This is a genomic window from Pseudonocardia wallangbongensis (genome assembly GCF_054486945.1).
This window is the reverse complement of sequence record NZ_JBRERS010000007.1, coordinates 1-115343: the sequence shown is the minus strand read 5'-3', so window position 1 is coordinate 115343 and position 115343 is coordinate 1. Positions and strand designations below refer to the sequence as shown.

108 protein-coding genes, 3 tRNA genes and 1 pseudogene (1 of these 112 running past the window's edge) are annotated in these 115343 nt (G+C 71.5%); 58 read left to right on the top strand and 54 right to left on the bottom strand.

All coding sequences use genetic code 11. The features are described from left to right. Together ACU436_RS25145 and ACU436_RS25140 are read right to left on the bottom strand one after the other, a co-directional pair. On the bottom strand, window positions 1-60 hold the 5' portion of the coding sequence (locus ACU436_RS25145; RefSeq protein WP_459029636.1) for an ABC transporter ATP-binding protein. Its footprint begins 696 nt before the window's first position; only the first 60 of its 756 coding nucleotides appear in the window; the start codon lies at window positions 58-60; the stop codon falls past the left edge of the window. A gap of 5 nt (window positions 61-65) precedes the next feature. Further along, window positions 66-1016 (bottom strand): DUF6282 family protein, encoded by a 951-nt coding sequence (locus ACU436_RS25140; protein WP_459029313.1) that lies wholly within the window; start codon window positions 1014-1016, stop codon window positions 66-68. Window positions 1017-1085: 69 nt separating this feature from the next. Here ACU436_RS25140 and ACU436_RS25135 point away from each other — a divergent pair, with 69 nt between their 5' ends. Both ACU436_RS25135 and ACU436_RS25130 read left to right on the top strand, forming a co-directional pair. Further along, complete coding sequence (locus tag ACU436_RS25135) at window positions 1086-1835, top strand: DUF1932 domain-containing protein (protein WP_459029311.1); 750 nt, start codon at window positions 1086-1088, stop codon at window positions 1833-1835. Between the two features lie 55 nt (window positions 1836-1890). After that, window positions 1891-2535, top strand: coding sequence for a dihydrofolate reductase family protein (locus ACU436_RS25130; RefSeq protein ID WP_459029309.1), 645 nt, complete (start codon window positions 1891-1893; stop codon window positions 2533-2535). Window positions 2536-2541: 6 nt separating this feature from the next. On the opposite strand, the gene ACU436_RS25125 is transcribed toward ACU436_RS25130, so the two are convergent. Then, on the bottom strand, window positions 2542-4410 hold the full coding sequence (locus ACU436_RS25125) for a GTP-binding protein (protein ID WP_459029307.1): 1869 nt from the start codon (window positions 4408-4410) through the stop codon (window positions 2542-2544). Window positions 4411-4793: 383 nt separating this feature from the next. Between ACU436_RS25125 and ACU436_RS25120 the strand changes: the two genes are divergently transcribed. Further along, window positions 4794-5093: a VOC family protein gene (locus ACU436_RS25120; protein ID WP_459029305.1), complete on the top strand. Its 300-nt coding sequence runs from the start codon at window positions 4794-4796 to the stop codon at window positions 5091-5093. A 52-nt stretch (window positions 5094-5145) separates the two neighbouring features. Here ACU436_RS25120 and ACU436_RS25115 read toward each other — a convergent pair whose 3' ends face one another. Next, window positions 5146-5580, bottom strand: a complete 435-nt coding sequence (locus tag ACU436_RS25115) for a MarR family winged helix-turn-helix transcriptional regulator (RefSeq protein ID WP_459029635.1) — start codon at window positions 5578-5580, stop codon at window positions 5146-5148. Window positions 5581-5681: 101 nt separating this feature from the next. On the opposite strand from ACU436_RS25115, the gene ACU436_RS25110 reads away from it, so the two are divergent. After that, window positions 5682-6068: a hypothetical protein gene (locus tag ACU436_RS25110; protein ID WP_459029303.1), complete on the top strand. Its 387-nt coding sequence runs from the start codon at window positions 5682-5684 to the stop codon at window positions 6066-6068. A gap of 19 nt (window positions 6069-6087) precedes the next feature. Here ACU436_RS25110 and dnaB read toward each other — a convergent pair whose 3' ends face one another. The 5 genes from dnaB to rpsF all read right to left on the bottom strand — a co-directional run bounded on the left by dnaB (window position 6088) and on the right by rpsF (window position 10647). Next, on the bottom strand, window positions 6088-7494 hold the full coding sequence (gene dnaB / locus ACU436_RS25105) for a replicative DNA helicase (protein ID WP_459029634.1): 1407 nt from the start codon (window positions 7492-7494) through the stop codon (window positions 6088-6090). Window positions 7495-9035: 1541 nt separating this feature from the next. Next, window positions 9036-9485 carry a 50S ribosomal protein L9 gene (rplI, locus tag ACU436_RS25100; protein WP_459029301.1) on the bottom strand — a complete coding sequence of 150 codons (450 nt, stop codon included), beginning with the start codon at window positions 9483-9485 and terminating at the stop codon, window positions 9036-9038. 14 nt (window positions 9486-9499) lie between these two features. Next, window positions 9500-9736 carry a 30S ribosomal protein S18 gene (rpsR, locus tag ACU436_RS25095; RefSeq protein ID WP_013678623.1) on the bottom strand — a complete coding sequence of 79 codons (237 nt, stop codon included), beginning with the start codon at window positions 9734-9736 and terminating at the stop codon, window positions 9500-9502. 35 nt (window positions 9737-9771) lie between these two features. Then, complete coding sequence (locus ACU436_RS25090) at window positions 9772-10296, bottom strand: single-stranded DNA-binding protein (RefSeq protein ID WP_459029298.1); 525 nt, start codon at window positions 10294-10296, stop codon at window positions 9772-9774. 12 nt (window positions 10297-10308) lie between these two features. Continuing rightward, window positions 10309-10647: a 30S ribosomal protein S6 gene (gene rpsF / locus ACU436_RS25085; RefSeq protein WP_459029296.1), complete on the bottom strand. Its 339-nt coding sequence runs from the start codon at window positions 10645-10647 to the stop codon at window positions 10309-10311. Between the two features lie 239 nt (window positions 10648-10886). Here rpsF and ACU436_RS25080 point away from each other — a divergent pair, with 239 nt between their 5' ends. From ACU436_RS25080 to ACU436_RS25070, 3 genes are all read left to right on the top strand, one after another. Continuing rightward, window positions 10887-11657 (top strand): deoxyribonuclease IV, encoded by a 771-nt coding sequence (locus tag ACU436_RS25080; RefSeq protein ID WP_459029294.1) that lies wholly within the window; start codon window positions 10887-10889, stop codon window positions 11655-11657. A 40-nt stretch (window positions 11658-11697) separates the two neighbouring features. Continuing rightward, the gene (locus ACU436_RS25075) at window positions 11698-13086 is read left to right on the top strand and encodes a glycosyltransferase family 87 protein (protein ID WP_459029292.1); all 1389 of its coding nucleotides are present in this window, start codon (window positions 11698-11700) and stop codon (window positions 13084-13086) included. A gap of 185 nt (window positions 13087-13271) precedes the next feature. Next, a complete protein-coding gene (locus tag ACU436_RS25070; RefSeq protein ID WP_459029290.1) occupies window positions 13272-13754 on the top strand; it encodes a TSCPD domain-containing protein in 483 nt (160 codons plus the stop codon). Between the two features lie 374 nt (window positions 13755-14128). On the opposite strand, the gene ACU436_RS25065 is transcribed toward ACU436_RS25070, so the two are convergent. The 4 genes from ACU436_RS25065 to ACU436_RS25050 all read right to left on the bottom strand — a co-directional run bounded on the left by ACU436_RS25065 (window position 14129) and on the right by ACU436_RS25050 (window position 19204). After that, window positions 14129-14722 carry an NUDIX hydrolase gene (locus ACU436_RS25065; protein WP_459029288.1) on the bottom strand — a complete coding sequence of 198 codons (594 nt, stop codon included), beginning with the start codon at window positions 14720-14722 and terminating at the stop codon, window positions 14129-14131. Window positions 14723-14741: 19 nt separating this feature from the next. Continuing rightward, window positions 14742-16244, bottom strand: coding sequence for a glycosyltransferase family 87 protein (locus tag ACU436_RS25060; protein ID WP_459029286.1), 1503 nt, complete (start codon window positions 16242-16244; stop codon window positions 14742-14744). Further along, the gene (locus ACU436_RS25055; RefSeq protein ID WP_459029284.1) at window positions 16241-18541 is read right to left on the bottom strand and encodes a transglycosylase domain-containing protein; all 2301 of its coding nucleotides are present in this window, start codon (window positions 18539-18541) and stop codon (window positions 16241-16243) included. The genes ACU436_RS25060 and ACU436_RS25055 overlap by 4 nt, the downstream gene beginning before the upstream one ends. 252 nt (window positions 18542-18793) lie before the next feature. Then, a complete protein-coding gene (locus ACU436_RS25050) occupies window positions 18794-19204 on the bottom strand; it encodes a DUF5318 domain-containing protein (RefSeq protein ID WP_459029282.1) in 411 nt (136 codons plus the stop codon). Between the two features lie 180 nt (window positions 19205-19384). On the opposite strand from ACU436_RS25050, the gene ACU436_RS25045 reads away from it, so the two are divergent. The 3 genes from ACU436_RS25045 (at window position 19385) to ACU436_RS25035 (ending at window position 22104) form a co-directional block, all read left to right on the top strand. Beyond that, the gene (locus ACU436_RS25045; protein ID WP_459029280.1) at window positions 19385-19975 is read left to right on the top strand and encodes a PadR family transcriptional regulator; all 591 of its coding nucleotides are present in this window, start codon (window positions 19385-19387) and stop codon (window positions 19973-19975) included. Next, on the top strand, window positions 19968-21047 hold the full coding sequence (locus ACU436_RS25040) for an inositol-3-phosphate synthase (RefSeq protein WP_459029279.1): 1080 nt from the start codon (window positions 19968-19970) through the stop codon (window positions 21045-21047). Before ACU436_RS25045 ends, ACU436_RS25040 begins: the two co-directional genes overlap by 8 nt. 517 nt (window positions 21048-21564) lie before the next feature. Further along, the gene (locus tag ACU436_RS25035) at window positions 21565-22104 is read left to right on the top strand and encodes a C40 family peptidase (protein WP_459029277.1); all 540 of its coding nucleotides are present in this window, start codon (window positions 21565-21567) and stop codon (window positions 22102-22104) included. On the opposite strand, the gene ACU436_RS25030 is transcribed toward ACU436_RS25035, so the two are convergent. Beyond that, a complete protein-coding gene (locus tag ACU436_RS25030) occupies window positions 22082-22525 on the bottom strand; it encodes an acyl-CoA thioesterase (protein ID WP_459029275.1) in 444 nt (147 codons plus the stop codon). The genes ACU436_RS25035 and ACU436_RS25030 overlap by 23 nt on opposite strands. Then, window positions 22522-23100 carry a TetR/AcrR family transcriptional regulator gene (locus ACU436_RS25025; RefSeq protein WP_459029273.1) on the bottom strand — a complete coding sequence of 193 codons (579 nt, stop codon included), beginning with the start codon at window positions 23098-23100 and terminating at the stop codon, window positions 22522-22524. The genes ACU436_RS25030 and ACU436_RS25025 overlap by 4 nt, the downstream gene beginning before the upstream one ends. Before the next feature lie 114 nt (window positions 23101-23214). Between ACU436_RS25025 and ACU436_RS25020 the strand changes: the two genes are divergently transcribed. Together ACU436_RS25020 and ACU436_RS25015 are read left to right on the top strand one after the other, a co-directional pair. Next, window positions 23215-23628 (top strand): DUF1707 SHOCT-like domain-containing protein, encoded by a 414-nt coding sequence (locus ACU436_RS25020; RefSeq protein WP_459029271.1) that lies wholly within the window; start codon window positions 23215-23217, stop codon window positions 23626-23628. 11 nt (window positions 23629-23639) lie between these two features. Then, window positions 23640-24130 (top strand): annotated as a pseudogene (locus ACU436_RS25015) (ATP-binding cassette domain-containing protein); the annotation flags it as partial. Window positions 24131-24276: 146 nt separating this feature from the next. Here the strand turns inward: ACU436_RS25015 and leuS are convergent. Continuing rightward, a complete protein-coding gene (gene leuS / locus ACU436_RS25010) occupies window positions 24277-27162 on the bottom strand; it encodes a leucine--tRNA ligase (RefSeq protein WP_459029269.1) in 2886 nt (961 codons plus the stop codon). Window positions 27163-27395: 233 nt separating this feature from the next. Here leuS and ACU436_RS25005 point away from each other — a divergent pair, with 233 nt between their 5' ends. After that, window positions 27396-27842 carry an SdpI family protein gene (locus ACU436_RS25005; RefSeq protein ID WP_459029267.1) on the top strand — a complete coding sequence of 149 codons (447 nt, stop codon included), beginning with the start codon at window positions 27396-27398 and terminating at the stop codon, window positions 27840-27842. Window positions 27843-27866: 24 nt separating this feature from the next. Here the strand turns inward: ACU436_RS25005 and ACU436_RS25000 are convergent, their stop codons facing one another. Then, on the bottom strand, window positions 27867-28421 hold the full coding sequence (locus ACU436_RS25000; protein WP_459029265.1) for a YqgE/AlgH family protein: 555 nt from the start codon (window positions 28419-28421) through the stop codon (window positions 27867-27869). A 126-nt stretch (window positions 28422-28547) separates the two neighbouring features. On the opposite strand from ACU436_RS25000, the gene ACU436_RS24995 reads away from it, so the two are divergent. Beyond that, window positions 28548-29849, top strand: a complete 1302-nt coding sequence (locus tag ACU436_RS24995; protein WP_459029263.1) for an MFS transporter — start codon at window positions 28548-28550, stop codon at window positions 29847-29849. 5 nt (window positions 29850-29854) lie between these two features. Here the strand turns inward: ACU436_RS24995 and ACU436_RS24990 are convergent, their stop codons facing one another. Continuing rightward, complete coding sequence (locus ACU436_RS24990; RefSeq protein WP_459029261.1) at window positions 29855-31414, bottom strand: CCA tRNA nucleotidyltransferase; 1560 nt, start codon at window positions 31412-31414, stop codon at window positions 29855-29857. Window positions 31415-31420: 6 nt separating this feature from the next. On the opposite strand from ACU436_RS24990, the gene ACU436_RS24985 reads away from it, so the two are divergent. From ACU436_RS24985 to ACU436_RS24945, 9 genes are all read left to right on the top strand, one after another. Then, entirely contained in the window at window positions 31421-31915 is a 495-nt protein-coding gene (locus ACU436_RS24985) for an NUDIX hydrolase (RefSeq protein WP_459029259.1), read from the top strand. Further along, window positions 31912-34359 (top strand): DUF6049 family protein, encoded by a 2448-nt coding sequence (locus tag ACU436_RS24980; RefSeq protein WP_459029257.1) that lies wholly within the window; start codon window positions 31912-31914, stop codon window positions 34357-34359. Before ACU436_RS24985 ends, ACU436_RS24980 begins: the two co-directional genes overlap by 4 nt. Further along, a complete protein-coding gene (gene murJ / locus ACU436_RS24975; protein ID WP_459029255.1) occupies window positions 34356-36023 on the top strand; it encodes a murein biosynthesis integral membrane protein MurJ in 1668 nt (555 codons plus the stop codon). The genes ACU436_RS24980 and murJ overlap by 4 nt, the downstream gene beginning before the upstream one ends. A gap of 55 nt (window positions 36024-36078) precedes the next feature. After that, complete coding sequence (locus ACU436_RS24970; protein ID WP_459029254.1) at window positions 36079-37830, top strand: protein kinase family protein; 1752 nt, start codon at window positions 36079-36081, stop codon at window positions 37828-37830. A 147-nt stretch (window positions 37831-37977) separates the two neighbouring features. Next, a complete protein-coding gene (gene sigM / locus ACU436_RS24965) occupies window positions 37978-38523 on the top strand; it encodes an RNA polymerase sigma factor SigM (RefSeq protein ID WP_459029252.1) in 546 nt (181 codons plus the stop codon). Then, window positions 38520-39176 (top strand): hypothetical protein, encoded by a 657-nt coding sequence (locus ACU436_RS24960; RefSeq protein ID WP_459029250.1) that lies wholly within the window; start codon window positions 38520-38522, stop codon window positions 39174-39176. Before sigM ends, ACU436_RS24960 begins: the two co-directional genes overlap by 4 nt. Before the next feature lie 95 nt (window positions 39177-39271). After that, window positions 39272-40285, top strand: coding sequence for a thioredoxin-disulfide reductase (trxB, locus tag ACU436_RS24955; RefSeq protein ID WP_459029248.1), 1014 nt, complete (start codon window positions 39272-39274; stop codon window positions 40283-40285). Window positions 40286-40325: 40 nt separating this feature from the next. Beyond that, a complete protein-coding gene (gene trxA, locus ACU436_RS24950) occupies window positions 40326-40652 on the top strand; it encodes a thioredoxin (RefSeq protein WP_459029247.1) in 327 nt (108 codons plus the stop codon). A 200-nt stretch (window positions 40653-40852) separates the two neighbouring features. Then, window positions 40853-42013, top strand: a complete 1161-nt coding sequence (locus tag ACU436_RS24945; RefSeq protein ID WP_459029244.1) for an N-acetylmuramoyl-L-alanine amidase — start codon at window positions 40853-40855, stop codon at window positions 42011-42013. Between the two features lie 55 nt (window positions 42014-42068). Here the strand turns inward: ACU436_RS24945 and ACU436_RS24940 are convergent, their stop codons facing one another. After that, window positions 42069-42770, bottom strand: coding sequence for a GNAT family N-acetyltransferase (locus ACU436_RS24940; protein ID WP_459029242.1), 702 nt, complete (start codon window positions 42768-42770; stop codon window positions 42069-42071). Window positions 42771-43081: 311 nt separating this feature from the next. On the opposite strand from ACU436_RS24940, the gene ACU436_RS24935 reads away from it, so the two are divergent. Together ACU436_RS24935 and ACU436_RS24930 are read left to right on the top strand one after the other, a co-directional pair. Beyond that, the gene (locus tag ACU436_RS24935) at window positions 43082-44398 is read left to right on the top strand and encodes an aminotransferase-like domain-containing protein (protein WP_459029633.1); all 1317 of its coding nucleotides are present in this window, start codon (window positions 43082-43084) and stop codon (window positions 44396-44398) included. A gap of 26 nt (window positions 44399-44424) precedes the next feature. Continuing rightward, entirely contained in the window at window positions 44425-45381 is a 957-nt protein-coding gene (locus ACU436_RS24930; RefSeq protein ID WP_459029240.1) for a D-alanine--D-alanine ligase family protein, read from the top strand. Window positions 45382-46402: 1021 nt separating this feature from the next. Here the strand turns inward: ACU436_RS24930 and ACU436_RS24925 are convergent. From ACU436_RS24925 to rpmH, 8 genes are all read right to left on the bottom strand, one after another. Beyond that, window positions 46403-47464: a ParB/RepB/Spo0J family partition protein gene (locus tag ACU436_RS24925; protein ID WP_459029238.1), complete on the bottom strand. Its 1062-nt coding sequence runs from the start codon at window positions 47462-47464 to the stop codon at window positions 46403-46405. Window positions 47465-47470: 6 nt separating this feature from the next. Beyond that, window positions 47471-48394 carry a ParA family protein gene (locus ACU436_RS24920; protein ID WP_459029632.1) on the bottom strand — a complete coding sequence of 308 codons (924 nt, stop codon included), beginning with the start codon at window positions 48392-48394 and terminating at the stop codon, window positions 47471-47473. Between the two features lie 23 nt (window positions 48395-48417). Next, window positions 48418-49089: a 16S rRNA (guanine(527)-N(7))-methyltransferase RsmG gene (gene rsmG / locus ACU436_RS24915; protein ID WP_459029236.1), complete on the bottom strand. Its 672-nt coding sequence runs from the start codon at window positions 49087-49089 to the stop codon at window positions 48418-48420. Next, window positions 49082-49582 (bottom strand): Jag family protein, encoded by a 501-nt coding sequence (locus ACU436_RS24910; RefSeq protein ID WP_459029234.1) that lies wholly within the window; start codon window positions 49580-49582, stop codon window positions 49082-49084. Before ACU436_RS24910 ends, rsmG begins: the two co-directional genes overlap by 8 nt. A 93-nt stretch (window positions 49583-49675) precedes the next feature. Next, window positions 49676-50776: a membrane protein insertase YidC gene (gene yidC, locus ACU436_RS24905; protein WP_459029232.1), complete on the bottom strand. Its 1101-nt coding sequence runs from the start codon at window positions 50774-50776 to the stop codon at window positions 49676-49678. Next, complete coding sequence (gene yidD, locus ACU436_RS24900; protein WP_459029231.1) at window positions 50770-51054, bottom strand: membrane protein insertion efficiency factor YidD; 285 nt, start codon at window positions 51052-51054, stop codon at window positions 50770-50772. The genes yidC and yidD overlap by 7 nt, the downstream gene beginning before the upstream one ends. Further along, window positions 51047-51400, bottom strand: coding sequence for a ribonuclease P protein component (gene rnpA, locus ACU436_RS24895; protein ID WP_459029228.1), 354 nt, complete (start codon window positions 51398-51400; stop codon window positions 51047-51049). Before rnpA ends, yidD begins: the two co-directional genes overlap by 8 nt. A gap of 13 nt (window positions 51401-51413) precedes the next feature. Further along, window positions 51414-51557 carry a 50S ribosomal protein L34 gene (gene rpmH / locus ACU436_RS24890; protein WP_075952533.1) on the bottom strand — a complete coding sequence of 48 codons (144 nt, stop codon included), beginning with the start codon at window positions 51555-51557 and terminating at the stop codon, window positions 51414-51416. A gap of 469 nt (window positions 51558-52026) precedes the next feature. Between rpmH and dnaA the strand changes: the two genes are divergently transcribed. The 14 genes from dnaA (at window position 52027) to cutA (ending at window position 68776) form a co-directional block, all read left to right on the top strand. Next, on the top strand, window positions 52027-53628 hold the full coding sequence (gene dnaA, locus ACU436_RS24885; RefSeq protein WP_459029226.1) for a chromosomal replication initiator protein DnaA: 1602 nt from the start codon (window positions 52027-52029) through the stop codon (window positions 53626-53628). A gap of 692 nt (window positions 53629-54320) precedes the next feature. Next, window positions 54321-55481, top strand: coding sequence for a DNA polymerase III subunit beta (dnaN, locus tag ACU436_RS24880; RefSeq protein ID WP_459029224.1), 1161 nt, complete (start codon window positions 54321-54323; stop codon window positions 55479-55481). A 36-nt stretch (window positions 55482-55517) separates the two neighbouring features. Then, window positions 55518-56462, top strand: coding sequence for a phosphogluconate dehydrogenase (NAD(+)-dependent, decarboxylating) (gene gnd, locus ACU436_RS24875; protein ID WP_459029222.1), 945 nt, complete (start codon window positions 55518-55520; stop codon window positions 56460-56462). Between the two features lie 17 nt (window positions 56463-56479). Beyond that, window positions 56480-57613 carry a DNA replication/repair protein RecF gene (gene recF, locus ACU436_RS24870; RefSeq protein ID WP_459029220.1) on the top strand — a complete coding sequence of 378 codons (1134 nt, stop codon included), beginning with the start codon at window positions 56480-56482 and terminating at the stop codon, window positions 57611-57613. 345 nt (window positions 57614-57958) lie between these two features. After that, entirely contained in the window at window positions 57959-58288 is a 330-nt protein-coding gene (locus ACU436_RS24865; protein ID WP_459029219.1) for a DUF721 domain-containing protein, read from the top strand. 270 nt (window positions 58289-58558) lie between these two features. Then, window positions 58559-60538, top strand: coding sequence for a DNA topoisomerase (ATP-hydrolyzing) subunit B (gene gyrB / locus ACU436_RS24860; protein ID WP_459029217.1), 1980 nt, complete (start codon window positions 58559-58561; stop codon window positions 60536-60538). A 42-nt stretch (window positions 60539-60580) separates the two neighbouring features. Further along, window positions 60581-64345 carry an intein-containing DNA gyrase subunit A gene (gene gyrA, locus ACU436_RS24855; RefSeq protein ID WP_459029215.1) on the top strand — a complete coding sequence of 1255 codons (3765 nt, stop codon included), beginning with the start codon at window positions 60581-60583 and terminating at the stop codon, window positions 64343-64345. 47 nt (window positions 64346-64392) lie between these two features. Further along, window positions 64393-65355 carry a DUF3566 domain-containing protein gene (locus tag ACU436_RS24850; RefSeq protein WP_459029214.1) on the top strand — a complete coding sequence of 321 codons (963 nt, stop codon included), beginning with the start codon at window positions 64393-64395 and terminating at the stop codon, window positions 65353-65355. Between the two features lie 63 nt (window positions 65356-65418). Then, window positions 65419-65492 (top strand) — tRNA-Ile (locus ACU436_RS24845). A 44-nt stretch (window positions 65493-65536) separates the two neighbouring features. Next, a complete protein-coding gene (locus ACU436_RS24840) occupies window positions 65537-65656 on the top strand; it encodes a DLW-39 family protein (RefSeq protein ID WP_459029212.1) in 120 nt (39 codons plus the stop codon). Between the two features lie 50 nt (window positions 65657-65706). Then, window positions 65707-65779: transfer RNA gene (locus ACU436_RS24835), tRNA-Ala, on the top strand. Window positions 65780-65869: 90 nt separating this feature from the next. Then, window positions 65870-67441 (top strand): tyrosine-type recombinase/integrase, encoded by a 1572-nt coding sequence (locus tag ACU436_RS24830; protein WP_459029210.1) that lies wholly within the window; start codon window positions 65870-65872, stop codon window positions 67439-67441. Further along, window positions 67438-68367, top strand: coding sequence for an abortive infection family protein (locus tag ACU436_RS24825; protein ID WP_459029209.1), 930 nt, complete (start codon window positions 67438-67440; stop codon window positions 68365-68367). Before ACU436_RS24830 ends, ACU436_RS24825 begins: the two co-directional genes overlap by 4 nt. Window positions 68368-68437: 70 nt before the next feature. Further along, window positions 68438-68776, top strand: coding sequence for a divalent cation tolerance protein CutA (cutA, locus tag ACU436_RS24820; RefSeq protein ID WP_459029207.1), 339 nt, complete (start codon window positions 68438-68440; stop codon window positions 68774-68776). Here cutA and ACU436_RS24815 read toward each other — a convergent pair. Then, window positions 68714-70087 (bottom strand): hypothetical protein, encoded by a 1374-nt coding sequence (locus ACU436_RS24815; protein ID WP_459029206.1) that lies wholly within the window; start codon window positions 70085-70087, stop codon window positions 68714-68716. The genes cutA and ACU436_RS24815 overlap by 63 nt on opposite strands. Window positions 70088-70284: 197 nt before the next feature. Beyond that, entirely contained in the window at window positions 70285-70641 is a 357-nt protein-coding gene (locus ACU436_RS24810; protein WP_459029205.1) for a helix-turn-helix domain-containing protein, read from the bottom strand. Between the two features lie 159 nt (window positions 70642-70800). Between ACU436_RS24810 and ACU436_RS24805 the strand changes: the two genes are divergently transcribed. The 10 genes from ACU436_RS24805 to mobF all read left to right on the top strand — a co-directional run bounded on the left by ACU436_RS24805 (window position 70801) and on the right by mobF (window position 81544). After that, complete coding sequence (locus tag ACU436_RS24805; RefSeq protein WP_459029203.1) at window positions 70801-71034, top strand: helix-turn-helix domain-containing protein; 234 nt, start codon at window positions 70801-70803, stop codon at window positions 71032-71034. 3 nt (window positions 71035-71037) lie between these two features. Further along, window positions 71038-71259 (top strand): hypothetical protein, encoded by a 222-nt coding sequence (locus tag ACU436_RS24800; RefSeq protein WP_459029202.1) that lies wholly within the window; start codon window positions 71038-71040, stop codon window positions 71257-71259. Continuing rightward, a complete protein-coding gene (locus tag ACU436_RS24795; protein ID WP_459029200.1) occupies window positions 71256-71846 on the top strand; it encodes a WhiB family transcriptional regulator in 591 nt (196 codons plus the stop codon). The genes ACU436_RS24800 and ACU436_RS24795 overlap by 4 nt, the downstream gene beginning before the upstream one ends. Further along, complete coding sequence (locus ACU436_RS24790) at window positions 71847-72326, top strand: hypothetical protein (RefSeq protein ID WP_459029198.1); 480 nt, start codon at window positions 71847-71849, stop codon at window positions 72324-72326. Next, on the top strand, window positions 72323-74383 hold the full coding sequence (locus ACU436_RS24785; protein ID WP_459029196.1) for a type IV secretory system conjugative DNA transfer family protein: 2061 nt from the start codon (window positions 72323-72325) through the stop codon (window positions 74381-74383). Before ACU436_RS24790 ends, ACU436_RS24785 begins: the two co-directional genes overlap by 4 nt. Continuing rightward, window positions 74383-74700, top strand: a complete 318-nt coding sequence (locus ACU436_RS24780; protein WP_459029194.1) for a hypothetical protein — start codon at window positions 74383-74385, stop codon at window positions 74698-74700. Before ACU436_RS24785 ends, ACU436_RS24780 begins: the two co-directional genes overlap by 1 nt. Beyond that, complete coding sequence (locus tag ACU436_RS24775; RefSeq protein ID WP_459029192.1) at window positions 74697-75443, top strand: hypothetical protein; 747 nt, start codon at window positions 74697-74699, stop codon at window positions 75441-75443. The genes ACU436_RS24780 and ACU436_RS24775 overlap by 4 nt, the downstream gene beginning before the upstream one ends. Before the next feature lie 68 nt (window positions 75444-75511). After that, window positions 75512-75871: a hypothetical protein gene (locus tag ACU436_RS24770; RefSeq protein WP_459029190.1), complete on the top strand. Its 360-nt coding sequence runs from the start codon at window positions 75512-75514 to the stop codon at window positions 75869-75871. Window positions 75872-76002: 131 nt separating this feature from the next. Next, a complete protein-coding gene (locus ACU436_RS24765; RefSeq protein ID WP_459029188.1) occupies window positions 76003-76860 on the top strand; it encodes a hypothetical protein in 858 nt (285 codons plus the stop codon). A 253-nt stretch (window positions 76861-77113) separates the two neighbouring features. Continuing rightward, on the top strand, window positions 77114-81544 hold the full coding sequence (mobF, locus tag ACU436_RS24760; RefSeq protein ID WP_459029187.1) for a MobF family relaxase: 4431 nt from the start codon (window positions 77114-77116) through the stop codon (window positions 81542-81544). 9 nt (window positions 81545-81553) lie between these two features. On the opposite strand, the gene ACU436_RS24755 is transcribed toward mobF, so the two are convergent. Then, window positions 81554-81982, bottom strand: coding sequence for a hypothetical protein (locus ACU436_RS24755; protein ID WP_459029185.1), 429 nt, complete (start codon window positions 81980-81982; stop codon window positions 81554-81556). A 332-nt stretch (window positions 81983-82314) separates the two neighbouring features. Between ACU436_RS24755 and ACU436_RS24750 the strand changes: the two genes are divergently transcribed. Both ACU436_RS24750 and ACU436_RS24745 read left to right on the top strand, forming a co-directional pair. Then, a complete protein-coding gene (locus tag ACU436_RS24750; RefSeq protein ID WP_459029183.1) occupies window positions 82315-82533 on the top strand; it encodes a hypothetical protein in 219 nt (72 codons plus the stop codon). Between the two features lie 158 nt (window positions 82534-82691). Next, on the top strand, window positions 82692-83297 hold the full coding sequence (locus ACU436_RS24745) for a hypothetical protein (RefSeq protein WP_459029181.1): 606 nt from the start codon (window positions 82692-82694) through the stop codon (window positions 83295-83297). A gap of 215 nt (window positions 83298-83512) precedes the next feature. Here ACU436_RS24745 and ACU436_RS24740 read toward each other — a convergent pair whose 3' ends face one another. From ACU436_RS24740 to ACU436_RS24685, 12 genes are all read right to left on the bottom strand, one after another. Continuing rightward, window positions 83513-84403, bottom strand: coding sequence for a hypothetical protein (locus tag ACU436_RS24740; RefSeq protein WP_459029179.1), 891 nt, complete (start codon window positions 84401-84403; stop codon window positions 83513-83515). Between the two features lie 11 nt (window positions 84404-84414). Then, window positions 84415-85038 carry a C1 family peptidase gene (locus ACU436_RS24735; RefSeq protein ID WP_459029177.1) on the bottom strand — a complete coding sequence of 208 codons (624 nt, stop codon included), beginning with the start codon at window positions 85036-85038 and terminating at the stop codon, window positions 84415-84417. Window positions 85039-85175: 137 nt separating this feature from the next. Beyond that, a complete protein-coding gene (locus ACU436_RS24730) occupies window positions 85176-86597 on the bottom strand; it encodes an ImmA/IrrE family metallo-endopeptidase (RefSeq protein WP_459029175.1) in 1422 nt (473 codons plus the stop codon). After that, window positions 86597-87064 carry a helix-turn-helix domain-containing protein gene (locus ACU436_RS24725; protein WP_459029173.1) on the bottom strand — a complete coding sequence of 156 codons (468 nt, stop codon included), beginning with the start codon at window positions 87062-87064 and terminating at the stop codon, window positions 86597-86599. Before ACU436_RS24725 ends, ACU436_RS24730 begins: the two co-directional genes overlap by 1 nt. Continuing rightward, complete coding sequence (locus tag ACU436_RS24720) at window positions 87051-87437, bottom strand: holo-ACP synthase (protein WP_459029631.1); 387 nt, start codon at window positions 87435-87437, stop codon at window positions 87051-87053. Before ACU436_RS24720 ends, ACU436_RS24725 begins: the two co-directional genes overlap by 14 nt. A 5-nt stretch (window positions 87438-87442) precedes the next feature. Further along, on the bottom strand, window positions 87443-88333 hold the full coding sequence (locus ACU436_RS24715) for a hypothetical protein (protein WP_459029172.1): 891 nt from the start codon (window positions 88331-88333) through the stop codon (window positions 87443-87445). Next, complete coding sequence (locus ACU436_RS24710) at window positions 88330-88785, bottom strand: hypothetical protein (RefSeq protein WP_459029170.1); 456 nt, start codon at window positions 88783-88785, stop codon at window positions 88330-88332. The genes ACU436_RS24715 and ACU436_RS24710 overlap by 4 nt, the downstream gene beginning before the upstream one ends. A 66-nt stretch (window positions 88786-88851) precedes the next feature. Next, window positions 88852-89463: a dTMP kinase gene (locus ACU436_RS24705; RefSeq protein ID WP_459029168.1), complete on the bottom strand. Its 612-nt coding sequence runs from the start codon at window positions 89461-89463 to the stop codon at window positions 88852-88854. A gap of 51 nt (window positions 89464-89514) precedes the next feature. After that, the gene (locus ACU436_RS24700) at window positions 89515-90576 is read right to left on the bottom strand and encodes a nucleotide kinase domain-containing protein (protein WP_459029166.1); all 1062 of its coding nucleotides are present in this window, start codon (window positions 90574-90576) and stop codon (window positions 89515-89517) included. 941 nt (window positions 90577-91517) lie between these two features. Beyond that, window positions 91518-92309 carry a phosphotransferase gene (locus ACU436_RS24695; RefSeq protein WP_459029630.1) on the bottom strand — a complete coding sequence of 264 codons (792 nt, stop codon included), beginning with the start codon at window positions 92307-92309 and terminating at the stop codon, window positions 91518-91520. Between the two features lie 28 nt (window positions 92310-92337). After that, the gene (locus ACU436_RS24690; protein WP_459029165.1) at window positions 92338-93942 is read right to left on the bottom strand and encodes a thiamine pyrophosphate-dependent enzyme; all 1605 of its coding nucleotides are present in this window, start codon (window positions 93940-93942) and stop codon (window positions 92338-92340) included. 16 nt (window positions 93943-93958) lie between these two features. Continuing rightward, window positions 93959-95251, bottom strand: a complete 1293-nt coding sequence (locus ACU436_RS24685) for an Nramp family divalent metal transporter (protein ID WP_459029163.1) — start codon at window positions 95249-95251, stop codon at window positions 93959-93961. 76 nt (window positions 95252-95327) lie between these two features. Between ACU436_RS24685 and ACU436_RS24680 the strand changes: the two genes are divergently transcribed. Continuing rightward, on the top strand, window positions 95328-96035 hold the full coding sequence (locus ACU436_RS24680) for a ribonuclease activity regulator RraA (protein WP_459029161.1): 708 nt from the start codon (window positions 95328-95330) through the stop codon (window positions 96033-96035). A gap of 630 nt (window positions 96036-96665) precedes the next feature. Here the strand turns inward: ACU436_RS24680 and ACU436_RS24675 are convergent. Then, window positions 96666-97376 carry a GntR family transcriptional regulator gene (locus ACU436_RS24675; RefSeq protein WP_459029159.1) on the bottom strand — a complete coding sequence of 237 codons (711 nt, stop codon included), beginning with the start codon at window positions 97374-97376 and terminating at the stop codon, window positions 96666-96668. 131 nt (window positions 97377-97507) lie between these two features. Here ACU436_RS24675 and glgX point away from each other — a divergent pair, with 131 nt between their 5' ends. Continuing rightward, window positions 97508-99625, top strand: a complete 2118-nt coding sequence (gene glgX, locus ACU436_RS24670) for a glycogen debranching protein GlgX (RefSeq protein WP_459029158.1) — start codon at window positions 97508-97510, stop codon at window positions 99623-99625. Between the two features lie 11 nt (window positions 99626-99636). After that, window positions 99637-99963: a putative quinol monooxygenase gene (locus tag ACU436_RS24665; RefSeq protein ID WP_459029156.1), complete on the top strand. Its 327-nt coding sequence runs from the start codon at window positions 99637-99639 to the stop codon at window positions 99961-99963. Here the strand turns inward: ACU436_RS24665 and ACU436_RS24660 are convergent. After that, window positions 99957-100445 carry a hypothetical protein gene (locus ACU436_RS24660; RefSeq protein ID WP_459029154.1) on the bottom strand — a complete coding sequence of 163 codons (489 nt, stop codon included), beginning with the start codon at window positions 100443-100445 and terminating at the stop codon, window positions 99957-99959. The genes ACU436_RS24665 and ACU436_RS24660 overlap by 7 nt on opposite strands. A 13-nt stretch (window positions 100446-100458) precedes the next feature. Between ACU436_RS24660 and ACU436_RS24655 the strand changes: the two genes are divergently transcribed. The 3 genes from ACU436_RS24655 to ACU436_RS24645 are packed head-to-tail and all read left to right on the top strand — an operon-like array spanning window position 100459 to window position 103220. After that, window positions 100459-101802, top strand: a complete 1344-nt coding sequence (locus ACU436_RS24655; RefSeq protein WP_459029152.1) for an alpha/beta hydrolase family protein — start codon at window positions 100459-100461, stop codon at window positions 101800-101802. Next, window positions 101799-102329: a peptidylprolyl isomerase gene (locus tag ACU436_RS24650; RefSeq protein ID WP_459029150.1), complete on the top strand. Its 531-nt coding sequence runs from the start codon at window positions 101799-101801 to the stop codon at window positions 102327-102329. Before ACU436_RS24655 ends, ACU436_RS24650 begins: the two co-directional genes overlap by 4 nt. 15 nt (window positions 102330-102344) lie before the next feature. Continuing rightward, window positions 102345-103220, top strand: a complete 876-nt coding sequence (locus ACU436_RS24645; RefSeq protein ID WP_459029148.1) for a rhomboid family intramembrane serine protease — start codon at window positions 102345-102347, stop codon at window positions 103218-103220. A 256-nt stretch (window positions 103221-103476) separates the two neighbouring features. Here ACU436_RS24645 and ACU436_RS24640 read toward each other — a convergent pair whose 3' ends face one another. From ACU436_RS24640 to ACU436_RS24595, 10 genes are all read right to left on the bottom strand, one after another. Next, window positions 103477-103923 (bottom strand): PH domain-containing protein, encoded by a 447-nt coding sequence (locus ACU436_RS24640; protein ID WP_459029146.1) that lies wholly within the window; start codon window positions 103921-103923, stop codon window positions 103477-103479. Window positions 103924-104002: 79 nt separating this feature from the next. Beyond that, window positions 104003-104269, bottom strand: coding sequence for a cell division protein CrgA (gene crgA / locus ACU436_RS24635; protein WP_147256646.1), 267 nt, complete (start codon window positions 104267-104269; stop codon window positions 104003-104005). A gap of 60 nt (window positions 104270-104329) precedes the next feature. Further along, a complete protein-coding gene (locus ACU436_RS24630) occupies window positions 104330-104965 on the bottom strand; it encodes an aminodeoxychorismate/anthranilate synthase component II (protein ID WP_459029144.1) in 636 nt (211 codons plus the stop codon). 40 nt (window positions 104966-105005) lie between these two features. Then, window positions 105006-106922, bottom strand: coding sequence for a Stk1 family PASTA domain-containing Ser/Thr kinase (gene pknB / locus ACU436_RS24625; RefSeq protein WP_459029142.1), 1917 nt, complete (start codon window positions 106920-106922; stop codon window positions 105006-105008). A 109-nt stretch (window positions 106923-107031) separates the two neighbouring features. Then, a complete protein-coding gene (locus ACU436_RS24620) occupies window positions 107032-108453 on the bottom strand; it encodes a serine/threonine-protein kinase (protein WP_459029140.1) in 1422 nt (473 codons plus the stop codon). Next, entirely contained in the window at window positions 108450-109925 is a 1476-nt protein-coding gene (locus tag ACU436_RS24615; protein WP_459029138.1) for a peptidoglycan D,D-transpeptidase FtsI family protein, read from the bottom strand. The genes ACU436_RS24620 and ACU436_RS24615 overlap by 4 nt, the downstream gene beginning before the upstream one ends. Further along, on the bottom strand, window positions 109922-111361 hold the full coding sequence (locus ACU436_RS24610; RefSeq protein WP_459029136.1) for an FtsW/RodA/SpoVE family cell cycle protein: 1440 nt from the start codon (window positions 111359-111361) through the stop codon (window positions 109922-109924). The genes ACU436_RS24615 and ACU436_RS24610 overlap by 4 nt, the downstream gene beginning before the upstream one ends. 77 nt (window positions 111362-111438) lie before the next feature. Next, the gene (locus tag ACU436_RS24605; RefSeq protein ID WP_459029134.1) at window positions 111439-112806 is read right to left on the bottom strand and encodes a PP2C family protein-serine/threonine phosphatase; all 1368 of its coding nucleotides are present in this window, start codon (window positions 112804-112806) and stop codon (window positions 111439-111441) included. A gap of 93 nt (window positions 112807-112899) precedes the next feature. Then, on the bottom strand, window positions 112900-113355 hold the full coding sequence (locus ACU436_RS24600) for an FHA domain-containing protein FhaB/FipA (RefSeq protein WP_459029132.1): 456 nt from the start codon (window positions 113353-113355) through the stop codon (window positions 112900-112902). Window positions 113356-113406: 51 nt separating this feature from the next. Further along, window positions 113407-114714, bottom strand: coding sequence for a DUF3662 and FHA domain-containing protein (locus ACU436_RS24595; protein WP_459029130.1), 1308 nt, complete (start codon window positions 114712-114714; stop codon window positions 113407-113409). Between the two features lie 134 nt (window positions 114715-114848). Here ACU436_RS24595 and ACU436_RS24590 point away from each other — a divergent pair. Next, window positions 114849-114931, top strand: a tRNA-Leu gene (locus tag ACU436_RS24590). Window positions 114932-115343 lie beyond the last annotated feature (412 nt).

Here is a 115343-nt window from a genome sequence, read left to right as displayed (position 1 = left end):
GGCCACGATCGCCTCGTCGTCCTTGGCGAACCGCTTGGTCACCGCGTCCGCGGCCAGCACCGCTGTCAACGCGGGTCCCCGGGCGCGTCGGGCAGCGGGTCGGCCCCGGCCAGCCACCGGCTGTTGTGCACGGTCATGAGCCGCACCTCGGCGTCGGTGAACCCGGCGTCGAGCAGGCGGTCGGCGGCCAGCGCGAGCCCGTCCTCCACCGGCGGGTTGAACGGCTGGCCCAGGTCGCTCGAGATCACCGAGTGCCGCGGCCCGACCTCGCGGATGTTCCCCAGCCACACGTCCCAGGACACCTTGCCCGTGTACGGGGTTGTGTAACAGCGTTCCAGCAAGGCGCCCTTCTCCGCGAGCGCGCGCTGCCGCTGCACCCCGATCCGCTGCGACGTGAACTCCGGGTGCGTCACGACGATGCGGCGCACCCCTTCGCCGAGCGCGGCGTCGATCACCGCGGCCGACTCGTCCTGGTGCAGGTGCCCCGTGGCGAGCGTCATACCGTGCTTGGCGACGAGCCGCAGCATCTGCCGCGTGCGTTCCAGGACCTTGCCCTCGGCGTCGAGCACGTCCACCGGGTCGGCGGCCATGCCCGCCGCGGCGAGGTCGGCCTGCAACTGGGCCCACATCGGCGGTTTCGCGCCCTCGGGTTCCTCGGCCTGGCAGGCACGCTGGTTGGCGCTGTCGACCGTGGGCAGCCAGACGAACCGGGCGCCGCCCCGGCCCGCGATCTCGACCGCGATCGGGTTGAGCCCGCCGACGGACGCGTTGAGCGTGATGGCACCGAGCGCGTCGATGCCGGGATGCGCCCGCCGGACGACCTCGGCGCGCTCCGCGGTGGGCGCGTAGTGCGACTTGAGGACGAAGCCCGCCATGCCGACGGCCGCGAACCGCTCGGCCAGGGTGACGTCGTCGATCCGCCGCCGCATCACGTCGGGGGCGACGTGGATGTGCACGTCGTAGGCGCCGCGGACGAGCTCGCGCGCCCGGTCCGATGGCACGGGGTGGTCGGTCATGGAGCTCCTCTGCTGCATTCCTCGCCTAGATTGTCAACAATTATGGACACACAAGACCAGAGGAGGCACATGACCGCAACGATCGCCGTACTCGGCCTCGGGGAGGCCGGTGGCGCACTGGCCCGCGACCTGCTCGTCGCGGGCGCCGTGGTGCGGGGCTACGACCCCGCCGTCCCCGCCCCGGATGGCGTGCTCGACACCGGATCGGAGGCCGAGGCCGCCGACGGCGCCGACCTCGTGCTGAGCGTGAACAGCGCTTCGGCCGCCGTCGACGCGCTGAACGCCGGCCTCGGCACCGCCCGGATGTGGGCCGACCTCAACACCGCATCCCCGGGGACGAAGCGCAGGCTCGACGGGATCGCGACGGAGCGTGGGCTGCCCTTCGCCGATGTGGCCATCATGGCGCCCGTTCCGGGCCCCGGGTTGCGGGTGCCGATGCTCACCACCGGCGGCGCCGCGGCACGGGTGGCCGAGATCCTGAACCCGTTCGGCGCCTCGGTCGAGGTGATGGACGGCCCGGCGGGGCTCGCGGCCGAGCGCAAGCTGCTGCGCAGCGTGTTCTTCAAGGGGATGGCGGCCTCCGTGGTCGAGGCCCTGACCGCGGCCCGGGCCGCCGGGTGCGAGGACTGGCTCCGGGGGATCATCGAGGACGAGCTGACCCGCGCGGACGCCGCCACCGTGGAGCGGCTGGTCAGCGGCTCCCACCGGCACGCGGTGCGACGTACGTCGGAGATGGCGGCGGCGGCCGAGATGCTGGCCGAGCTCGGCGTACCCGCCGACGTGGCGGGCGCGGCCCGCGATCACCTGGCCCGGCTGTGACGGCCGTCACCAGTTCCGGCCGGCAAAAGTCCGGAGGCGGTTCCGACCCCTTCACATGACTCAGCTTCTGAGGGTTCAGAACTTCACCGTCTCGCGTGACGGGTTCGGTGCCGGCGAGCACCAGAGCCTCGAGAGGCCGTTCGGCCACGCCGACCCGGGCAAGTTGATCGCTTGGGCCGGCGCCACGGCGAGCTGGCCCAACCGCACCGACCCGGGCGGGAGCCGCGGCCTCGACGACTACTTCACGCGGGACTTCACCCACAACATCGGCGCCGAGATCATGGGCCGCAACAAGTTCGGCCCGCAGCGCGGGCCATGGCTCGACCACGACTGGCTCGGCTGGTGGGGTGACGAGCCCCCGTTCCACACCCCGGTGTTCGTACTGACCCACCACCTGCGCCCGTCGTTCACCCTCTCCGACACCACGTTCCACTTCGTCGACGGCGAGCCGGCCACGGTGCTCGAGCAGGCGCGGGAGGCGGCGCAGGGCGAGGACGTCCGGCTCGGTGGCGGGGCCACCACCATCCGGGAGTTCCTCGACGCCGACCTCGTCGACACCATGCACGTGGCGGTCTCGCCGGTGGAGCTCGGATCCGGGGTACAGCTCTGGGAGTCACCCGACGAGCTGCTCGACCGGTTCCACCTCGAGGTCGTGCCCAGCCCGAGCGGCGTGACCCACCACCTCCTCTGGCGGAGGTGACCCCGCTCAGCGGGCGACCGGTCGGTCCGCCGCGGGGCGGGTCCACCACACCGCCTCCCCGCGGGCGAGACCGGGCAGGCTGCGCTGCACCGCGTCCAGCCCGCGGACCGGAACGGTGCCGGTGAGCCGCCAGCGGGTGGCATCGCCCGCCGTCGCCTCGATGCGCGCCCCGAGCGCCGTGATCCGCGGGGCGACCTCGCTCAGCACGTCCGCGGGGATCTCCAGCTCGAACGCGTGGTACGGCTCGTACACCTGCGTGCCGGCCCGCTCCAGGGCCTGGGCCAGCACCGACGCCGTCAGACCCCGGAAGTCGGCGGCCACGCTCACGGGGGCCTCGAAGCCCGACCGGACGAGCGTGACCCGGCAGTCGGTCACCGCCCACCCGCGCGGTCCCCGCCCACTGGCGAGGTGCACGGTCTCCTCGATCGCGGTGTGGAACGCCCGCGGGAGCGCACCGAGCTCGGTCTCGTACCGGAACGTCACGCCGCTGTCGCGCGGCGCGGGCTCGACGCGCAGCCCGACCGTCGCCCAGAAGCGGCCCAGCGCGGGCCCGCGCCTGCCGAACTCCTCGGCGGCCACACCCACCCCGACCGGGCGCTCGACGCAGACGATCCGGCTCGGCGCGAAGCCGGCTTCGACGCCGTACTCGACGGCGAGCCGCTCCGCGATCACCTCCTTCTGCACCTCGCCGTACAGCAGCACCTCGGTGGCTCCGCCCGGCACGACCCGCGCATGGATCAGCGGGTCCTCGTCCGCCAGGCTCGTGAGCGCCGTGTGCAGCCGACCGGCATCGGCCGGGTCGCGGGGACGCACGGCCGTGCGCAGGGTCGGGCGGGCGAAGCGCGGACCGTCCTCGTCGCCGCCCGCGGAGCCGAGCCGGTCGCCCACCTTCGGATCCAGCCCGCCGACCCGGCCGATGTCTCCCGCCACCAGCCGGCCGGTGCCGTTGCGACCGACCACCCGGAGGGAGGTCACCTGCCGGAAGATCTCCTCGCCACCCCTGCGGATGACGACGCGCTGCCGCGGGCGTATCTCGCCGGCGAGAAGGCGCAGGTAGGCGACCTTCTGACCGGACGGCGCGCGCTCGACGGCGAATACGGTGCCCCGCGGTTCCGCGGCCGCCACTGCCGGTGCGGGCGGGAGCAGCCGCACGATCCCGTCGAGGAGCGCCGCGATGCCGGCCCCGCTGAGCGCCGATCCCGCGTAGAACGGGTGGACCCGCCCGGCCGCGGTGCCGGCGGCGAGCGCGTCCGCCACCTCGGCCGCCGTGAGCGGCGGGCCGTCCACGACCCGGGCGAGCACGCGGTCGTCGGTCTCCGCGAGCGCCTCGGTGAGCTCCGGGTCGTCGAGGGACTCGGCGACGACCGCGGCCGCCCGCGCCCCCAGGTCACGGATTCTCGTCATCCTGATGACATTCGGCGCGACCGTGCGCCTGACCTCGGCGAGCAGCTCCTCGTGACGAGCGCCACTCCGGTCGATCTTGTTGGCGAAGAGCAGCGCAGGCAGCCGCATGTCGCGGACGGTGCGCATCAACACGCGCGTCTGCGCCTGCACGCCCTCGACGGCGGACAGCACGAGCACCACCCCGTCGAGCACGCCGAGCGCGCGCTCGACCTCCGCGATGAAGTCCGGGTGACCCGGCGTGTCGATGAGGTTGACCTGGGTGGCGCCGACCGTGAACGCCGCCACCGCCGAGCGGACGGTGATGCCGCGCTGCCGCTCGATGGCGCCGGTGTCGGTCTGGGTGTCGCCGCCGTCGACGCTGCCGAGACGGGCGATGGCGCCGGTGTCGTAGAGGAGGCGCTCGGTGAGGCTGGTCTTACCGGCGTCGACGTGAGCGAGGATGCCGATGTTCAGGGTGTGCGGGTCGGGCATGGGCGACGAAGTCCTCGATTACCGCGAAGCGATGGGGACGCTGGGGTGTTCCGAGGAGTTCGCGCATCGAAGGGCTCCTGCCGCCGGTCGTTCGGACCGGGTGATGGTGTCGAGGCCCTACCGGTCGGGCAACCGAATTCGGCGCGGACGCCCGGCTGAGAGGTGGGCCTGCGCGGAGGCCCGACACCCAGTTCCTGAGCCATGGTGTCGACGACGTCGACGCGTGCGCCCGGCGGATCCGATCGGCCGGTGGTCGAGTCGAGGAACCCGCCGACGCCGGACACGGACGGTCCGCGAACTGCACGGACGACCAGGGATTCCCCTTCGGGATCTACCAGGGTGGACCGGCGACGCAGGATCGACTGGCATACCTCACCTTCGAAGTGGTCGACTCCGCCCGCGCCCGCGCCTTCTTCGGCAGCGTGTTCGGCTGGAGCTTCAGCCCTGGTAGCCACGAGGACGGCTGGCAGGTCGACGAGATGTCCCCGATGGTCGGGTTGCACGGTGGGCACGCGCAGCCGACCGTGGTGCCGATGTACGCGGTGGACGACATCGCGGCGGCCGTGAGCGGAGTCCACGCGGCCGGCGGCACCGCCACCGAGCCGGAACGGCAGCCCTACGGCACCACGTCGTCCTGCGCCGATGACCAGGGCACCCGCTTCTACCTCGGCGAGCTGGACTGATCCGCGCGACATCGAGATCGGACCGGTGCCGGGAGCGCGCGCCTTCGGGGACCTACCCCGAATCGGTCAGGTCCTCGCCGAGCGCCCTCGTGACGGCGGCCTCGTAGGCGAGCAGGGTGTCGACCACGACGCTGCGTTCAGCCGGCGTCAGCGGGCCGAGCGCCTCTCGCCACGCCCGCGCGCCGGGGGCGAGCCACCGGGTGACTGCCGGGCGGACGTCGTCGTCCAGATCGACGATCCGCCGCCGCCGGTCGCCGGGATCGGCGCGGCGGCGCAGGGCCCCCTTGCCGCTCAGCTCGCTGACGAGCAGGCTCACCGTGGTCGGCGCGACGCTGAGCCGTTCGGCCAGTTCGGAGACGGTGAGCGGGCCGTCGAGGAGCAACATCGACAGCAGCGACAGGTGGCGCGGCGTCAGCTCCAGCGACCGCAGCGCCTCCGGCGGTGGCATCTTCTTGACCCGCCCGACCAGTCGTGGGAACACGAGCATGAGCTCGCGCACCGCGCCGTCCGCAGCTTCAGGTGTGGACACGCCCTGCTCTCGTCAGTAGCTTTGAAACCAAAGGTTTCTCGGTTGCTCTGGAGGACGGTATGCCCCATCTGATCGTGTACGCCAGCGAGCCCGAACTGGCCGGGCGGGAATCCGACCTGATCTCGGCGCTCACGGACGCCGTCGTCGGCGTCTACGGCGAGTGGGCGCGGGAGATCGCGGTCGTACAGCTCGTCGGGCTCGCACCAGGCCGGTGGGGGATCGGCGGCCGGCCGGCCGTCGCGCCCGCACCCCGCGTCACGTTCGGCATCAAGGACGCCGCGTTCGCGCGCCCGGACGCGGACGACATCGTGGCCCGCCTGGTCACGGGCGTGACGGAGGCGCTGGTCGCGGTGTTCGGCGAGCGGGTCCGCGCCGGCACGACCGTGGAGCTGGTGGGAACGCCCGCGGGACGCAGCGGCGTGGGCGGCGAGGTCGTGCTGACGTAGGACGTCCTCGACCGCCCGGTCAGCCGTGGGCCAGGTCGGAGAAGCGGCTGTAGTGCAGCTGGTGGGCCACCGTGATGGTGCTCGTGGGGCCGTTGCGGTGCTTGGCCAGGATCAGGTCGGCCTCGCCGGCCCGGGGGTCGTCGCGCTCGAACGCGTCGGGGCGGTGCAGGAGGATGACCATGTCGGCGTCCTGCTCGATCGACCCGGACTCGCGCAGGTCGGAGAGCTGTGGACGCTTGTCGGTGCGCTGCTCCGGGCCACGGTTGAGCTGGCTCATCGCCACCACCGGCACCTCCAGCTCCTTCGCCAGGAGCTTGATCTGCCGGGAGAACTCCGAAACCTCCTGCTGCCGGGACTCGACCTTGCGCCCGGACGTCATCAGCTGCAGGTAGTCGAGAATGATCAGCTTGAGGTCGTGGCGCTGCTTGAGCCGCCGCGCCTTCGCGCGGATCTCCATCAGGGTGAGGTTGGGCGAGTCGTCGACGAACAGCGGCGCCTCGCTGATCTCGCTCATGCGCCGCGCCATGCGCGTCCAGTCGTCGTCGCTCATCCGGCCGGCGCGCATGTCGGCCAGCCGGATCCGCGCCTCGGCCGACAGCAGGCGCATGACGATCTCGGACTTGCTCATCTCCAGGGAGAACACGACGCTCGTGAGGCCGTGCTTGACCGAGCACGACCTGGCGAAGTCCAAGCCCAGAGTGCTCTTCCCGAGCCCCGGGCGCGCCGCCACGACGATCATCTGCCCCGCGTGCAGGCCGTTGGTGACGGCGTCGAGGTCCGCGAAGCCGGTGGGAACGCCGAGCGCCACGCCGCCGCGGGAGGCGATGGCGTCGATCTCGTCCATCGTGGGCTGCAGCAGCTCCTCGAGCGGGACGAAGTCCTCGCTGGTGCTGCGGTCGGTGACCTCGTAGATGGCGGCCTGCGCACGGTCGACGACGTCGTTGACCTCGGCCCCGTCGGCGCCGTGGTAGCCCAGCTGCACGATGCGCGTGCCGGCCTCGACCAGCCGGCGCAGGATCGCCTTCTCCGCGACGATCTCGGCGTAGTAGGCCGCGTTGGCTGCGGTGGGCACCGTGGCGATCAGCGTGTGCAGGTACGGCGCGCCACCGAGGCGGATCAGCTCACCGCGGCGCTGCAGCTCCGCGGACACGGTGACCGCATCGGCGGGCTCACCACGGCCGTACAGGTCGAGGATGCAGTCGTAGACGGTCTGGTGGTTCGGCCGGTAGAAGTCGTCGGGCCGCAGGATCTCGACGACGTCGGCGATGGCGTCCTTGGACAGGAGCATGCCGCCGAGCACCGACTGCTCCGCCGTGAGGTCCTGCGGTGGCTGGCGGTCGAACGCGCCGCCGTTCGCGTCGCCCCCGTCGCCGGCTGGGCGGACCGAACGCGGCCTCCCCGCCGGACGGTCGTCGGCCAGAGCCATACGCAGCGTCACCCCCTGCCGCCATTGTATCGAACAAAGGTTCGATCTGCCCGACGACATCCGGATGGCGCCCCGGAAAACGGGAACTGTCGACCGGGCCGAGTCCTCGCACCCCGGGAGGGAGGTTAAGGGCCCACCCCGACACCACCAAACCGGCTCGCGCACGAGGCTGTGGACCGACTGGGGACGGATGGGTGCCGACCGGGGAACACCTAGGGTCCCACCTGTGGACTACATGGGGACAACTCCCCGCCGAACCCCATATCAGCAGGTCAACGACCTACTGGAAGGTGTGGACAACTTTCTTCGCGACACGCCGGACGCGGCCCGCTCGGCGTGTCGCGCCACCGCCGAGATCGTCCACTCACCGCGTTCAGCCGATCACTCGGCGACGTCGGCGTCACTTTCCGGCGCGCCACCTGGACGGGTGGCGCGACATCCGCTCGCGAGGGGGCAGGAATGTGAACGAGGCGGAAGCTCGATCTCGGAGCGGGACCTCCGCGGTGTTCACGGTGAGTAGTGAGATGAGCGGCGACACCGGGGCCGGGATGAGGTTTGATCACCCGCCCGTGGACGAGACCGTCACTGCCGAGTGCCCCGCCACTGTCCGGTGGTGCCGAATCGCCGCATCGACCGACCGCCTAGAGCTGGGTGCTGTCGCGGGGCCTCGCGTTCGAGTTGCCCGGGCCGCAGTAGCTCGATGCCGAGCCGGTGGACGAGTCGGGGGCGGTTCCGCAGTGAGGACGCACCGGGACTCTCGCTGAGCCCGTGGAGCGTGTGGGGATGGGACCACCGGATAGTCCGCGCGCACTCAGCAGGAACGGTCTCGTCGAGAACCGGCGTGCCGGACAACCGGGGACGGCCGTCAACGCAACCCCAGGACCCGGTAGTCCACCCAACCCAGCCAACCACCCCAGGCGCCGGGATCGACGAACCGGGCCGAACGCGCGCGAGGCCGCCGACACGAGGCGAGGCAGGCAGCGGCCGGCCGGGTACGGCGCGCCCACCGCAGCGGACCCCCAGGTGATCGCCCACCCGCTCGAAGCGGCCCCCGTAGTGGCCGTGATCAGCAGGATCGGGACATGAACCGCACCCATGCAGCCCATGTCCCGATCCCGCCGATCATGACGCTCACATACGGGTCCCGAAGTCCCGACGGCGCTGACCAAGGGCCGATGGTGGCGATCGAAGATCGACTGACGACCTTCTCACGTTGATCGACGAACATCGGCCGGCGGCGGGCGAATCGGCAACACCCTCCCTGTGCGGTCCGGTGACCGCACTCGTCGATCACGGCCGCGGCGAGCTGTACACCACGGTCGTGGCCGTCGCGCTGGCGTGCTGCTCGAACCGATCACGCGCCGCGAGCAGTACCTCAGCGCGGCCGCGGCAGCGGGGTGGTGCTGGTCAGATCGATCATGGCTGCCACAGCGGCCTCTTCCTCCCCCCCGTCGACGGGAGGCGGGACCGGCCGGGCGAAGACGAGCGAGCCGTGCCCGCAGCGCGGGCATGGCTCGCTCGTGGTCGTGCTGGACAGCCGATCAGCTCGCGACGACGTCCACGTCCAGCTCGGTGGTGACCTCCGGGTGCAGGCGCACGGTGACCTTGTGGGTGCCGACGGCCTTGATCTGCCCCGGCAGGTCGACGGCGCGCCGGTCGAGCGCCGGGCCGCCTGCCGCGCGAACGGCGTCGACGACGTCGGAGGACGTGACCGAACCGAACAGGCGACCGGAGTCACCCGCCGCCTTGGCCTTGACCGTGACGCTGAGCGCGCCGAGCTCGCCGGCGACCTCCTTGGCGTGGCCGAGGTCGCGGATCTGGCGGGCGCGCTGGGCGCGCTGGATGGCGGCCACCTGCTTCTCGGCGCCCCTCGTGGCCACGACGGCCAGCTTGCGGGGCAGCAGCAGGTTGCGGCCGTAGCCGTCCTTGACCTCGACGATGTCACCCGGCGCACCCAGGTTGGGCACGTCGGTGGTGAGGATGAGCTTCATACCGGTACTCCTCCTCAGCGCGCGGTCGAGGTGTAGGGCAGCAGCGCGACCTCGCGGGAGTTCTTGACCGCGACCGCCACGTCACGCTGGTGCTGACGGCAGTTGCCGGTGACCCGGCGGGCCCGGATCTTGCCGCGGTCGGAGATGAACTTCCGCAGCAGGCCGGTGTCCTTGTAGTCGATCTCCTGGGCCTTGTCCTTGCAGAACGCGCACACCTTCTTCTTCGGCTTGCGCAGGACGGGCTTGGCCATGGGTGGTTCTCCTGGTTGTTGCTAGAGGCTGGGGGTCAGAAGGGGGGCTCGTCGTCGGCGGCCGGACCGCTGCCGGCTGGCGGCGCGGATCCCCACGGGTCGTCGGCGGGAGCACCGCCGCCGTACCCGCCGCCACCGCCGCCGCCACCACTGCCGCCGCCGCTACCGCCGCCGTAGCCGCCGCTACCGCCGCCCCGGCTGACCTTGTTGACCTTGGCCGTGGCGTAGCGGAGCGACGGGCCGACCTCGTCGACCTCGAGCTCGACGACGGTGCGCTTCTCGCCCTCGCGGGTCTCGAAGGACCGCTGCCGGAGGCGCCCCTGCACCATCACCCGCATGCCGCGGGTCAGCGACTCGGCGACGTTCTCCGCCGCCTGCCGCCACACGTTGCAGCGCAGGAACAGCGCGTCGCCGTCCTTCCACTCGCCGGACTGGCGGTCGAAGGTGCGCGGTGTGGAGGCCACCGTGAAGTTGGCGACCGCGGCCCCGGACGGGGTGAAGCGCAGCTCGGGGTCGGCGGTGAGGTTGCCGATCACCGTGATGACGGTCTCGCCGGCCATCGTGCCCGGCCCTCAGCCCGCGGTGGCGGGCGCGGGAGCCCGCTTCGGCTCGGCGACGACCTTCTTCGGCTCGCGGCGCATGACCTTGGTGCGCAGCACCGACTCGTTCAGGCCCAGCTGCCGGTCGAGCTCGGCGACGGTGGCCGGCTCGCAGGTGACCTCGAGGACCGCGTAGATGCCCTCGGCGTGCTTCGCGATCTCGTACGAGAGGCGACGCTTGCCCCAGACCTCGATCTTCTCGACTGTCCCCTTGTCGGTGCGAACGACGTTGAGGAAGGTCTCCAGGGACGGCGTCACAGTGCGCTCGTCCAGGCTGGGGTCGAGGATGACCATCAACTCGTAATGACGCATGAGAACCACTCACCTCCTATGGACTGGAACGGCCGCGGTCCTTCCGCGACAGGAGGTTCTCATCAGGCCCCGACAGGATCGCCGCCATCGGCGGCGTGCACGGCGCTCGGCGAGCACCGGTCGGGGCGACGCATCGAGGCTACCAGCGCGAACGCCGCGGCCCGCGCGCGGGACCGGCGTTCCCGATCGCACACGCACCCATGGCGCCGCTGTCGGGGATGGTCACTACTCTGGCTCGCATGCTCATCGGGGCACACGCGCGCGAGGACGACCCGCTCGTCTCGGCGGCGGAACGCGGCGCCGACATCGTGCAGCTGTTCCTCGCCGACCCGCAGAGCTGGAAGAAGCCGCCGAGCCACCCGCAGGCCGCCGAGCTCAGGGCGAGCGACCTCACGGTCGTCGTCCACTCCCCGTACCCCGTCAACCTGGCCTCGCTGAACAACCGCATCCGCATCCCGTCGCGGAAGATCGTGGTGCAGCACGCCGAGCTCGCCGCCGAGGTCGGGGCGATCGGCCTCGTCGTCCACGGCGGGCACGTCACGCAGGGCGAGGACGCCACGAAGGGCTTCGAGAACTGGCGCAAGTTCATCGAGCGGCAGATGGCCGACGGTGGCTTCGCGGTCCCGATCTTCATCGAGAACACCGCGGGCGGGGAGAACGCGATGGCCCGCCGGTTCGAGGACCTGGCGCGCCTGTGGGACGCGGTCGGCGAGTTCGGGGTCGGTTTCTGCCTCGACACCTGCCACGCGTTCTCCGCCGGGGTCGACCTCGTCGACGTCGTCGCCCGCGCCAAGGCCATCACCGGCCGCATCGACCTCGTCCACCTGAACAACTCGCGTGACGAGTTCGGCTCGTCGCGGGATCGCCACGCCAACATCGCCGACGGCACGATCGACCCGGATGCGCTGGTCGCCGTGTGTGCCGCGGCGGGCGCACCGGTCGTGGTCGAGACACCGGCAGCCGGCCAGGCGGCCGACATCGCGTTCCTCCGTGAGCGGCTCGGATCGTGACACCGGTTGCGGTGGCGGCCGCCGGCAGCGGGTCCGGCCCGTGACCGGCGCCGCCGTGGGCACCGTCCCGGGCGAGCAGGTGACACCCGTCGTGCACCCGCACCTTCGCACGGGCCGTGTCGTACTGGCTGTGCTCGTGCTGCTCACCGGCCTCACCCTGCTGCTCGGCTACGCGAACAAGGCCCGCTGCACCGGTCCGGAGTTCGACGACAACGGCCGCAGCACCCCCGACTACGGCGTTCGCATCGAGCGCGACGTCTGCTACTCCGACATCCAGCACCTGTGGATCGGCCGGGACATCGACCAGCACCGCTTCCCGTACGTCCACGGGTCCATCACCCCGGACGGTCAGCTCCGCGGCGGATCCGTCGAGTACCCGGTGCTCACCGGGCTGCTGATCTGGGCGGGCGCCCTGTACGCCCACACCGACGCCGGCTTCCTCCTCGGGTCCGCGCTGCTGATGGCGCCGTTCGGGCTCGTCACCGGATGGCTGCTCGGCCGCCTCGCGCGGTGGCGGGCGCTGGTGTGGGCGCTGGGGCCGCCGCTGGTGCTCTACGCGTTCCACAACTGGGATCTCCCGGTGGTGGCCTGCGCCGTCGCCGCGGTGTTCGCGGTGCACGGCTGGCGCACCGACCGCACCCTCGCGCAGCGCGGCACCGTGGCGGCCGTGCTGCTCGGGCTGGGGTTCGCGTTCAAGCTCTACCCGGGCGCGTTCGTGCTGCCGCTCGCCGGGTACGTCCTCGCGGCGTCGCGGCCCGGCCGGCTGGACTGGTGGGGAGCCGCCCGCGTGCCGCTCGCGGCGGCCGTCACCGTGGTGCTGGTGAACGTGCCGTTCATGCTCGCCGGCTACGAGGGTTGGCGGGCGTCGTTCACGTTCCAGCAGCTGCGCAAGGTCGACTTCACCACCAACTCGATCTGGTTCTGGGGGTTCCGCCCGGAGTCCGACCCGGACAACGTCGCCTTCCAGTCCACGATGAGCTGGCTCTCGCCCACCCTCGTGCTGCTGTCGTTCGCGGTGGCGGTCGCGGTGGGCTGGTGGCGGTACCGCCGCGAGGGCACCTACCCGTGGGTCGGCGTGAGCGCGGCGATGCTCTGCGGCTTCCTGCTGCTGCACAAGGTCCACTCGCCGCAGTACACGCTGTGGCTCCTGCCGTTCTTCGTGCTGGCGGCGGTGCCGTGGTCGCTGGTGGTCGCCTACCTGCTGGCCGACCTCGCGATGGGCATCGGCATCTTCCGCTGGTACTACCAGATCCACGCCGGGCTCCCGTCCAGCATCTACGACGGCTTCGCCGCCCAGGCCGTCACCATCGGGGTGTGGGGTCGCGCGGCGCTGCTGGTCGTGCTGTTCGTCGTGTTCCTGCGCGTCCCCGACCGGCTCGCCTCCACGCCGCCGCCGCGGCGCACGCCGCTGGCCGAGTCGGTCGGTTGACGCCACGGCGTTCGGACCCGCCTGATCCCGGTTTCCGGCCCACCCGATCGTCGCCTTGCGCCGGCCGGTCCGGCGTTTCACCGCTGGATTGTCAGCCCTCGCCGGTACGGTTCGCACCACAACATCTAGTGGCAGTGTCACGTGGATCACCTACATGTGGCATCGGAAAGGACATCGGCCCGTTCATGGCGCTTCCCGCACGCACCAGCGACACCGCCCCTTCGGCAGAGCAGCGGATGCCCCGCGCCCGGCAGGGCACGACCACCTCCTTCGAGGTGGCAGGCACCAAGTTCTTCGTCACCGCGAACGCCGACGAGGCCGGGGCGCTGGGGGAGATATTCGCCAAGTTCGGCAAGGAGGGCTCCACCACGGCCGGGCTCATGGAGCTGCTCTCGATCGCCGTCTCCCTCGGCCTGCAGCACGGTGTCCCGCTGGAGGTGTTCGTGGCGAAGTTCCGCAACCAGCGGTTCGAGCCGATGGGCATGACGGACGACCCGGACATCCCGATCGCCACCTCGGTGGGCGACTACCTCGCCCGCCGCCTGGCCCACGACTGGCTGGACGTCGGCTCCCGCAAGGATCTCGACATGCTCACCCCCGCCGAGGAGGCCGAGCTCCCCGCCGACACCTACGCACCCACCCCGCTGCGCCGACCCGCGCGGGTCTAGGTGGGGTCCACCCAGCGTCACCGACCAGGAGCACCTCCACGCCGTGGGCACGCCGTACCCGACTCGTAGCCCGACAGCCACCGCGGCCGAACATCTTGCCGACCGACTGCCGGTCCTGGCCGGGGCATGATCAACGGATCCGCGCGCAGGATCCCAGGCGCCTGCAACGTGTCCACAGCCTCGAGATCGATCCGAGCTGCGCGCGCCCGCCAACCGCAGGGCGCTGAGCGGGACCTCGCAACGATCAACGCATCATGATCGGACCGACATCCGCCACAGCGCCCACCCAAGGGCAGCCACGCCCAGGTGATCATGGAGAAGCCACCTCCGGTGGCGCCGCGATGAGCAGGCGCGATCCGCTCCCGGGGCGGCGGCTACCTCCAGGCGAACACCGGCTGCTCGAGGTGCGCCACCCGGGTCGCGCGCCCCTGCAGCACCACCTCTCGGAACTGGTGGAGCACGGCGGCCGTGGGAGCGTGCACGAGCCGGCCGAGGATCGGCAGCTGGATCACGGGCGCGTCCGACTCCGGGATCGTGACGAAGCGCGGCTCCACGTCGATCACGTCCAGGGGCACGCGGTACACCTCGGACACCTCGACCGGGTTGGGCCGGAGCACCGGTTCGGCTCCGGCCCACAGCACCACGGGCGTGATCAGGTACCCGGAGCGGGTGGCGTAGTCGTCGAGGATGCCGAGCTCGGCATCGGCGTCGAGCACGAGCCCGAGCTCCTCGGCGAGCTCGCGGCGGGCCGCGGCACCCGGCGCCTCGCCCGAGTCGGTGCGCCCACCCGGCAGCGCCCACTGGCCGGCGTGCCCGCGCAGCGTGGCCGCGCGCCGCGTCAGCAGGAACGCATCACCGCCGGCCACGAGGTTGATGCCGACGGCCGCCGGCTTGAGGTCCGGCCGGTCGAGCGGCCGGCGGGTGAAGCGGTGCAGGGCGGCTTCGACGTGGTCACGGGAGACGGGCACACCCGCAGCGTGCCAGCGATCAGCGCGGGACGCCGGTCGCGGCCGGCCATTCCGGATCCGCGTCGACGGCACCCGCCCACCGTCCCGGCCCCGTCCGGACGGGGTCGGTCTCCGGGCGCAGCACCGACCGCACGACCAGCACGCACAGCACCGCCACGAACGCGTCGCGGAGCACGACGGCGCCGAGGAACCAGTCCGGCGGCAGACCCTTGTTCGCCGGGGTGAGGTAGTAGTACATGCGCGGAGCCCACACCAGGGCGTCTACCGCCATCCACGCCAGCAGCAGCCGCCAATGCGGGAGAGCGAGCACGGCCAAGGGCACCAGCCACAGCGAGTACTGCGGACTCCACACCTTGTTGACCAGCAGGAACGACGCAACGACGAGGAAGGCTAGCGAGGCCAGCCGCGGCGGCTGCGGTGCGCGCAGCGCGAGCAGGCAGATCGCGGCGCAGCAGATCACGAAGAGCGCGGCCGACACGGCGTTCAGCACCGCGGGGGACTCCCCGTCGGCGAGCTTGCCGTCGAACCCCGACCAGCCGGTGAAGTACTGCACGACGAAGTAGAGGGAGTCGGGGTCGGCCGGGCGGGTGCGGTTGAGCCGGAAGAACTCCGACCAGCCCGTGGGGTACAGCAGTGCCACGGGCGCGTTGATGAGGACGAACGCGCCGATCGCCGCGCCGATCGTGCGGATGCCGATGCCGATCCGGCGCCTGCGCAGCGCGACGAGCAGGACGGGTAGGAGCAGCATCAGCGGATAGAACTTGAAGGCGCCGCCGACACCGATCAGGAGGCCGGCGAGCAGCGGTCTGCGCCGGGCCAGCGCCAGCATCCCCGCGGTGGCGCAGGCGACGGCGAGCGCGTCGAAGTTGGTGAACAGGTGTACCGCCACCAGCGGGGACAGCGCGACCAGCGCCGCGTCCCACGGGCGGCTCGGCCGCAGCGTGCGCACCGCCCACACGGCCACGAGCCACGCCAGCGCGAGCCATGCGGCGCTGATGTCGAAGTACACGACGACGGGGAGAGCCGTCGGCAGGGCCGGGACCACGTCGGCGGTCCAGAGCCAGGCATCGGCGAGCCGCGCGTTGACGTACTGGAAGTACCCGGTGAGCACCGGGTACTCCATGTACCGCACCTGCTCGTCGTCGGTGCCCGCGCCCTCGACCCACGGGTCGCGGTAGGGCACGGCGCCCTGGTCGAGGCCCTCGATCCCCCAGAGCGGGATGGTGTCGGAGTAGCACATCGCGACGTACTGGTGGTTGTTGCGCCAGTCGAGTGCGAGCGTGCCGTTGTCGGTCGTGTACTGCTGCAGGCAGGGTGCCTTGCCGAACCAGCCCGCGGCGAGCACCGCCACCGCCAGCAGCAGGATCACCCGCAGCGGCGTCCAGAACCGGCTGCGGCCCACCAGGGCGTGCCGTCCGAGCGGTCCGCCGACCGCCCGGCTGGCGGCCGCAGCGAGCGGCTCGGTCCAGGTCGGGACGACACGCGCGGGCGGGAGGTCCGGATCCCGAACCCGCGAGCTCACCCGACGGGACCGCTGTCGGACGTGTTCTCGAGCGCCGAGCGGTCGGACTGCCCGCGGTTGGCCGACCCCGACGACCCCGGCGAGCCCGCCGAGCCGCTGTCCCGGGTGTCCGACGTGGGCTGGTCGCTGCTCCCGCTGTCACCGTCGTCGCTGAAGTTGTTCGACCGGGAGTTGCGGTCGTTGGACGAGCTGCTGTCGTCGTCGGACGACCTGCTCGAGTCGCTGTCGCGGTCCTCGTCGCTGTCGGAGTCCTCGTCGTCATCGTCGTCGTCATCCGGCGACGACGTCTCCGACGTGTCGATCGAGTCGTTCCCGGGTGGCACGCCCATCGGCACGAACGTGGAGAACTGCAACGACGGGTCGTCCTCGGTGGCCGTCTTCATGAACGCGTGCCACATCTGGCCGGGCAGGCCGCTGCCGTAGATCGGGCGCCTCTGGGCGGTGCGGATCGGGTCGCTCTTGTCCGTGCCCACCCAGACGGCCGTGGACTTGCTCGGGGTGAACCCGACGAACCAGGCGTCGCGGTTGTCGCTGGCGCTGCCCTCGAGCTGCGCGGTGCCCGTCTTCGCCGCGACCTGCCGGCCGCCCAGGGGGTAGCCGTCCTTCGGGGCCACCTGGAGCATCGCCTCGATGACGTTGCGCGCCACCTGCTGCGGCATGACCTGCCGCCCGGCGTCCTCCTCGTGCTCGAAGAGGACCTCGCCGTCGGCCGCCTCGACGCGCGACACGATGTAGGGCTCGTGGTAGACGCCCTCGGCGGCGAACGTGGCGTAGGCGGAGGCCATGTCGACGGGGTGGACCTCCTTGTCGCCCAGCGCGATACCGCCGGTGGGCTTGTCGAGGAGGTCGTCCGGGATGCCGGCCTGGTGAGCCGCGTCGGCGACGTTCTGCGGGCCGACATCGATGCCCAGCTGGTAGAACCAGGTGTTGATCGACTCGGTCATCGCGTACTCGGCACCGCACAGATCGCAGCTGACGCCTTCGACGTTGCGCACCGCGCCCGCACGGCCGGGGAACTCCTTGGGGCTGGTGCCTTCGAGCTGCGTGCCGAGGCCGAACCCGTCGTTCTGCTGCAGCGCCGCGGACAGCACGAACGGTTTGAACGACGACCCGGGCTGGCGGAAGGCCTCGCCCGCGTAGTCGATGCCCAGACCGTTGGTCCCGCCGTAGTAGCTGAGGATGGCCCCCGTCTTCGGGTCGATGGAGACCAGCCCGCTGCGCAGGTTGTCGGGCTGCCGGGCCATCTGCTTCTTCTCGACGTCCACGGCTTCCGCCTGGAGCGGCTGTTCCACCGTGGTGGTGATGGTGACCCCGCGGGTGTCGATCACGTCCTTCGTGATCCCCTTGGACTCGAGCTCGGCGAGGGCGCGCTCGTAGATGTGGTACCGGTCGTCACCGGGAATGCCGCCCTCGGCCTTCTCCTGGATCTCCGGGAGTACGGGGAACGTCTGCGTGGCGCGCTCGGACTTGTCGAGCCATCCCTGCTCGACCATGCCGTCGAGCACGAAGTTCCACCGCTCCTGCGAACGCTCGGGGTTCTTCGCGGGGTCCCAGCGCGACGGGGACTGGATGATGCCACCGAGCATGGCGCCCTCCGACACCGTCAGGTCTCCGACGTCCTTGTTGAAGTACGCCTTGGCCGCCGCCTGGATGCCGGACGCGCCCCGGCCCCAGTAGATCGTGTTGAGGTAGTTCTCGAGGATCTCGTCCTTCGTCTTCTCCTTGGAGATCTTGACGGCGAGGACGATCTCCTTGTACTTGCGCCAGAGGGAGAAGTCGTTCTCCCCGGTGGAGACCTTGATGTACTGCTGGGTGACCGTGGAGCCGCCACCGACACCGCCGGTGAGCTGCTCGTAGACGGCGCGGCCGATACCCATGAAGTCGAAGCCGGGGTTGGAGTAGAAGGAGCGGTCCTCCGCCGCGAGCACCGCGTCCCGCACGTGCTTCGGGACCTTGTCGAGCGTGACGGCGACCCGGTTCTCACCCTCGGGGCGCACGGTGGCGAGCTCCTCGCCCTTGGCGAACTTGAACGTGGCCACCTGCGCGAGTGCCACGTCCTGCGACGACGGCACCGGGAACATGAACCAGCCGACGACGAACGCGACGAACGGGCCGATCAGCAGCAGCCCGAGCACGACGTAGGAGATGCGGCGCACCCGGCGCCACGGCGAGACCTTCTTCTTGCGGCCCCGCCCGGCCGCTCCCGAACGGCGACCTCGCTCCGAGACCGCGGTGGGCGCTCCATGGCCGCTGACGACGCCGGTGGGGTCGTCGTCCTCGTGCGTGAGCAGGGGCACCCCACGGTTCGACGATACCGGGGGGCGTCTCCCCGACGGGACCGGCGGGCCGTCGGTCCGGTAGCGCTGCGGGGGAACGCGGGAACCGGGCGGTGGCCCCTGCCTGCGTTGGGGGCCGCGCGGCGCGGCCGGGCCGCCCTGCCGGGGTGGCGGGCCGCCGTGCGGGTTCCGCGGACGGCCCCGCGGCGCGTCGAACCGGGGGTCGCGCTGATCACTCACCGCTGCTCCGGGGGTTCGGGGGAAGGTTTGCGGTCACTCGGCGGCGGTCCTGCGTCGATCGGACCTGCGGCTGTGGGGAGTGTCGCCCGTGCCCATCACATAGGACAGGACGAGATGGTTCCAGCTGCAGGTTCGGCAGACCTCCACAACGTAGACGGAGAAGTCGGCGTGGACGTTCGCAAGCTGCTCGAGCTCCTCGGGCTTGCGTGCTGATCCGGCGGCGTGCCTGAGCTCGTCGCCGAAGATCCACGAGACCTGGGTGAGGCGTTCCTTGCGGCAGACCGGACACGTGCGGTCGGTGGCCTCACCGTGGAAACGCGCCGCTCGGAGTAGGTACGGGCTGGCGTCGCAGACCTCGGCGACCCCGACCCGACCGGAGTGGACGTCGGCGAGCAGCGCACGGCGCTGCAACGCGTAGTCGACCACCTGCCGCTGGGTGCGCACCCGGTCAGGGTACGCGGACCCCTCCCCGGAACGCGCGAGAACGCCTCCGGCCGGCCCGATCGATCGATCGACGGTCACCTTGAGGCGATCTCGGGACTGCACCGAGATGTATCGGCTCGATATACTGTGCCGGGCTATCGGAACGTGCTATCGCATCGCGGCAAGGGAGGTGAGGTCGTCGTGCTCGAGCTCGCGATCCTCGGCCTCCTCCAGGAGGCCCCGGTCCACGGCTACGAACTGCGCAAGCAGCTCGGCCTGCGCCTGGGCGGCTTCCGGCTGTTCTCCTACGGGTCGCTCTACCCGGCGCTGCGTCGCCTCACCCGCGCCGGCCTCATCGTCGAGGATCCCGAGCAGACCGCGCCAGAGGCCGGCGCGTGGCCACGGCGCAGCCGCCGGGTGTACCGGATCACAGCCGAGGGCAAGGAGCGCCTCGCGGAGCTGCTGGCCGAGTCCGGGCCGCACGCGTGGGACGACGAGGGCTTCGGCGTCCACCTCGCGTTCTTCTCCCGCACGCCCGCCGAGACGCGCATGCGGATCCTCGAGGGCCGTAGGCGGGCCGTCGAGGAGCGCCGCGAAGGCCTGCGGGCCGCCCTCGGCCGGGCCCGCGAGCAGATCGACAACTACACCCAGCAGCTCCACCAGCTCGGCCTCGACTCGTGCGAGCGGGAAGTGCGCTGGCTCAACGAACTGATCGCCACCGAGCGCGCCGCGCAGGACGACGCCCCGAAGCCGACAGACCAGGAAGACGAGAGAAGGAGCCGCAATGAGTGAGGTCCGTGTCGCCGTCGTCGGCGTGGGTAACTGCGCGGCGTCGCTGGTGCAGGGCGTGCACTACTACGCGGACGCCGATCCGGCCACGCGCGTCCCCGGCCTGATGCACGTCGACTTCGGTGGCTACCACGTTCGCGACATCGACTTCGTCGCCGCGTTCGACGTCGACGCCAAGAAGGTGGGGCGCGACCTCTCCGAGGCGATCTCCGCCAGCGAGAACAACACCATCAAGATCTGCGACGTCCCGCCGCTCGACGTTCCGGTGCAGCGCGGCCACACGCTCGACGGGCTCGGCCGGTTCTACCGCGAGACGATCGACGAGTCCGACGACGAGCCGGTCGACGTCGCGCAGGTGCTCCGGGACACCCGCACCGACGTGCTCGTGTCCTACCTCCCGGTGGGCAGCGAGACGGCCGACCGCTTCTACGCGCAGGCGGCCATCGACGCGGGCGTGGCGTTCGTCAACGCGCTGCCGGTGTTCATCGCCTCCGACCCGGAGTGGGCCGAGAAGTTCCGCGTCGCGGGCGTGCCGATCATCGGCGACGACATCAAGAGCCAGGTCGGCGCCACGATCACCCACCGCGTGCTCGCCCGGCTGTTCGAGGACCGCGGCGTGCAGCTCGACCGCACGATGCAGCTCAACGTGGGCGGGAACATGGACTTCCTGAACATGAAGGAGCTCGAGCGGCTGGAGTCGAAGAAGGTCTCGAAGACCCAGTCGGTCACCTCGCAGGTCGACCGCGACCTCGGCAAGGACAACGTCCACATCGGGCCGTCGGACTACGTCGCGTGGCTCGACGACCGCAAGTGGGCCTACGTCCGGCTGGAGGGCAGGGCCTTCGGCGACGTGCCGCTGAACCTCGAGTACAAGCTCGAGGTCTGGGACTCGCCCAACTCCGCGGGGATCATCATCGACGCGGTGCGGGCGGCCAAGCTCGCCAAGGACCGGGGCATCGGCGGGCCGATCCTCTCCGCGGCGAGCTACTTCATGAAGTCCCCGCCCGAGCAGTACAGCGACGACATCGCGCGTGAGGCCGTGGAGGAGTTCATCCGCGGCGAACGGGAGCGCTGACCGCGCGCCCAGCACCGCACATCCATCAGACCCCGGCCGTGGCTCAGCCGCCACGATCCGGGGTCTGATTCGTTTGCAGATCGTCAACCTTTTCAGAAACTGTCTGCCCGTTCCATTCTGGAAGCAACTTCACTCGTCTGCCGCAATCACGAACGCATCACGACACGACTAGTGCCGCAGGTCACCCGGGATGAGGAGATCAACCTGTTCCGGAAGCAGTACGGGTGTCTGGCAAGTGGCCTATTTGGCGCAGCGCACGGTGAGCGGGTTCACCGGGCGGTGAAGGTGCAATAGAGAGCTTCGTCATGGCCGATATCTAAATCCGTTCGTAATGTGCCGGACGGCTCTGCGCTACCGACGCCCATCAGGGGTGGAGGGCGCAGGGTCACCGTCGGACAGGCGGGGTGCCGCACGGCCGAAATGCGAGAACCGGGCCGTGCACGGCGCATCCCGTCGGCTCCGCGGGCTCCCCCGGCCCGCGGGACCTTCTCCGCCGGTGCTACCCCGAGGACCCCCCGTGCCCAAGCACCTCCCCGCCCTCGCGGCCCGCGCCGCCGTCGTGACCACCACCGCCGCCGTCGCCTCGGTCTTCGCGGTGCTGCCCGCCAGCGCGGAGCCGGCCCCGACCGCCCCGGTCGCGATGGCCGTCACGCCGGTCGTCGAGAGCTCCCCCTCGCTCGCCGAACCCGCCCTCGCCGCCGCGGCGGCCGCAGCCACCCGGGCCACGGCGCTCGACCACGCGATGAGCAAGATCGGCTCGCCGTACCGGTACGGCGCGAGCGGACCGAACGCCTTCGACTGCTCCGGCCTCGTCTCGTGGTCGTACAAGAAGGCCGGCAAGTCGCTGCCGCGCACCAGCCGGGCGATGTCGAAGGTCGGCACGCCGGTCTCCCGCGGCGACCTGCAGCCCGGCGACCTCGTGTTCTTCTACAAGCCGGTCAGCCACGTCGGGATCTACATCGGCGACGGCAAGATCGTGCACGCCAGCACCCGCAAGAGCCCGGTCAAGATCTCCGACATGGGCCGGATGAAGTTCAACTCGGCCCGCCGGGTCTGAGTCCGAGCAGCTCCGGTCGCCGGGCGAGCCCGCGCCACACCGCACCGGGATCCGGCACCAGCTTCCGAGCCGTCAGATCGAGGACGCCGCCGACGCTGCGGAGCTCCGCCACCAGGCTCCCGTCGTCGGCCCGGCGGAGCTGCTGGGCGACGCGGCCGGTGCGGCCGCCGGGCCAGTCGAACACGCACGACACGTCGACCTCGTGCCCGAGCCGAAGCTCGCGCACGAACCGCACGGTGGTCTCCAGCGTCACCGGGCCGACCCCGGTGCGGCGCATCTCCTCGAGGTCGACGCCCGCGGCCTCGAGGAGCTTCCACCGCGTGTGGTCGGCGTACTGCAGGTAGGCGGCGGTGGTGACGTGGCCCTGGGTGTCCAGCTCGTAGGAGCGCACCTCCAGCCGCACCTGGAACGGCCCGCTCACGACCGGGCCCCGGCCGGGTGGGCGAGGAACATCTCGATCACGACGTCGAGGTGGCGGAGGAACCGGTCGCCCGCCGGGTCGACGGTGATCTGCTGGTCGACCAGCCCCTTCACCACCGCGGTGAGGACGTCGACGGACTCCCGGCCGGTGACGCCGACCCCGGCCAGGGCGGCGCGCCAGGCACCGAACGCGCGCCGGGCCAGCGCGGCCGACTCCGCCGACGGCGTGAACCCAGGCACCGTGCGCTGGGCGATGAGCTGGTAGCGCGGCGGGCTCGCGACGCAGAACTCCGCGAAGACCCGGGCGGCACGCCCGACGTCGAGCGGCTCCTCCGCGGCGAGGCGCTCGTGGAACTGCTGGTGTCCCTGCGCGTACATCCGGTCGTACAGGGCGTTCTTGGTCGGGACGTACCAGGCGAGCGACTGGGGTCGCATCGCCAGCCGGGAGGCCAGCTCGCGCAGCGAGACGCCGGCGATCCCGTCCTCCGCCGCCAGCTGCCACGCCACATCCAGGATCTCCTCCATGGCGGCCCGCCGGCGTCGCGCCACCCTGTCAGTAGCAGGGTTCTCTGTCATGAACAGAGAAGGTAGTCGGCCGCGCGGCGGGGGGCCAGATCCATCGAAGGGTTTATGCGCGGATCGCCCGGCGGATCGATGCCCGCCACCGCGAGCGCTCGTACCATCGACCGCGTGAGCTCCGAGGCCGACCGCAGCCACATGCGCATCTCCGACGCCGACCGCGCCGCAGCGGCCGAGCGGCTGCGGATCGCGGTCGACGAGGGCCGGCTGGACCTCACCGAGTACGACGCCCGGCTGCGTTCGGCGTACGCCGCCACCACCTACGGCGAGCTCGAGCCGATCACCGCCGACCTGCCGGCCGTCACCGTGCCCGCCAAGAAGGAGCCGGCGGCGGCCGTCGAACGCCACAAGTGGCTCAACGAGTGGCGCGAGTGGCTGGGCGGTGCGGTCATCATGATCGCCATCTGGGGCACGACGTCCCTGGTGTCCGGGTCGCTGCACCCCTTCTGGCCGGCGATCCCGCTCGGGATCTGGGCCGCCGTGCTCGTCGCAGGCGCGCTCGGCAAGAAGGAGAAGAAGGGGTAGGACGCCCGACGCCCGCCGGTTGGCGCGGTTTCGACCGGGCCGAACGCCGGGCGCTGGCCGTGGACCGGGTCGGGCTGGCGGACGTGGGCGACCGGTACCCGTGGCAGTTGTCCGGCGGCATGCAACAACGGGCGGCGATCGCCCGCGCGCTGGTCTGCCGGCCCGCCGTCCTCCTTGATGGACGAGCCGTTCGCATCGGTCGACGTGCAGACCCGGCTCGAGCCGGAGGACCTGCTGCGGGAGGTCCAGCGCGACCGGGCTCGGGGGATGGAAGCCGGCGGGGCGGGTGAACACTGCACCGTCCTGCTCGTCACCCACGACATCGACGAGAGCGTCTACCTCGGTGACCGGGTGCTGGTGCTCTCACCGTCGCCGGCACGCATCGTCGCCGACCTGGCCGTCGGCCGACCGGGACCAGATCACGGCGCGCGAGTCGCCGGAGTTCGTCGCGCTGCGCGGCGAGGTGGCCCGGCTGCTCCGCGGGTCCGGTGTCCGATCTTGATGGAGCAGGGACTCGATGCCGAGCCGGTGGACCACTCGGGGCCGGTTCCGCGGAACGCCCCGCTGCGCCAAGCCGCGGCGACCATGATCGACGAGTGCGGTCACAGAGCCGCACAACCGCAAGCGCTGATCAAGCCCCGCCAGCATTCAGACCACTACGTTGACCAGCCGGCCGGGCACCACGATCACCTTGCGCGGTGCCCCGCCGGCCAGCGCGGCGACGACCTTCTCGTCGGCCAGCGCGGTGGCCTCCACCTGCTCGGTGGGGGCGTCGGCCGGCACCGTGACGCGCGAGCGCACCTTCCCGTTGATCTGGATCGGGTACTCGACGGTGTCGGCCACCAGGTACCGCTCGTCGGCCACCGGGAACGGGCCGTGGGCCAGCGTGCCGTCGTGGCCCAGCAGCGACCACAGCTCCTCGGCCACGTGCGGCGTCAGCGGCGCCATCATCAGCACCAGCGGCTCCGCGACCGAGCGGGGCACCCCTGCCGTGCCGTAGACCTTGGTCAGATGGTTGTTCAGCTCGATCAGCTTGGCGGCCGCGGTGTTGTAGCGCAGCCCCACGTAGTCGCTGTGCACCCCGGTGATCGCCCGGTGCAGCACGCGCAGGGTCTCGGTGTCGGGCTCGGCGTCGGTGACCCGGGTCCCGCCGGTCTGCTCGTCCACCAGGTTGCGCCAGACGCGCTGCAGGAACCGCTGCGAGCCGATCACGTCCCGCGTGGACCAGGGGCGCGAGACCTCCAGCGGGCCCGTCGACATCTCGTACAGGCGGAAGGTGTCGGCACCGTAGCGGTCGCACATCTCGTCGGGCGTCACCACGTTCCGCAGTGACTTGCCCATCTTCCCGTACTCGCGGCGCACCGGTTGGCCGTTCCACGTGAAACGCCCGTCCTCGTCCTCGACCACCTCCTCGGCCGGGACGTAGGAGCCGCGGGCGTCCGTGTAGGCGTAGGCCTGGATGTAACCCTGGTTGACCAGCCTGCGGAACGGCTCCTCCGAGCTCAGGTGGCCCAGGTCGTACAGGACCTTGTGCCAGAAGCGCGCGTACAGCAGGTGCAGCACCGCGTGCTCGACGCCACCGACGTACAGGTCGACGCCGCCGGGGTCGTTCTCACGGGTCGGATCCTTGCCCATCCAGTACCGCTCGACGTCGGCGTCGACGAACCGCTGGTGGTTCTCCGGGTCCAGGTACCGGATCGGGTACCAGCACGAGCCCGCCCACTGGGGCATCGTGTTGGTCTCGCGGCGGTAGGGCCGGATCCCGTCACCCAGGTCCAGGTCCACCTCCACCCACTCGGCGGCCCGCGACAGCGGCGGCTCCGGGTCGGTGTCGGCGTCGTCCGGGGCGTAGGTCTTGGGGGAGTAGTCCTCGACATCGGGCAGCTCGACCGGCAGCCGGTCGGCGGGCAGCGCCACCGGGCCGTCCTCGTCCCACACGATGGGGAACGGCTCGCCCCAGTACCGCTGGCGGGAGAACAGCCAGTCCCGCAGCTTGTACTGCACCACGGCCTCGCCCGCGCCGCGCGCGACCAGCCACTCGGTGATGGCGTGCTTCGCCTCGGCGATGCCCATGCCGTTCAGGCTGACCTCGGAGTTCGCCGAGTTGATCGCCGGGCCCTCGCCCGTGAACGCGTCGCCGTCGAAGCCCGCGCTCGGCTGCACCGTGCGGACGATCGGCAGCCCGAAGGCCTCGGCGAAGTCCCAGTCACGCTGGTCCTGCCCGGGGACGGCCATGATCGCGCCCGTGCCGTAACCCATCAGCACGTAGTCGGCGACGAATACCGGGATCCGCTCGTCGTTGACCGGGTTGACGGCGTACGCGCCGGTGAAGACGCCGGTCTTCTCCTTGTTCTCCTGGCGATCCAGGTCCGACTTGCGCGCCGCGCCGACCCGGTACAGGGCGATGGCCTCCGCCGGCGTCGCTGCGCCGCACGTCCAGCGATCGTCGACGTCGGCAGGCCACTCCTGCCGGACGATCGCGTCGACCAGCGGGTGCTCGGGTGCCAGCACCATGTACGTCGCGCCGAACAGCGTGTCCGGGCGCGTGGTGAAGACCTCGATCTGCGTGCCGTCGACGGGGAAGCGGACCTGCGCACCCGCGGAACGGCCGATCCAGTTCCGCTGCATCGTCTTGATCGAGTCGGGCCAGTCCAGCCGGTCCAGGTCGTCGATCAGGCGGTCGGCGTAGGCCGTGATCCGCATCATCCACTGCTTCAGGTTGCGGCGGAACACGGGGAAGTTGCCCCGCTCGCTGCGCCCGTCGGCGGTGACCTCCTCGTTCGCCAGCACCGTGCCCAGGCCGGGGCACCAGTTGACCGGCGCCTCGGAGATGTACGCCAGCCGGTGGCCGTCGATCACGGTGCGCTGCTCGGCCGGCGTCAGCTCGGACCAACCACGGCCGTCGGGCGTACGCCGCTCGTCCCGCGCGAACTCCGCCTCCAGCTCGGCGATGGGCCGCGCCGCCTGCCGCTCCTCGTCGTACCAGCTGTTGAAGATCTGCAGGAAGATCCACTGCGTCCAGCGGTAGAACTCGACGTCCGTGGTGGCCACGGAGCGGCGCTCGTCGTGGGCCAGGCCCAGCTGGCGCAGCTGCGCCTTGTAGCGCTGGATGTTCTCCTCGGTGGTCTTGCGCGGGTGCGTGCCCGTCTGCACCGCGTACTGCTCGGCGGGCAGGCCGAACGCGTCGAAACCCATCGTGTGCAGCACGGTGCGGCCGTTCATCCGCAGGTAGCGGCCCAGCACATCGGTGCCGATGAAGCCCAGCGGGTGACCGACGTGCAGGCCCGACCCCGACGGGTACGGGAACATGTCCAGCAGGTAGACCTTCTCGCGACCGGTGGCCTCCGGATCGGCCCAGGGCCCGGACGGGTTCGGCGCGTGGAACGTGCCCTCGTGCTCCCACCGGTCCTGCCACCGGCGCTCGATCTGCGCGGCCAGCGCGGCGCCGTACCGGAACGGCGGGGTGCCCTCCCCGCCCGACCCGCTCCCGCCGTCGGCGCGCTCCGGCGCGGCTGCGCTCGTGTCCGTGCTCATGTCCCGCTCCTGGGAAGTCCGTGGGTGGCCCGAAAACCAGAAGACCCCTCCGCCAGCAGGCAAAAGGGGTCGGCCGCGCCGGGGCGTATGGGAACGCTCAGTGCGGCGCGGCCTCGAGAAGAAGTCGGCGGGCCACGTCATCAGGGTAGCGCCGACGCGCCGACCGGCGCGATCGGGTACGCGAGCCGCCGGAGCGAGGCGTAGGCCTTCGTGCACCGCGTACGGTGGTCGCCGTGCCGCTCCCGGTCCGCCTCGTACTCGGTGTCCTGCTCGTCGTGCTCGGTGTCGCGCTGCTCACGATCGCCGTCCTCGGCCTGCGCCGGAAGCTGCGTCGCAACCGCTGGGCCGGGGTGCGCACGGCCGCGAGCCTGCGCTCGGACGCCGCGTTCGCCGTGGCCAACCAGGTGGCGGCGGCCCCGCTCGGCGCGGCGGGCGTTGTGTCCCTGATCGGCGGCGGAGCGCTCCTGGCCGGAGCCACCGGCGTGCTCGGCTGGACGCTGGTCGCCGTGAGCACGATCGCCGTCTTCGTCCTCACCGGGGTGGGCGGCGTGGCGGGGGACCGCGCGGCGGCGGCCGTGCCGGAGCCGGACCCGGGCTCCTCGTTGTGTGGCGGGGCGTGCGCGGGCTGCGACCTGGTGGCGGGCTGCCGCACCGCGGCGGCGGGCGCCCAGCAGGGCTGAGACACCCCGGGAAGAGCTGCACGGTCAGTTGTTCCTGAGATCCAGCGGGTAGGTGGCGAGCAGCGACAGCGGCATGCCCTGCCGGCGCAGCACGTGGCCCCACAACCGCGCGTCGTGGCGGGCCAGCACGTCGTCCGGGATGGCGGGCACGACGATCCAGTCGCCGCGCTCGATCTCACCCGCGAGCTGGCCCGAGTCCCAGCCCGAGTAGCCGGCGAACACGCGCAACCCCCGCAGGTTCGGCGCGATCGTGGCCGGGTCGGAGTCGAGGTCGACGAGCGCCACCGGGCCGCGCACCGTGATCAGCCCGTCCACCCTGCTCGGGTCCTGGCCGGTGCGCACGGCCGCCAGGCACAGCGCCGTCTCGCTCTCCACCGGCCCGCCGACGAAGACCGCAGGCGGCTGCGACGACAGCGGCGCCCAGGACGGGAGGACGTCGCGCACCGTGACCTCGCTCGGCCGGTTCAGGACGACGCCGAGGGTGCCCCGGTCACGGTGCTCGATGACGTAGATCACAGTGCGCCGGAAGTGGGGGTCGAGCAGCCCGGGAGCCGCCACCAGCAGGGTGCCTGGCGCCACCTCCGAACCGGGAGCCGAACCAGAACGGGAGCGCTCGTCCACCACTCGACCATCGTCCCACCCCGGCTCAGCGCGTAGCCTCCAGCCGTGCCGACATCGGGCCCTGGATCGCCATCGCCCGCGCCTGTGGTCCCCGGCGCACCACCGGACGCGCGACTCGGCCTCGGTCGGCTCCTGCGCACCCGGGGCTTCAGCCGGCTGCTCGTCGTGCGCTTCGCCACGCAGTGGGGCGACGGCATGTTCCAGGCCGCCCTCGGCGGGGCGGTCCTGTTCAACCCGGAGCGGCAGGCCGATCCGCTCGCCGTGGCGGCAGGGCTCGCCGTGCTGCTGCTGCCGTACTCGCTGATCGGGCCGTTCGCCGGGGCGCTCATCGACCGGTGGGACCGCAGGCGGCTCCTCGTCGGCGCCAACCTCGTGCGCGCGGCACTCGTGGTGGTCGTCGCGGCCGTCGTGCTGACCGGCGGGGCCGGCGTGCAGCTCTACCTGCCCGCGCTGGCGGTGGCCGGGGTGACCCGGTTCGTGCTCGCCGCGCTGTCGGTCGCACTGCCCCACGTCGTCCCGCGCCAACACCTGGTCGAGGCCAACACCTTCGCCGTGACGGCAGGCGCCGCGATGGCCGCCCTCGGCGGGGCGACGTCGATCGGGCTGCGCGAGGTCGTCGGCACGGGCAACGCCGGTTCGGCCGCCGTGACCCTCATGGCGGCCACCGGCTCGCTGGCGGCTGCGCTGCTGGCCGCCGGGTTCCGGCGCGGGCGGCTCGGCCCCGACCGCACCGACGGCCGCCGCTCCACGATCGGCAGCGTCCTGCACGGATTCGCCGACGGCGCGCGCGCGACGATCGCCACCTCGTCGGTGGCCGCCTCGTTCCTGGCCCTCGGCACCCACCGGCTCGCGTTCGGCGTCTCGACGCTGCTCTCGCTCCTGCTGTTCCGCTACGCGTTCACCGATGCCGGCCCGCTGCGGGCGGGCATGGCCGGCCTCGGCGAGGCCATCGTGTTCGCCGCGGCCGGGCTGGGCACGGCGGCGCTGGCCACCCCGTGGATGGTGCGTCGGTGGGGGCGCCCGCGCACGGTGCGCGTCGCACTGGTCGTCGCCACGGTCACGCAGCTCACCGTCGCCGCGCTGCTCTCACTGCCCGCCGTGATGGTGGCTGCGTTCGTCCTCGGTCTCACCGGCCAGGTCGTCAAGCTCTGCGCCGACGCGGCGGTCCAGGGCGAGATCGGCGACGAGGTGCTCGGACGCGTGTTCGCCCTCTACGACATCGTGTTCAACGTCGGCTACGTCCTGGCGGTGGCCGCGGCCGCCCTGCTCAGTCCGCCCGACGGGTTCGCCCCGTGGCTCCTGGCGACCGCGGCGCTGCTGTACGTCCTCGGTCTGCTGGGCCACGAGCTGCAGCTCCGCCGGGCCCGCCGGATCGCCTTGCAGTGAAGCAATCAGCTCAGCCCGTTCTCCGCGACCCAGCGGCGCAGCTCCGCCTCCGCCTCCTCGTGCGAGAGCGGGCCGCGTTCCATGCGCACGGCCAGCAGGTGCTTGTAGGCCTTGCCGACCTGCGGACCGGGCGGGATGTCCAGCAGTCGCATGATCTCGTTGCCGTCCAGGTCGGGACGGATGGCGTCGAGCGCCTCCTGCTCACGCAGGCGGGCGACCCGCTCCTCCAGTGAGTCGTAGCTGCGCTGGAGGGCGGCGGCCCGGCGGCGGTTGCGGGTGGTGCAGTCCGAGCGCACGAGCTTGTGCAGCTGCTCGAGCAGCGGGCCGGCGTCGGTGACGTAGCGGCGGACCGCGGAGTCGGTCCACTCGCCGCCCGAGTAGCCGTGGAAGCGCAGGTGCAGGAACACCAGCTGGGCGACGTCGTCGACGATCGCCTTCGGGTACCGCAGCTCGCGCAGCCTGCGCCGCACCATCTTGGCGCCGACCACCTCGTGGTGGTGGAAGCTCACGCGGCCGTCCGGCTCCTTGCGCCGGGTGTCGGGCTTGCCGATGTCGTGCAGCAGCGCGGCGAGCCGCAGCACGAGGTCCGGACCGTCGGTCTCGCGGTCGATCGCCTGCTCCATGACGACGAGCGAGTGGGTGTAGACGTCCTTGTGCTGCATGTGCTCGTCGATCGCGAGCCGCATGGCGGGGATCTCCGGGACCACCCGCTCGCACAGGCCGGTGTCGACCAGCAGCTCGATGGCCCGCCGGGGGTGGGTGCCGAGGACCAGCTTGGTGAGCTCCGCCTGCACCCGCTCGCGGGTGATCCGGGCCAGCTCGCCCGCCATTTCCGTCATAGCGACGACAACCCGATCGGCCGGGGTGAGGCCCAGCTGCGAGACGAACCGGGCCGCCCGCAGCATCCGCAGCGGATCGTCGGCGAACGACTCCTCGGGCGTGGCGGGCGTGTCGAGGGTGCCCGCGGCGAGCGCGGCGAGCCCGCCGTGCGGGTCGACGAACCGCCGCTCCGGGCCGGTGAGCTCCACGGCCATCGCGTTCACGGTGAAGTCCCGGCGCACGAGGTCGTCCTCGATCGTGTCGCCGAAGCGCACGACCGGGTTGCGGGACACGCGGTCGTACGCGTCGGCCCGGAACGTCGTGATCTCGACGGTGGTGCCGCGCCTGCGCGCACCGACCGTGCCGAAGGCGATGCCGGTGTCCCAGACGGCGTCGGCCCAACCCTCGACGACCGCCTGCACGGCGTCGGGGCGCGCGTCCGTGGTGAAGTCGAGGTCCGAGACGTCGCGACCGAGCAGCGCGTCCCGGACGCTGCCGCCCACGAGGTAGAGCCGGTGACCGGCGGCAGCGAACCGGGCGGCGAGTTCCTCGGCGACGGGACCGACCGTGACCATCTGCACGACCGCATTCTCCTGTGCTTGCAGAAGATCGCTGGGCGCGGCGTCGGAGGCCGTGGCAGGAGCGGACACGGCGCGCCAGTCTATGCGTCGCCCGTTCGGGGGGCGACGAGGATCCGTGGCACGCGCGGCTCGTGGCGGCGATCCGGGCCCGTGGCTCGTTACCATCCCCCCATGTCCTCATCCCGCGGCCGCTCCGGGGGGCGTCGCGGGGGTCGTCCGGCCGAACGCCGCAGGCGGCTGCGCACGGTCGACGAGACGTCGGCCGGCGGGCTCGTCGTCGACCACGCCACCGGCGCGGCAGCGGTGATCGGTCGCCTCGACCGGAAGGGCCGCCTCTTGTGGTCGCTCCCGAAGGGCCACATCGAGGCAGGTGAGACGGCCGAGGAGGCGGCGGTTCGCGAGGTCCAGGAGGAGACCGGCATCATCGGCCGGGTGGTCGCACCGCTCGGCACGATCGACTTCTGGTTCGTCGCCGAGGACCGACGCGTCCACAAGACCGTGCACCACTTCCTGCTGCAGGCGCTCGGCGGTGAGCTGTCCGACGACGACATCGAGGTGGCCGAAGTGGCCTGGGTGCCACTCGAGGAGCTCGAGGGTCGCCTCGCCTACGCCGACGAACGCCGCCTGATCAGGAGGGCCACCGAACTGCTGGAGGAATCCGCGTGAAGCCGGTCGCGGCGCTCGCCGCGATCTTCCTGCTGACGCTGGCCGGGCTGATCGGCGCCGGTCCGGTACTCGGCGCGGCCGCGGCGGCTCCGGCGCAGGGGGAGGCGGCGGACGGCCCGTTGCGGCTGGAGCTCTCGGAGATGTCGCCGCGGGTCGTCACGGCCGCCGGATCGCCCGACCTGGTGGTGGCGGGCACGCTCACCAACACCGGTGACGTCCCGGTGCGCGACCCGGTCATCCGGGTGCAACGCGGCAACCCGCTGCAGACGGAGGGTGAGCTGCGCGACGCGCTGGACGGCACGGCCCGCACCGATGCGGTCACGCCCCAGTTCCTGCCCCTCCAGGGCGAGCTGGCGCCGGGCGAACAGCTACCGGTGCGGTTCACCCTCCCGCTGCGGGGCGCGCCCGACACCAGCCTCGCCCTCAACACCACGGGCGTGCACGAGGTGCTCGTGAACGTCAACGGGGCGCCGGGTGACGGGGCGCGTGCCCGGCTCGCCGCGGTGCGGATGCTGTTGCCGGTGCTGTCGCTGCCGCCGGACCCGGCGACTCCCGACGAGGTGCCGCAGGCCGCCACCGGCGGCGCCACCCCGTTCGCGCTGTTGCTGCCGGTCACCGACGTCCCGCGCCGGCTGGCGACGGTCCCGGGAGAGCCCACGTTGCTCGCCGACGACGACCTGGCCGCGTCCTTCGCGCCCGACGGGCGCCTCGGCGGGCTCGTGGGTGCGCTCGCCCGCAACGCGCCGGCCGACTCGCGGCTGCGCGAGGCGATGTGCCTCGCGATCGACCCGGAGCTGGTGCAGACCGCTGCGCTGATGCGGAGCACCAACGGCTACCAGGTCGTCGGCCCGGACGGCAATCCCGTGCCGGGCACCGGCGGGGGCGCGGCGGGCCGCTGGCTCGACCAGCTCGCGTCGGTGGCTCGCGGAGGCTGCGTCATCGCGCTTCCCTACGCCGACGCGGACCTCGTCGCCCTCACGCGCGCCGGTATGACCGACCTCGCCGGCACCGCGATCACCGATGGCCGCACGGTGCTGCAGGGCATCCTGCAGACGCCGGTGGTGCCCGACGTCACCTGGCCGGTCGAGGGCGCGGTGGACGACGCGACGCTCGCGATGGCCGCGCAGGCCGACGGCCACTCGATGATCCTTTCGGCCGACGCCGTCGAACAGGGACGGACGGCGCGCGACTCGGGCGTTCTCCCCATCGCGGGCGGGCAGCGCGCCCAGTTCACGGTGCTGACCGATCCGCTCCTCACCAGGGCAGCGGCCGGCATCCCGGAGGCGCCCGGCGGGGACCTGGGTGCGGTGCGCGGGGCATCGGCGCCCTCGGTCAGCCCGGCGGGCACCACGAGCCCGCTCTCCACCCAGGACCTGGTCGGCGCGCTCACGTTCCGCACCCAGGAACCGGGGGACGTCGCGGCGCGCGGCGGCGGACCGCTCGTGCTCGCCCCGCCCCACCAGTGGACGGCCGACGGTGCCGCGACGGACGCGCTCCTCGGCGCCGTGGACCAGCTGCTCGACGTCGGACGGATCGTGCCCCGCAACCTCGACGACGTGCTGGCCACCGGGCCCACGACCGGGGCGGCAGCGCTACCGATCACCTACCCGCTGCACGTCGGCGGCCGGGAGGTGACCGGGCCCGCGCTCGACGTGGTCCGCACGACCGGCGCGGAGATCGACGACCTCGCCTCCGCCGCCGTGCCGAACTCAGGCGTCGGCGTGACCCCGGAGGAGACCTTCACGCCCCTGCGGCGCGGCCTGCTGCGCGCCGTCTCGTCGGCGTGGCGGGCGCGGCCGGGCGACGCGGAGACGACGGCACGGGAACTGGCCGACCGCGTGGCCGGGCTCCGGGGCTCGGTCCGGGTGCTCGAGCCGCCCGGCCCGTACTCCCTCGGCACGTCCGACGCCCCGATCCTGATCACCGTGGCGAACGGCCTCCCGGTCACCGTGCGGGTGGACGTGCAGATCATGCCCTCCTCCGGCCTGCGGGTCGCCCCGATCGAGCCCCAGGAGGTGCCCCCGCTCGGCCGGCGCCAGGTGCGGGTGAGCGCCGAGGTGACCCGGTCCGGCCAGTTCAGCGTGCAGGCGGCCGTGCGCACGCCGGACGGCGAGCTGCTCGGGCAGCCGAGCCGGTTGCGGGTGCGCTCCACCGCCTACGGCACCATCACCGTGTGGTTGACGGCGAGCGCGGGCATCCTCCTCGTGGTGCTGGCCGGCCGTCGGATCGTGCGCCGGATCCGTGGGGAGCCACGGAACCGGCCACCCGGATCGGGCCCGGCCGGCCCGTCCCCGCCACCCCGCCCACCGACGCCGTCCGGCCCGCGCCCCCACCACACGGGGGACCCGTTCCCGGACCCGCTCGCCGTCACGGACCGCCTCCCGCAGGTGCGGCCCAAGGGCGATCGCCCGCCGCCCGGCCCGCCGCGCGTTCCGAGCCCGTGACCGAACCCGCGCCGGACGACGCGATCACGGAGCGGATCCCGATCGTCCCCGCGGCGCGGGCGGAACCGTCGCTCGGCCGCTCCAGCAGCTTGATGGCGCTGGGCAGTCTGGCCAGCCGGATCACCGGCTTCCTGCGGCAGGTCGCGCTGTTCACGGTGCTCGGCGCCACCGTGCTCAACGACTCGTACACGCTGTCGAACACGCTGCCGAACATCGTCTACGAGCTGCTCATCGGCGGCGCGCTGAGCAGCATGATGATCCCGCTGCTGGTGCGGGCCCAGCGCGAGGATCCCGACGGCGGCGACGCGTACACCCGCAAGCTGATCACCCTCGCCGGCACGGCGCTGCTGATCGCCACGGCGGCCGGGCTGCTCGCCGCTCCGCTGCTGACGCGGCTCTACCTGGGCGGGCAAAGCAGCAGCACGGCCGACCCCGGGCTCGCCACCACGCTCGCCTACATGCTCCTGCCGCAGATCTTCTTCTACGGGCTCGGGGCGTTGCTCGGGGCGGTCCTCAACAGCCGCGGGTCGTTCGCGGCGTTCGGCTGGGCACCGGTGCTCAACAACGTGGTCGTGCTCGCCGTGGTCGGCGTCTACCTCGTGGTGCCGCAGGACGCCCGCCTCCTCGTGCTGGGTGTCGGCACCACGCTCGGCATCGCCGCGCAGACGCTCGTGCTGCTGCCCGCCGCCCGCCGCGTGGGCTTCCGCTACCGGCCGCAGTGGGGATGGGACCCGCGCCTGACGAAGGCGGCGGGCCTCGGCGCGTGGGCGATCGTCTACGTGCTGATCGGGCAGGCCGGCCTGATCGTCACCACCCGGGTGGCCACCGCGTCGGACGGCGGCGCCTTCGCGATCTACACGAACGCATGGCTGCTGTTGCAGGTGCCGTACGGCGTGCTCGGGGTCTCGCTGCTCACCGTCCTGATGCCGCGCCTGTCCCGGGCCGCGGCCGAGGGCCGGACCGACGACGTCGCCGCCGACCTCGGGCTGGGCGGCAAGCTCGCCTCGGTGCTGCTGGTGCCGATCTCGGTGCTGCTCACGGTGTTCGGCACCCCGGTCGGCGTCGCGCTGTTCGGCCTGCGGGCGGGCAACCTGGACGGTGCCGCTCAGCTGGGTGCCGCGCTCGCGGTGTCCGCGTTCGGGCTCCTGCCCTTCGCCTTCACGATGCTGCAGGCGCGCGTGTTCTACGCGCTGACCGCCCACCGGACGGCCACGTTCGTGCAGCTCTGCGTGGTGGTCACGAAGATCCCGCTGATGCTGGCCTGCCCGGCGCTGCTCGCGCCGGAGGACGTCGTGCTCGGCCTGGCGGTCGCCAACAGCGCCGCGTTCGTGGTGGGAGCGGTGCTCGGCCAGCTGCTCCTGCGACGCATGCTCGGCCGCGTCCCGACCGGTGTGGTGCTCGCCACAGCCGGGCGCACCCTGCTGGCTTCCGCAGCGGGCATGCTGCTCGCCGCAGGAGTGGTCGCGCTGCTCGCCGCCGGTCCACTGTCGACCCTGGCTCCGCTGGCCAGGGCGTGGGCCGAGCTGGGGGTGGCGGTGGTGCTCGGCGGCCCGGTAACGCTGCTGGTCATGCGGCTGATAGGCGTACGTGAGGTCGGGGTCGTTCTCGAACGACTCGAACGGCTCGTCGACAGGGGGAACTCTCGGCGGGGCACCAGCCGCTGACGTAGGCTTTGCCCGGGGCGAGGTGTGGTTCGCGAACGCGGGGGAGGGCGGAGCGGTGAGTGAGTTGGCGAGCCCACCTTCCGGTGCGGCCGCGCCCGGGGAGTCGCCCGACGATTCGGCGATTCCGGTCAACACTGCACCGCGCGTTCCCGAGCAACAACGCTCCGACGACCGCTCGAACGACGCCGCAGGCGACACGGCGGGCGAGCAGCCCACGGTGCGCACCACGCCGGCCACCGACGTCCCCACGGCGCCCGCGGTGCCGCCCGTGCCGTCGGGCACCATCGCCGGCAGCCTGCTGGCCAGCCGTTACCGGCTGCGCACCCGCGTGGGCACCGATCCCGCTGCGTGCGCCGAGTTCTGGCGCGCCGAGGACACGATCCTGCGCCGCGACGTCGCCGTCACCGTGCTGCGGCGGCCCGCCCCCGGCGCGGTGCTCCACGACAATCTCAGCGACGTAGCCCGCGCCGAGCAGATGGTGGTGCGCGCGCTGCGTTCCGGCAGCTTCGAGCACGACGGCTGCGCCCGCCTGCTCGACGTGCTCACGCCGGGCGCCGCGAGCGTGCCCGACGACGTGCTGGGCGCCGCCGTCACCGAGTGGGTCCCCGGCCGCAGCCTGGGCGAGGTGGTGGCCGACGGCCTGGTCAAGCCGCTCGCCGCGGCTCGCGCGGTCGCACCGCTGGCCGCCGCCGCGGAGGCCGCCCACCGGCACGGACTCGTCCTCGGCTGCGACCACCCGCAGCGCGTCCGGATCACCCCGGACGGCCGCGCCCAGCTCTGCTTCGCGCTGCCCAGGTCCGACGTCACGCCGACCGACGACGTCCGCGGACTCGGCGCCGTGCTCTACACCCTGCTCACCAGCCACTGGCCGCTGTCCTCGGCCGACGCCGCCCGCGCCGGGCTGTCCGCGGCCGAGCGCACGTCGGGTGGGGCGCTGCTGCCCCCCTCGGAGCTGCGGCCCGGGGTGCCCGTCGAGCTGGACACGCTCGCCCAGGGCACCCTCGGCCCCGACGGCGCGCCGGGACACGTGCACACCGCCGCGGCGGTGCAGCGCCTGCTCACCGAGGTGGTGGCCGAGGACGACCGGATGGCGCTGTTCCCGCCGGCCCACGACGGCGTGCCGTCCTCGCCGGGGGACGTGTGGCAGGACCGCGGCCGCACCGCCGCCCCGGCCGACCCGCAGCGGCGCCGCAAGATGACCATCGCGCTCACCGCGCTCGCCGCGGCGGTGCTCATGGTCCTCGGCTACCTCGGGGTGCAGCTCGGCGCCATGTTCGTCGACAGCGGCGGCCCGCCGATCGTCGTCGAGGGCGAGCCGGTGCAGCCCGACCAGGCGCAGCCGCAGGTCGCCCCGGCCCCGGCCGGGCCCACAGTCGGCGGCCTCGCCGTCGAGGTCTACGACGAGGGCGGCGACCCCGACAACGCCGACCGGGCCGCCCGGGTGATCGACCACAACCCGGCCACGGCCTGGAACACCTCCACCTACTACCAGCAGTTCCCCGCGTACCGCCCGGGGATCGGGATCATGGTGTCGTTCGCGTCGGCGGTGCAGCTGTCCGACCTCACGATCGAGTCCCCGAGCCGCGGCACGGTGGTCGAGGTCCGCTCGGCCCCGTCCACCGACTCCCCGCTGTCGGACACGAGGAAGATCGGCGAGGTCACGCTGCAGGGCGGCCGCACCCCGGTGTCGCTGGCCGGGAGCCAGCCGGTCGAGCACGTCCTGCTGTGGATCACCAAGTTGTCCGGTGGCGACGAGCAGTACACGAGTGAGATCGGCGAGGTCGAGTTCCGCCGCGCCGGCGCTTAGGAACTGCCGGAGAGGTACGCGTCGAGCAGCGCCGCGGCGCCTTCCCGGGCCAGGTCGACCGGACGCAGTCGGTTCACGGTCCATTCCGGTCGGACGAGTTCTCCGGAACGCCCACGGGAGCAGACCCTCCCGACCTACTGTCCGACCGTGGGCGCACCGAGCGATGCGGAGCTCCTCGCCGCGCATCGCGCGGGCGACCGGCACGCGTTCGGTGAGCTGGTCGCCCGGTACCGGAGCCGGATGTGGGGCATCGCCGTGCGCACCCTGCGCCACCCCGAGGACGCCGCCGACGTCGTGCAGGAGGCGCTCGTCGCCGCCTACCGAGGGGCCGACACCTACCGGGGCGAGGCCTCGGTGCGCACCTGGCTGCACCGCATCCTCGTCAACGCCTGCATCGATCGCCTCCGCAAGGAGCGCCGCCACGTCACGGTGCCGCTGGCCGACGCCGAGCCGCGGGAGCGGCGGCCGGACCTGGCGATGGACGTCGTCACGCGGCTGTCCGTCGTGGACGCGCTCGCCGAGCTGCCGGCGCACCAGCGGGTGGCGGTGGTGCTCGTGGACGTGCAAGGTTGGCCCGTCGACGAGGTCGCCGAGGTGCTGGACGTCCCGGTCGGCACCGTGAAGAGCCGCTGCGCCCGAGGCCGTGTCCGCCTGGGGGCGCTGCTGGGACACCTGCGGGAGGAGGAGCGATGACCGAGCCCCGCGGGCGCGCCCCCCTGCCCGCCGACCTCCTCGCCGACCTCGACGCCGGCCTGCTCGACCCGGCCAGGGCCGCCGAGGTCCGGGCCGATGCGGCGCAGGACCCCGACGCCACCGCCGTGCTCGCCGCACTGGCCAGGACCCGCACCGAGCTGGGCGCGCTCGCCGACCCGCCGGTACCGGCCGAGTACGCCGCTCGGTGGGACGCCGCGCTCGCGGTGGAGGCGCCGCCACGGGTCCGCTCCCGGGAACGCCGGCTCCGCGGGCTGCGCCCGGCGCTCGTGGCGGCCGCGGTGCTCGCCGCCGCCGTGGTCGCGGGGGTGTTCTGGGCTCCCCGGGAGCCTGCCCCGATGTCGCTCGACGGGGTGGACCTGGTGGCCGCGGGCCTCACCGTGCGGGGCGACTTCGACGTCGGCGACCTGACAGATCCGGCGCGGCGGTCCGGCTGCCTGCGCGCCGTCGCACCGTCCGGGGTGGCGGCGGACGCACCGCTCCTGGGCGGCCGTGACGTCGTACTCGACGGGCGGGACGGCGTGCTCCTGCTGCTGGCGGGGGGTGAGCGCGGGCGGCTCCACATCGTGGTCGTCGCTCCGGGCTGCGGCCAGGGGGGCGGCGTCCTGCTACGCACGCGGACGATCGGCGGGTGACTCCGCTCACGCGCAGGTGCGCCCCCGTCCGCGGTGGAATGCCGATCCCTGGGAAAGTGTTGCAGGGCTGTACGCGACGAGGGAGGACGCAACCCGTGAGCAGCGATCGAGCGAACACCGGCGACGTTCGCGAAGTGATCATCGTGGGGTCGGGCCCGGCTGGTTACACCGCAGCTGTGTACGCCGCTCGCGCCCAGTTGAACCCCCTCGTGTTCGAGGGCACGCAGTTCGGCGGCGCGCTGATGACCACCACCGAGGTCGAGAACTACCCCGGCTTCGTCGACGGGATCATGGGCCCGGAGCTCATGGAGCAGATGCGCGGCCAGGCTCAGCGTTTCGGCGCCGAGCTCCGCGCGGAGGACGTCGAGGAGGTCTCGCTCGAGGGCGAGATCAAGACGGTGGTGGCCAACGGTGTCACCTACCGCGCCCGCGCCATCATCCTCGCGATGGGTGCCGCGGCCCGCTACCTGCACGTTCCCGGTGAGCAGAACCTCCTCGGGCGCGGGGTGAGCGCGTGTGCCACGTGCGACGGCTTCTTCTTCCGCGACAAGGACATCGCGGTGATCGGCGGCGGCGACTCGGCGATGGAGGAAGCCACGTTCCTCACGCGGTTCGCCCGTTCGGTCACGATCGTGCACCGCCGCGACGAGTTCCGCGCCTCGCGGATCATGCTGCAGCGCGCCAAGGACGACCCGAAGATGCGCTGGCGCACCAACGCGGAGGTCCTCGAGGTGCTCGGCGACGGCAGCGTCTCGGGCCTGCGGCTGCGCGACACGGAGACCGGCGAGGAGTCGGTGCTCGACGTCAGCGGCATGTTCGTCGCGATCGGACACGACCCGCGCAGCCAGCTCGTGAAGGACGTGCTCGCCACCGACGAGAACGGCTACGTGCAGGTCGACTCGCCGAGCACCCACACGGCGATCCCGGGCGTGTTCGCCGCGGGGGACCTCGTCGACCACGTCTACCGCCAGGCCGTCACCGCGGCCGGCTCCGGTTGTTCCGCGGCCATCGACGCCGAGCGCTGGCTCGCCGAGGCCGCGGTTCCCAGCGAGCTCGTCGGCGGTGGCTACGGAGCTGCGGCCGAGCAGGTCGCGGCCGTCACCGGCTGACTTACAGGTCACACCACGTAGTTCAGGGAACGGAGAACACATGGCCAACACCGTCGAGGTCACCGACGCCTCGTTCGAGAGCGCCGTCCTCAAGAGCGACAAGCCCGTCGTGGTCGACTTCTGGGCCACCTGGTGCGGGCCGTGCAAGATGGTCGCACCCGTGCTCGACGAGATCGCCGGGGAGAACAAGGACAAGGTCACCGTCGCCAAGCTGGACATCGACGCCAACCCGGCCACGGCGCGCGACTACCAGGTGATGTCCATCCCCACGATGATCGTGTTCCAGGACGGCAAGCCGGTGAAGCAGATCGTCGGCGCCAAGCCCAAGGCCGCGCTGCTCTCCGACCTGGCCGATTACCTCGCCTGACCCGCGCTCAGGCGGCACTGCCCCGCTCCCGCTCGTCGGGAGCGGGGCTTCGCCTTGTCGTGGGGCCTATCACGACACGAACACGGCCGGACACGGCCCGCTGTCCGCGCTTCGGCCGCGGGCAGGGCACAATGGTCGATGGCCCGGATCGGGGGCGGGCGGTCCGAGAACGGGAAGCCACTACAGCGAGCGAGGGGTGCATGCAGCTGCTGCGCCGAGGTGACAGCGGTCCGGGTGTCGTCGAGATCCGGTCCACGCTGCGACGTTTCGGCCTGCTGCCCGCGGCCGTCGCGGACGGTCTCCGCGAGGACGTCTTCGACGCCGACGTGGAGCAGGCCGTTCGCGCGTTCCAGCAACAGCGGGGTCTCATCACCGACGGGATCGTCGGGCCGGCCACCTACCGGGCGCTCCGCGAAGCCGGATGGCAGCTGGGCGACCGGATGCTCGCACTCATGATCTCCGCCCCGATGAGCGGGGACGACGTCGTCGCCCTGCAGGAGCGGCTCCTCGAGCTCGGCTACGACCCGGGCCGCCCCGGAGGGGTCTTCGACGAGCAGACCGAGGCCGCGCTGAAGAAGTTCCAGCGCGAGTACGGTCTCGTCGCCGACGGGCTGTGCGGCCCGGCCACGCTGCGGTCGCTGCGGCAGCTCGGTCGCAAGGTCACCGGCGGCCGTCCGCGGTTGCTGCGCGAGCAGGAGTTGCTGCGCCAGGCCGGCCCGCGGCTGCGGGGCAAGCGGATCGTGGTCGACCCCGGGCACGGCGGCCCCGACCGCGGGGTCGTCGCCGCCGGCGTGGCCGAGGCCGACATCGTGTGGGACCTGGCGCGCCGGCTGGTCGGCCGGATGACGGCCACCGGCATGGACGCCATGCTGTCCCGGCAGGAGGACACCTGCCCCAGCGAGACCGAGCGCGCCGCGTTCGCCAACACCGGGGGCGCCGATCTCGTGCTGTCGCTGCACAGCGACGCCAACCGGAGCATGCACGCCCAGGGCCTGGCCACGTTCCACTTCGGCAACGGGTCGGGCGCCACCTCCACGGTGGGGGAGGCCCTCGCCGGCTTCATCCAGCGCGAGTTGCTCATCCGCACGGGCATGCAGGACTGCCGCTCCCAGGCCCGCACCTGGGAGCTGCTCCGGCTCACCCGGATGCCCACGGTGCGCGTCGAGATCGGGTACCTGACGCACATCGGCGACCGGCGCCGCCTGCTCGACCCGGCCTTCCGCGACGTGGTGGCCGAAGGCATCCTCGTGGCCGTCAAACGCCTGTACCTGCTCGGCCAGGACGATCAACCGACCGGCACGTTCACCTTCTCCGATGTGCTCGCGCGGGAACTCGAGCGCGGCGGGGCCCAGGCGATCTGAGAGCCGACAGACCCCCGGGTCGGGCCAACCGGGTTCGGTAGGTGCCGAACGGCGCTCAGCGGGCCGTACAGGTCGCCCTGAACTGGCCTCTGACGGCCGCTCCGGACCGGGTGGGCACCGACCGGACGGGATCGGACGGAGCACTGCTCGTCTGCATCGGAATGGTGATGGTGCCGAGCAGCTGCTCCAGCGCCGCCTCCACGTCTTCCTTCCACGTCATCGCGGAGCGCAGCTCCATGCGCAGGCGGGGGAAGCGCGGATGGGGCCGGATGGTCTTGAATCCCACGCCGCGGAGGAAGTCGGCCGGGATGAGGCACCCGGGCTCGGAGCCCGGCCGCTGCTCGCCGAAAACCTCGATCGCCTTGACGCCGCGGCGGGTGAGATCGCGCACGACGGCCTGGGCGAGCATCCGCCCCAGCCCCTCACCCGAGAACTCGGGCAGGACCTGCATCGTGGTGAGCAGGACGGCGTCGGCGCTCACGGGGCCGGTGGGCATCTCGGCGGCGCGCGGCACCGCCGACGGCGGTGCGTACATCACGTAGCCCGCGGGCGCACCGGCCATGTAGACGACGCGGCCGCAGGAACCCCATTCGAGCAGCACCTCGGAGACCCACGCCTCCTTCTCCAGCTCGGTGGAGCCGAAGTCGACCGCCTGCTTGCCGAGGTTCTCGGAGAGCTCCCAGAAGACGCAGCGCCTGCACCGTTTGGGCAAGTCGTCCAGATTGTCGAGAGTGAGCGCCGCCACGTGCCAGGACAAACCAACCTCCGGCGGCGAGGAGCCATCGCGAAACTCGGACATACGGCGCCACTCGCCGCGCCGACCCCGAGACCATAGATCGATCCAGCCCGAAACGACAGTCCACCTGCTGCGACCGGTGCCCCTACCACGACGATCGGTCGCAGGTTCCCCCATCCGGGTACCCGCGGCAGGTCGCGGCAGGTGTGGCCTTCCCGACGACCCGGCCGGGCCGGTGAACACACCCCATACACTCGGACGGTCCGAGTCGCAGAAGATCCGGGAGGTCCACCGTGCCGCAGCCGGCCACGCCCTCATCGCCGTTCGACGCCGTGCCCGCGGGCGCAGGGGCGGCAGCGGCGGCGGGTGCGCCGCGGCCGGAGCCCACGGAGCGGTTCGCCGCCCGCACCGCCGGCATGACCGCCTCGGAGATCCGCGCTCTGTTCGCCGTGGCGAGCCGGCCCGAGGTGGTGTCCCTCGCCGGCGGCATGCCGAACCTCGCCGCCCTTCCGCTCGACGCCCTCGCGGCCGAAGTGGCGGACCTCGTCGCCCGCGACGGCCAGGTCGCCCTGCAGTACGGCTCCGCACAGGGCGTGCCGGCCCTGCGCGAGCAGATCTGCGAGGTGATGGCGCTCGAGGGTGTCCGCGCCGACCCCGACGACGTCGTCGTCACCGTGGGCTCGCAGATGGCGCTCGACCTCGTCACGCGCATCTACTGCGACCCCGGCGACGTCGTGCTCGCCGAGGGACCGTCGTACGTCGGCGCGCTCGGCAGCTTCGCCGCATACCAGACGCGCGTCGTGCACGTCGCGATGGACGAGCACGGCCTCGTCCCCGACCTGCTTCGGGATGCGCTGCGGTCGCTCGACGCCGAGGGGATCACCCCGAAGTTCCTCTACACGATCCCGAACTTCCACAACCCCGCAGGCGTCACGCTCGCCGTCGAGCGGCGGTCCGAGATCCTCGAGATCTGCGCGTCGTACGGCGTGGCCGTCGTCGAGGACAACCCGTACGGGCTCCTCGGGTTCAGCGGCCGCACGTACCCGGCGCTGCGCTCCATGGACCGTGACGTCGTGTACCTCGGGTCGTTCTCGAAGACGTTCGCTTCCGGCCTGCGGGTGGGCTGGGCGCTCGTGCCGCCCGCGGTGCGGGACCGGCTCGTGCTCGCCTCGGAGTCGGCCGCGCTGTGCCCGCCGAGCTTCACGCAGATGCTCGTGTCGCGGTACCTCGGCGCACACGACTGGCGCAGCCAGATCAAGACCTTCACCGAGGCCTACCGCGACCGGCGGGACGCCATGCTCGAGGCGCTCGAGGCGCACATGCCCGAGGGTTGCACGTGGAACGTGCCGGACGGCGGCTTCTACGTCTGGCTCACGGTGCCCGAGGGCGTCGACACGAAGGCGATGCTGCCGCGGGCGGTCACGGCGCGCGTCGCGTACGCGTCCGGCACCGGCTTCTACGCCGACGGGTTCGGCAGCCGGCAGCTGCGCCTGTCCTACTGCTACCCGACCCCGGCGCGCATCACCGAGGGCGTGCGCCGGCTCGCCGCCGTGTTGGAAGCGGAGCTGGACGTCATGCGCACGTTCGGCAACCCCGCCCGGCCGGCGCTCGGCAGCGGACCGCAGGCGCCGAGCCCTCACACGCCCTGATCGCACCGGTGCCGCAGAATGCGGCGGTGATCGAACGAACTGTCGCTGTGCTTGCCGGTGGGCTCTCCCACGAACGCGAGGTCTCCCTGCGGTCCGGCCGCCGGCTCGCCACCGCGCTGCGCGACGCCGGAGCGGACGTCCGAGAGTGGGACGTCGACGGCTCGCTCGTCGCACGGCTGCGTAGCGATCCACCCGACGCTGTTGCGATCGCGCTGCACGGGGGAGAGGGCGAGAACGGGTCGGTCCAGGCCGTCCTGGAGCTGCTCGACGTCCCGTTCGTCGGGACGCCCGCGCAGGCGTGCCGGCGGGCGTGGGACAAGCCGACGGCGAAGGCGGAGCTCGCGGGCGCCGGGCTCGCCACCCCGGACTGGGTGGCGTTGCCGCACACGACGTTCCGCGCACTGGGGGCGCAGGCCGTCCTCGACGCGATGGTCGACCGCCTCGGCCTCCCGTTGATGGTGAAGCCGGACCAAGGTGGGTCCGCGCTCGGGGCGCAGGTCGTCACCGCGCGGTCCGAGCTCCCCGCCGCGATGGTGAGCTGCCTCGCGTACTCGGACACGGTGCTGGCGGAACGCTTCGTGCGCGGCACCGAGGTCGCCGTCACGGTCGTCGACGACGGCGCGGGACTGCGCGCACTGCCGGCGGTGGAGATCGACGCCCGGGGCGGCTTCTACGACTACACGGCGCGCTACACGCCCGGCGCCGTCTCCTTCCACTGCCCCGCCCGACTGGAGGCCGCCACGCTCGCCCGCGTGGAGGAGGCGGCGCTCGCGGCCCACCGGTTGCTCGGCCTCCGCGACGTGTCCCGCACCGATGCGGTCGTCGAACCCGACGGCCGCATCCAGGTGCTCGAGGTGAACGTGTCGCCGGGGATCACCGAGACGTCGTTGCTCCCGCTGTCGGTCCGGACCGCGGGGATGGACCTCGGGCGGCTCTACGTGGCGCTCGTCGAGCGCGCGATCGGCCGGCCTCGTTTCATGTGAAACACGTCGCCGATCCTCGCGCGGTGTTTCACGTGAAACGGGGGATCAGCACAACGCGGGGTCGGCGCCAGCGCTGGTGTGATGCTCGGGTGGCAGCGCCGCGGTAGCTGGGGCGGACGAGGCTTGATCACCGTTTTCGGTTCTCCCGCCGCTCCCGGAGGTGTTGCCGAATCGCGGCCGCGGTGGTGTTTCGGTGGTCGAGGGGTTGATCGGTCTCCCGGGACCCGTGGGCCAGTGGGCGTTCCGCTGCGGTGGGCGCGCCGTGCCCGGCCGGTCGCGGTCTGCTTCCCCCGTCTCGCCGTGGTCTCGCGCGCGTTCGCGCAGCTTGTTCTGGTTCGCCGCCTCGGGCGGGTGGCCGGGCTGGGTTCACCACCGTCCCCTGGGGTTGCGGGGCGGCCGTCCCCGACGTGAGGGCACGCCGGTTTCCTACGAGACCGTCCCTGCTGGATGCCTACGCAACTGTCCGGTGGTCCCGTCGTGCGATCAGGCCCTCGGCGATCGTCGGTGCGTTCACTGCGGAACGCCGCGGGGTTGTCCACCGGCTCGAGATCGACGTGACGGGTCCCGGGGCGAGGGCGGATCCAAGCCCCGTGAGGTCTACGTCGTCCCGGTGGACAACTTCCGCCGGCCGGGTTCGGCGGCAGCCGCCTGCGAGGCGGGCACCCGCATGCCGCGGATCACGGTTCCCGAGGGCGCCGGGTGGGATCTCGCAACGATCAACCCGTCATGATCGGACCGAGATTCGCCGCAGCGCCCACCCGAAGGCGCCCAGCCACACCTGATCACGAAGAGGGCGCCTCCGGTGGCGCCGGGTGCCGTAGGCGGGCACCCGGGATCAGCCGGGGCGAACACGTGCCGGACCAGGACGGGGACACTGCGCACCGTTCCACGTGAAACATCGCCCTCCCGGCCCTACCGACCGACGCTCACGAGGCCGTAAGCGGGCCATACAGGGCGCCCTGAGAACGCCGCTGCCGGCCGCTCGCGCGGCCGGTAGATGGAGGGGGGAGGGCGGGGAGGTTCAGCCTTCGGGGCGGTCCATCAGCTTGGCAATCCGCTCCAGGTCCTCGACCGAGCCGAACTCGACCACGATCCGGCCCTTGCGCTGCCCGAGCTCGACCTTGACGCGGGTGTCGAACGCATCGGACAGGCGCTCGGCCAGATCCTGCAGGCCGGGTGCCTGCATCGGCTTGCGCCGGGCGGGCTTGGCGGCAGAGGAGGGAGAGTCACGGCGGAGGAGCACCACCGCCTCCTCCGTGGCGCGCACCGACAGACCTTCGGCGACGATGCGGGTGGCGAGGTCCTCCTGCTGACCCGGATCCTCGACGCCGAGCAGTGCGCGGGCGTGCCCGGCGGACAGCACGCCCGCCGCGACCCGACGCTGGACCGACACCGGCAGCTTCAGCAGCCGGATCGTGTTGGTGACGACCGGCCGGCTGCGGCCGATCCGATCGGCCAGCTCGGTCTGCGTGACCCCGAACTCGGCCAGCAGCTGCTCGTAGGCCGCGGCCTCGTCGAGGGGGTTGAGCTGGACGCGGTGGATGTTCTCCAGCAGGGCGTCGCGCAGCATCGCGTCGTCGCCCGTCCTCCGGACGATCGCCGGCAGCTCCGTGAGGCCGGCGCGCTGGGCGGCCCGCCAGCGCCGCTCGCCCATGACGAGCTCGTAGGAGCCTGCCGAGATCTCGCGAACGACGATCGGCTGGAGCAACCCGAACTCACGGATCGAGTGTTCGAGCTCGGCGAGCGCCTCCTCGTCGAACTGGGTGCGCGGCTGCTTGGCGTTGGGCTGCACCGCGGCGAGGTCGATCTCGCGGTACACGGCTCCGCCCACCGGCACGGGGGCCGTGCCGTCGGTGGTGCGCTCGGAGGGTCCGGGCTGGGCGGGCGCCGGGATGGTCGGGCCCGCCAGCGCCGACGTCGCCCGGCCGGCCGCGATCGAGCCCACGGCACCCGGACCCGTGGGGTCCGGCTGTGCCGGTGCGGTGGGGATGAGCGCAGCGAGCCCGCGCCCCAGTCCACCCTTCCGCTGCGGGGCGGTCTTCTGGGCCGTGGGGCGGGTAGGAGGCGCCTCGCGCTCAGGCATGTGCCGTTACCGCCCGTCCTGGTCCGGCGGCACGGGCATCTCCGCACCACGCTCGGCGATCTCGCGGGCCGCGTCGACATAGCTCATCGCGCCGCGTGAACCCGGATCGTAAGCCAGCACGGTCTGGCTGTATCCGGGAGCTTCGGAGACCTTCACGCTGCGCGGGATCACGGTGCGCAGCGCCGTGGACCCGAAGTGCTCACGCACCTCGCTCGTGACCTGATCGGCGAGCTTGGTGCGTCCGTCGTACATCGTGAGCAGGATCGTCGAGACGTGCAGGCTCGTGTTGAGGTGGGACCGCACGAGGTCGATGTTGTTCAGCAGTTGGCCGAGCCCCTCCAGCGCGTAGTACTCGCACTGGATCGGGATCAGCACCTCCCTCGCCGCCACGAGCGCATTGACGGTGAGCAGGCCGAGCGAGGGCGGGCAGTCCACGAACACGTAGTCCACGTCGAGCTCTTCGAGCGCCTCCGCGGAGAGGGCCTGCCGGAGGCGGTTCTCCCGGGCCACCATGCTGACGAGCTCGATCTCCGCACCGGCCAGGTCGATGGTGGCCGGGACGCAGAGCAGGTTCGAGGACGCCGTGCTCTCAGCGGCCGCCTCCGCCAGCCGGATCTCACCGAGCAGGGCCTCGTACACCGACGGCGTGCCCAGCCGGTGCTCCACCCCGAGGGCGGTGCTGGCGTTGCCCTGCGGGTCGAGGTCGATCACGAGAACGCGGACGCCGTGCATCGCGAGCGCGGCGGCCACGTTCACGGTGCTGGTGGTCTTTCCGACGCCGCCCTTCTGGTTGGCGACGGTGAGGACCCGCCGATGGGTCGGGCGCGGCATCCGGTAGCGATCGGGATGCAGCACGCGCGCCGCGCGCGCCGCTTCCTCCGCGATCGGAGTCCACCCGGGTGTTTCACGTGAAACATGGTCAGGGGAGATCTCGTACTGGGACACCTTGAACGTCACGCCCGCCCTCTCCTGCGCGTCGTGCGGACCGGGGCACCGGCCATTCGCTCGACGACGACCACCGTGCTCGGTGGATCGATGATCCCCGACCCGCACCGTTCGATTCGGGGGACCCCACCGCCGAGCCGTCGCACGGCCGCGGCATCCCGTTCCACCTCGTCCGCCGCACCGGCCCCCTTGATCGCGAGCATCTGCCCACCCGGCCGGAGCAGCGGCAGGCACCAGCCGGCGAGGCGAGCCAGCGGCGCGACGGCACGAGAGGTCACCACGTCGGCTCCCTCCCATCGCCGCCGCACAACATCTTCCTCGGCTCGGCCCCGCTCCACATCCACCGCCACGCCGAGATCGGCGATCACCTCGCGCAACCACTCGACCCGACGAGCGAGCGGCTCCACGAGGACGACGCGAGTGTCGGGCAGGGCCAGTCCCAACGGTATCCCGGGAAGGCCCGCTCCCGAACCCACGTCCACGAGACGCGCGCCATCCGGCACCAGGGCCGCGACGACCGCGCAGTTGAGCACGTGCCGCTCCCACACGCGGTCCGCCTCGCGTGGACCGACCAGCCCACGCTCGACCCCGGAGGTGGCGAGGTGCTCGGCGAAGCGCCGAGCGAGCGGCAGGCGTTCACCGAAGAGGGCAGACCCCGGATCAGGACCCGTATCAGGCACTGCGGAATACGACGACCTGGCGGCGCGGCTCCTCACCCTCGCTCTCGCTGGCCACGCCCTTCACCTTCGCGACGGCGTCGTGCACGACCTTGCGCTCGAACGGCGTCATCGCGCGCAGGCGCACCGACTCGCCGGTCTCCAGCACGTCGTTGGCGGTACGGGTACCGAGCGCGCTGAGCTCGTCACGCCGCCCTTCCCGCCACTTCGCGATGTCGAGCATCAGCCGGCTCCGGTTGCCCGACGCCTGCTGGACCGCGAGCCGGGTGAGCTCCTGCAGCGCCTCGAGCACGGCGCCGCGTTCCCCGACGAGCTTCTCGAGGTCCTCGCCACCGACGATGCTGATGATCGCGCGCCCCGCCTCGACGTCCAGGTCGATATCGCCGTCGTAGTCCAGGATGTCCAACAGCTGCTCGAGGTAGTCGCCGGCGATGTCGCCTTCACGCACCAGCTGGTCCTCGGCCGAGGTGGGCCCGTCCTGCGCAGTCTTCGGCACGATGCGTCTCCTCTCTGAACAGGTGCGGCGCGCCCGGTGGCCCGGAACGCGCCGCTGCGGCCGCCGGTGGGGCGACCGCGGAAGTCTCGTGGGTCAGCGGCGCTTGCGCGTGCGGCGCGCCGGCGGCCGGGCGCCGCCTCCGCTGCGCGCACCGCGGTCGGCGCCGCCCTGGCTGCCGTTCAGGCTCTTGCCCGAGCCGTTTCCGGACGTGCTCTCCGGATCGGTTGCCGCAGCAGCGCCGTTCGATCCCGAATCGACCGGCTTGCGGGTGATCGGCTTGGAACCCGGGCGCTTCTCCGGCTGCTTCGGCTCGTCGGCCTGCGCCTCCGGCCGCACCGGCTTCTGGCCGGGCCGGGGAGCCCGCGCCTGCCGGTTGACGGCCGTCTGCTCACGCTTGGCGCTCTCCTCCACGTCGATCCGCTTGTAGACGACGTACTGCTGCCCGAGCGTCCACAGGTTGTTCGACACCCAGTAGAGGAGCACGGCGAGCGGGAGGAACGGCGCACCGACGACCACACCGATCGGGAACACGTACAGCATCAACCGGTTCATGATCGCGGTCTGCGGGTTCTCGGCCTGCGCCGCGGTCTGCCGGGCCACCGAGTGCCGGGCGGTGATGTGGGTGAAGATGCCCGCGGCGATCATCAGCGGGATCATCACGATCAGCATGTGGGCGATCGAGGTGCCCGCGGCGTTGAGCACCTGCTCGCCCTGCGTCACCCAGCTGCCCAGCTTCGCCCCGAACAGGGACGAGCGGTTGAAGGAGTGGACCTCCTCCAGCCCGAAGAAGTAGTTCTCGGTGCGCGGCGAGCCGTCGCCGTTGAGGGGCCCGAACTCGCGCAGCACGTGGAACAGGCCGATGAACACCGGCACCTGCACCAGGACCGGCAGGCAGCCGCCGAGCGGGTTGACGCCGTGCTCCTTCTGGAGCCGCTGCATCTCCTCGGCCTGCTTCTGCTTGTCGTTGGCGTACTTCTTGCGGAGCTTGGCGATCTCCGGCTGGAACTCCTGCATCCGGCGCATCGAGCGCACCTGGTGCACGAACGGCTTGTAGAGGATGGCCCGCAGCGTGAAGACCAGGAACATCACCGACAGCGCCCACGCGACGCCGTTGTCCGGGCCCAGGAGGAAGCCGAAGACCTCGTGCCAGACCCAGAGGATGAACGAGACCGGGTAGTAGATGAAGTTCAGCACGGGGCTTGCTCCTCGATGTTCTTCCGGGCCGAGCGGGAACGGCGCGGAGGCACCGGGTCGACTCCGCCAGGGTGCCATGGCGCGCAGCGCACCAACCGCCGGACCGTGAACCAGGAACCGCGCAGCAGCCCGTGCACCTGCAGCGCTTCGATCGCGTACGCGCTGCAGGTGGGGTAGAAGCGGCAGGTCGGGGGGAGCGCCGGCGAGACCCAGCGCTGGTAACCGCGCAGGAGCGCGACGGGGAACCGCGTCAGCGGCGAACGTCGCTCGTCATCCACGGCGGGCCGCGTGCTTCCGGAGGACGCCCCTCAGGCCGGCGTCGAGGTCGTCGCCCAGCTCGCCCGACGTGGCGTCGGCTGCCGGCGGCAGCGCCCTGACCACGATCATCGCTCCGGGCGGGAGTGCACCGAGCCGAGGCGCGAGGAGGTGCCGCAGCCGGCGGCTCACCCGGTGGCGGACCACCGAGCCACCCACGGCCTTGCTCACCACGAGCCCGGCGCGGGGGACACCGTCGCCTGAACCGTGCATGTGGACCACGAGCCTGGACCGGCCGCTGCGCCACCCCCGCCGGAGGACGGCGACGAACTCGTCCCGGCGCGTGAGCCGGGACACCGCCGGCAGCACCGGTCCGGCCGGATCAGGCGGAGAGCCGCTGGCGGCCCTTGCCACGGCGGGCCGCGACGATGGCGCGCCCGGCGCGGGTGCGCATGCGCAGCCTGAAGCCGTGCGTACGGGCCCGGCGGCGGTTGTTGGGCTGGAAGGTGCGCTTGCCCTTGCTCACGGTCGGCTCTCCTGGACGACGGCGATGCAGGGCAGGCCGTCGCTGATCATCATGCGGGTGCTTCGGACGGTGGTGCTTCGGCGCCCGAACGGGTCGTGCGCCATTCCCGGCGCACGACGGGCGCACGACGGCCAGCACTCGACCCGTATGCACGGGCACGGTTGAAACCAGGGTACGCAGCGTGTGGAGAAGGGGTCAAACCAGGCCACCCCCGTCCGCGCGAGCATCCGGTTGCCCGATCGCGGGACACCGTGACTTGTGGCCGCAGCCCGACGTTGTTAGCGTGCCTCCTTCCACAGGTAGATCCGGGGGGATCGCCAAATCGGTCGGCTGCCCGGGCCCGCGCGTCTCTCACGCTGCGTGCCCGCGTACCGTCTTGCGCACAGGTGTGGACAAGTCTGGGGATGATCGCCCCTTCATTCGGGGTGCGTAGTCGTCCGGGGCGACGACCGGAGGGGAGCGCGGACCGGTGGCCGACCAACCAGGAGACTTGGGACAGGTCTGGAACCGCGTCATCGCCGATCTCTCCGGCGCGGCCGCGGGCTCCGGGCAGTCGCTCTCCCCTCAGCAACGCGCCTTCCTCCGTCTCACGCGCCCGCTGGGTCTGATCGACGGCACCGCGTTGCTCGCCGCGCCGAGCGAGTTCGCCAAGGACGCGATCGAGCGGATCCTGCGGCGGCCGATCAGCGACGCGCTCGGCCGGCACCTCGGCGTCACGGTCAACCTCGCGGTCGTCGTCGACGCCTCCGCCGCATCCGGTGGCACCGAGGTGCCCGACCCGCCCGGGATGGCGCCCCGCACCTCCGCCGCCACCGGCACGTCCCGTTCCGATGACTCCCTGCCCGCCGAACAACCCGAGAAGCCGGCCGCATCGGGCGGGGCCGCGCTGGCCACCACCGGACCCCTCGCGGCCGTGGCCGAGGCCGACGGCGCGCGCAACGGCGGTGGTCCCCGCGAGAACGGCGACGCCCGTCCCCCCGAGGTCTGGCCCACCTACTCCGGTCCGCCCGCGGGCGAGACCGTCACCCCGCGCTCGCAGACGCGGCTGAACGAGAAGTACACGTTCGACACGTTCGTGATCGGGGCGTCCAACCGCTTCAGCCACGCCGCGGCCGTCGCGGTGGCCGAGGCGCCGGCGCGGGCGTACAACCCGCTCTTCATCTGGGGCGAGTCCGGGCTGGGGAAGACCCACCTGCTGCACGCGGTCGGCCATTACACGCAGCGGCTGTTCCCGGGCATGCGCGTGCGGTACGTCTCCACCGAGGAGTTCACGAACGACTTCATCAACTCGCTGCGCGACGACCGGAAGGTGGCGTTCCAGCGCCGCTACCGCGACATCGACGTGCTGCTGGTGGACGACATCCAGTTCCTGGAGGGCAAGGAAGGGACGCAGGAGGAGTTCTTCCACACCTTCAACACCCTCCACAACGCGAACAAGCAGATCGTCGTGTCCTCCGACCGGCCGCCCAAGCGGCTGGAGACCCTCGAGGACCGGATGCGCACGCGGTTCGAGTGGGGCCTCATCACCGACATCCAGCCACCCGAGCTGGAGACGCGGATCGCGATCCTGAGGAAGAAGGCGGCTCAGGACCGCCTCGCCGTCCCCGGCGACGTCCTCGAGTTCATCGCCGAGCGCATCGAGCGCAACATCCGCGAGTTGGAGGGCGCTCTCATCCGGGTCACGGCGTTCGCGTCGCTGAACCGGCAGCCGGTCGACACGCAGCTCGCCGAGATCGTGCTGCGCGACCTCATCCCCGACTCCGCCGCGTCCGAGATCACCGCGCCCACGATCATGGCCGTCACCGCCGAGTTCTTCGGTGTCACGATCGACGAGCTGTGCGGCCCGGGGAAGTCCAAGGCACACGCCCAGCCCCGCCAGATCGCCATGTACCTGTGCCGGGAGCTGACCGACCTCTCGCTGCCGCGCATCGGGCAGACCTTCGGCGGCCGCGACCACACCACGGTCATGCACGCCGACAAGAAGATCCGCAACGAGATCGCCCAGCGCCGCAAGACCTTCGAACAGGTCCAGGAGCTGACGGCGCGGATCAAGCAGCGCGCCCGCCACTGACGACCGGCCCCGTCGTACGAGCGGCACCCTCGTCCGTATCTATCGGACGGGCGTGCCGCTCGTTCAATCCATGGCTCCGCGCCCAGACCTCTCGCTCTCCGTGACCACACGCGGTCACGGAATGTCGTCACGCCCGTGCGACGAGGCAGCTTCGCGGGTTGCTCACAGTGAGGTTCAGCAGCCGGATCCGGTCGCGCTCCGTCCTCACCCGACCACTCTTCACCCACATCTGGGGACAACTCTGTGGATGGACGCCGCGGGGCCCGTGGACGGATCGTGCGCACCCGGTGGAAAACCGGTGTCCACGGCGGGGACAGATGCCCGTTCCGGAGCGTCATCCACGGGTGCCGGCATCTGCCCACGGGTGCGCCCACGCCGGTCTCCACATCCGGACACGGCATCTGACCAGGGCGAACTCCATCCATCCACACTGCGCACAGGCCCTATCACTACTGCTGGTTCTCTCTCTTTGAACATCTAAGAAAGAAGAAGCGACGTGGATGGAGTCGGACGAGGGTGCTTCGATCGGGTACCCCATGGCCGGGATGACACCCGCCGTCCGGAGGCTCTACGGTGGTCTCCCCGGACCGGGTCTTCCCGGCACCGCGGCGGCGTCCGGGCGCCGCACCCACCACGCCCGCCGGCACTTCAGCCGGCGACCCCGAGTCGTCCCCAGCGCGAGAGGTCCCCTCATGAAGTTCCGGGTCGAACGCGACGTCCTCGCCGACGCCGCCGCCTGGGTGGCCCGCAGCCTCCCGGCACGGCCGCCGGTCCCGGTGCTCGGCGGCGTTCTCGTCGAGGCTGCGGGCGGGGCCGAGGGGGACCGCCTCACGGTCTCCGGGTTCGACTACGAGACGTCCGCGCGCGTCGAGCTCGACGCCACGATCGGCGACCCGGGCCGGGTGCTCGTCTCCGGCCGGCTGCTCGCAGACATCACCCGGGCGCTTCCCCCGAAGCCGGTCGACCTGGTCGTCGACGGGGCCCGCGCCACGATCAACTGTGGCAGCAGCCGGTTCAGCCTGCCGACGATGCCGGTCGAGGACTACCCGCAGCTGCCGGCCATGCCGCAGCTCGCGGGCACGGTGGCGGCGGGCGAGCTCGCGGAGGCCGTCGCGCAGGTCGCCGTTGCGGCCGGCCGGGACGACACGCTGCCGATGCTCACCGGCATCCGGCTGGAGATCGAGGGGGAGCAGCTCACCCTCGCCGCCACCGACCGGTTCCGGCTCGCCGTCCGCGAGCTCGACTGGACCCCGGAGGACGGCGCGCAGTCGAGCGCGGTGCTGATCCCGGCGCGCACGCTCGCCGAGGTGGCGAAGACGCTTTCCGGCGCAGGCACCGTGGAGATCGCGCTGTCGGCGGGCGACGGGATGCTGGGAATCACGGGCGGCGGTCGTCGTGCCACCACCCGGCTGCTCGACGCGGAGTTCCCGCGGTTCCGCCAGCTGATCCCGGCCGAGCACACGAGCGCCGCCGTCGTCGAGGTCGCCCCGCTCGTCGAGGCGATCAAGCGCGTGGCCCTGGTCACCGACCGCGTCGCGCAGGTGCGCATGGAGTTCGCCGACGACGGGCTGCGCCTGGCTGCCGGCGGCGACGACGTGGGCAGCGCGGAGGAAGAGCTTCCGTGTGAACTCGACGGCGCGCCGCTCGTCATCGCGTTCAACCCCGGGTACCTTCTCGACGGCCTCGGTGCCCTGCACACCGAGCGGGCGCAGCTCACGTTCACCACGCCGAACCGCCCCGCACTGGTGCGCCCGGTCCCGCCCGCGCCGGCAGAGGACGGGGCCACGGAGGAGACTGTGGAACCGGTGCCGGGGTACCTGCACCTGCTGATGCCCGTGCGCCTGCCCGGCTGAGTGCCCGGCGCGCACCCGATTCCAGGGGGAGACGAAGTGCAACTGGGACTCATCGGGCTGGGCCGGATGGGTGGCAACATGCGCGACCGGCTGCGGTCCGCAGGCCACGAGGTGTTCGGCTACGACCCCCGCCCCGAGGTGACCGACGTCGAGTCGCTGGCCGCGCTGGCCAAGGCGCTCCCGGCGCCGCGGGTGGTGTGGGTGATGGTCCCCTCCGGTGAGCCGACGCGCAGCACCGTGCAGGAGCTCGGCGACGTGCTGGAGCGCGGCGACCTCGTGATCGACGGCGGCAACTCGCGCTACACCGACGACGGCCCCAACGCCGCCCTGCTCGACGAGAAGGGGATCGGCTACCTCGACGTCGGCGTCTCCGGCGGCATCTGGGGCAAGGCCAACGGTTACGGGCTCATGGCCGGCGGCTCCGCCGAGCACGTCGAGCGCGCCATGCCGATCTTCGACGCGTTGCGCCCCGAGGGGCCGCGCGAGGAGGGCTTCGTGCACGCCGGGCCGGTCGGCGCCGGGCACTTCTCGAAGATGGTCCACAACGGCATCGAGTACGGGCTCATGCAGGCCTACGCCGAGGGGTTCGAGCTGCTCTCGGCGGCCGAGCTGGTCACCGACGTGCCCGGTGTGCTGCAGGCGTGGTCCCGCGGCACCGTCGTGCGCTCGTGGCTGCTCGACCTGCTCGTCGACGCGCTGGAGCAGGACCCGGGCCTGGAGCGGCTCGACGACTACGTCGACGACTCCGGCGAGGGGCGCTGGACGATCGAGGAGGCCATCCAGCACGCCGTGCCGCTGCCGGTGATCTCCGCGGCGCTGTTCGCGCGGTTCGCATCCCGGCAGGACTCCTCGCCCGCGATGCGGGCCGTCGCGGCCCTGCGCCAGCAGTTCGGCGGGCATGCCGTGCGCTCGGCGGCCGGGCCGGCCGGCACACCCGGCGAGCACGCCGGGCCCAGCTCCGGCACCGGCAGCACGCACTGAGAGTGTCACACTAGCCCGTGCACCTGACCCGCCTCGCCGTCACGGACTTCCGCTCATGGGAGAACGCCGAGCTCGACCTCCGGCCGGGTGTCACGGTGCTCGTGGGGCCGAACGGGGTGGGGAAGACCAACCTGGTGGAGGCCGCCGGGTACCTGGCCACCCTCGGCTCGCACCGCGTGGCCACGGACGCCCCGCTCATCCGGAGGGGCGCTGCGCGGGCGCTCGTGCGGGGGCTGGTCGTGCACCAGGGCCGGGAGCTGACGGTCGAGCTGGAGATCACCCCGGGACGCGCCAACCGGGCGCGGGTGAACCGTGCTCCGGTGGCGAAGCCGCGTGACGTGCTGGGGATCCTGCGCACCGTCCTGTTCGCCCCGGAGGATCTCGCGCTGGTGCGTGGTGATCCCGGTGAGCGCCGCCGGTTCCTCGACGACCTGCTGGTGACGCGGTTCCCGCGCTACGCCGCTGTCCGCTCCGACTACGACCGGGTGCTGCGGCAGCGCTCCGCCCTGCTCAAGACCGCGCGGGGCGGGGGTGATCTGCGCACGCTCGACGTGTGGGACGGGCACCTCGCCCGGCACGGCGCTGCGCTGCTCGCGGGGCGCCTGGAGCTCGTCGCCGCCATCGCACCGCACGCGGTGGATGCGTTCACCGAGGTCGCGCCGACCTCGGATCCGATCGCGCTCGGCTACCGCTGCAGCGTCGATGGCGAGTTGCCGGCGGCGGCGGGTGAGCTGGAGCCGCTCCTCATGGAGGCCATGGGGCGCGTGCGGCGGCAGGAGGTGGAGCGCGGTGTCTGTCTCGTGGGCCCGCACCGCGACGACCTGGATCTGCGGCTCGGGGACGGCCCGGCCAAGGGGTACGCGAGCCACGGGGAGTCATGGGCGCTGGCGCTCGCGCTGCGGCTCGCGTCGTACCGGTTGCTCTGCGCCGACGACGTCGAGCCGGTCCTCGTGCTCGACGACGTGTTCGCGGAGCTCGACTCACGCCGCAGAACGGCCCTCGCCGACGTCGCTCGGCGCGCCGAGCAGGTCCTGATCACCGCCGCGGTGGCGGAGGACGTCCCGGACGGCCTGGACGGCGACCGGTTCGCGGTGAACGGAGGGCATGTCGAGCGCATTGCGCAAGAGGCCACGTCAGGAGGTCGCCTGTGATCTCACCCACTTGGGGACAAAGGTGTGGATACTGTGGATAACTTCCGCCGCACTGGTGATGACGAGCCAAAACGACCGCCCGTCGCCCCCGGAGAACCGCCCAGCGCACCCCATTCGAGGGCACCTGTCCCCAACCCTGGGGATGAATCGGGAGCAACCGCTGGTCGCGGCCGCGGGTCGGATCTCGCCCGCGAGGCGCTGCGCGCGGCCCGGGAGGCCAACGCCGACCGCGCGGCCAAGCGCACCGCCGAGATGGAGGGTCGCAAGCCTGCCCGCCCCCGTGGCCGACGCAGGAGGTGGTCCGGCGCCGGCCCGGACGAGCGCGATCCGCAGCCGTTCGGCCGGATGGTCTCGCGGGTCGCGCTGGACCGCGGCTGGTCGCCGCGGCTGACCGACGCCACCGTGCTCGGCCGCTGGCCGCAACTGGTCGGACCCGAGATCGCCGACCACTGCACGCCGCTGTCCCTGCGGGACGGCGAGCTCGTGCTGCAGGCCGAGTCCACGGCGTGGGCCACGCAGCTGCGCCAGATGCAGCGCCAGTTGGTCTCCCGGCTGGCCGGGTCCGTCGGGAAGGACGTCGTGCGCCGGATCCGCGTGGTCGGCCCGTCCGGACCGAGTTGGCGGCACGGTCCGCGCCACGTCCGTGGCCGGGGGCCCCGGGACACGTACGGATGACGCCGGTCGCGGCATGAGCCGATTCAGGGCGACGTGATGCGCCCGTAGCCCGTTTCGGCCCCCGTCGCGGCCGATCGGACCCGTCTCGGCTCCGGAACGGCTGTCTGCGACGATTCTGGGGGTGTCCTAGCCGCGTTCCAGCCGGGGTGCCCCGGTATGATGGAGGAGTGTTCCCGGGCGCTCCCCGATCGCCCGGTCGAGAGGCTCTGGTACGCAGGGTGCGTTGTGCGCCCGCGGACCGGGCCGTCGTGGCGAGGAGACAGGCTGCCCGTGCCGGAGAAGAAGAACGCTTACAGCGCGTCGTCCATCACCGTCCTCGAGGGTCTCGAGGCGGTCCGCAAGCGCCCCGGCATGTACATCGGCTCCACCGGTGAGCGTGGGCTCCACCACCTCGTCCAGGAGGTCGTGGACAACGCCGTCGACGAGGCGATGGCGGGCTACGCCACTCGCGTCGAGGTCGTGCTGCAGGAGGACGGCGGTGTGCGCGTCGTCGACGACGGTCGCGGCATCCCGGTCGGCATGCACCCGGTGGAGAAGAAGCCCGCCGTCGAGGTCGTGATGACCGTCCTGCACGCGGGTGGCAAGTTCGACGGCAAGTCGTACGCGGTGTCCGGTGGCTTGCACGGCGTCGGTGTCTCCGTGGTCAACGCGCTCTCCACGGCGCTCGACGTCGAGATCCACATCGACGGCAAGGTGTGGCGCCAGCACTACGCGCAGTCGGTGCCCGGCCCGCTGCGCAAGGGCGAGGACACCACGCGGAGCGGCACCACGGTCACGTTCTGGGCCGACCCGAACATCTTCGAGACCACGACCTACAACATCGAGACGATCCGCCGCCGGCTGCAGGAGATGGCGTTCCTCAACAAGGGGCTCACCATCGTCCTGCGCGACGAGCGCAACGGGCATCCCGCCGACGAGGAGGAGCCCGACGCCGAGGGGTACGTGGCGAAGGTCAAGGACTACACCTTCTGCTACCCCAACGGCCTCGAGGACTTCGTCGCGTACCTGAACAAGGCGAAGGACCCGATCCACAAGAAGCTCATCTCGTACACGGCCGAGAGCGAGGGCCACGCGGTCGAGGTGGCGATGCAGTGGAACTCCGGCTACACCGAGTCGGTCTACACGTTCGCCAACACGATCAACACGCACGAGGGCGGCACGCACGAGGAGGGCTTCCGCTCCGCGCTCACCACCACTGTCAACCGGTACGCGCGGGACAAGAAGCTGATCAAGGACAAGGATCCGGCGCTTTCCGGCGACGACATCCGCGAGGGGCTCGCCGCCATCGTCTCGGTGAAGGTGAAGGAGCCCCAGTTCGAGGGGCAGACCAAGACCAAGCTCGGCAACACCGAGGTCAAGTCGTTCGTGCAGCGCGTGAGCAACGAGTGGCTCGCCGACTGGTTCGAGCGCAACCCCGCCGAGGCCAAGACCATCGTCACCAAGGCGGTGCAGTCCGCGCAGGCCCGGCTCGCGGCCCGCAAGGCGCGCGAGCTGGTGCGGCGCAAGAGCGCGGGTGACATCGGCGGCCTGCCCGGCAAGCTCGCCGACTGCCGCTCCACCGACCCGTCGAAGTCCGAGGTCTACATCGTGGAGGGCGACTCCGCGGGCGGCTCGGCCAAGTCCGGCCGCGACTCCATGTACCAGGCGATCCTGCCGATCCGCGGCAAGATCATCAATGTGGAGAAGGCGCGCATCGACCGCGTCCTCAAGAACACCGAGGTCCAGGCCATCATCACGGCGCTGGGCACCGGCATCCACGACGAGTTCGACCTGGCGAAGCTGCGCTATCACAAGATCGTGCTGATGGCCGACGCCGACGTCGACGGCCAGCACATCCGCACCCTGCTGCTCACGCTGCTGTTCCGCTTCATGCGGCCGCTGGTCGAGGCGGGCCACGTGTTCCTGGCGCAGCCCCCGCTCTACAAGATCAAGTGGGGTGGCCGGGGCAGCGAGCCGGAGTTCGCCTACACCGACCGCGAGCGCGACGGCCTCATCGAGGCCGGCCGGGCGGCCGGCAAGAAGCTGCCGAAGGACGAAGGAATCCAGCGCTACAAGGGCCTCGGCGAGATGAACGCCAAGGAGCTGTGGGAGACCACGATGGACCCGGCCCACCGGCTGCTCCTGCAGGTCACGCTGGACGACGCCGCCACGGCCGACGAGCTGTTCTCGATCCTGATGGGCGAGGACGTGGAGTCCCGCCGGTCGTTCATCACGCGCAACGCCAAGGACGTGCGGTTCCTGGACGTCTAGCCAATCCCGGCCGCCGGAGCACCGCACGAACAGAGAAGGACCATGACCGACACCTTGGACCCCGCACTGCCCCCGCCGTCGGACGGCGACCGCACCGAGCCGGTCGACATCCAGCAGGAGATGCAGCGCTCGTACATCGACTACGCGATGAGCGTGATCGTCGGCCGGGCGCTGCCGCTGGTCGAGGACGGGCTCAAGCCGGTGCACCGGCGGGTGCTGTACTCGATGGGGGAGAACGGCTTCCGGCCCGACCGCAGCTACGTCAAGTGCGCGCGCGTCGTCGGCGAGGTGATGGGTAACTACCACCCGCACGGCGACTCGGCGATCTACGACGCGCTCGTCCGGCTGGCGCAGCCCTGGTCCCAGCGCTACCCGCTGATCGACGGGCAGGGCAACTTCGGCTCCCGCGGCAACGACCCGGCCGCGGCGATGCGCTACTGCGTGATCGGCGAATCCCGGGTACGTCTCGCCGATGGCGCGTCGCCACGGATCGCCGAGATCGTCCCGGACGCCTCGCCGAACAGCGACAACCCGATCGACGTCAAGGTCCTGGACCGCAGCGGTGATCCGGTTCGCGCCGAGATGCTCTTCCACAGCGGAGAACACCCGACGCTGCAGGTCCGCACCGTCGAGGGCTACGAGCTGACCGGCACCCACAACCACCCGGTGCTCTGCCTGGTCGATGTGCTCGGGGTGCCGACGCTCCTGTGGAAGCTGTTCGAGGAGGTGCGCCCTGGCGACCGGGTGGTCATGCAGCGCACGCCGCGTGACGAGCTCGGGGTCTGGAACACCCGCGAGGCCATGGAGGCCTTCGTCCTAGGCGCCTTCGTCAGCGAAGGTTTCGTGTCCACCACGCGAGCGGGATTCAACAACATCGACGAGGAGTTCTTCGGCCTCGTCCTCGACGCGTACGACGTCGCGGTCGGAGGCTCGCGGTACGTCTCGTCGCGGCGCATCGCGTCCGGCTCGCTGCTCCACGAGCTCGACATCCAGGACCTCAACTCTCTGCGTGCCAGCGCCTTGTCCGAGATGGTGGGCACCAGGTCCGCGGACAAGCGCGTGCCGGAGTCGGTCTGGTGCGGTTCCGCCGCTCGGAAGCGCTTCTTCCTCCAAGCGCTCTTCACCGGAGACGGGTCGTGCTCGGCGCTTCCGCGGAGCACTGTGCAGGTGTCCTACTCGACACGCAGCGACCAGCTCGCGAAGGACGTCCAGCAACTGCTGCTGGAGTTCGGCGTGGTCTCTCGGCGGTATCGCCATGCGACGGGCGAGTACAAGGTCGTGATGACCAACCGGCGCGACGCGCGGCTCTTCTCCACCCGGGTGGGCTTCCTCGGGTCCAAGCAGGCGAAGCTCCGAGAGATCCTGGGCAGCGATGTTCCCCGCTCGACGGCGATGAGCCGTGACCACGTCCCCGGACTCGGGGCGTTCCTCCGGGAACACGGTGCCGCCGGCCGGGCCGACCGGGACTGGCTGCGCCGGCACAACGTCGACCGGATCGAGCGCTGGGAACACCGCGGCGCGGAGATCCTCGAGCACGTCAGCGACCCGGATGCTCGAGCGATAGCCCGTGAGCTGACCGACGGTCGCTTCTATTACGCCGAGGTCGCGAGCGTCGAGGACGCCGGCGTCCAGCCTGTCTACAGCATTCGGCTCGACACCGAGGATCACTCGTTCGTCACCGATGGTTTCGTCAGCCACAACACCGAGTGCCGGCTGACCCCGCTCGCCATGGCGATGCTGCAGGACATCGACGAGGACACCGTCGAGTTCGCCGACAACTACGACGGCAAGACGCAGGAGCCCCTCGTCCTGCCGTCGCGGGTGCCGAACCTGCTGATCAACGGCAGTGTCGGCATCGCGGTCGGCATGGCCACCAACATCCCGCCCCACAACCTGCGCGAGGTCGGCCACGGTGTCGTGTGGGCGCTGGAGAACTGGGAGGCCACCGACGAGGAGCTCCTCGAAGCGCTCATGGCGCGCATCAAGGGCCCCGACTTCCCGACGTCCGGTCTGATCGTCGGCCGCGACGGCATCGACCAGGCCTACCGCACCGGCCGCGGCTCGGTCCGGATGCGGGCGGTGGTCGAGGTCGAGGAGGACACCAAGGGCCGCGCCATCCTCGTCGTCACGGAGCTGCCGTACCAGGTCAACCCGGACAACCTCATCGAGTCGATCGCGCAGCAGCACCGCGACGGCAAGCTCACCGGCATCGCCGAGATCAACGACGAGTCGTCCGACCGCGTCGGCATGCGCATCGTCATCACGCTCAAGCGCGACGCCGTCGCCAAGGTTGTGATCAACAACCTCTACAAGCACACCCAGCTGCAGCAGGGCTTCGGCGTCAACATGCTGGCCATCGTCGACGGCGTGCCGCGCACGCTGCGGCTCGACCAGGTGGTCCGCAACTACATCCGCCACCAGATCGACGTCATCGTCCGGCGCACCCGCTACCGCCTGCGCAAGGCCGAGGAACGGGCCCACATCCTGCGTGGCTACGTCAAGGCGCTCGACGCGCTCGACGAGGTCATCGCGCTGATCCGGGCGTCGGACACGGTCGATGTCGCCCGCACGGGCCTGATGGAGCTCCTCGACGTCGACGAGATCCAGGCCCAGGCCATCCTGGACATGCAGCTGCGGCGGCTCGCCGCACTGGAGCGCCAGAAGATCATCGACGAGCTGGCGGAGATCGAGCGCACGATCGCCGACCTCGAGGACATCCTCGCCCGGCCGGAGCGGCAGCGCACCATCGTGCGCGACGAGCTCCTGGAGATCGTCGAGAAGCACGGCGACGAGCGGCGCACGCAGATCGTGGCCGACGACGGGGACGTCACCAACGAGGACCTGATCGCGGTCGAAGACGTCGTTGTGACGATAACCCAGACCGGCTACGCGAAGCGCACGAAGACCGACCTCTACCGGGCGCAGAAGCGCGGCGGGAAGGGCGTCCAGGGCGCGCAGCTGAAGCAGGACGACATCGTCGCCCACTTCTTCGTGTGCTCCACCCACGACTGGATGCTGTTCTTCACGAACAAGGGCCGGGTGTACCGCCTCAAGGCCTACGAGCTGCCGGAGGCCAACCGCAGCGCCCGCGGCCAGCACGTGGCCAACCTGCTCGCCTTCCAGCCGGACGAGCACATCGCGCAGGTCATGCAGATCAAGGACTACCAGGCTTCCCCGTATCTCGTCCTCGCGACGAGAAACGGTCTGGTGAAGAAGTCCCGGCTCACCGACTTCGACTCCAACCGCACCGGTGGCCTGATCGGCATCAACCTGCGCGAGGACGACGAGCTCGTCGGCGCCGTGCTCTGCTCGGCCGACGACGACCTGCTGCTCGTCTCGGCGGAGGGCCAGTCGATCCGGTTCGCGGCGAGCGACGCGGCGCTGCGCCCGATGGGCCGGGCCACGTCCGGTGTCCTCGGGATGCGCTTCAACGACGGCGACCGGCTGCTGGCGCTCGCCGTGGTGCAGCCGGAGACCTTCGTGCTCGTCGCCACCGCCGGTGGTTACGCCAAGCGCACCCCGATCGAGGACTATCCGGTGCAGGGTCGGGGTGGCAAGGGTGTTCTGACCCTCCAGTACGACCGTCGTCGTGGCACTCTGGTCGGCGCGCTCATCGTCGGGATCGACGACGAGCTGTACGCGATCACCTCGAGCGGCGGGGTGATCCGCACGACGGCCCGCGAGGTCCGCAAGGCCGGCCGGCAGACGAAGGGGGTCCGCCTGATGAACCTCGGTGAGGGCGCCACGCTGCTGGCGGTGGCCCGCAACGCCGAGGACGACGACGCGGACGACCAGTCGCTCGGCTGAGCTCGCGAGCCGCCACACCTACAAGGCCCGAGGAGACACCTCACCTCGTGAACGACACGACGAGCACACCGGACGAGCCCGACGGTCGCGGCCGCGTGGCCACCGGCGAGCAGGCGGCGATCCCGCAGCAGGCGAACGGAGCAGCGGGCGCCGCACCCGCCCGTCCCGGCGGCGCCGCCGGGACGAACGGGTCCGCCCCTGCGCAGGCCGAGGAGGTGGCCGCCGCCGAACGGCCGGTCGATCCCACCGGAGCGGATGCGCCGACGACGCACCTGCAGGTGCCCCAGCACCTGGGGGAGGTGCCCGGTGCCGCCCCGGGCCCGCCCACCCCGGAGGCCCAGGCGGCGCCCACTCCCACTCCCACTCCCACACCGCGCCCGCCCGATCCGGAGCCCGCGCCCGGCCCGATGCCCGGCCCGGGGCCGGAAGCGGCGGCCCCGCCGCCGTGGCACCGGATGTCGGCGGGTGGCGGCGCCCCGGAGCCGGCGCCGGAACCCGCTCCCGGGCCCTCGGGCGGCGGCAGCCTGCTCGACGAGGGGCCGACCGCGTTCCTCGAGCCGCCCGTGCGGTTCGACGAGGAGCGCGGCGGCTCGGGTTCCGCGGCCGACACCGGCAGCTGGTCCAGCGTGCGGTCGATGCGCAACCGGCCACCCCGGCAGGCCGCGCTCCAGCTCAAGAGGCTCGACCCGTGGTCGGCCCTGAAGCTGGGCCTCGTGCTGGCCGTCGTGCTGTTCTTCATCTGGCTGGTGGCGGTCGGCGTGCTCTACGGCGCGCTGGACGGCATGGGGGTGTGGGACCGGCTCAACGGCACCTACGCCGACCTGGTGTCCGGAGACACACCCACCGGCAGCCCGTTGATCAGCGCGGGCCGGGTGTTCGGCTTCGCCGCGGTGATCGGGGCGATCAACAGCCTGCTCTTCGCCGTGGCCGTCACGGTCGGCGCGTTCGTCTACAACGTGTCGGCCGACCTGGTCGGCGGCATCGAGGTCACCCTCTCCGAGCGGGACTGACACGAGGGGGTATCCGGTTGAAGGTGACCGGGGGTGCTGCGGTAGCCTCGTCCCCGGTCGCACGGGCCCATAGCTCAGTTGGTTAGAGCGCGTCGCTGATAACGACGAGGTCGCTGGTTCAAATCCAGCTGGGCCCACTCCCCGAGCTCCACTCCGGACATCCTTCGGGACAAGTTAGGACGTGACCCTCGTGAAGAAGCTCATCGCTGTTGCCGTCGCCCTCGCCGCTGGTGCGTTCATCTTCTCCAAGGTGCGCGCCTCCCGCGAGACCGACCTGTGGCACGAGGCGACCAACAACTGAACCCGGGCAGCAACGCCCGCCGCTGAGCGGGTAACGTCCCCCCTCAGCCAGGGGACGTAGCTCAATTGGCAGAGCACCGCCTTTGCAAGGCGGGGGTTAGGGGTTCGATTCCCCTCGTCTCCACCGATCTGACCAGCAGAAACAACGGGCGAGAGCCCGGTCGCTAGGTCAGCATGACACCGGACGTGACGCAAGTCGCGTATCCTGCGGCTCGTGGCGAGGGCGACGAACCCGCGTAAGCGTGAGCGGGGAAGCATCGACGAGCTCCCGAGCGGCGCCCTGCGCGTGCGCGTCTACGCCGGCACTGACCCGATCACGAAGCGCCGTCACGACCTGGTCGAGGTGATCCCGGCTGGTCCGAAGGCGTGGGATCGGGCCGACGAGGTGCGTCGGCGGTTCGTCGACGAGGTGAGGCAGCGACGCAGCCCGCGCACGTCGGCGACCGTTGATCAGCTGCTCGACCGCTACCTCGACCAGCACCAGGGCGGCAAGCGCACCGTCACGGGCTACCGCGAGTACGTGGACAAGCACGTTCGACCGTTCATCGGCAAGCGGAAGGTCGGCGACCTCGACGCCGACATCCTTGACTCGCTCTACGCGGAGATGCGGCGCTGCCGGGACCACTGCACCCATCGGAAGCAGATCGACCACCGCACCCCGATGGCGCACGAGTGCGACCACCGGTGCGGCCCGCACCGCTGCAAGCCGCTGGGCAACGCGACGATCCGGAAGATCCACTACATCCTCAGCGGGGCCTACAAACGGGCCGTTCGCTGGAGGTGGGTGGGGGCGAGCCCGATGGACCAGGCCGAGCCGCCCCCGGTGCCGTCGCCTGACCCGCAGCCGCCGACACCTGACGAGGCAGCCCGCTTGATCGCCGAGTCGTTCCGGGTCGATCCGGACTGGGGGATGCTCGTCTGGCTCACGATGGTCAGCGGTGCTCGCCGCGGCGAGCTGTGTGCGTTGCGTTGGCGGCACGTCGACCTCGAACGCGCCGTCGTCACCGTCCGTCGGGCCATTGCCCAGGACGGCAACGACACCGAGGAGAAGGACACCAAGACCCACCAGCGCAGGCACGTCACGATCGATCCGGGCACCGTCGCCGCGCTCATCGAGCACCGCCAGCGATGGGAAGCGCGCATGGCCGCGCTCGGACTCGAGGTGTCGCCCGATGCCTTCGTGTTCTCGAACTCGCCGGACGGCTCAACCAGCCTCAAGCCATCGTCGGTTACACAGCGGTACGGGCGAATGGCGGATCGGCTCGGGATCGACACGCACCTGCACAACCTGCGGCACTACTCGGCGACAGAGCTGATCGCCGCCGGCGTCGACGTGCGTACCGTCGCGGGTCGGCTCGGTCACGGTGGCGGCGGGACCACCACGTTGCGGGTGTATGCAGCGTGGGTGGCCGAGGCCGACCAGCGCGCGGCGCAGGGGCTTGCAGACCGTCTCCCGGCTCGCCCGACGCCGGCCACCACGAACGACGCTGAGCGTGCTCGAACCGATCCGCGCAGTCCGTACGAGCGGGTTGCTGTCGAGCTACTGGCCCGCGTGGTGGCGGGATCGATCAACGTCGGCGATCAGCTCCCGACCGGCAAGCAACTCGGCGCCGAGTTCGGCGTCGCGACGGCGACCGCACAGCGTGCCGTTGCTCTGCTCCAGACATGGGGAGTCGTTGAGGTGAGTCGAGGTCGGCGTGCGTTGGTTCGCGCGAGCGACGTTGTGCGAGATCGCGCGACGCCCAAGTACGTGGCGGAGGCAACGGGAGAGGACGGGTCTGAGTGACGGGCGTGGAGGTCCTATTCGTCGATGAGGAGGCCGACCCACTTGATCCGTGGGGCTCGTCGTCGACGAAGTCCAAGCTCAACGAGGAACTCGTCGGTCAGCTCGTGCGCGGTCCTGCGGACGGGCTGAGCGACGTTACCGCCGCCTTGGCACTGCTCCACCTTGCCGACAACGAGCTGCGTGCCTATGGCACCGCCGGTAACGAAGAGCTCAGCAACTCTCAGATTCGCCTTGTCCTACGGGCGCTGCACGCTACCGGTGCCCGCGTTGGGGTTACGATCAGCGTTCCCTTCCGCGACTTCTCGGGCTTCCGCTCGTACTGGGGCCGCAACGAAGGCCACGGCTCATGGCAAGCCCGTCGTGACATGATCGACGGCTTCTTCGCTGATGCGTTCGAGAAGCTGGAAGACTTAGAAGCCCGAGGTGGTACGCCAGAGATCTCCTCTGCGTCGCTGGCGAACCTGCGCGACCCTGCAGCGATCATCGACAATCTCAACCGCATCCGTCGAGCAATTTCAGTCGACCCGGCTCAAGCGGTCGGGAGTGCCAAGGAGCTGATCGAGAGCACCGCCAAGGTCGTGCTGATTGAGCGAGGCCAGCCGGTCGACGACAGAGCAGATCTGCCAGCACTCGTCAAGGAAGCGCAGCAGGCGCTCATGCTCCATCCGGCGCAGGCCACGCCGGGCCCAGACGGCACCGACGCAGTGAAGAAGATTCTCGGTGGCGTGTCGGCGATCGCGATCGGTGTTGCAGAACTGCGCAACCGTGGCTACGGCACCGGCCACGGAGCTGCTGGCCGGCGCGTTGGGCTACGGGACCGCCACGCGCACCTCGCTGTAAACGCAGCGCTGACGTGGTGCCAGCTCATGCTGGACACACTCGCCGATGCGAAGGCGCCCTGGCAGTCGACGGAGGGGGAATCCTGATCTCTCGCCTGTTCGACAGCCGAGAGATCACGGCTGTGCTGCACTTCGGCGACCTCGTACGCTCGCGACCATGACCGAGGTGCTGACGGTGTCGACCGCAACTCCCACCCGTGAGGCCGGGCTGCGGCTCGCCGAGTCCGCGATCGCGGCCGGTCTTGCCGCAGGCGGGCAGGTGGCGGGCCCCGTGGCATCGGCCTTCTGGCACAACGGCGAGTTCGGCCAGGGCGAGGAGTGGGTCGTGTCCTTCAAAACGACGGCAGCACGCTACGCCGCGCTGGAGGCGCACGTCATCGAGCACCACGAGTGGAACAACCCCGAGGTGACCGCCGTGCCACTGGCCCGGGCGTCAGCGGCGTACGTCGAGTGGGTGGAGCGAGTGACTGCCGAGAAGGTCTCGCACGACGGGTAGGTCGCCGTGCTCCGCGAGGCGACCGGCGACCTTGACCAGCCGCTCACGCGGCCGGACCGATGAAACGTTGCCCATGACAATGAGGCTCGACTGCACGACCTCCGTCGCCTGCTCGATCTCGCCGGCGTCGATGTAGGAGTCGGCCAACCAGGACGAGTAAAGCGCCTTGTCGCGTGAGTGCGCGTCGCTGTAGCGGGCAAGCGCCGTCTCCAGCACAGGCACCGCCCGTAGTGGACGGCGGAGTTCGCTCCAGCAACGGCCAGTCATGATCGCGAGTTCGGTTTCGTCGATCCACGCGGCGTAGTCCGGCCTCCGGTCATCGGCGAGTGCGAGCGCGTCCTCCGCTTGACCGAGGCATCGAGCGGTCGCGTTCGCGTCGCCGTCCAGGGCGAACGTCCAGGCGGCCCGTGAGTAGAGAAGCGCGCGGACGCCGGGATCGACGTCCGGCTGATCGGCGGCGTGCACCGACTTCTCCGAGACTGTGCGGGCCGGCTGTCCGAGCCCGATGAGCTGGTACGCATGGAAGGCCAGGGCGTTCCCGGCGAGCCCGGCGTCGCCAGCCTCCGTCGCGGCGGCGTGGCTGCGGCGGTAGTGGTCGCGCGCTACGTCCTGCCACCCGGCGTCGAACGCCGCCCAGCCGGCCTGCTGCGACTGCTCGGCGTGCAGGGCGAGGAGGCCGCGGTGCACGGCGTCCCGGTGTGCCCCGCCTTGCAGCAGGTGGCCAGTTAGCTCCGCCTCCGCGGCGTACAGGCGGTACGTGTCCGCGCCGCCAAGGGTGTCGTCGAGCTTCCGCAGGCTCACGAGGCGGTGGGTCAGCTCGTCGACGACATCGGGCGTCGCGCTGCTCGAGCCGGCGCCGTCGCCGACGACCGCGGCGAGCAGGCCGGAGATCGCGAGCGAGGAGCCTGCGCGGAGGAAGTTCCGTCGCTGCACGGAGGGGTCACCGTCTCCCAGGTCGAAGTCGTCGCCGGTCGCTGGCGACGCTATGGACCGGTCGACCGGCTCGACAGGGCAATGCCCCGGCAGAACGGGAGTGGTTCCCGCTCGTGCAGCCGCCGGCGCGTTGGGTTGCGGGGCGCCGAGGTGGCCGAGTAGTCGTCGGTAGACGCCCTGGGGACGCTGGACCTGTCCGCTCTCCCACCGGCTGACGAGCCGGACGTCCAACGACGTCCCCCGCTCTTCCTTGTGCTCGAAGGCGAGCCGCACGACGTGCTGGACGAGTTCCTCCTGCGACCAGTTCATCGTGTCGCTGCGCCACCGCCGGAGCCGGTGACCCCACGGCTCGTCAGTGGCGTACGGCGCGCTCTTCATGGCCGGTCCCCCCGCCGCCTACCTCCAGTTTGCCAGGGATCTGCCGCATCGTGCCGGGCGTTTGACCTCAGTTCTCTCGCCTGGAGTCGCGATCGTCATCGGCATGAACTCCAGTGCACCACGGCCTCCCGACACTCAGGGGGCGATTGAGGAACTCCGTGCGGATGTAGAAGCCGCATTGGAGCGCGTCGAGCGGCTCAGGACGGCCCGGCGTCGGTTCCTAGCCGACGCTCGATGGCGTCGAGCCGTCGAAAGACCGCAGTCAGGTCCTCCTTGATGGCTTCCAGCTCGGCGAGCACGGGATCGTTTTGATCAACGTCGGTCGCCGGCTGGCCCTCCAGGATCCGGGCCAGTTGATCGCTGGGCCAGCCCAGGGCTTCGGACACGGCTGACAGGGTGCGCGGGTTCCGACGCCGCGGCTGGAGGTTGTTCTGAAGCTCGCGGACGGTCATCAGTGCCACGCCGGCGCGGGCCGCGAGATCCGCCTGCGTCATGTCGATCTCGGCCATTCGGGCCCTGATCGCCGCCGCGACGGCGTCCCAGTCCTTCGCCACGCGCGCGCCTCCTGAGCTGCTGATATCGGGCCTGAGGTTAGCGCCAGACCGACTTCGCAGGCCATCTGCCTGCACCCGCGTCTACCAGACAGCTAAACTGAGTGCTAATATTAGTACTGTAGTTAGCGCTCAGGTGGTCCCAGAGTCAGGAGGAAACCAGTGAGGAAGTTCCAGCCCCAAGCGGTCACGGCGGCGCCGAAGTTCTACAGCGTTGCCCAGGTCGCGGCCATGCTCGGCATGTCGCCGATGACGCTCTACCGCGCGATTGCGGCGGGTGAGTTCCCGGCAGTGCGCATCCGGGGACGGCTGATCGTCCCGGCCAAGGCGGTGGAGGCGATGGCCGACGTCGCGACCGCCGAGCAGACCGTCGTCGACGCCGCCGGGTGGGTGTGAGAGATGGGGACGATCGGAGTTCTGATCTTCTTCGCCGTCATCGGGGCGGTGATCTGCGCGAAGGCGCGGAGCGCGGGCGGGGCGGTGGTGTTCTCGCTGATCGCGCTGGCGCTGTTCATCGCCACGCCGGCGGGGGCGGGTCTGCCGGGGATGCTGTCGGACTTCGTGTCCTCGGTGTCGCAGGCCTCGGAGCCGCTCACGGGTGGGTCGGAGGCCGTGGGATGAGCGCGCCGACGACCCGAGCGGCCGGGCGTGAGCCGGTGGCCGGGCATGTGCGGTCGGGGGATTTCCGGCACCGGGCGGCGTGCCGCGCGGTGGACCCGGAGGTGTTCTTCCCCGCCGCGGTCGAGGGCGCCGAGTTCGAGGCGCAGGTGTCGGTCGCTAAGTCGGTGTGCGCCGGGTGCCCGGTCCGGTCGGAGTGCTTGTCGTGGGCGCTGGAGGCGTTGGCGGAGGGGATCGCCGGCGGGATGACCGAGCACGAGCGCCGCCAGGAGAAGACCCGCCGGCGCGGTGCCCGCCGCCGTCGCCAGCAGGTTCCGCAGTGTCCGGCGGGCGGGACCGCCAGGGAGGTCGCGGCCGCGGGCCGTGCGGCGATCGCGGCCGGGCTCTCGGTGCGGGAGGCGGCGGCCCAATTCCGGGTCAGCGAGCGCACCGCGGCCCGGTGGGCCCGCGCAGTCCACACCAGCACAACCACTACCGGCACCAGCACGACCGATGCGAGCGGAGGGACGCCCGGCGGCAACCGGGCGCCCCTCCAGATCTCCCACACAAACCCCCAGGCAGGGACACGAGCGGAAGGACACCGAGGGTAGATGAGCCCGAACAAGCGGCGCGCGAGCCGGATGAGCGACGCGCGGATCTCCGAGCGGGTGACCACTCAAGCGGCCGCCGGGTCGCAGGCGTGGGAAGCCGCGGTCGGTGGACAGCGGGTGTTGCGGTTGCCGGATCACGAGGGGTTCTACGCGGTGGCCGGTGAGGTGGTGGCGACGCTGCGTCAGCTCGAGGAGCTGTGCGGGCTGCTGGCCCGGCAGGTCGCCGGCTACGGCCACATCGCGACGGCGGTCGGCGGGGTGCTGCGTGACGACGAGCCCGGCCACGACCCCGGCGAGCGGGTCGCGATCGCCTCCTCGTGGGCCGCGCAGACCGCCCACCTGATCGCCACCGCCGAGCAGGCCGCAGGCCGGTTCTGGTCCGAGGTCGGCCACATCGCCATCGACCACACCACGGAGAGCACCGACGGCCCGATCGACGGTGCTGGCGAGGGTAGCGACGCGGGCGAGGTGACCCGATGACCGCCGCGACATTCGGCAACCTGGTGCTGATCCTCGTCGTGCTGCTGATTGCGGCGGCGGTGTTGTGGCGGCGCGGGTCGCGCGCCTACGCGGTGCTGGCCGCGGGCCTGGCGGTGTTCCCGGCGTTGACACTGCTGCGTCAACTCCCGTGGTGGGCCTACGCCCTCGCCGCGCTGGCGGTGGCGGTGGTGGGGTGGCACCGGTTGTCGCGGTCGGCGTCGGTGGTGACTCGCTGGTCGGGGCGCAGCCGGCGCAAGGCCGGGGTGGCGTCGACGTGGGACATCGCCCGGCACGCCTCCGCCCACGCCATGCGCCGCCGCGCAGGCACGGTGCGCCCGTCGCTGGCCGGGCTGGGCCGCTGGGCCCGGCTGCGGCTCCCCGCGGTGGACGTCGCGCTGGAACTGTGCCGGGTCGGCTGGCTGACGGTGTGGTCGCCGATCGAGGACGTCGTCATGATCTTCGGTGGGCCGCGGACCGGGAAGACCGGCTGGCTGGCCGGGCGCATCATCGACGCCCCCGGCGCCGTCCTGGTCACCTCCACCCGCACCGACCTCTACGAGCTCACCGGCCCGCTGCGCGCCAGGCGCGGCCCCATCTACGTGTTCAACGCCGTCGGCATGGGCGGGCTGGAGTCGACGATCACCTTCGACCCGCTGACCGGCTGCACGGACCCTGTGACGGCGGGGGAGCGGGCGATCGACATGCTCGCCGCCGGGGTCACCGCCGGCGGGGGTGGGGACCGGGAGTTCTGGACCGGTCAGGCCCGCCGGGTGCTGGCCGCGCTGCTGCACGCCGCCGCGCTCGGCGGCAAGTCGATGCGCGATGTGCTGGGGTGGGTGGCCGAGCCGGAGCAGGCCAAGCGCACGGTGCCGGTGCTGCTGCGCCGGTCGGGGGTGCAGGCGTTCGAGCAGGACGTCACGCAGTTCCTGGAGACCAACGAGCGCACCCGCAGCTCGATCACCTCCACGATCATGCCCGCGCTGGGGTGGCTGTCCCACCCGGCGGCCGCCGAGGCGGCGAAGCCCGGCCACGGCTTCGACGTGGAGCGACTTCTTTCGGAGCGGGCCACGGTGTTCCTGCTCGGCGCGGAGGAGACCCAGACCGGCGCCCTGGTCTGCGCGCTCACCGGGCACATCGCCCGGGAGGCCCGCCGGATTGCCGCCACCTCCCGCCGGGGCCGGCTGGACCCGAATCTGACGCTCGCGCTGGACGAGGCTGCGCTGATCTCCCCCGTGCCCCTCGAAAGCTGGACAGCGGATATGGGCGGGCGCGGGGTCACGATCATCGCCGCGTTCCAGTCCCGCGCCCAACTGCTGGCCCGCTGGGGTGTCCACGACGCGGCGACAATCCTGAACAACTGCGGCGCCGTGTTGGTGTTCGGTGGCACCCGGGACCGGGAGGATCTGCAGTTCTGGTCGACCTTGGCCGGGGACCGTGACGAGCCGACCCTGACCACGGACATGCACGGGCGGGTCGCCTCTCGCACGACGCGGCGGGTGCCGGTGCTGCCGCCGGCGCAGATCGCGAACCTCCCCGCCGGCCGGGTGCTACTGATCCGCCGCGGGCTGCAGCCGGTGATCGGGCGGGCCCGGATGGCGTGGCGGCGCTGGGACGTCCGCGCCCACGCTTTCGCGATTGAGCACCCGGTCGCGGCGGCACGCCTGGTCGCCATCACGGCCGCCGGCCGGCGGGTGTGGGTACGTGTCACCGCACCGGCCCGGGCCGCGTTCGCGTGGTGCGGGCGTCGCACGAGCGCCGCATGGGCCGCCACGTGGGCGACGGTGCGGCGATGGGCGGCTGCTGTCGGTGCCTGGACCGCTCGGACCGGGCGTCGGCTGCCCGTGTGGGTACCGGGCCGGGCCCGGCGCCGCGACGTCCACGAGGTGCTGATCGTGCCTGCTGATGCGTCCGAGATGGCCGACCTGGCGCCGATCGCCGCGCACAGGGGCAACGGCAATGGTGCCAGCGCGAACGGCACCACCGAGCGTGGCGCGGGCCGCCGCGGGGACGAACTCGGGCGGCCCGACGTGCCGTTCGGTGACGGGTGGTGGAACTGATGACCACCCAGACCCACGGCCAGGAGCTGACCTTCCGGGTCGGGCGCGACCCGGGGCCGTCGATGTCCGCCGCTGACGCGTCGAGCGAGCTGGTCGAGCGCGGGTTCGACCGGGCGCAAGCGCAGGCGATGGTGGCCGGCTACCTGGACGCGACCTCCCGCGAGCTGGGCTGCTCGGTCCACCGCTGGGGCCTGGACGACGAGGACCTGGACCGCATCGCCGCGCATCGCACCGCCGCCGGCACCGACATCGCCGAGCTCGACGACAACCAGTTCGACGACGACCAGCTCGACGACCGGGACGGGTGGGGACGGTGACCGAACAGCGGGAGCCCACCGGCCCGGCCGGCGTCCGCCCACCCGGAACCGGTTCCGGGAAAGACACGGCGGGGTTCGCGCGGGCGGAGGCGGTGGCCGGTCTGGCACGGGAGGTGCACGACCTGAGCCGAGCCGTGGCGACGTTGCCGGAGGTGGCCGGTCGGGTGGAGCAGCTCGGCTCCCGTACCGAGGAGCTGGGCAAGGTGGTCGGGCAGCTGTCGGAGGCGGTGCAGGCGGCCACCCGCCGGCCGAAGCCGGTCCCGGCGCCGTCGTGGCTGCTGCTGCCGGACGACCCGCAGATGGTGGAGCGGGTCCTGGGCGAGTTGTGCTCGTGGCTGCACGCGGTGTTCCTGCGCTACCCCGACGGTGCGGCGGCGGTGCCGGAGTGCTGGATGCGCCACCCCGAGGTGGTCGAGGAACTGCTGTGGCTGATGCACGCATGGTGCGCCGCCTACCAGGGCGCGACCGCGTCGGTGCAGCTGGCGGGGGACTGGCACGACCGCCAGCGCCCCGGCGTGGTCCGCCGCATCCAGCGCTCGGCGGGGTCGTGTTCGAGCGAGAAGCACCTGACCCGACCGGAGTGGGACCAGTACCCGCCCGGCGCCGCCGCGGTGCCGGGCGTCGACGACGCGGAGGTGATGGCCGAGTGGTGGGGCACCCGCCGCGACGATCCCCCTCCCGAGCCGACCGCCCCTGAGTCGTCGACCTCGGCGTCGGGCGTGGTGAACGGGGCGCGCCGATGACCAGGACAGCGCGTGAGGCAGGGGGGCCGGGGACGCGGCCGCACGTCTGGCCGTGTCGGCACTGCGACATGGTCGACGACTACAGGCTCAACCGCGCAGCACAGCTCCAGGCCGCAGAGGGCGTGTTCCGCCAGGACGAGGACTACCGGGCCACCACGTTCAAGCAGTGGCTGCAGGCGTTCGAGTGGGACTCGACCCGGGAGCGCCACGAGCAGGACACCGACCACGAAGTCGCGGTCGTGCCCGCGCCGCGCACCGGCGACCACGACCGCCCCGTCGCCACCGGCTTCGGCGACGACGTAGCCGAGGCGGAGCGGATCGAGCAGCTCACCCGCTGGCACACCGATGACCACCCCGCCGACGCCGATGCGGCCGCCGACGAGCGCGCCTCCGCCGACGTTGCCGACATCTATCGCAGGAGCGCGTGATGACGACTCACACCGACGGCCTCGGTGGGCGTCCGGCGGGTCGGCCGATGCGGGTCGTGATCTGGATTGCCGGGCTGCTGGTGGCGGTCGGGGCCGCGGTCGCGACCGCACACGGCCTCTACGAGGTCGCGGTGGCCGCCCGCGTTCCGGCCGGGATCGCCTGGCTCTACCCGCTGATCACCGACGGGCTCGCGCTCGTCGCCTACGCCGCCAGCGCCCGCCTCACCGGGTCCGCGGCCCGCTACGCCTGGTCAGTGGTCGTGCTCGCAGCCGGACTGTCCGGACTCGCCCAAGCGATGTTCCTCGCCAGCGACACCGCACCGCCGCCGGTTGGCGTGCCCGGGCCTCACACCGTGGCGGGCGTCGAAGCCGCCGGCCCGGTGTTCGAGGCGTCAGCGGCGCTGCGGTTCGGAGTCGGCGCGTGGCCGGCCATCGCGGCCGCGATCGTCGCGCACCTGCTCTACCTGCTCGCCACCGATCATCCCGCCACCGGCCACGCCGAGTCCGGCGCTGACACGTCCGCCGTCCCGGAGCCGCCAGTGGCGGGCGGCGCGGATCCAGCCGCGGACGTTCAGCCTCCCGTGTTCAACGCTGACCGCGTACAACTCGCCGCGCCCGGTGTTCAGTCGGTCGGCGCCCGCCCTGTTCAGCATGGCTCGGCCGGGACTGTTCAGCGTTCCGCTGCGGTGGCGGGCCCGTCGAGTCGTCCGGCTCTTGCCCCGGCCCAGGCTGAACAACCCGACCGCCGTACGGCTGTATCCCCGGCCCGGGATCGGGCGCGGGCGGCCGCGTCGCGGCACGCCCACCGCCACGGCCACCTCCCGACGGTCTCCGAACTGGAAGCCGCCGCCCAGGTCTCCCGAGGCACCGCCGCCACCGTCCTCAAGCACCTACGCGAACAGCCGACACCCCTGCACCTGATCAGTACCACCACCGAGGCAGGCACCCACGAGGACGACCCGACCATCGAGGAGCACGCTCACCCATGAACGCCCCGACCCGAACGACCATCGCTACGAGCGCGAGCATCAGCACCGAGACGACGACCAGAGCAACCAGCGAGCACTACTCCATTAGGAGGTACACAAAGCCAGAACGAGAGCCACAAGCAACAAGATCGAAAGACTCACACCTAGGCATCACGATCCGAGGGGGCGGGCCGGCCTTCGGCCGGCCGCAACCGACGCTCCGCCCGGTTGATCACGAACCTACCGAGTTCATGATCGTTCCGGAGTGGTCGGGATGCTGAGGATCTCGCCGGGCTACAACCCCGAGTACCTGTTGAAAGAGGTCGCGACGGGGCGGGAGAACTACTACACCGGCGCGGTCGCCGACGGCGAGCCGCCGGGCCGCTGGTGGGGCGCCGGGGCGGAGAAGCTCGGCCTGGCGGGGCTGGTGAACGCCCAGGACATGCGCGCGCTCTATGAGCGGTTCCTCGACCCGCGCGCGGAGGGGTTCAACGATCCCGACCGGTGGGAGGGGGTGCCGACACTCGGGCACACCGGCCGCCAGTACATGACTGAACAGCAGTTGTACGCCCAGGCCCTTGAACGGGAGCCGGACGCGTCGGCTGAACGCCGGGCTGAACTTCGTACGGAGGCGGGCAAAGCGGCCCGGCACAACGTGGCGTTCCTGGACATGACGTTCAGCGTTCAGAAGTCGGTGACGCTGATCCACACGGCGTTCGAGGCGGAGGAGGTCAGGGCCCGCAGCGTCGGCGACGAGGAATCGGCGAGGGCGTGGGGGCAGTACCGCCAGGCCGTGGAGGGCGCGATCTGGGCGGGCGACAATGCCGGGCTGGCGTACGTGTCGGAGAAGGCCGGGTACTCGAGGGTCGGGCACCATGGCGGCGCGGCGGGCCGGTTCGTCGACGCGCACGACTGGACGGTGGCGTCGTTCTTCCAGCACGACAGCCGTGACCACGACCCGCAGTTGCACATCCACAACGCGATCCTCAACCGGGTGCAGGGCCCGGACGGGCAGTGGCGCACCCTGGACTCGCGGGCGATGCACAAGTGGAGGGCCGCCGCGGCGGCGGTCGCGGAGCGCACCACCGAGGAGCGGATCACGCACGGGATCGGGATGCTGGTCGCGACCCGCCCGGACGGGAAGGCCCGCGAGATCATCGGCGTGTCCCCGGAGGCGATGAGCCTGATCTCGACGCGGCGGCACGCGGTCACGGCCAAGGCTGCCGAGCTGATCGCCGCGTTCGAGACCCGGCACGGCCGCGCCCCCAACGGGCTGGAGCGCGACCGGTTGTCCCAGCAGGCCACGCTGATGACCCGGCGGGCGAAGACGCACGACGGGGAGTCCCGCGAGCAACTTCTCGACCGCATCGACGCGCGGCTGCGCGCCGACATCAACGGCGGCTTGGGCGGCGTCGTAGCGGCCGCGCTCGCCGCGCGTGAGCAGGCGCCGGCGGCGCAGTCGTGGTCGCCGCAGGCGGTGATCGAAACCGCGCTGGCCGAGGTCCAGGCCAGCAAGGCCGGCTGGACCGAGTCCGACCTGATCCGCGCTCTCAACGCCGCACTGCCCGACCATCTCGGCACCCCCGACGGTGCCGATGTCGCCGCGTTGCTGGACCAGCTCGCCGCCGAGGCGATCACCTACGCGACCCCGCTGGATGCGCCCCGTCCCGGCGACGAGCATTTGCCCGACTCTCTGCGGTTGGCGAATGGCCGCTCGGCCTACGAGGCGCCCGGCGCGCGGCTGTTCGCGACGCCGGAGCAGGTGCGCACCGAGCGCGCGCTGGTCGCCGCCAGCACCGCCGGCGGCGCGGCCGCGCTGCCGCGGGAGGTGGCGCAGCGGTTCCTCGCCGGACTCGCCGAGTCCGGTATCGAGCTCGGCGTCGACCAGGCCACCGCCGTGCGCGGCGTACTGACCTCCGGCGCAAAGGTCGAGACCCTCGTCGGACCGGCCGGGACCGGCAAGTCCTATGTGGTCGGGACGATCGCCCGCGGCTGGGCCGACCCGAACACCACAGGCGGGCCACTGCCGCGGCGGGTGTTCGGGCTCGCGACCTCGCAGATCGCGACCGAGGTCCTCACCGCTGAGGGCCTCACCGCGCGCAACGTGGCGGCCTGGCTGGCCGCGCAGGAGCGGCTCGCCGCCGGGGCGGCCGCGGGCGGCCCGCGACCGGTCGAGGGCGACGAGACGTTGCGGCTGCACGCCGACGATCTCGTCGTGGTCGACGAGTCCGCGATGACCGACACCGCCGCCCTCGCCGCGATCCACCGGCACGTCGACGCCGCCGGGGCGAAGCTGCTGCTCGTCGGGGACCACAAGCAGCTCGCCGCGGTGGGCGCCGGCGGCGGAATGGACCTCATCGCCGCGTCCGGCGCACGGTATGAACTGGCCGAGGCCCGCCGCTTCACCCACGAGTGGGAGCGGGAGGCGTCGCTGCGGCTACGGGCCGGGGACGAGACGGTGCTGCGCACCTACCACCAGCACGGCCGCCTGCTCGGCTCCGGCACCGCCGAGGACGCCGAGGCGTCCGCGGCGCGGGCGTGGCTGGGCGACACCCTCGCCGGACGGCGGTCGCTGCTGATCGTGGACACCAACGAGCAGGCCGCCAGCGTCTCCGCACAGATCCGGGCCGAACTGGTCCGGCTCGGCCAGGTGCAGGAGTCGGGGGTGGCGCTCGGCCTGCAGGGCACCGTCGCCGGCGTCGGCGATCTCGTGGAAGCGCGCAAGCTCGACTGGAGCATCGCCGGGTACGAGGGCAACCGCCGGCACGCGATCAACCGCGAGCACTACCGCGTCCAGGCCGTCCGGCCCGACGGCGCCCTCGAGGTCGCCGTCGTCGAGGGCCGCACCCCGGACGGCGATGTGCTCGGCGAACGACTGGTGCTCCCGCCCTCCTACGTCGCCGAACACCTGGCACTCGGCTACGCCTCGACGGTGCACGCCGCGCAGGGCACCACCGTCGATACCACCCACACCGTCGTCACGAGCCGGACCGGGCCGGCCGGGCTGTATGTGGGAATGTCCCGCGGCCGGGAGGTCAACACCGCGCACGTCGCCACCCTCACCGGGGTCGACGACCCCGCCCAGGGCCAGCAGGAGACGCACACGCTGCACCGCGACCCGGTCGCGGTGCTCGCCCGGGCGCTCGACACCACCGAGCAGGCCGACGCCGCGAACCGCTCCGCGGTCGCGACGGCCACCGCGGCCGCCGCGCAGGCCGGGACCGTGCGTACCGCCGCGGAGCTGCTTGCCGACGCCAGCCAGCTCGCCGCGACCGAGCGCACCGCGACCTGGCTCGACCAGCTCGCAGATGCTGGAGTGATCCGCCCGGATGAACGGGCGCGGATCGCTGCCGAGGACGGTGCCGCGTCCCTGACCCGCATCTTGCGCCGCGCCGAGCTCGCCGGCCACGACCCGCACCAGGTCCTGCACGACGCCGTCGCGGGCCGGCAGTTCGACGGGGCCCGCAACCTGTCGAACGTCGTCTACAGCCGCATCCGCCACGAGTACCGCGACCGGCTCGACCCGCTCGGCGAGACCTTCACCGACTGGAAACCGACCGTCGACAACCCCGAGTGGCGCGACTACCTCGACACGCTCGCCGACGCTGCCGACCAGCGGGCGGCCGAGCTGGGCCGCGAGGCCGCCGAGCAGGCGGCGCCGTGGGCCATCGAGGCGTTCGGCCCCATCCCCACTGACAGCGAGGAACGCAGCGCGTGGGAACGCCAGGCCGGAGCAGTTGCCGCGGTTCGTGAGCTCGCCGACCACACCGACGCCGACGACGCGCTCGGCCCGGCCCCGAAACCCGGACAGGTCGAGCAGTACGCCGCCTACCGCGCAGCGTGGCGCACCCTCGGCCGACCGGAGATCGACCGGGAGGAGCTGGAACTGTCCGACGGACAGCTGCGCGTACGGGTCCGCGCGCACGAGCGCGAAGCCGCGTGGGCGCCCCGCTACGTCGGAAACGAACTCGCCGGCACCCACCAAGCGGCCGCCGCCTACCGGCAGACCGCCGCCCTCCGTATCGCCGAGGGCGACACCGCAGCCGAACCCGCCGAGCAAGAACGCCTCCGCGCCGAAGCCGCACAGGCCCACGCCCTCGCCGACACCCTCGACGCCCGCGCTGCCGTGCTACAGCATCTCGACGACGCGCGCGCCCACTGGCTCGCCCACACCGCGGGCACCCGCGCCGCCGCCGAGCGCGCGAAGGCCGAACTCGCCGCCCGGCACGTCGACGACACCGAACCCGAGCAGCAGGTCACCGCCGAGGAATGGCTCGCCGCGCACCGCGCCGCGCTCGCCCAGGACGAGCCACACCGCGACATCACCGAGACCGACGTCCGCGACTCTGACGTCATTGACCGCGCCGATGAGGACACCCTCGACGACCAGCCCGACGAGCCCCGTCATGCGCAGCCCGAGGTCCCCGACCGCGACCTGCGCGAGATCGCCGCCGAGGAACCCGTGCAGGTCGAGGAGGACGTCGTGCGCGTCCCGTCGGCGGCGGAGACCTCCGATGCGATCCAGCGCGCGAACCGCGCGCTGGTCGAGATGCGCGCCCGCGACGCCGCGGACGCGCAGGAAGCCGCCGAGCACCGCGCCGAGGAGCTGACCCGCTGGCACTCCGACGACCAGGCCGCCGAGACCGCCGACGCCGACGAGGACGTCGCCGGAGACGAGCCCGCCGACCAGCCGGTCGCGTCGTGAGGAGTGGCCTCAGCCCCGGGCCGGCGCTGCGGCGGCCACCTCCAGCGGCGCCGAGCCGGCGTGCCGCCACGCCCATCGCAGCGTTGCCCGGACGGCGTCACACCAGCCCGGCCGCGCCCGCAGCAACTCAGGGCGCCGGACGTCCAGCATCTCCGCGGCCAAGTACTCGGCCTCAATCAGCTCCTCGTACGCCGTCACCGTCCGGTTCGACACCGGGGAGTAGGCAAGGCGGCGGCCACCGTTGCGAGCGGGAACGACCGCGCCGGCGATCCATCGACAGGTCACCACGACGCCACCGGCGTACCAGTCCGTGACACCCCGCGCGGCCTGCTCCTGGTTGAGCCGCTCGGCGGCCGCCCACACCGCGGCGAACTCCGCCCGGGGCACGCGGAGGTTGCCCACCGGGATGCGCGCGATGTCGTTCTCGGTGACCTCCATGCCGCCGAGGATTGCACGCACCACCGACGGTTTGCGACGTCCAAGCAGGTCACCAGCCCGCCGGATCTGCCCGGTGCCGGTCTGCGCTCAAGGCCGCGCGGGCCGAGGAACTGCCCTGGCGGACCGCCTGCGGCGGGGCCTGGCGGCCCTTGGCTTACCACGGCCGACCTCACGGTCAAGGGCGCTGCGCGTCGCTACGCGACAGCCCTTCGGGCTGCCCTTGACCGCGAGCCTCCACGGCCGTGGTGGGACGCCTTGCGGCGGCGGGGGAACAGCGCCCCGCCACCCCAAGGGGACGGGCCACCAGGCCCTATGCGTTTCGGGAGGCCAGCATGGGCACCAGCACCGCGACAAGCACGACGGTTCGGCGCTTCGTCGACCCTGAAGACCTGATCTGCCCTGGCTGCGGTGACCGGGCGATCGGGGTGCCTCCGGCGTTCTGGCTGGTCCGCGACGGCCTCCCGGTGGCGCAGTTCTCCCACCCGGACCGGACGGCGCTGTGCCGCACCGTCGCCAGCGAGGTGGCCGAGCCGGTGGAGTTGGCCCGGTGACCGCCCAAGGCGTCGAAGCAGCGCCGGGAGTTGACGCGTCCGTGTCAATGGTGGCAGGGGAGAGCGGCGAACCCATCAGTGCGCCGATGGTGGCCGCGCTGGAAGGGGCGTGGGCGGCGATCCGAACCCGCCACCCGGAGGTGCCCCGAGTTGTCGTCGTGCTCGGCGCGGGGTCGATCGGCGGCGTGTTGAAGCTGGGGCACTTCGCAGCGATGCGCTGGAACAACGCCGACCAACGTGACGCTGTGCAGGACAGCGCGACGGCGGGCGGGGCGCGGCTGCCGGAGGTGTTCGTTGGTGGCGAGGGCGTCGCCCGCGGACCGGCCGACGTGCTCGGGACGCTGCTGCACGAGGCCGCCCACGCACTTGCTCACGTCCGTGGGATCAAGGACACCTCCCGGCAGGGGCGCTGGCACAACGCGCGGTTCAAGGCGCTGGCCGAGGAACTCGGGATCGAGGTCGCCAAGGACTCGCGCATCGGCTGGTCCCCGACCACCATCCCTGCCGGGACGCGCGACGCCTATGCCGAGGTGATCGCCGAGTTGGGGCGGGCGCTGTGGCTGCACCGGTCGGTGGAGATCGCCGACGGCGGAAGGACGAAGAAGCCGAGTCCGCCGCCGTGCGTGTGCGAGTGCGGCCGCCGCATCCGGGTCTCCCCGACCGTGCTGGCTGCGGGCGCGATCTCGTGCGGGGTTTGCGGGTCCGACTTCAGGCCCGACTTACCCGACGAGAACCCGAACGGCGAGCGCGGCGAGGAGGAGTGAACTGAGATCCTCCCCGGCCACCCTTGCGGGCGTGGTCGAAGGGCTGGGCGGCTCGGGCTACTCGGTTGGCCGGGGGGGTATGGCACTGCCCGGTGGTAACGCTGTCCGCCTGCCGGGGTGCTGCCCGGGTGGTCGTGCTCGATCAGTCGGCGTACCGGCGGTGCTGGTCCCTGACCCGACGGCGCGACAGCCACGCTGTTCGCCTCATCGATGAGTCAGCCGGAGGTGCGCGGTGCCCACGTCAGGCTGCGGCTACAGAGGTCCGCGTGGACGGTCCCTCCCCGGTGGGTGACGAGTTGGGCGAACACCCGGTAGCCGGTGAGGATCGCGTATTCCCAGTCTTGGGCGGATCGCCGCGACACTTCCAGGTGCGCGGTCATCGCCCGGCAGGCTTTGATGATCTCCATTGGCACGGTGGTGCTTGTGCTGAAATAGGTGTGGTCGCGGGCGGCGGCGAACACGTAGGCGCTGAGGCCTTCCTCGACTGCGATGGCCCGGCCGCCGTCTTGGATGCGGTCGGTGTCGCGGTCGGTACTGCGCTTGACGCGGAGCAGGCTGCGCATGACCGGTGACCAGCCCAACAATGCCATGTGGGCGAGGTGGAACACGTCGTGGTAGCGGTATTCGTCGTCATCGCCGCTGTTGTCGTCGAGGGGGTCCCCGACAGGCTGGGTTCCACGGTGGATGTGCACGACACGCACCGGCGCGGTACCACGGTCGTGTGATAGGGACTCGGTGAAGGTGATATCGAGATTGCGGGGCAGCTGTTCGGCGGGATCGACGTCGTCGTCGAATAGTGGGTGCGGTGGCGGTGTGGCTGGCCGCAGGAAGCGTTCTTGGGTCTTGCGAAGGTTGTCGGTGAGAATCTCCTCGAGGCTGAGGTTGCAGCGCCGAGCCAGCGCAGTGGCATACCAGAACAAGTCGCCGAGTTCTTCCCGCACCTCGTCAGTGAAAGCTCGGTAGCCAGTCCGGTCGCGCTGGATCTTCTTGTACTGAGCGACGAGGCCGCCGACTTCTCCGGCGAGTCCGAGCATGGGTAGCACGAGATCGTCGGGTTCGAGGACATCAGTGTCGGCGACGGCGCGTTCGTAGTCGTTGAAATCCAACGGTTCTTCGCCTATCGATTTTGCGGCTGTGCCGCGGTGGTCTGCACGATACCCGCGTAGGGGACGAACGCGATGAGGTAGGCGACCGGAAGCCAGCAGTAGCCGCCAGCGCCCCAGTACTCGCCCCAGCTGTTGCGGATGAGCAGGTGGCGGCCCTGGCTCGGATGAGTAGCCGCACCCACGCAGACGACAGCGTGGTAATCGCCGGCTGGCGCGCGCAGGTTGGGAAGCGTGACGTAACCGGTGTCGTCGGGGTAAGCGAACTCGTCGGTCACTTCCACTAACAACAACGCGGGCGCGCCTGCGGCGAGGAAGTCTTCGAGTTCGTCCTCGACGCCGTCATGGGCGAGGTGCAGCTGGCGGAGATCCCCTGTGTTCCATGGCGGCGTACCGGCGCCTTCCGGAGGGTCTTCGGTGCCGACGCCGAGCCCGTCGTTGTAGGGCCAGGAAACGAGCGACGGTTGTCCGTCGTCGGTGAGTGCGGCGGCTGCGTGATCGACCACCATGCCGTCCCACCCTGTTTGCCCGCGGGCGGTGCAGTACCGCCAGATCGGCTCGGGCGCGAGCGGCTCCGGTGGTGTACCGCCGCTCTGCGTCCGCGCGGCTTCGTGGCCGACCGACAGTGCCACCGGCACGCACAGAGGGCGCGGTCCTTGATTCACAATCGCCGGGTCGACGAGTCCTCGAAGATCAACGGCGGGCCGGGCGCGGGCAGCTGTGAGTCGGCGCGCTCTCGCGCCGCTGAGGGCCGGCTGCGACGTGGTGGGTTGGTTCACCGCTGTGTCTCGTCCTGCCCGCTCGGGCCATCGTGGGGGCGCTCGTTGAGGAGCGGTTCGCTCTCGTCGTCGAGGTCGATGTCGAGTAGAGCCCGCCGATGTTGGACCATCGGAGGCGCATTCACCGTGGCCTGGATTGTGTAGGTGGCCGCGGGGGGCGTCGCCGGGTCGTAGACCGAGGCGTAGTGGAGCGAATGGCTGAACTGCCCCTCAGTGCCGGCCTGGAGGGCGAGCAGTCGTTGCCCGGTCGCGCCGGCGCCCGGCTTGTTTGGGTCCGGCCCCGCTCGGCCGGTCGGCGCCAGCAGATCGGGAGCGGCTTCGGTGTCGGTCCTGGGGGCCACCAGCGTGTCCGGGTCGACGGCGGCGCCCGCGATGTAGCGGCGCACCGGCGCGGGATCCCGGGTAAGGATCCGTGCCCAGCCAGGCCGGTAGTCGTCCATGACGACCTGCAGCCCACCTGCTGACTGAGTGTCGACCGCGCCCGACTCATCGGGGTTGGCTGCCGGGCCATGGCTCGTGCCAGGGGAGAGGCGTTCGGCCCGGGGCAGCAGCGAGAGTGCGGCCGCGGTGTCGGCTCCTGTCCGTGACGGCGGTAGCGGGTCGGGCGTGCCGATCGGGGCAGATCGCGCGACCGGGTCGAACGCCGGTGGAGCTGGTCGCGCTCGTCGAGTCGACCGCTGCGCGATGGCGGTGTCGTCGAGCCAGCGGTAGCCCGTGGTGCGGTTCTCGGGTAGGGCGACGACGATCTCGTCGTTCACGATGAGATCGACGTGCTCGAGGGTGGCCGGCGGTCCGTTGACGAGCCAGAGGTCGGCCACGCCAACTTGCGGCCGATGTCCGAAGGCGAGTTCTTGCTTGGCCTGCATCCGCGAGACACCCAACAGATCGTCTCGTTGCCCATCGGTCAGCATGTCGACGTTGGCCATTTGGCGTACGGCCGCCTCGTAGCTCACCTGCATGTCGCGCGCCGCGAGGTAGGCGATCGCTGGCGTGACTCGGTCGCTAGTGGCCCGGTGTCGGCTGACGGTCGCGTGCACCAGCGGCGGGGGCATGAGGAAGTAGGAGGCGAACCACTGCGCAACGCGTTCGCGCTCGGCCGCACCCGTGTTCAGGATGTCGGTCTCCGTGTCGAAAGCAGTCCAGTTGTAATCCAAGGCCCAGTGACCGATCTCGTGGGCCGCCGTGTATCGCTGGATCGCCGGTTCCCGTTGAGTTGTGATCATGACACCGCCGCTGCCCTGTGGGATGACAGCACCGAGCAGATGGTGGAGCGGCTGGAACACCAGCCACATTCCCAGGCTTGGTATTGCGCCGAACACGTCCACCGGGCGTTCTTGGTCGATGTCGAGATCGTCCAGGAGTTCGGCGGCCGCCTGGATGGCGCGTCGGCGCCTGGCGATAAACGAGGACGGGTGCATCAGTTCTCCGTCAGGTCCGGCGGCGGCGTCCCGAATGGTGGGGGTGCCGTGCGGCGCCGGCCGGTCGTCGGGGGCGGTCCGGCGGCTGCCAGAAACTGGGCAAATCGCAGTACCTGCGCCTTATCGTCGTCGGACAGATCCTGGGTGGCGCGGTAGAGTGCTGTGTCCACCGCGGCCGCGTCATCTTCCTCGCCAAGCAGCCACTGCACGTTACGCCTGTAGAGCCGGGCCAATCGTCGTAGCTCCACCGCCGTGACATTGCGCTTGCCGCTCTCCATGGCGATGACACTGGTGCGGGGAATGCCCAACGCTCCGGCCACGTCGTCCTGGGTTAGTCCGAGTGTCTCGCGGGCGGCGCGCAGTCTCTGGCCGACCGCCGTGCGTTCCGACGGCGTGTGATCGGAACGACTCTCGTCACCGTCCGGGCCGTTGTGCCGCCTGGGTGAACGCTTGTCACCGGTGTCCATCGGGTGCACTTCCTAGTCCAATAACGAATGCCAAGGCCCAGCGGTCTTCGTGGGTGAGCGACAACGACCAGGTGTCCAGGCCCAGGTGCCGGGCGCGCAGTTGCGCGTTGCCCCGCAACACGAGGACCGGTCGATCACCTTCCACGGCTTCCACCTCGACCTCGAGTGGGCTGATCTGCCCTACGCCCTGGCCAAGCGCCTTCATCGTTGCCTCCTTCGCCGCCCACCGCGCCGCCAGCCGATCCGGCCGGCCCGCGCAGTACAGCCGCTCGGCGGGGGTCCAGGAGCTGTCGAGGAACTCGTCGCCGGTGAGTTCCACCATCCGGGCGAGTTGCTCGACGTCGACCATGTCGACTCCTGTCTGCAACAACATCCCACTCATCCGACGCACTCTTGCCGTTGCGCCGATCGGATCAGCGCATCGATGCCGCGTCGGCCACCAAAAGTGGACTCCTCCGCGTCCGCCAGCGTCGCCGCCACGACGAGCTCGCCGACCGCAAACCCGGTCTGCTGGGCCAGGAACGCGAGCAGGCGGGCCAGGCCGACCAAGTTCCCGTATGCCTTGGTGACCAGGTACTGGTGTCGATAGACCGCGAGCATGCTCAGCCGGCCATCCAACAACGTGAGATCGACGTGGACCAGACACGGAAATCCACGTGGACGACGGTCATCGGCGGCGTACAGCTGCAGTCCCACGTCATCCGGTGCGTCCGCGGTCGCGGCGGCCTCGATGCCTGCCTCGGCCTGCCCGCCGATGGTGATGTCGGCCAGGTTGTACCTCGAGCGGCCAGCTCGGTGCTCCGCACGCAGGGCATCCACCCGCTCGGCCAACTGGTTAATGCCGCCGGCGGTCTTGCCGGGCCAGCTGACCATGCGCCCAAAGTAGGTACCCCGCGAGTTCGCCTGGACCGTGCGGAGCACCGGCAACATGTCGACGTAAGTCTCGTACAGCTGCGCCGCAGCTGCATCGAGTGCCAACGCCTCCTCGGGGTCGATATCCGGAGCCCACGTCACATCGGGCGCGTTGTAGAGCTCCTGCGGGAAAATGGTGTTGGCGACCGTGTCGACGGTCTGGATGTGCACCCCTTGCCGTTTGCCGGGGATCAGGATGGCATCGATGGCGCCACGTACTTCCGGATCCTCGGGCGCTGTGGGGTCGCAGACCGTGGTCAGGACGTTGGTGCGCCGGCCGCCGCCTTCGTGCACGAGCTGCAGGGTCAGCAGCCATGCGTCGCTGATGTTCTTTGCAGGAGCCACGTAGTCGCTCATGCCGCACCCGCCGCAGCCGGGCGGGCTGTCGCCTGCTTGATCAGCCTGGATACCCCGCCGACGCTGCGAAGGCTCTCGCGGTCGACATCAGACAATCGGACCAGCCTGCGCCCGAAGGCCTTGCCAACGGTCGAGAGCACCCAGACCGCGATCATGCTGCCGATCGCCAGGGTGCCGTCTGTGTGTGCGTCGCCGGCAGCGACTTCAGCCATGGGGCGCTGCTTGAGACAGGCGAGCATCTCCAGTACCTGCTCCCGGATCTCGGCTTCGCTCATCGCGCAGACCGTCGCCGGGTCGAGCTGGATTGAGGCCGGACCGGGGTGAAGACCCCCGGCACCCTGGTCATCGTCCGGCGGAGACAGCTCCTGCCGTCCGAGCGTCGTCGTGGTCGTCCTGGTTGTCGCGGGGAAGAACAGCGGGCCGCTGCCCGCGCCCGCCATGTCCTCGTTCACGACGTGAGTGTCGGATATTCCGACATCACGTGTCAAGGGCCAGCCGTGGACCACCGGTGGCTTGGCTCAGGCCTCTTCGACGAGCAAACCGCGTGCGATCAGGTGCGCTGTGATGAAGTCCGCTGTGGCGTCGGGGGTACCGATGGGCACCTCGACCGTCAGCATTGGGTGCTGTGCGGCCAAGCGGGTGTAGCCGTCGTGGACTGCGTCGCGGTTGAGTTCGTCGAGCTGGTACGGGGTCAGGAACAGGAAGACCACATCGGCCCGGTGCTGGAGCCACACCGAGTCGATCATTCCGAAGAACGCCGACTCCTCAACGCCCTGACCAGCGAGATGAGCGCCGTACCAGCCGTAGGCCACGGTCGACCACCACCACCGGTCGAGCACCACGCCGCTGTCAGCGGCTGCCTCGCTCAGTGCTTTGGCGTTCTCAGCGTGGCAGGCCAGGTGCAGCAGCTGCCGGGCCAGGGGCGAGGAGATCGGTTCGGTCTCGGTCAATCGGTAGATCGACTGCGTCAGGCGTGCCACCCCTGACGGCATGTGGATGAACATCGGCGCCGGTTCGAGCCACGGGAGTCGCTGCAGCCGGCGCATCTGCGTGGATTTCCCGCTGCGGTCCAGACCTTCGAGCACCACCATCGATCCTGGTGCCAGCCGCATCCGCGAACGCTCCGCCATCACACGTGCCATCCTCGCCCGCTCGGCCTGCGGTTGCGACCGGTCAGCTGTTCAGTTCAGGCCCCACTTGGGTGGGAACCAGTCGGTGACCGGCTCGGGTACGGGTGCGAACAGCTGCTTTATGCGGCTACGGCCGCTGTGGCCCGCGATATCAGGGTGCGCGACGCGGGCGTATTTGTCCACCTCGCAGAACAGGTTCTGACAGTCGACCAGCTGCAGCGGTCGGCCTCGTAGGCCGGAGAACGCCAGGCCGAGCCTGTCGAAGTGGTTGTCTTGGTTCTCGGCCATGTAGCGAATGATCTCGGGTTCGATGCCGTCGGCAGCTGGGCCGAAGCACTTGCGGATGCCGTCCCGCGCACCCGGACCGGGAACCACAAACTCCATCTCATCAAACGCGAGCACCGCCGAGTAGTTCAGGTCGATTGCGAACTGGTAGGCCAGGAAGTCGCCCATTGCCGGATAGGAGGCCAGGGTCCTAAACAGCTCCTGCAGCGACCCCCCTCCGGCTGCCTGTTCCGGCAGGCCGGTGGTCATCATCAGCTCGAGCAACCGCAAATGATTCGTGTGCTTGCGCTCGGCGCCTAGCCGCGGTGGAGGCACCACGTACGCCGGTGAGTACAGCTTTGTGCCGGCGGCGAACGCTGCAGTCAGCACCTCGTCGTAGGCAGCCAGGTCGAAGCGCGCCCAGCTGATCTCCCCGATTGCTGCTTCCAGTAGCCGCCAGGTGGACACCCGATTGAACATCTTGAACAGCAGCGTCCGGAACACAACCTCTTCCAGCCGCTGCGAACCGCCGTAGGAAACCTGCTGGATGAGGAACTGGCTGACTCGATCCGCGGCCCGGAAGCAGTTGGTGAACCGGTGCCGCAGCAACACTGGATCGGTAGTCCACGGTCCCGGCCGGCCTGACAACCGTGCCTCGTAGATAGCCTGCCGCTCAGCCGCGAACAGCCAATACGTGTCGAACACCGGCGTCGGTTCCAATGTCCGCCCAGCCACCTGGAGTGTCCGTGCCGGCATCGACGTATGACCGGGCCTCAGCCTGAGGGTGCCCACCGGTAGCGCCAGATCTAGCTCGCCCTGCTGCGCGACCGCCGCCATTGCCGCCGCCATGGCAGTCACCTCTCCGTAGTTACATGAACTATGTAACGCGCTACATTGTACCAGTGACTGAAGGTTGGCGGGAGGCGGTGCGGGAACGATCATCAGCGGTCTTCAGTAACCGCTACTTCGTCGAGGTCGTCGCAGGCATCGCCGACCAGCCTCCGACTACGCGTGATCGACTCACGGTGCGGATGCTCGCTAGACACACTGGGCTGACAGACAGTTTGGTCAAGCTCGTTGTTAGGCGTCTGGTCGATGCTGAGCTGCTGCAGTCGCAGCCGCCGGATCGGCCCCGCGGCCCGCGGTACCACCTAGTTCAGCGTGCCGGTGGCCGGTGGGACGCCCTCGTCGAGTTGTGCGAGCGACTTACACACGAGACATAGGCGGGCGAGGCGCTACGCCCCCGGTCTCTGACCGGGGAGCAACCGCATCGAAAGACGGGGAGCAACCCCGTCACCGGTCGCGCCGGCCCTCCTCACGAAGACCGCTGTCACTGCCTAAGATTGGCTCAGGCGGATCGTCGGCCGGTAGGTCGGACCTTGCCCATGACACGAGTGGTGACACGAAGTGTGGTGAACAGGTGCGTTATGAGCCGGCCATGGTGACGGGCAGCGGCACCGTTGTTGCTGGTAGTGGCCCTTGTCATCGTCGTCGGCCAGCTTTGCAAGGCGGGGGTTAGGGGTTCGATTCCCCTCGTCTCCACTCTCAGGCGTCGCCTGCTCGCGGAGTGCGCTCGCCTCGTCGAGTGTCGGGTTTCCTCTGGGGGCCGAGCCCCCAGACCCCCAGCCGGGGGCTCCGCCCCCGGACCCCCATCGTTGTGGGTTCGTTGGCATCCCATCTGATGGGCCTGTCGCTTCTGATGGTGCGGATCTCCATCGAACTCTGGAGCGAGCGGCGCTTTCGCTCGCGTCTAGCGACCGAGGGTGCCGTTCGCTCCGCTGGGGACGCTCCTAGGACCAGGTGAGCGGGTCTAGGTGGTGGTAGAAGCGCAGTCGGTCGGGGTCGATGCGGTCCGGGCCGTACACGTCGGCCAGCAACTGGTTCGCTCGGGCCTCGTCATCGCCTTGCCAGGTCTCCCGCGCGTTGGCCTGGACCAGGGACAGGTCGGCGTGCCGGTCCGCGGTGCCCAGCCGGCCGAGGTCGATCAGGCCGGTGCAGGCGAGCGTGTCGGGGTCGACCATGAAGTTCGGCAGGCACGCATCGCCGTGGCAGACCACCAGGTCCACGCGCTCCTGCTCCAGACGCTCGTCCAGCTGCGCGCACAGCTCGGCCAGCAGCTCGGGGTGGGGGCGGCCCCGCTGGTCCTCGGCGAGGAAGTCGGGGACGACGGCGTCGCGGCGCACCACGTCCTGCGCGATCCGGTACATCGTGGCCAGCGTCCGCTCGAACGGGCAGTCCGCCGGCGGCAGCTCATGCAGCCGGCGGAGCATACCGACCAGGCCCGGCCAGGCCCGCAGCAGCGCGCCCGAGCCGAGCTCGCTCGCCGGCACGCCCTGGACAGCGGTCATCACCAATCCGGCGCCGGCCTCCGACGTCGACCAGTCCACGACGGACGGGCCCGGGATGCCGGTGCCGGCGAGCCACTCGATGCGTCGGCACTCCTCGCGCAGCTCGTCGACGTCCGGCAGCGCCACGCACTTCGCGACGAGCGCTCCGTCGTCGCTGCGGAACACCTGCGCGCGGGACTCGCCGGTCGGGACGGGATTCCACTCGGGCACCCCGTCACCCTCCCGGACGGTCAGTGGCTGCGCAGCACCTCCGGCGCACGCCTCACACGGGCACCCGCTCGAGCAGGCCGGCGAGCGTGGCCGTGGGAGTGATGACGTCCGGGTCGGTCCGGACGGCCACCACCGCCGGCCTGCGGCCGGTGACGGCGCGGTGGAGCGCCTCGTCCAGCTCGCCCGCCTCGGTCACGCCGTACGCGGTGGCGCCCAGTCCTTCGGCCCACCGCACGAGGTCGACCGCGCCGATGTCGACGCCGGACGTCCGGCCCAGGTCACGGGCCTGGTGCATCGCGATCGTCCCGTACATCCCGTTCTGCAGCACGAGGACGACCAGGGGTGCGCCGAGGCGCACCGCCGTCTCGATCTCCTGGCCGGTCATGAGGACGCCACCGTCGCCGACCACCGCTACGGCGGTGCGCTCCGGTGCCGCGACCGCGGCCGCGACCGCCGCGGGTACGGCGTAGCCCATCGCGCCGTTCACGGGGGCGAGCTGGGTGGTGGTGGCCGGGAAGCGCCAGTAGCGGTGCAGGAACGCGGCGAAGTTGCCGGCGTCGTTGGTCACGATGCCGTCCGGCGGAAGGTGCCGGTGCAGGGAGGCGATCACCGCGGCGGGGTGCACGCCCCCGTCGGCGACCGCGGCCGGCGGCGTCGACCAGGCGTCGACGGCCCCGTGCGCCTGCGCCCAGTCGACGGTGCGGGCCGGGCCGTCGTGCCGCGCGAGCGCCGCCAACACGTCGGCGGGGTCGGCGTCGATCCCGCCGTGGCCGTAGCGCCCGATCGGGACGACCTCGGTTCCCGTCGCGGGAAGCCGGTAGCGCTGGGTGGTGACCTCGTCGAGACGTGTCCCGATGACGAGAAGCAGGTCGGCGCCCGTCACGGCGTCGACGGTCGCGTCGGGGGTGGCCAACGCGAGGTGGCCGAGGAAGTTCGGGTGGTCCACCGGGAAGGCGTCCTGCCGGCGGAACGACGTGCACACGCCGATCCCGAAGCGCTCGGCCACGGCGACGAGCAGGTCGCGGGCCGCGCGGGCGCCCTCGCCGGCGATGGCGACCGGCCGGCGGGCGCCGAGCAGGCGTCCCGCGAGCCCTTCCACCGCGGCCTCGTCCAGCGTGGGCCGCTGCGTCGTGGGCGGCGCGACGGTGCTGCGGAACTCGGCGTCCACGAAGTCGCTGGGCAGAGCGATCGCCACCGGGCCCGGCCGGTCCGAGGTCGCGATCCGCCAGCCCTCGGCGACGAGCCCCGGCACGTCCTCGGCGCGCTCGGCCGTGACGGCCCACTTGGTGATCGGGCCGTAGAACGCGGTGAGGTCGACCTCCTGGAACGCCTCGCGCCCGCGCAGCTGCGAGTCCACCTGACCGAGCAGCACGACCATGGGCGTCGAGTCCTGGCGGGCGGTGTGCACGCCGATCGCGAGGTTCGACGAGCCGGGCCCGCGGCTCGCCATGGCCACCGCCGGGACGCCCGTGAGCCGTGCGTCGGCATCGGCCATGAACGCCGCACCGGATTCGTGTCGCACCGACACCAACTGGAGCCCGGGATGGCGGTCGACCTGGTCGATCAGGCTCAGGAACGACTCCCCGGGCACGGTGTAGCAGCGGCGGGCGCCTGCCTCGGCGAGCAGGTCCGCCACGGCGGCGGCGACGGTGGTCACACCAGGATCCCTTCGATCACGAGAACAGCTCACCCACAGCTTCGCTGATGCCCTGCACGGCGGCGATCGCGACGAACACCACGACGAGCCCGAGCCCGATGTTCTCCTTCCAGCTGTTGCGGTACTCGCCCATGATGTCCGCGCGGTTGAGCATCACGATGAGGGCGATCACGATCAGCAGCAGGAACGGTGACGTCAGCACGTGGGACACCACGACGAGGGCCACGAAGCCGGGCGCGTCCGGCAGGGACCAGACGACGGCGATCAGGCCCCAGACGATCGTCCACCGGTAGACGGGGTCGGCGGTGCGGCTTCCCGAGAAACGCTCCCCGCGGCCCGGCCGCACCACGTGCAGCGCCTCGACCACCATCTTGGCCAGGGCGAACAGGGAGCCGGCGACGGTGGTCCACGCGGCGCCGAGCAGGCCGAGGTAGAAGATGTAGGGGCCGGCCGGGCCGACGGCGGTGCCGAGTGCGTCGGCGATGTCGCCCGCCTCGCTCACACCCTGCTTCCCGTAGAGGACCTCGGCGCCGATCGCCCAGACGGCGACCGCGAGGAACAGCACCACGACCGTGCCGAAGAGCAGGTCGTACTGCTGCACGCGGCGGTGGCCGGGTGTGGTCCAGCCCTTCTCGCGCAGGAACTCGGGGTAGAAGAGGTTGGCCATCGAGCCGAGGGTGGCGAGCACGAGGCTGGAGGCGACGAGACCGGAGTCGAAGAGCCCCTGCTGCGGCGGCAGCTCGAACGCGAAGCCCTGGACCAGGTGGCCCCAGTTGATCCCGACGAGCACGATGCCGACGACGAACGTCAGCACCATGACCGCGAGGATCACCTTGAAGATGCGCTCGATCAGCCGGTAGGCACCCTTGAGCGTGACCGCGAAGACCGACAGCGCCCCGATCACCGCCCACCAGAACGTGGGCAGGCCGCCGAACAGCCCTTCCAGCGAGACACCGACCCCGCTCAGCGTGAACGCCAGCAGGATGTGCGTGTAGAGCACGAACGAGACGAGCATCAGCCAGCCGAAGGCGGGGTGTGTCCTGGCGATGCCGCGCACGATGCTCGGGTCCCGCTGCACGTTGTAGAGCGGGTACTTGCCCAGGGCGTTGACGAACACGAAGCGGAACACCAGGGAGAGCGGGAGCACCCACAGCAGCGCGTAGCCGTAGTTGCCGCCCGCCACCGAGTTGTCGATCAGGTCTCCGGTGCCGACCCAGCTCAGGGCCACCACGATCCCGGGGCCGAACGAGCGCACGTAGGCCAGGAAGTTGTTCGCCGGAGGTGCGACCGCTGCCGGCTGGTCGGTCATCGTGGTCCCCTCATCGTCGAGGAACGGGCATGTTGGTGTACTGGTATACCATCAGCGTCACCCGATGAGGAGGGTCATGACGGACACCGTCGACGCCGGCACCCTCGCCGCGCTGCGCACCGTGAGCACCGCGACGGTCACCACGCAGCTCATGGCGCGCGGCCTGCGCAACACGTTCCTGCACGGGCTCGTGCCGCTGAACCCCTCGCAGACGCGCATGGTCGGGGAGGCGTTCACCCTGCGCTGCATCCCGTCGCGCGAGGACGTGGACACCCTGTCGGTCTTCCAGGACTACGACCACCCGCAGCGCAAGGCCGTCGAGTCGGTGCCGCCCGGAGCGGTGCTCGTCGTCGACGCCCGGCGTCGGACGCGGGCGGGGTCACTCGGCCACATCCTCGCCACCCGGCTGCTGCGGCGAGGCGTCGCCGGGTTCGTCAGCGACGGGTCGGTGCGCGACAGCGAGGGGTTCGCCGAGCTGGCGCTCCCGACCTTCGCCGCCGGCGCGGCCGCCACCACGAACCTCGCCCAGCACCACGCCGTCGACCTCCAGGTGCCGATCGGCTGCGCCGAGGTGCCGGTCTACCCGGGCGACATCATGGTCGGCGACCGCGATGGCGTCGTCTGCGTGCCGCGGCACCTGGCGGCCGAGGTGGCCGCGGCGGCCGTCGAGCAGGAGCGCCTGGAGGCCTTCGTGCTGGAGAAGATCGAGTCCGGCGCGCCGCTGCGCGGGACGTACCCGCCGGACGAGGCGACGCTCGCCGAGTACCGCAACCAGAGTTCGTGATCGCACCAACCCCGTCCCGCTGGCCCGGGCGTCTGGGCAGCGCAGAAGAGGCCGGCGGGACCACCGCAGGTCGAGTGGCCGCCAGCAGCGACGGGCTCGTCGGGACTGGCGTGCCAGTGTGTCGGGGACGGCCGCCCCAGTGACCCCGGGGGACGGTAGTGGCGCCAACCCGACCACCCCGCCGGGGCGAGATCGGGGTCCCGGGCAGGAGTGGCCGCGCCCGGGACCGGCTCGACGGGGTGGGGCGATCGGGCTACGCGCCGGGTACGGCGCGCCCACCGGCAGCCGATCCCGCGACGAGACAGACCCGACCGCCAGGCGCCGGTCACATTCATGATCCGCAGTATCGGTCGGCCATAGCTGCGGCCACAGCCATGAACAACCGATATCCGTGATCTTCCCCGCCAAGATCCGAAGTATCGGGCGTCCATGGTCGTGGCGACAGCCATGGACAACCGAAACTTCGGATCATGTCCGCGCATCGACGGGCATCGGCCCTCCGCCGCCGTGTGTGCAGGCCCCGTCCAGCCGTTCAGGTCCGCTCGGATGAGCTGCCGCGCAGCCGGGCCGACAACCCGACACCAACTCGGCGACCGAACCCGCCACTTCCGCCGCCGACCAGCAACATGATCACGACCTGCCGCTGCAGGACCAGGCGCCCACCGCCCGCGTCCGCTCGTCCCGCAGCCGGGTGATCGAACGCTGGATGTGGCCGCGCATCAGCGCCTCGGCGTCGGCCGCCCGGCCTTCCTGCACCGCGGCGAGGATCTCGTGGTGCTCCTCGTACTCGGCCCGCCAGGTGGGCCACTGCTCCCACAGCAGGCTCACGGTGCCGAGCGCGGTGAGGTCCTGCAGGTCGTCGAGCGAGCGGACCACGAGCTCGTTCGCGCAGGTCGAGTAGATGATGCGGTGGAAGCGCCGGTTGGCGAGGCTCAGCCCGGGGTGGTCGTCGGCGTCGACGAACCGGGCCGCGTCCTCGAGCGCCTTGCGGGCCTCGGCCACGTCGGACGAGCCCGTCGCGGCCACCTGGCTCGCGGCCCACGGCTCCACCAGCAGCCGCATCTCGTAGACGTGCTGCACGTCCTCCGGGCGCAGGCGCCGCACCGCCACGCCGCGGTTGCGGGTGGGCGTGAGCAGGCCGGAAGAGGTCAGTGCGATCAGCGCCTCGCGCACGGGGGTCTTGGAGACGCCGAGGAGATCGGCGAGCCGGCGCTCGACGAGCAGCTCGTCCGGTCGCAGCCGCCCGGAGATGATCGCCGACTTGATCGATGCGGCCACCAGGTCCGACCGCGTGGTCGAGCGGCCCAGCGGCGGCAGGACCGCCGCCTCGTCGTGCCCCATCGCTTTGGTATACCACGCTTGCCGGTGGGCGATTGCGGACTACTGTCTCGAACCGTGCAGCTCGGCATGACACTCCCCACGACCGGCCCGACGGTCACCGCCGCCGGAGCGTCGACCTGACACGTCCGGTGGTGGAGATCTGGCCCGGCTCGCCGTACCCCCTGGGCGCCAACTACGACGGGGGCGGCACGAACTTCGCGATCTTCTCCGAGGCCGCCGAGCGCGTCGAACTGTGTCTGTTCGACGAGAACGGGCGGGAGACGCGGGTCGACCTCGTGGAGCGCGAGACGTTGATCTGGCACGGCTACCTGCCGCGGGTGCGCCCGGGGCAGCGTTACGGGTACCGGGTGCACGGCCCGCACGACCCGCAGGCCGGCCTGCGGTACAACCCGGCCAAGCTGCTGCTCGACCCGTACTCGAAGGCGATCGACGGGCACGTGCGCTGGGACGAGGCCGTCTTCTCCTACCGGTTCGGGGAGCCACGCTCGCGCAACGAGCGCGACTCGGCGCCGTACATGCCGCGGTCGGTCGTGGTGAACCCGTTCTTCGACTGGTCCGGCGACCGGACGCTGCGCATCCCGTACCACGAGACGGTGATCTACGAGGCGCACGTCAAGGGCATGACGATGACCCACCCGGACGTGCCCCCGGAGATCAGGGGGACGTACTCGGGGCTCGTCCACCCGGTGATGATCAAGCATTTGAAGGACCTCGGTGTCACAGCGGTCGAGCTGATGCCGGTGCACCAGTTCGTGCACGACCACGGGCTGCAGGAGCGCGGCCTGTCGAACTACTGGGGCTACAACACGATCGGCTTCTTCGCGCCGCACAACGACTACGCGTCCTTCGGCACCCGCGGCGAGCAGGTGCAGGAGTTCAAGACGATGGTCAGGCAGTTCCACCGGGCCGGGATCGAGGTGCTCCTCGACGTCGTCTACAACCACACCGCGGAGGGCAGCCACCTCGGCCCGACGCTGTCGTTCCGCGGTATCGACAACCTCAACTACTACCGCGTGGTGCCCGACCAGCCGGAGTTCTACTACGACACCACCGGCACCGGGAACAGCCTCAACGTGCGCGCCCACGAGTCGCTGCGCCTGATCATGGACTCGCTGCGCTACTGGGTGCTGGAGATGCACGTCGACGGCTTCCGCTTCGACCTCGCCGCCGCGCTGGCCAGGGAGTTCCACGCGGTCGACCGGCTCGCCGCCTTCTTCGACCTGGTCAACCAGGACCCCGTGGTCAGCCAGGTGAAGCTGATCGCCGAGCCGTGGGACGTGGGCGAGGGCGGCTACCAGGTGGGCGGCTTCCCGTCGCTGTGGACCGAGTGGAACGGCAAGTTCCGCGACACGGTGCGCGACTTCTGGCGTGGCGAGCCGGCGAGCCTGGGCGAGTTCGCCTCGCGCTTCACCGGCTCGTCCGACCTCTACGAGAAGGACAACCGGCTCCCGATCGCGTCCATCAACTTCGTCACCGCCCACGACGGGTTCACGCTGAACGACGTCGTCTCGTACAACGACAAGCACAACGAGGCCAACGGCGAGGACAACCGCGACGGGGAGAGCCACAACCGGTCGTGGAACCACGGCGTCGAGGGGCCCACGGACGACGGCAACGTGCACGCGCTGCGGGAGCGCCAGAAGCGCAACCTCGCCGCGACCCTGCTGCTGTCACAGGGCGTGCCGATGCTCGCCCACGGCGACGAGCTCGGGCGCACCCAGCACGGCAACAACAACGTGTACTGCCAGGACAACGAGCTCGCGTGGATCGACTGGTCGCTCGCCCGGGAGAACTCCGTGCTCACCGACTTCGTCGCCGAGGTGGCCGCGCTCCGGCGCGAGCACCCGGTCTTCCGCAGGCGCCGGTTCTTCCAGGGCCGGTCCATCCGCGGCTCGAGCATCGAGGACATCGCCTGGCTGCGCCCGGACGGGCAGCCCATGAGCGACGAGGACTGGAACACCGGCTTCGCGCGGTCGCTCGCCATCTACCTCAACGGTGAGGGCATTCCCGAGCGCGACGAGATCGGCCGCCGCGTCGTCGACGACTCGTTCCTGCTGCTGTTCAACGCCCACCACCAGGCTGTTCCGTTCACGCTGCCGGCCGAGGCGTACGGGCGGATGTGGACGATCGTCCTCGACACGGCCGACCCGCTGCGGGCCCGGGCACGCAGGCGCGAGCGGGACGCGAGGCCGGGTGGCAGGCTCCGCATCACGGCCCGCTCACTGATGGTTCTGCGCAAGCACTTCTGATCGGAGACCTCATGATCTTCATCGTCGTCAAGTTCACGATCAAGCCCGAGTACGCCGACCAGTGGCTCGACCGGGTGGCGGACTTCACCGAGGCCACCCGCGCCGAGCCCGGCAACATCTTCTTCGAGTGGAACCGCAGCGTCACGGACCCGAACCAGTTCGTGGTGGTGGAGGCGTTCCAGGACGACGCGGCGGCGGCGCACGTCGGCGCCGACCACTTCAAGACCTTCGTCAGCTGGGCGCCCGACGTCGTCGCCACCACGCCGGACATCATCAGCGTGCAGGGCGTGCCCGGCGAGGGCTGGTCGAAGATGGGGGAGATCAGCCCGCGTCAGTAGCGGACGTCGTTGCCCTCGGTGGCGCCCAGGACCTTGCCGGGGAGCTCGCCGAACATCGAGGCGGCGTCGAGCTGCTGCATCGCCCCGTCGCGCGACTCCGGCGCCGCGGTCCGGAAGTTGACGTCCGTGCTCCGCGACTCCTGGTCCCGGTCGAGGTTGACGGCCTCGTCCGGGCCGGGCAGCGCCTGGGTGGGCAGCTGGCCGGCCGTGGGCAGCTCGGGGAGCTCCCGGTCCGCCGTGTAGACGCCGGTGCCCTGGATCGTGAAGAGCTGGGGCAGATCGGGCAGCTCGGAGGTCTTGGTCAGGCCGCCGCCGACGTTCGGCGTGGCTCCGGGCTCCGGGGCGGGGGCGGGCTCGTCGGTGGAGGACCGGTCGGGGTCGGCGGGTGCGGCGAACGCGGGACCCGCGAACCCGAGGCCTGCGACGGCGATCCCGGCCACGGCAGCGGTGGCGCGCAAGCCGCGCCGAGCAAAGCTGCTCATCGAGCATCCCTTCGTGCTGGCTGTCATCTCGGAGGACAACGAGACGGGCCGGGTGCCGGTTGTCGCGCGTCCACCGCTCGTGGCCGCCGGATCACTCGATGTGGTGGCGACGAGAACCGCAGGTGGGGATGCGATCACCGGCTGGAGTGAGGCGGGTGGCTGTGCCCCGCCCGCCGTGCCCGGCATCATCATCGGCGTGATGTTGCTGCGGCGGGTGGGGGCCGGGCTCGGTGTGGGGCTGGGCGTCGGGGCGGGCGCCGCGGCCGGTATCGGATGGTTCTACTCGTCGCTCCTGCTCGACACGTCGATCCGGCCGGTCCTCCCGGAGCGGGTGCTGGCCGTCGCGGGCGGTTCGGTCACGCTCGCCGCCAGCCGGCTCACCGCACAGCCCGGCACGTGGGGGCTGCGCTGGGCGGGCGACGGCAGGGGCGGGCTCGCGGTGCTGGGGCCGGTGGCCCGGCAGAACCGTCGCGAGGTGGTCCGGTCGCTCCTGGGCGGGGACCCGCCCGAGCCCGGATCCGCGGCCGTGCTCGACGCCGGGCCGTTCGATCCCGACCCCTCGGCGCGCGGGCTGCCGTTCGAGGACGTCGACGTGCCGGGCCCGCTGGGTCCCTGCCCCGCCTGGTTCGTCCCCGCCGGCGGGGACACCTGGGTGGTGCTCGTGCACGGCCGCGGTGGTGCACGCCGCGAGGCGTTGCGGATCCTCTCCGCGTTGCACGCGCTCGGGCACCCGCAGCTCGTGATCAGCTACCGGAACGACGTGGGTGCCCCGCCGAGCCCGGACGGGCACTACCACCTCGGCGACACGGAGTGGGAGGACGTCGAGGCCGCCGTCCGGTACGCCGTGGACCGCGGTGCGCGGCGGATCGTGCTGTTCGGCTGGTCGATGGGCGGCGCGGTCACCGGAGCGTTCCTCGACCGGTCGGCCGAAGCGGCGCGCGTGGCCGCCGTCGTCTGGGACGCCCCGCTGGTCGACTGGCGGGCCACGCTGCGCCAGCAGGCGCGCAACCGGCGGCTGCCGCCGGGGTTGTCGCCGCTGGCGAGCGCGGTGACCAGCCGCCGGATCGGGATCGACTTCGACCGCTTCGACCTGGCGCGCCACCCGCCGGCCGTCCGGCCGCCGACGCTCGTCGTGCACAGCGCCGGTGACACGTCCGTGCCGGTGACGGCCAGCAGGGCCCTCGCCGCCGCGGCTCCGGCGCTGGGATGGCCCCTGCGCTACCTCGAGGTGCCCGTGGTCGAGCACACCGCGTCGTGGAACGCCGACCCTCCGGCCTACGAACGCGCGGTCACCGCGTTCCTCCTGGAGGTGCTGGACGGACGCCGCGGGGAGGGTGCTGGCACGATAGGGGGGTGACGGAAGCAGGAAACGGCAAGCACACCGCGACGCTCCGGACGAACCAGGGCGACATCCGGGTCATTCTCTTCCCGGACCAGGCCCCGACGACCGTCGCGAACTTCGTCGGGCTCGCCACCGGGGAGAAGCCCTACAACCAGCCCAATGCGAAGGGTGGCACGTCCGGCCCGTTCTACGACGGCTCGGTGTTCCACCGGGTCATCAGCGGGTTCATGATCCAGGGCGGGGACCCCACCGGCACCGGACGTGGGGGCCCCGGGTTCGAGTTCGGCGACGAGTTCCACCCGGAGCTGCGGTTCGACCGCCCCTACCTGCTGGCCATGGCCAACGCGGGCCCGGGCACCAACGGTTCGCAGTTCTTCATCACGGTGTCCTCCCCGGACTGGCTCAACCGCAAGCACACGATCTTCGGCGAGGTGGCGGACGCGGAGTCGCGGGCGGTGGTCGACGCGATCGCGGCCACGGCCACCGACCGGTCGGACCGGCCGCTCTCCGACGTGGTCATCGAGCACGTCGACGTCTCCTGACACCCGAGTCATGAGATGACGCACCCCGCCGGACCGCCGCCGCACCAGCCCGGTGGCTCGCCCTACGGCCCTGCCGCCGTGTGCGTGCGGCATCCGGACCGCGCCACCGGGCTCAGCTGCACGAGGTGCGGGCGCCCGTCGTGCCCCGAGTGCCTCCGCGAGGCCTCCGTGGGCTACCAGTGCGTCGACTGCGTCTCGGAGGGGCAGCGCACCGCTCGCCGCGGCACCACCGTGGCCGGTGCGCAGTCCCGTGGCCGCCCGGTGGTGGTGCCGGCGCTGATCGCGGTCAACGCCGCGGTCTACGTCCTCACCGCCGTCCAGGCGGGCAACCCGATGTACAACTCCCTGTCGGTGCTGTTCCGCGAGCTGTCGCTCGTGCCCGGGTACGTGCATGCGGGTGAGTGGTGGCGGGTGGTCACCGCCGGGTTCCTGCACATCGGTCCCATCCACCTCGTGGTCAACATGCTGGCCCTGTGGATGCTGGGCCGGGATCTGGAGGTCGTGCTCGGGCGCGGCCGGTTCCTCGCGCTGTACCTCGTGTCCCTGCTCGGCGGCTCGGCCGCGGTGATGCTCTTCTACGCCGCGGACGAACAGGTCGCCGGTGCGTCGGGAGCGGTGTTCGGGCTGATGGGTGCCCTGGTCGTCGTGCTGCGCCGGCTCCGGGCACCCGCCGGGCAGGTCTTCGGGATCATCGGGCTCAACGTGGTGATCAGCCTCGTGATCCCGGGGATCTCGCTGATCGGGCACCTCGGCGGGCTGGTCATCGGTGCCGCCGCCACCGCGGCGCTCGTCTACGCGCCGCCGCGGAACCGCACCGCCGTCCAGATCGCCGCGATCGGCGGGCTCACCATCGTGCTGGTCCTCCTGATCTGGGCCACCGGGATGGCCTGACCCCGCCTCGGGACCGACGACGGCGGGGCACCCTCGTCAGGGTGCCCCGCCGTGGCTCGTCGGGATGGTCAGGCGGGTGGGTTGCAGCCGCACCCGGAGGTGCAGCCGTCCGTGCCCCGCATCTGTGTGGTCGTCGCCATCCAGACTCCCTTCGTCGCCTCCGTCGATGGTAGGACCGAGCCGGGCGCCGGCACGACCGCTCGTTCGGGGGTTGCCACGGCACATGGAGTGTCCGACTGCGGCATGTGAGGGACGTTCACGGGCGGAGCGCGCGCAACTGCGGGGCGACGTCCTCCGGGTCGGCCGCGAGATCGAGCCGGCCGAACACGAGGAGCCGCTCGGTGCCGTCGGCCCCGACGGTGTCGACTTCGAGGAGCGAGGTCTCCCGCCCGAGCCGCCGCGTCCGCAGCACGCGCACGTCCATGACGAACGGCCACGGGTGGTGGCGCGAGCGGAGCAGCCCGCCGACCGTCAACCCGTCGGGGTCGGCGCGCAGGCGGGGCCGCGCTCGGGTGCCGAACACTGCGGCGAGCCCGGCGCCGAGCGCCGTGACCCCGGCCAGCAGGCCCCCCGCCGGGTCGGATCCGGTCCACCACACCGCCGCGCAGAGGAGCGCGGCGCCGGCGGCCAGGAGCCAGGCCAGTACGACCAGACCAGCGGCCGGGCTCCACTCCCGGACACCGGCCGGAGCACGATCACTCATCAGTGTTGATCACCGTGGGTGACTTGTCCACAGCACCTGTCCACACTGGGGACTACTCACATTGGTGTATTTACCCTGGTCAGCGCCACCGCATGGTCATCAGGAGCCCGATTACGATCAGTGAGAACCCGATCGCGAAGTTCCATGGCCCGAGAGTGGCCATGAACGAGATGGACTCGCCGGCCAGGTAGTTCACGACGAGCCACGCGAGCCCGAGGAGCATCACGCCGAGCATCACGCCGATGTAGATCGGGTGCGTCGGCCCCGCGACCTTCACCGGGGTGGTGCCGGGGCGGTTGGCGGGCGGGGTGTATGCCGCCTTCTTCCGGACCTTGGACTTCGGCATGGGTGCTGACCTCGGGGACGTCGGGAGTGCGTGGCTGCCCCCCACGGTAGCGTGCCCGCCTCAGGCGCTGGCGGTCACCGCTGCCGCTTCTGCCGTGAGGGCCTCCACGACGGGCTCGGCCACCGGGTGGCCCGCGCTCGCCATCCAGTTGGCGAGGAGCCGGTGTCCGCCCTGGGTGAGCACCGACTCCGGGTGGAACTGCACGCCGACCACCGGCAGCTCCCGGTGCCGCACGGCCATGATCACGCCGCCGTCGGTGCGGCCGGTGACCTCCAGCTCGGTGGGCAGCGTGTCGGGGCGGATCGACAGCGAGTGGTACCGGGTGGCGACGAACGGCATCGGCAACCCCGCGAGCACCCCCGTGCCCTCGTGGTGGACGAGCGAGGTCTTGCCGTGCAGCAGTTCCGGCGCGCGTTCGACCACCCCGCCCCATGCCACGCCGATGGCCTGGTGGCCGAGGCAGACGCCGAGCACCGGCAGCGCGCCCTCGGCGCTGCGCCGGATCACCTCGATGCTGGATCCGGCCCGCTCGGGCGTGCCGGGGCCGGGACTGACCAGCACCCCGTCGACATCGTCCAGCTCGTCGAGATCGACCTCGTCGTTCCGGCGCACCGTGACGTGCGCCCCGAGCTGGGCGAGGTACTGGACGAGGTTGTAGACGAAGCTGTCGTAGTTGTCGACGACCAGGACGCGCATGGCGCCAGTCTCCCCGATCCCCGCGTGCGACATCCCCGGATTAATTGACCAGCCCGCCGCCGGGCGCGTCGCCGACGGTCAGGGTGATCTGCTGGTCGCTGGAGACCTTGTCCCCAGACTCGGGCGACTGGTCGATCACGCGGCCGTCGTCCGAGTCGTTCGAGACCGTCTCCCGCCTGGTCTGGATCTTCCGGAAGCCGAGATCGGCGAGTCGGTCCTTCGCCTGCTCCTCGGTGAGGTTGACGACGTTCGGCATCGTGCCGTCGCCGTCGCTGCCGGTGAGCAGCTCGACCTCGGAGTTCGGCGGCACGACCTGCTGGGCGCGCGGGTTGGTGCCCGAGACCTTGTCGTTGTCGTCCGCGCCGTCGGGCGGCTGCGGCTTCAGCCCGGCGTCCTTCAGCAGGTCCATGGCCTCGTCCACGTCCTTGCCGGACACGTCGGGGACCTGCACGCCCGTCTGCTGGACGCCGATGGTCACGGCGACGGTGTCGCCGCCCTTCGCGGACTGTCCCGCCTTGGGGGTCGACTCGATGACGTGGTTGATCAGGGAGCTGTCGGAGGTCGGCTCCTGGCTCTGCGCGCCGAGCTCCAGGCCGGCCTGCTCGAGGGCGGCCTGAGCCTCGGCGAGGGTCATGCCCTGCAGCCGGGGCACGTTGACGTTGGCCGGACCGCTGCCGATGATCAGCGTGACGATCGAGCGCTCGTCCACCTCGGTGCCCGTCGGCGGGTTGGTGGATATCACGCGGTCCTTCTGGTCGACCCCCGACTCCTGGGTCTGGGACTCACCAAGCCGCAACCCCGCGGCGATGATCTGGTTCCGGGCGTCGGTCTCCGCCATGTTGGCGACCGCGGGTATCGCGACCGTCTGCGGCGCCGGTGGGCCGCTGAACACCTGGTAGCCGACGAAGCCGACCACACCGAGCGCGAGCACCACGGCGAGGACGATCCCCACCACCTTCGCCGTGCTGCGGCGGGGCGGCTCGTCGTAGTAGTCGTCGTAGTCGTCCACCGGTGCCGGGGTGTGGCGCCCGTTGATCCGGCGGGTGGGCCCGGTGGACGGGCTCGCGGCGATCATCGCCGTGCGCTCGTCGTCGCTCATCACCAGCGGCGCCATCGGGGCCTGCCCGTTGCGCACCCGCACCAGGTCGGAGCGCATCTCCGCGGACGACTGGTACCGGTTGAGCGGGTTCTTCGACAGCGCCTTCAACACCACGGCGTCGAGCGCGGACGGGATGCTCGGGTTGACCTCTGACGGGCGCCGCGGCTCCTCCCGCACGTGCTGGTAGGCCACCGCCACCGGGGTGTCACCCGTGAACGGCGGGTCGCCGGTGAGCAGTTCGAACAGCACGCAGCCCGCGGCGTAGACGTCCGAGCGGGCGTCCACGGCCTCACCGCGCGCCTGCTCGGGGGACAGGTACTGCGCCGTGCCGATCACGGCGGCGGTCTGCGTGACGTTCTGGCCCTCGCCGAGCGCACGGGCGATGCCGAAGTCCATCACCTTGACGGCGCCCGCGGTGTTGATCATGATGTTCGCGGGCTTGACGTCGCGGTGGATGATGTTGTGGCGATGGCTGAAGTCGAGTGCGGCGCACACGTCGGCCATCACCTCGATGACCTGCCGCTGGGTCATCGGACCCTGGGTCTTGACGATCTCCCTCAGGGTCTGCCCGTCGACGAACTCCATCACGATGTAGGGCAGCGGGCCGAACTCGCCCTGCACCTCGCCGGTGTCGTACACGGCGACGATTGCGGGATGGTTGAGCGCCGCGGCGTTCTGCGCCTCGCGACGAAAGCGCATCTGGAACTGGGGATCGCGCGCCAGGTCGGCCCGCAGCACCTTCACGGCGACGTCGCGGCCCAGCCGCGTGTCTAGACCGCGATGCACCTCGGACATGCCGCCGTAACCGAGCACTTCGCCCAGTTCGTAGCGCTCGGACAACAGTCGGGGGGTGGTCATCGGTGCCGGTTCCTGGGAGTCATGGATGATTCGGACATCATGCCGGGCCGCGTCGCCCAGCGGGGTGGCCTGGCAGCCACCGCAGCGCCAGGCCGTCGGTTCGACGGGTTCACCGGACGCTCCCCGTGACGATCACCAGGGAGAGCAGCCCGCCGGATACCGTCGAACCGGTCGAGACGCCCTCCCGACCCGCCACGGTACCGGGTCCGGCACCCTGCGGGGTCGGATCGACCGTGCCGATCGGCGGTAGCCCGCCGCGGAACAGCAGCACGCCGACCGCGACGGCGGCGATGGTGAGCAGCAAGAACAGCACGAGCAGCAGGCTGCGGCCGGACGACTTCGGCTGCAACCGGAACGACTGCGAGGACGCGCGATGCGCAGGCGCCGCCGGCGTGGCGCGCCGGCTCGCCGCCGGCTGGGGCCTGCGGTTCACACCCGTGTCCGGTGCCGGACGCCGCGCGGGCACCGGGGCCGGCCGGGCCGCCTGCGGGACGGGATTCGGCGATCCGGGCAGCGGCCGCCCCTGCCGGGACGGCGCCGACCGCGCGGGGATCGGCGCCGAGAGCGGTGACGGCGCCGGGAACGATGCCGACGCCGGTGCCGCCTTCGGGGTGGCCCTCGGCGCCGCTCGTGACGGCGTCGAAGGGGTACGCGGAGGAGCGATCGCGCCGGTGACCGAGCCGAGCGGGGGGAGCGGCTCGCCGCGGCGCACGGCGGCCACGGCGAGCGCGAACTCCCCGCCGGTGCCGTAGCGCTGCGTGGGGTCCTTGACCAGCGCGGCCTCGATCAGCTCGCGTGCTCCCGCCGGTACGCTCGCCGGCAACGGCGGAGGCGCCTCTCGGACCTGCATCATCGCCACCGCAACCGCGCTGTCGGCGCGGAACGGTCGGAGGCCGGCCAGGCACTCGTACCCGACGATGCCCAGCGAGTAGACGTCGCTCGCCGGCCCGGCCTCGGCCCCGCTCGCCTGCTCGGGGGCGATGTAGTGGGCCGTGCCCATCACCATGCCCGAGCGCGTGACCGGCACGGCGTCCGCTGCCTTCGCGATCCCGAAGTCGGTGAGCTTCACGACGCCGTCGGTGCGCACCAGGATGTTGCCGGGCTTCACATCGCGGTGCACGAACCCGCGCTCGTGCGCCGCCTGCAGCGCCCACGCGGCGTCCTCGATCAACCGGAGCGTCTCGTCGGCGTCGATCGGGCCGTGGGAGATGAGCGTGGACAGCGGCTCGCCCCGCACCAGCTCCATCACCAGGTACGCCGTGCGCCGGCCGTTCGGGCCCTCGTCCTCGCCGTAGTCGTGCACGGCCGCGATACCGGGGTTGTCGAGGGAGGCGACGGTGCGCGCCTCGATGCGGAACCGGTGGAGGAACTCCGGGTCGTCACCGAGCTCCGGCCGCAGGACCTTGACCGCGACGCCACGGCCCAGCCGGGTGTCGGAGGCCTCCCAGACCTCGCCCATGCCGCCGACGGCTATCCGGCGCTCGAGGAGGTAGCGGTCGTCGATCTTCTGACCGGCAGCGAGAACGGTCACCGGTCCGTCCCCAGTGCTGCTCGGATCACCGCGCGGCCGATCGGTGCGGCGACCGTGCCGCCCGTGGCCGCGAGGTTGCTGCGGTCGCCGCCGGACTCGACCAGCACCGCGACCGCGACCTGCGGGTCGTCGGCCGGGGCGAACGCGACGTACCAGACGTGCGGGGCCACCGCCTGGGGGTTCACGCCGTGCTCGGCGGTGCCGGTCTTCGCCGCGATCTGCACGCCGGTGATCTTGCCGCTGCCCGAGTAGTTGTTCTCGTTGTTGACCATCAGCTCGGTCAGCGTGCGGGCCACGGACGGGTCGATGGCCTGCCGGATGCGGTCCGGGCTCGTCGATTCGACCGGGGTGAGGTCCTGGCTCTGGATCTGGCTGATCAGGTGCGGCTGCATCACCTGGCCGCCGTTGGCGATCGCGGCGACGACCATGGCGTTCTGCAGCGGCGTCAGCGCGACGTCGCGCTGACCGATGCTGGACTGCTGCAGGGCCGCGGTGTCCGGGATGTCGCCGATCGTCGAGGTGGCCACAGGCATCGGCACCTCCAGGTCGGTGGTTCCGATGCCGAACGCCTCGGCCTGGCTGCGGATGGCCTGCTCGCCGAGCTCGGCGGACAGCTGGGCGAACGCGGTGTTGCAGGAGCGCTGCAGCGCGTCGCGCAGGCTCGCCGTCTCACCGGTGCCGCAGGCGTTGCCGTTGAAGTTCTGCAGCTGCGTGTTCGTGCCCTGCAACGTGATGGCCGACGCCGCCGTGAGCTGGCTGTCGGGCGTGTAGCGGCCGCTGGAGAGCGCGGCGGCGGTGTCGATCAGCTTGAAGGTCGAACCCGGCGGGTAGGTCTCGGAGATCGCCCGGTTCGGCAGCACGGGTGGGTCGGCCTCGTTGAACTGCTTCCAGGCCGCCATCCGCTCGTCCGAGTCGTGGCTCGCGAGCTTGTTCGGGTCGTACGACGGCGTGGACACCATCGCGAGGATCTCGCCGGTCTTCGGACGCAGCGCCACGACCGATCCCGTGTAGCCGCGGCTCGACAGCTGCTCGTACGCGGCCTGCTGCACCGCCGGGTCGAGGGTGAGCAGCACGTTGCCGCCGCTCGGGTCCCGGCCCGTGATCAGGTCGGACAGCCGGCGGGCGAAGAGCCGGTCGTCGCTGCCGTTGAGCACGGTGTCGGCGGCGCGCTCGATCCCGGTGGAGCTGTAGGTGATCGAGTAGTACCCGGTGACCGGCGCGTACACCGGGCCGTCGGAGTACTGGCGCAGGTAGCGCAGGCGGTCGTCGGTCTCGGTGCTGCTGGCGAGGATCTGGCGCTCCGCCTGGATCTGGCCCCGTTTGCGCGAGTACTCGGCCAGCAGCACCCGCTGGTTGCGCGGATCGCTGCGGTAGTCACCCGCTTGCACCACCTGAACGTAGGTGAGGTTGCCCATCAGCAGAAGGACCATCGCCATGACGGCGATGGCCACGCGCCGCACCGGGGTGTTCACGACGGCCGCTCCACCAGCTCGGTGCCGGCCTCGGCGATCGGCGGCAGCGGTGCGGCCGCGCGCCTCGGCAGCGGGGCACGGGCGGCGTTCGAGATGCGCAGCAGCATTGCGACGAGCGCGTAGTTGGCGACGAGCGACGATCCGCCGTAGGACAGGAACGGCAGCGTGAGGCCGGTGAGCGGGATGAGCTTCGACGCCCCGCCGATGACGATGAAGACCTGCAGCGCGAGCGTGAACGCCAGCCCGGTGGCGAGCAACTTGCCGAAGCTGTCGCGCACGGCGAGGGCACTGCGCAGCCCCCGCGTGATGAGCACCAGGTAGACGATCAGGATCGCAGCCAGGCCGATCAGGCCCAGCTCCTCGCCGAGCGACGACAGCATGAAGTCGCTCTCGGCGTACGGGACGAGGTCCGGGCGCCCGGCGCCGAGGCCGGTGCCGCCGACCCCGCCCGTGCCGAGCCCGAACAGGGCCTGCGAGATCTGGAAGCCGGTGTTCTCGAAGTCGGCGAACGGGTCGAGCCACACCTGCACGCGCACCCGGACGTGGCCGAACAGCTGGTAGGCGATCAGACAGCCGCCGAGGAAGAACGTCAGGCCGATGAGCAGCCACGAGACCCGCTCGGTGGCCACGTACAGCAGCACCAGCACGATGCCGAAGAACAGCAGCGACGTGCCGAGGTCCCGCTCCAGCACGAGGACGCCGACCGAGAGCCCCCACGCCACGACGAGCGGGGCGAGGTCGCGGGCCCGCGGCAGTTCCATGCCGAGGAACCGCCGGCCCGCGGTGCTGAACAGATCCCGCTTCTGCACCAGGAAGGCCGCGAAGAACACGATCAGGAGGATCTTGGCGAACTCGCCGGGCTGCATCCCCACCCCGCCGATGCGGATCCACAGCTTGGCGCCGTTGACCTCCGAGATCGACGAGGGCAGCAGGCCGGGCAGCGCGAGGAGCACAAGACCGGCGAACCCGGCCGTGTAGGCGTAGCGGGCAATGGTGCGGTGGTCGCGAACCACCCACATCACCGCGACGAACAGCCCGAGCCCGATCGCCGTCCACGCGATCTGCCGGGAGACCAGCTCCACCGGCGCGTCCCGCCCGGCCGCCAGCGCCCGATCCACCCGCGCCAGGTCGAGCCGGTGGATCATCACCAGCCCCAGCCCGTTCAGCAACGCGACGCACGGCAGGATCAGCGGGTCGGCGAAGGGGGCGAACCGGCGCACCGCGAGGTGGGCGACCGTGAACAGCGCGAGGTAGGCCAGCCCCACCCACAACAGCGCCTGCGTCAGCGCCTGCTCCTGGTTGGCCTCCACCAGCGCCAGCGCACCCGTGACCAGCACGGCGGCGAACGCGAGCAGCACCAGCTCGATGCCGCGCCCGGTGGGCAGCGGAGCAGGGCTCGGTGGCGGCGATCCCGTGCGAGGCTCGGGAATACTCATCGTTCGCCCTCGCTGGCGCTCGCGCGACGCTTCGCGAATACGCTGTGACATTGATTCGCTCGCTGGCGCTCGCTCATCTAGCTCACCGACCGGCAGTTGGTCCCAGGCTCGGGCACAGGCATCGGCAGCGGGGTCGTGTCGACCGGGGGCTGCGGTTGCGGCTGCACGTTGGGATCGACGTTCGGGTCGGCATTCGGTTGCGCCGGCGGCTGCACGGGCTGGACCGGTTGTGGGGGCAGCGGCGGCGGGCAGGGCTCCAGCATCCGGCCACGCAGCCGGTCCACCAGGCCACGGGCGCCCCCGAGCCCGTCATCGGTGAGGATGCCGTCACGCACCTGGCTGCGCTCGGTCTCGGGCAGGTCGTCCAGCGCGATGTCGGTGCGCTCGGAAACCGAGTACAGCGGCACCCCCAGCACGTCCCCGCGCACGCCCTGGAAGATCACCACCTGCTCGGCGTCGGCGCCGACGTAGTACTGCTGCATGACCCACATGCGCGCCAGGAACCCGCCCCCGACCAGCACCACGACCACCGCGACGACGGCGAGCACGAGCCGCAGCCTGACCTTGCGGCGGGTGGCCGTCGGAGCCTCCTGGGACACGATCCGCTGGGGGGCCGTGCGGGTCATCGTGGTGGCCGAGGCCCGGGCCGCCGCCGAGTCGGGCGGTGGGCCGTCCTCCGAGCCGTCGCCGACCGAACCGCCCACGATGGGGGCGTCCTCGCCGAAGTCGATGTCCACGACGTCGGCCACGATGCAGGTGATGTTGTCCGGGCCGCCGCCCCGCAGGGCCAGCTCGATCATCCGGTCGGCGCACTCCCGCGGATCGCGGTAGGCCTGCAGCGTCTCCGCGAGGGTCTCGTCGCTCACCACGCCGCACAGGCCGTCGGAGCAGAGCAGGTACCGGTCGCCCGGCCGCGCCTCGCGGATCGTCAGCGACGGGTCGACCTCCTGCCCGGTGATCGCCCGCAGCAGGAGCGACCGCTGCGGGTGGGTGTGGGCCTCCTCCTCGGTGATCCGGCCCTCGTCGATCAGCGACTGGACGAACGTGTCGTCCTTCGTGATCTGCGTCAGGTACCCCTCGCGCAGCTGGTAGGCGCGGGAGTCGCCGATGTGGACCAGCCCCAGCCGGTTGCCGGCGAACAGGATCGCGGTGAGCGTGGTGCCCATGCCCTCGAGGTCCGGCGCGTCCGCGACGTGCCGGGTGATCGCGGCGTTGCCCTCCACGGTGGCATCGCGCAGCTCGGCGAGCAGGTCGTCGCCCGGATCGTCCTCGTCGAGCGGGGCCAGCGCCGAGATCACCAGCGACGACGCCACCTCACCCGCGGCGTGGCCGCCCATCCCGTCGGCGAGCGCCAACAGCCGCGGACCGGCGTACACGGCGTCCTGGTTGTTCTGCCGGACGAGCCCGCGGTCGCTGCGGGCGGAGTAGCGCAGGACCAGCGTCATCTCAGGCTCCGACACTACGTTCAGGGGCAGATCGACCGGCGCGGCCGGCCCGGGCGGCGAGCGCCGGGGCACGGCGGTGGAGCTTGCGCCGGCTCATGATCGAAGCTCGATCACCGTCTTGCCGATGCGGACAGGGACGCCCGGGGGAACCCGGGTCGGCCCGGTGACCTTAGCCCGGTCGAGGTACGTGCCGTTTGTCGACCCGAGATCCTCGACGTACCACTCATCACCCTGCATCGAGATGCGCGCGTGGCGCGTGGATGCGTAGTCGTCGTCCAGCACCAGAGTGGAGTCGTCGGCCCGGCCGATCAGGATCGGCCGGGAGTCCAACGAGATGCGGGTGCCGGCCAGCGCCCCCTGGGTGACGATGAGCTGGCGCGGCGTACGGCCCCGGCCCGTGCGAGCCGTGGCCCTGCCGCCGGGCACCAGCGCGCGCAGGCCGGACGCGGCGTAGAGATCAGAGCGCACCACCCGGAGCGCGACCAGCACGAACAGCCAGAGCAGGGCGAGGAAGCCCGCCCTGGTCAGCTGCAGCACCAACTCCGGCACTCGCGGCGAACTCCGTTCTCTCCAAATGTCCTCACCGGCCCCGCGTAGCGCCTACTGGGTGCGGAACACCAGGCTCGAGTGCCCGACCCGGATGACGTCACCGTCGTTGAGCTGCCAGGTCTGGACCGGGTTGCCGTTGACGGTGGTGCCGTTGGTGGAACCGAGGTCCGTCAGCGTCGCGGTGTGACCATCCCAGCTGACCTCCAGGTGACGGCGCGACACGCCGGTGTCCGGGAGACGGAACGACGAATCCTGCCCGCGCCCGATCACGTGGCTGCCCTGGGTGAGGTCGTACGTGCGGCCCGAGCCGTCGTCCAGCGACAGCGAGGCCGACAGCTGCTGCTGGTAGCCGCCGTAACCGCCCTGCTGGCCGCCGTAACCCTGGTCGTACCCGCCGTCGTAGCCCTGCTCGTACTGCTGCGGGGGGTAGCCACCCTGCTGCTGCTGGCCGTAGCCCTGGTCGTACCCGCCCGGCGCGTAGCCCTGCTGCTGCCCGCCGTAACCACCCGGCTGCGCGTAACCCTGCTGCTGGCCGCCGTAGCCCTGGTCGTAGCCACCGCCCTGCTGCTGCTGGCCGCCGCCGTAGCCCTGCTGCTGGCCGCCGTAGCCCTGGTCGTAGCCACCGCCCTGCTGCTGCTGGCCGCCGTAACCACCGCCCTGCTGCGGGTACCCGCCGCCCTGCTGCTGGCCGCCGTAACCACCCTGCTGGCCGTAGCCCTGGTCGTAGCCGCCGCCCTGCTGCTGCTGGCCGCCGTAGCCACCGCCCTGCTGCGGGTAGCCGCCCTGCTGCGGGTAGCCCTGCTCGCCTTGGTCGTACCCCCCTTGCTGCTGGTCGTAGGCGGGAGGGGCGTACGTCTGCTGCTGCCCGTATCCGCCGGGGGCACCACGGTCGTATCCGTACTGCCCGTTCTCCTCGGGGTGGCCCGGTTGCTGGCTCATGGGTGCTTCTCCTGCGTCGCGTGCTCGGATGGCGTCCCGGCGGGAAGCGTCGGGGTCCACGGTCGAGCGGGTGCGGAACTGTCCCGTGTGCAGCGCATCGGAGCGCTCCAGGAAGACTACGACCTCGCCGTAGGTGTCCCATCCCTGGTCGGCGAGTTGCTCGGTGACAGAGCCGGACAGCGAGTCCACGATCTCCGCTCGATCACCGCCCATGCGAGCGAGATCAGTGGGGCTGAGCAGCACCGTGAACCGGTTGGGCGCCAGTTGACGACCCCCCGCGAGCTGCTCGATCCGGCCTTCGGCTTCCCTCAACAGCGCCTGCACAACTTCCTGGGGAACGACGCTGCCGCCGAAGACCCGCGCGAAGGCGTCGCCCACCAGTCCCTGGAGACGGCGTTCGAACCTGTCGACGCGGCCCAACCGATCTTCCTCCGTTCGCATCGGCGTGTTGCTGGCAGTACCGATCGTATCTGTGCTAGTCGGCCCCGTGCCGCCCCCCGACCAGGGGCCGCCCGAAACCACCCCCCACCCCCGTGCTAACTTCCCTCCTGCCAGGGCGAGTGGCGGAATGGCAGACGCGCACGGTTCAGGTCCGTGTGTCCGAAAGGACGTGAGGGTTCAACTCCCTCCTCGCCCACCGGGTAGCTGTGTTCGCGGAACTCGCTCACCTTCTTCTGGGCTTCGGTGTTGTTCTGGGGGGCCTAGCCCCCCAGACCCCCAGCCGGGGGCTTCGCCCCCGGACCCCCCATCCACGTGGGCACCTTCCGTTGGACTGTCGCCATCCACGTGGGCACCTTCCGTTGGACTGTCGCCCTCCGGGTGGGCACCTTCCGTTGGACTGTCGCCCTCCGGGTGGGCACCTTCCGTTGGACTGTCGCCCTCCGGGTGGGCACCTTCCGTTGGACTGTCGCCCTCCGGGTGGGCGGCTTCCGTTGGACTGTCGCCCTCCGGGTGGGCGGCTTCCGTTGGACTGTCGCCCTCCGGGTGGGCGGCTTCCGTTGGACTGTCGCCCTCCGGGTGGGCGGCTTCCGTTGGACTGTCGCCCTCCG

Coding starts and splice junctions, on each gene's coding strand:
- ACU436_RS25140 (WP_459029313.1), bottom strand. CDS start 1,016: ATGACCGACCACCCCGTGCCATCGGACCGGGCGCGCGAGCTCGTCCGC.
- ACU436_RS25135 (WP_459029311.1), top strand. CDS start 1,086: ATGACCGCAACGATCGCCGTACTCGGCCTCGGGGAGGCCGGTGGCGCA.
- ACU436_RS25130 (WP_459029309.1), top strand. CDS start 1,891: ATGACTCAGCTTCTGAGGGTTCAGAACTTCACCGTCTCGCGTGACGGG.
- ACU436_RS25125 (WP_459029307.1), bottom strand. CDS start 4,410: ATGCCCGACCCGCACACCCTGAACATCGGCATCCTCGCTCACGTCGAC.
- ACU436_RS25115 (WP_459029635.1), bottom strand. CDS start 5,580: ATGCTCGTGTTCCCACGACTGGTCGGGCGGGTCAAGAAGATGCCACCG.
- ACU436_RS25110 (WP_459029303.1), top strand. CDS start 5,682: ATGCCCCATCTGATCGTGTACGCCAGCGAGCCCGAACTGGCCGGGCGG.
- dnaB (WP_459029634.1), bottom strand. CDS start 7,494: ATGGCTCTGGCCGACGACCGTCCGGCGGGGAGGCCGCGTTCGGTCCGC.
- rplI (WP_459029301.1), bottom strand. CDS start 9,485: ATGAAGCTCATCCTCACCACCGACGTGCCCAACCTGGGTGCGCCGGGT.
- rpsR (WP_013678623.1), bottom strand. CDS start 9,736: ATGGCCAAGCCCGTCCTGCGCAAGCCGAAGAAGAAGGTGTGCGCGTTC.
- ACU436_RS25090 (WP_459029298.1), bottom strand. CDS start 10,296: ATGGCCGGCGAGACCGTCATCACGGTGATCGGCAACCTCACCGCCGAC.
- rpsF (WP_459029296.1), bottom strand. CDS start 10,647: ATGCGTCATTACGAGTTGATGGTCATCCTCGACCCCAGCCTGGACGAG.
- ACU436_RS25080 (WP_459029294.1), top strand. CDS start 10,887: ATGCTCATCGGGGCACACGCGCGCGAGGACGACCCGCTCGTCTCGGCG.
- ACU436_RS25070 (WP_459029290.1), top strand. CDS start 13,272: ATGGCGCTTCCCGCACGCACCAGCGACACCGCCCCTTCGGCAGAGCAG.
- ACU436_RS25040 (WP_459029279.1), top strand. CDS start 19,968: ATGAGTGAGGTCCGTGTCGCCGTCGTCGGCGTGGGTAACTGCGCGGCG.
- ACU436_RS25025 (WP_459029273.1), bottom strand. CDS start 23,100: ATGACAGAGAACCCTGCTACTGACAGGGTGGCGCGACGCCGGCGGGCC.
- leuS (WP_459029269.1), bottom strand. CDS start 27,162: ATGAGCACGGACACGAGCGCAGCCGCGCCGGAGCGCGCCGACGGCGGG.
- ACU436_RS24990 (WP_459029261.1), bottom strand. CDS start 31,414: ATGGTAACGAGCCACGGGCCCGGATCGCCGCCACGAGCCGCGCGTGCC.
- ACU436_RS24985 (WP_459029259.1), top strand. CDS start 31,421: ATGTCCTCATCCCGCGGCCGCTCCGGGGGGCGTCGCGGGGGTCGTCCG.
- ACU436_RS24960 (WP_459029250.1), top strand. CDS start 38,520: ATGACCGAGCCCCGCGGGCGCGCCCCCCTGCCCGCCGACCTCCTCGCC.
- trxA (WP_459029247.1), top strand. CDS start 40,326: ATGGCCAACACCGTCGAGGTCACCGACGCCTCGTTCGAGAGCGCCGTC.
- ACU436_RS24945 (WP_459029244.1), top strand. CDS start 40,853: ATGCAGCTGCTGCGCCGAGGTGACAGCGGTCCGGGTGTCGTCGAGATC.
- ACU436_RS24925 (WP_459029238.1), bottom strand. CDS start 47,464: ATGCCTGAGCGCGAGGCGCCTCCTACCCGCCCCACGGCCCAGAAGACC.
- dnaN (WP_459029224.1), top strand. CDS start 54,321: ATGAAGTTCCGGGTCGAACGCGACGTCCTCGCCGACGCCGCCGCCTGG.
- ACU436_RS24865 (WP_459029219.1), top strand. CDS start 57,959: ATGGTCTCGCGGGTCGCGCTGGACCGCGGCTGGTCGCCGCGGCTGACC.
- gyrA (WP_459029215.1), top strand. CDS start 60,581: ATGACCGACACCTTGGACCCCGCACTGCCCCCGCCGTCGGACGGCGAC.
- cutA (WP_459029207.1), top strand. CDS start 68,438: ATGACCGAGGTGCTGACGGTGTCGACCGCAACTCCCACCCGTGAGGCC.
- ACU436_RS24815 (WP_459029206.1), bottom strand. CDS start 70,087: ATGAAGAGCGCGCCGTACGCCACTGACGAGCCGTGGGGTCACCGGCTC.
- ACU436_RS24800 (WP_459029202.1), top strand. CDS start 71,038: ATGGGGACGATCGGAGTTCTGATCTTCTTCGCCGTCATCGGGGCGGTG.
- ACU436_RS24795 (WP_459029200.1), top strand. CDS start 71,256: ATGAGCGCGCCGACGACCCGAGCGGCCGGGCGTGAGCCGGTGGCCGGG.
- ACU436_RS24790 (WP_459029198.1), top strand. CDS start 71,847: ATGAGCCCGAACAAGCGGCGCGCGAGCCGGATGAGCGACGCGCGGATC.
- ACU436_RS24785 (WP_459029196.1), top strand. CDS start 72,323: ATGACCGCCGCGACATTCGGCAACCTGGTGCTGATCCTCGTCGTGCTG.
- ACU436_RS24780 (WP_459029194.1), top strand. CDS start 74,383: ATGACCACCCAGACCCACGGCCAGGAGCTGACCTTCCGGGTCGGGCGC.
- ACU436_RS24770 (WP_459029190.1), top strand. CDS start 75,512: ATGGTCGACGACTACAGGCTCAACCGCGCAGCACAGCTCCAGGCCGCA.
- mobF (WP_459029187.1), top strand. CDS start 77,114: ATGCTGAGGATCTCGCCGGGCTACAACCCCGAGTACCTGTTGAAAGAG.
- ACU436_RS24755 (WP_459029185.1), bottom strand. CDS start 81,982: ATGGAGGTCACCGAGAACGACATCGCGCGCATCCCGGTGGGCAACCTC.
- ACU436_RS24750 (WP_459029183.1), top strand. CDS start 82,315: ATGGGCACCAGCACCGCGACAAGCACGACGGTTCGGCGCTTCGTCGAC.
- ACU436_RS24730 (WP_459029175.1), bottom strand. CDS start 86,597: ATGCACCCGTCCTCGTTTATCGCCAGGCGCCGACGCGCCATCCAGGCG.
- ACU436_RS24725 (WP_459029173.1), bottom strand. CDS start 87,064: ATGGACACCGGTGACAAGCGTTCACCCAGGCGGCACAACGGCCCGGAC.
- ACU436_RS24720 (WP_459029631.1), bottom strand. CDS start 87,437: ATGTTGTTGCAGACAGGAGTCGACATGGTCGACGTCGAGCAACTCGCC.
- ACU436_RS24715 (WP_459029172.1), bottom strand. CDS start 88,333: ATGAGCGACTACGTGGCTCCTGCAAAGAACATCAGCGACGCATGGCTG.
- ACU436_RS24705 (WP_459029168.1), bottom strand. CDS start 89,463: ATGGCGGAGCGTTCGCGGATGCGGCTGGCACCAGGATCGATGGTGGTG.
- ACU436_RS24700 (WP_459029166.1), bottom strand. CDS start 90,576: ATGGCGGCGGCAATGGCGGCGGTCGCGCAGCAGGGCGAGCTAGATCTG.
- ACU436_RS24685 (WP_459029163.1), bottom strand. CDS start 95,251: ATGACCGACCAGCCGGCAGCGGTCGCACCTCCGGCGAACAACTTCCTG.
- ACU436_RS24680 (WP_459029161.1), top strand. CDS start 95,328: ATGACGGACACCGTCGACGCCGGCACCCTCGCCGCGCTGCGCACCGTG.
- ACU436_RS24675 (WP_459029159.1), bottom strand. CDS start 97,376: ATGGGGCACGACGAGGCGGCGGTCCTGCCGCCGCTGGGCCGCTCGACC.
- ACU436_RS24665 (WP_459029156.1), top strand. CDS start 99,637: ATGATCTTCATCGTCGTCAAGTTCACGATCAAGCCCGAGTACGCCGAC.
- ACU436_RS24660 (WP_459029154.1), bottom strand. CDS start 100,445: ATGAGCAGCTTTGCTCGGCGCGGCTTGCGCGCCACCGCTGCCGTGGCC.
- ACU436_RS24645 (WP_459029148.1), top strand. CDS start 102,345: ATGACGCACCCCGCCGGACCGCCGCCGCACCAGCCCGGTGGCTCGCCC.
- ACU436_RS24640 (WP_459029146.1), bottom strand. CDS start 103,923: ATGAGTGATCGTGCTCCGGCCGGTGTCCGGGAGTGGAGCCCGGCCGCT.
- crgA (WP_147256646.1), bottom strand. CDS start 104,269: ATGCCGAAGTCCAAGGTCCGGAAGAAGGCGGCATACACCCCGCCCGCC.
- ACU436_RS24630 (WP_459029144.1), bottom strand. CDS start 104,965: ATGCGCGTCCTGGTCGTCGACAACTACGACAGCTTCGTCTACAACCTC.
- pknB (WP_459029142.1), bottom strand. CDS start 106,922: ATGACCACCCCCCGACTGTTGTCCGAGCGCTACGAACTGGGCGAAGTG.
- ACU436_RS24610 (WP_459029136.1), bottom strand. CDS start 111,361: ATGAGTATTCCCGAGCCTCGCACGGGATCGCCGCCACCGAGCCCTGCT.
- ACU436_RS24605 (WP_459029134.1), bottom strand. CDS start 112,806: ATGACGCTGGTCCTGCGCTACTCCGCCCGCAGCGACCGCGGGCTCGTC.